This window comes from Flexibacter flexilis DSM 6793 (assembly GCF_900112255.1).
In the GTDB taxonomy this organism is placed as follows: Bacteria; Bacteroidota; Bacteroidia; order Cytophagales; family Flexibacteraceae; genus Flexibacter; species Flexibacter flexilis.
Genome location: NZ_FOLE01000007.1, coordinates 115343 through 230685 on the forward strand (window position 1 = coordinate 115343; position 115343 = coordinate 230685).

A 115343-nucleotide genomic window follows, 5' to 3' on the forward strand; every position below is an offset into this window, starting at 1 on the left:
ATGACTCGCTGGCCGTAGGCAACGCGATTCGGGTGGCTTCTCTGAAGCTACAAGGACTTCTAGTGTAATAGTTTTCAGTGTTTTATAATTCATTTGGTTTGTTATTGTTGGACTAAGTTTTCGTATAGTCTGATGGGTCTTATGCAGCTTTCACATTTTTTGTGGGAGTTGCATTTTTTTTATATAAACTTAAAATATTAAAAAATTGATTATCAGTGTTTTAGAGAATAAGGTTTTGGGTTAAGCAATATTTTCAAAAAGAAAATCATTTATTGAGGCTTGTAAAAAATTTGATTAGTTTTGCGGCTTCAATCAAAATCTTCTCCGTAATGCAATCCCAAAAAATTAGCTCAGCACTTATTTCTGTTTATCATAAAGATAACTTAGAAGAAATTGTCAAACTTTTAGCCCAACAAGGAGTACGCATTTACTCCACAGGAGGCACACAAGAATTCATAGAGCAATTGGGGATTGAGGTCGTAGCCGTCGAGGATTTGACGGGGTATCCGTCCATTTTGGGCGGTCGCGTAAAGACACTTCACCCGAAAGTTTTTGGCGGCATTTTGCAACGCCGCGATTTGAGCCAAGACCAAGCCCAAGTAGCCGAATACGAAATTCCTGCCATAGATTTGGTTATCGTGGATTTGTATCCGTTTGAGGCGACAGTGGCCGCAGGTGGTACCGAACAGGAGATTATAGAAAAAATTGACATTGGCGGGATTTCGCTTATCAGAGCGGCAGCCAAAAATTTCAATGACGTGTTGGTGGTGGCCTCCCGCGACCAATACTCCGCACTCATTGATTTGCTCCAACAAAAACAAGGCTTTACCGACAAAGAAGACCGCCGCCGATTCGCGACGCAGGCTTTCGACGTAACCTCACATTACGACTCGGCTATTTTCCGTTATTTTTCGGGAAAAGAAACGGCCAGTTTCAAACAAAGTATTCCAGTAGCCCAAACATTGCGTTATGGCGAAAACCCGCATCAAAAAGGCGTGTTTTACGGCGACCTTTCGCAAATGCTGGAGCAACTCAACGGCAAAGAACTTTCTTACAACAACTTGGTGGACATTGACGCTACGCTGGATTTGCTCGACGAGTTTAAGCAAGCCGAAGGTGCTACTTTTGTGATTGTAAAACATACCAACGCTTGCGGCGTGGCTACTGCCCCGACGGCCAAACAAGCTTATGTAAACGCGTTTTCGTGCGATACGCTTTCGGCTTTTGGCGGCGTGATTGCCACCAATGTAACCGTAGATGTAGCAACGGCACAAGAACTTAACCAACTTTTCTTTGAAGTGCTAATTGCGCCAGCTTATGAGCCAGAGGCTTTGGCTTTGTTGGAATCAAAGAAAAATAGAATTTTGTTGCTGCGCAAAGAAACTCAAACCTCTACTAAGCAGTTTAAAACATTGCTTAACGGTGTGGTGGAGCAAGACAAAGACCTTACGACCGAAACAGCCGAACACTTAACCGCTGTAACCAATCGTAAGCCAAGCCAGCAAGAAATCGCCTCGTTGTTGTTTGCCAGCAAAATTGCCAAACATACCAAATCCAATACAATCGTGTTGGCCAAAGATGGGCAATTGTTGGCCAGTGGCGTGGGGCAAACTTCGCGCGTGGACGCGCTCAAACAAGCCATTGACAAGGCCAGAACTTTTGGATTTGATTTGCATGGCGCGGTAATGGCTTCGGATGCGTTTTTCCCGTTCCCTGATTGCGTGGAAATTGCGCACGCGGCAGGCGTAACCGCCGTGATTCAGCCAGGTGGTTCTATCAAAGACAAAGACTCTATTGAGTTTTGCAACGCACACAATATGGCGATGGTGATGACGGGAATTAGGCATTTTAAACACTAATTTCGAAGAAAATTCATACCTTCGGTTTTTGAAAAACATTAAATACAAAATAAGAATAAATGGGACTTTTCGATTTTTTAACCAGCGATATTGCCATGGACTTAGGCACGGCCAATACGCTGATTATTCATAAAGATAAAATCGTGGTGGACGAACCCTCTATCATTGCACTGGACCGTTATACGGGACGCGTGATGGCTGTAGGCACGGAGGCAATGCAAATGCACGAGAAAACGCACGAAAAAATCAAGACGATACGACCACTCAAAGACGGTGTGATTGCGGACTTTACCGCCGCCGAACAAATGATTCGTGGACTTATCAAGATGATTGGGGCTGGTAATAAATTTTTCTCGCCTTCGCACCGCATGGTAATTTGTATTCCGTCGGGCATTACGGAGGTAGAAAAACGTGCCGTAAAAGATTCGGCAGAACACGCAGGCGCGAAAGAAGTGTATATGATTCCTGAGCCTTTGGCAGCGGCCATCGGTATCGGCATTGATATAGAACAGCCTGTCGGCTCAATGATTGTAGATATTGGGGGCGGCACGACGGAAATCGCGGTAATTGCGCTTTCGGGTATTGTTTGCGACCAATCTATCCGTATTGCGGGCGACGTGTTCACAAAAGATATTTTGGATTATATGCGCCGCCAACACAACCTTTTGATTGGTGAACGTTCGGCAGAAAAAGTAAAAATAGAGGTTGGTTCGGCACTTTCTGAGCTGGAAAATCCGCCAGTCGATTACGAAGTTCGTGGCCGCGATTTGATGACGGGTATCCCGAAAACCATCAAAGTAACATATTCGGAAATTGCTTTTGCCTTGGACAAATCTGTTTCGCGCATCGAAGAAGCCGTTTTGAAAGCGTTGGAGATTTCTCCGCCCGAACTTTCGGCAGATATTTACGAAAAAGGTATTCACTTGACGGGTGGCGGTGCCTTGCTTCGTGGTTTGGACATTCGTCTGCACCAAAAAACAAAGCTACCGATTCATATTGCCGAAGACCCATTACGCGCCGTAGTGCGTGGTACAGGCATGACACTCAAGAATATAGAAAAATACAAAGCCGTTTTGATGTCTTAATTTTTTAGACAAATAAAACCTATTTTTTACCAAACCTTGAAGACAATCCGACCGCAAAAAGATTGTTTTCAAGGTTTGATGTTTGTACAAACCGATGGGAAGTTTATTTAAATTTTTATACAAATACCGCGCTTTTCAGCTTTTTTTGATTTTGGAACTGATATGTACGTGGCTTATTGTCCAGAACAATAGCTACCAAGGCGTAGCGTATTTAAACTCTTCTAATCGGGTAGTGGCGTATTTTATGGCCATTTCCAACAGCATCAACGACTATTTTTATTTGCAGGACATTAACCGCGATTTGGCCGAAGAAAACGCACGTCTTAACTTTTTGTTGAGCCGCAACCGCCTAAGCGAACGTTACGCCAAAATGGATACGATGCGCAATGCGGCACTTTTCCAATACGATTATAAAGTAGCAAAAGTAATTAACAACTCTGTTTCTTTTGCCGACAACTACCTGACAATCAATAAGGGTTTGGCCGATGGCATTAAACCTGGCATGGGAGTCGTGTCGCCGACGGGCGTGGTGGGTCGCGTGAAAATTTGTTCGGAGCATTTCAGTACGATTACCTCGCTGTTGCATACTAAAATGTTGATTTCGGCAGAAATTACGCGCAGCCATGCGTTTGGTACTGTAAAATGGGACGGAAAAGACCCCTTTGAGGCCAAACTCATGTACATTGCTCGCCACATCAAACCGATAGTAGGCGACACTATCGTTACGTCCGAATTTAGTACGATCTTTCCTTCGGGGCAGCCTGTGGGGATTATTCGCAAAATTAATATTCGCGACGATGATACTTTTTATAATATTGATTTAGAATTATTTACGGATTTTAGTACGCTTTCGTATGTGTATGTCATACAAAATCGCCTGAAAGCCGAGCAAGATTCTATCCAGAACCTCACCGCCCCAAACATGAATCAGCAGTAGGGTGGGGGTGTTAGGATAAAGAGCTTATTTTTTGGATATTTAGCGCGTTTTAATAATTGCTAAATATTTGATTAGGCCAATGAAATTAACGAAAACAATCAACCGTAAAATAATTTCACCTTTAGTTTATGGTTTGGGGATAGAACAAATGCTGGCACGTCGTGCCGCGAAACATCGGATTATACTCAATTATCATGGCGTAACTGATAAATTTGATTTGGGTATCAATCATAGACACATGGACGTGCAGCAATTTGAAAGAGATATTCTTTATTTCAAAAAGCACTTCAAAATTGTTTCGCTATCAGAAATTTATAATTCCTATTTGCAAGGCGAAACTCCCCAAGAAAACTTATTGGCTCTCACTTTTGATGATGGTTATATCAATAATTTAGAAATCGCTTTGCCAATACTGGAAAAATATAATGCTCCTGCCACTTTTTATATTATTACGGCAGGCTTGGAAAATCCTGACTTTATCACTTGGTACGATACTTTGGATATGATGCGTTTGGCGGATCACAATGCTCACAATTACGGAGAACTTGCCAATCAAATCAAAAAAATGGGTAATGGGCGAGATGTTTATATTCAGGGTCTTACGGCTCAACTCCCGCGTTATGAAGAAATGAAAAAACGCAATCCACATTATTGGCAACTGATGAATAATGCGCAAGTATTGACTTGTGCCAAGTCCAAACTCATAGAGATTGGTTCGCATACGCATTTGCACTATAATGTCGGCAATATTGATTTTGCTTTGGCCAGCGAAGAGATGAGATTATCTAAAAAAATATTGGAAAATCTTCTGCAAAAAGAAATTGTAAGCATTGCTTATCCTGATGGCAACTACACTGACAAGATAAAAGATGAAGCCCAGCAAATTGGCTACAAACAACAATATGCAGTAAATTATCAGCTTGGAAGTGATGCGAATGATACGCGCATTCTTAACCGTTGGAGTATGAGCAACAGTACCACTCACGAAGCCAATATGATACTTTTATCCACATCACTTAACTCAAAAGGTTTTTAAATTTTATGGAAGAATACCGCTTTGAAAGGCTAACAGCCAATACGTTACATCATTTACAGTATTTGTATTTGCATTGCTTCAAAACGCATGTGAGCATAGAATATTTAACCCAAAAGTATGCAACCCAAAATTTTGGGAAAGACTATGTGGGCTATCTTGCGTTTCACAATGCAACCAATGAAGCGGCGGCTTATTACGGTGTCTTTCCTTTGGTATGCGAATACAATGGTGAAAAATTATTGGCGGCCCAGTCTGGCGACACCATGACGCATCCTTCCCATCAAGGCAAAAGATTGTTTATTACGCTGGCAAAAAAGACCTACGAATTAGCCAAAGAAGAAGGGCTTCATTTTGTATTTGGAATGCCTAATAAAAACTCATATCATGGCTTTGTTACAAAATTATCGTGGATACATTATGAAACAATGATAAACTATAAAATTAGGGTTATGACACTTCCTCTTTCTGAGTTAGCTAAAAGAGTTAAAATATTTAAACTTTTTTATGGTATATACCAAAAAATGATTTTATTTTTGTATGTTTCAAATAAAATAGTACCTAATTCTTTGATAGAGCCGAATATTGGAGGAGTTGTGCATGATGCAGATTTTTATCAGTACAAAAAATATACAGATAATATGTGTATCACGGTGGCAGGCGTTACGCTTTGGGTGAAAAATGAAGGCTTTTTTTGTGTCGGAGATATGGAAAAGTTTGATTTGAAACAGGCTGATGAGTTTTGGAAAAAACTCAGGCGATTGGCTTTCTGGTTGGGCTGTACAAAAATATTTTTTTCTACAACGAAAGGCTCTTTTGTGGAAAAAGTATGTAGTCGCTACCCTTCTTCAGAAGGCTTGCCAATTGGTGTAATTAATTTGTCTGGAAAATATCCCGTAGAACAATTTAAATACTCTTTGGCTGACTTAGATACTTTTTAAACTTTTAAATAAATGAAAAAACAATACCGCCTACTTCTCTTTTTACTTTTAACCTATTCATCCACCGCTTTGAGCCAGAATATTGGCAAAGTCTGGTATTTTGGTCAGTATGCTGGCATGAACTTCAGCACAACACCACCAACCCCGCTGGTGGGTGCGATGGTAGCTAATAAAGGTTGTGCTACGCTTACTAATTCTGTCGATAATACAATTATTGCTTATACGGATGGAAAAACGCTGTATAACAAAAATCATCAGATTGCCCTAAATGGTAGTAGTCTGAATGGAGACGGACAAGCGAGTAACTCGTCTTATTTTTTACCTTATCCCAACAAGCCCAATACTGCAATTTTGTTCACGGTGGATGCTTGGGGTGTCTATCAAAACGTGAATCCTAATAGTAAAGGACTTTGTTATTCTATTGTAAAAGTAGATAGTAGTACAGGGCTTGCATATGTTGTTTCTGGCCAAAAAAATATTCTACTCAAAAAGCCAACTTCAGAAAAGTTGGCCGTAACCAAACATGCCAATGGTATTGATTATTGGGTTGTTACACATGGTGCTGCTAGTACAAATAATGAAAATCGTAAATATTTTGCTTATTTAGTTACAAATGCGGGAGTTAGCCCGACACCTGTTGTTAGTACGGTTGGGGGAATTCATAATAATCCTATCGGAGAATTGAATATTTCTCCCAACGGACAAAAAGTATGTGCAACAACATTCTATAGCAACTGGGCTGAATTATTAAACTTTAATAATAGTACAGGCGTTGTCTCAAATCCTGTACACTTTACCATTCCAAGGTGTTTAGGGGTAGAGTTTTCGCCTAATAGTCAATATGTTTACATAACAGAAACTGGCCCTAATGACCCTAATTCCATTCGACAAATAAATATAGCTACCAATAATATGGTGAGCATTGCTAATATAACAGGTGCTTATACTTATTCTCAGATGGCTACTGCCCCAGATGGAAATATATATGTAGCAAACTCTGGTAGCACTTTTTTAGGGAAAATAACTAATCCGAATAATGCTAATGCTACATATATAAAAAATGGATTGGCATTAGCTCCAACAGGTGTAACTTCTCGATTAAGCGTTCCTTATGCTACCGAAATGCCCATTACGATGTGTATTGCAACACAAACAACTGACACCATTTGTCATGGCGCAAGCGTTACGTTGGCCGATTCGATTAATGGACAATCTGTTACTTGGACATTTAATCCGCCGTTGCAATCGCCAGATAATTTCGTGAATAATGTTCTGACACTTTATAATGCAACAAGTAGCATAAAAAATACAGTATGTTCTGCCAGCAATATTCCGTGTGCAAATACTCGCCAAATATCTGTGTATCCAGAGATAGCTAAAAAACCAACCAAAAATATAGCGGTTTGTAGCAATCAATCTATAAATATTGGAACCAATGCCAATGCGAATTATTCTTATCAGTGGTCGCCAGTCAATAATTTGAATAATCCAAATATCAGTAATCCAACGGTAAGTATTTCAAATACAGGCAATAGTGTATTGGTTCAAAAATATTATCTGACCAGAACATTGGTCTCTACGGGCTGTTCGGTGGTAGATACGGTTGCCGTATCTGTTGCGCCTAATGTCGTATTTCAAGATACAAATATTTGTCATGGCGCAAGCGTTACGTTAGCCGATTCGATTAATGGACAATCTGTTGTTTGGACATTTAATCCGCCGTTGCAATCGCCAGATAATTTCGTGAATAATGTTCTGACACTTTATAATGCAACAAGTAGCATAAAAAATACAGTATGTTCTGCCAGCAATATTCCGTGTTCGGATAGTTTGCAGGTTGGCGTATATCCAAAATTGCAGCCCAACGCGACAGCTTTGTTTCAAACGTGTAGCAATCAATCTATAAATATTGGAACCAATGCCAATGCAAATTATTCTTATCAGTGGTCGCCAGTCAATAATTTGAATAATCCAAATATCAGTAATCCAACGGTAAGTATTTCAAATACAGGCAATAGTGTATTGGTTCAAAAATATTATCTGACCAGAACATTGGTCTCTACGGGCTGTTCGGTGGTAGATACGGTTGCCGTATCTGTTGCGCCTAATGTCGTATTTCAAGATACAAATATTTGTCATGGCGCAAGCGTTACGTTAGCCGATTCGATTAATGGAGAATCTGTTACTTGGGCATTCAGTCCGCCTTTGCAAGCTCCCGACAATTTTACCAATAACGTACTGACGCTTTATAATGCGACAGGTAGCATAAAAAATACAGTATGTTCTGCCAGCAATATTCCGTGTTCGGATAGTTTGCAGGTTGGCGTATATCCAAAATTGCAGTCCAACGCGACAGCTTTGTTTCAAACGTGTAGCAATCAATCTATAAATATTGGAACCAATGCAAATGCAAATTATTCTTATCAGTGGTTGCCAGCCAATAATTTGACTAATCCGAATATCAGTAACCCAACGGTAAAAATCTCTAATACAGGTAATAGTGTATTGGTTCAAAAATATTATCTGACCAGAACCGTATTAGCCACAGGTTGTAAAGTCGTGGATACGGTTGTTGTGTCAATTCCGCCATCCGTTGCACTAAAAGACACTAATATTTGCACTGGAGCGAGTGTTACGTTGGCCGATTCGCTTAATGGACAATCTGTTGTTTGGACGTTTAATCCGCCTTTGCAAGCTCCCGACAATTTTACAAATAACGTACTGACATTATACAACGAATCGTATGTAACCAAAAAAATTAATTATTCCGCTTCCAATATTTCGTGTGCCGCTACGGCAACTGTCAGTGTAGATAAAATCGCGATTGATGCCAACGGACATTTGATTTGCTCAGAGTTATTTATTCCGAATATTATTACTAAAAATGGAGACGGGAAAAATGATTTTTTAAAAATAGAAGGTTTAAATCTTTTCAAAACGAATAAGTTACAGATTTATAATCGCTGGGGAAAGAAAATGTACGAGCAAACCGATTATAACAGTGATTGGAACGGAGAATCATTTATGTCTGGAACGTATTTTTATCTGTTGGAATTGACCACTTATACAGGCCAAACTCTTTCCTATAAAGGTTGGATAGATGTAATGGAATAAACTATAACCCCAATCTGTACGCCACGCATTGCACCACAAAAAAGTAAAGCAATACGCCATAAACTGGCCAAGCCAACGGATTTTTTTTGGTAAAAGGTAGGCTTTCGGTAAGCATCTGCAACCCGAAAGCCACCACCCACCAACCGACATAATTTTGAGTGGCAACCACGCCGTTTGGCCACTGCCAAAAATCGTTGCGCATGGCCACTGGTTCTATAAAAGTATCCAACCCGACCATTAGTGTAGCTGCTAACGCCGCTCTTACGGCTTTGTTGGAGTGCAAAGTTTGGCAAATATTATTTGTAGAAAGTATCAAAATCAGCCAGTTGGCGGCCAAAATCAAAGGCACATCTCCCCATTTCCAGCCCAGCGCAGAGGCATAACGGTACTCGCCAAACGGCCAACCCGTATGCACGCCCAGCACCTCCGACCCAAAACCCAATGCGGCCACTGCTACCGACACAATCCAAAAAATTTGGTTTTTGTTTTCTTGGTAAAATAGTAGCAAACAAAGTGTTAGCAGCAAGTTGAGCGGCGTAAGCAACAAAAAATAAGGCTTAGAAACTGGCCACAAAAGCCCAATAATCCCGACGCTATACACCAGCATCAGGGCAGCGGTCGCCTGTTTTACGGAGATTTTTTTCATACAAATCCAAAACCCAATCACAGACAAATTGTTTTGTTTATCGGTGGCCGAAAATGGCACTCCCGACCCGCACAAGCGTACTTCCTTCCTGCGCGGCCATCAAATAATCGCCGCTCATGCCCATCGAAAGTTCTTGCATTTGCACGCGCGGGTGCTGTATGGTTTGTGCCAAGCGGTCAAAAAATTGTTTGAGGCCTTTGAACTCTTGGCGAATTTGTGCGTTGTTGTCGGTGTTGGAGGCCATGCCCATTAGCCCAACAATACGGATATTTTCCAGCGTGTCAAACTCCGCAGATTGCAGTAAATCAATGGCTTCTGTTTCCGAAAGTCCAAACTTTGTTTCTTCTTGGGCAATAAAAATTTGCAACAGACACGGAATTTGGCGGCCAGCTTTGGCGGCTTGTTTATTGATTTCGGCCAATAGTTTGAGGCTGTCCACCGAATGAATCAGGCTCACGAATGGCGCAATATATTTTACTTTGTTGCTTTGCAAATGCCCAATCAAATGCCACTCGATGTCTTTGGGCAGTTCCTCGTATTTGTCGGCCATTTCCTGCACTTTATTTTCCCCAAAACGCCTAAAGCCAGCCTCGTAGGCTTCGGCAATGGCACTGGCGGGTTTGGTTTTGCTCACGGCAATCAGGCGACAACTGGTGCCTTCTAATGTTTTTTCAATGTCTGCGATATTTTGGGCAATGCTCATAATTCGTGCTAAAAAAGTAATGGCGCAAAAGTACGGTTGTTTGTGGCGTTTTAGGAAAGAAGTGCATTATTTTTAATTTAATTAAACATAGATAAAAAAATACAAATCTTATGTAATGCTGTATTTTAGGCACTTAATTGCAAATAATAGCGTGTTGATGATGTTTTTCAGTCAAGTTTTATACTAAATTTGTCGCTTGTGTTGAGCGCAAAGCATTTGCTAACACACATCGGACGTATCGAAATTTTAATATTATTATCGAAACAGACCTACTGCTAATATGCTTTTAGATTTTGAAAAACCCATTTTTGAGTTAGAATCCAAATTAGCTGACATGAAACAACTTGCTCAGGAAAGCAATGTAGATGTGTCAGAAGCCGTAAAAGCATTGGAAGAGAAAATTATTAAACTCAAAGAAGATACTTATCGCAACCTGACGCGCTGGCAGCGTGTACAACTTTCGCGCCACCCAGACCGTCCTTATACGTTGGATTATATCCAAACGATTGCCGATAAGTTCATTGAGCTACACGGCGACCGCCAAGTAGCCGACGACAAAGCCATCGTAGGTGGTTTTGGGGAAATAGACGGCCAGTCGTTTATGCTCATCGGTCACCAAAAAGGCCGCAATACCAAACAACGCCAGTACCGCAATTTCGGGATGGCCAATCCTGAAGGCTATCGCAAGGCGTTGCGCCTGATGCGTTTGGCCGAAAAATTCGGGAAACCTATCATTACGCTTATCGACACGCCAGGCGCATTTCCGGGGCTTGAGGCCGAAGAACGCGGACAAGGAGAGGCAATCGCGCACAACCTCCGCGAAATGTTCATGCTCAAAGTGCCTGTGATTTGTATCATCATCGGCGAAGGTGCTTCGGGTGGCGCGTTGGGAATCGGTATCGGCGACCGCGTGCTAATGCTCGAAAACTCTTGGTACTCAGTTATTTCGCCCGAAAACTGTTCGACTATTCTTTGGAGAACTTGGAATTTTAAGGAGCAAGCCGCCGAAGCCCTCAAACTTACGGCTACGGATATGCTCGAAAATAAATTGGTGGATGGCATCGTGCCTGAGCCGCTTGGAGGGGCACACGCCGACCCAATCGCGATGGCGCAAATCCTCAAAAAAGCGATTTTGGAACATACGGCTGAGCTTAATAAACTTTCGCCGCAAGAACGCATCAACGAACGCATTGACAAATTCTCGTCGATGGGCGTTGTGTTGGAATAAGGCTTCAAGATTTTGAAATAAAACGAATAATAAGCTGCGCATTAAAATTCTTTTCCACAAAGATTTGATGCGCAGTTTTTTTTGTGGATAACTATGTTAAGATATTGGTTTTTAGTAGTCTTGTGTGTATGGATAAGTCTGTATAAAACTTCAGCGCAGACCCTTGACCAAACCTTAGTGTTGGCAGATTCGGCATGGAGCAAAGGCCAATTCTCGCAAGCAAGTAGCCATTATTTACGCGTCATTTTTTTTGATTCTGCCAAAAAAAATACGGCTTATTGTTACGCCAAAGTGGCCGATTGTTTCGCCCAAACACAACAACCCGACCGCGCCAAGCAATATTACGATTTGGCCTATGCTGCCGCCACAACCGACAGCCTACGCGCCGAAATTATTTTGGCAAAATCCTTAACATTGCTTACCAATTATCAATACGACCACGCCGCCCAAGAGCTTTACAATATGCCGCGCCAAATTCCGCCACAGCTTCGCCGTCGTCGCGAACTGTATTTGGGCTTGACGTATTTTGCTTTAGAAAATTTTGAACAATCGCAACTGCATTTGCTCAATACCGCCGCCGATTGCCCCGCGCAGCAGCAGGCCATCAAAACCATTTTTGAGCAGCAAAAAACAGCTCGCAGAAAGAATGTTACTTTGGCTAAAATCTTGAGTATCATTTTGCCTGGGGCGGGGCAACTGTATGCCCACGACACCCGAAATGCGATTAATTCATTGGCTATCAATGGCGTATTTGTGTATTTGTTTGTGGCTACGGGTTTGAATTACAATTTTTTGAGTGCGGCCATTACCGTATTGCCTTGGCTGGAACGTTACTACGTGGGCGGCATCAATAAAGCGGCACAAGGAGCTTATTTGTACAATTATTCGCAGCAACTCCAACGCTACGAACAACTGATTGATTTGGCGCAGGGCTGCGACTCGCTACGGATTTTGCCCAAAGATTTGCGAAAAGAATAAGATTTTTTGAAGGAAGTTTGTATTTTTGGCAAACGTTTTCTTTGCGGATTTTTACAAGAACTTTAACTTATTTGAGAAATGATAAATAAAGTAATTAGTGGTGCAGACGAAGCTGTCGCCGACATCAAAGACGGTGCTGTGCTCATGTTGGGCGGTTTTGGTTTGTGCGGGATTCCCGAAAATAGCATTGCGGCACTCTTGCGCAGCGGCGTGAAAGGCCTTACTTGCATTTCTAACAATGCGGGTGTTGATGATTTTGGCATTGGCCTGATGCTCAAAACACGCCAAGTTCGCAAAATGATTTCCTCGTATGTGGGCGAAAACGCCGAGTTTGAACGCCAGCTTTTGTCGGGAGAATTGGAAGTGGAATTGTTGCCACAAGGTACGTTAGCCGAGCGCATTCGTGCGGGTGGCGCGGGTATTCCTGCCTTTTTTACGCCTGCGGGTGTGGGCACGGAAGTAGCCGAAGGCAAAGAAACACGCGTTTTTGATGGCAAAACCTATCTGATGGAACAGTGGCTGAAAGCTGATTTTGCAATTGTGAAGGCTTGGAAAGGCGATACCGCAGGTAATTTGGTATTCAAAGGCACTGCCCGCAACTTTAATCCGATGATGGCTGCCGCAGGCAAAATCACGATTGCGGAAGTGGAAGAATTAGTGCCAGCTGGTGAGCTTGACCCGAATCTGGTACACGTGCCAGGCATTTATGTGCAACGTATTTTTCAGGGGAAAGACTACGAAAAACGCATCGAGCAACGCACGATTACAAAATAACGATTTGATTTCCTTGTCAATAAAAAAAGCCGCTTGCAGAATGTTGCGAGCGGCTTTTACTTTTATATTTATTCTGAATTAATCTTTTTGGACGGTGAGGTCGTGGAAGATTTTTTCCAAAGAATTTTCTTCTTGTTTCAGGCCGAGCAGCGTCCAGTTTTGGGCGGTTGCCAGTTTAAAAACAGAACCGCGAACGTCTGCACCCGCTTGTTCTGTAATCTGATAAACACCTGTTTTCAAGTGTTTTACACTTACTACACCAGCAATGCTTTGCAAAAGTTTGGTGTCCACATCGGCATCAAATTCGGCGGTAATAATGGCCTTGCCTTGTGAGTTGTTTTGTAGGCTACTCACGGGGCTATCGGCCACGATTTTACCACGATTAATAATAACCACGCGGTCGCAAAGTGCCTGCACTTCCTGCATGATGTGCGTGGAGAAAATCACCGTTTTTTCTTTGCCAATATTTTTAATCAATTGTCGAATCTCAACGATTTGGTTGGGGTCAAGGCCTGTGGTCGGTTCGTCCAAAATCAACACTTCAGGGTTATGAATCAGCACTTGCGCCAGCCCTACACGTTGGCGGTAGCCTTTGGACAAAGCCCCAATTTTTTTGTTTTGTTCGATGCTAAGTCCCGTTTGTTCAACTACTTCCCCGATGCGTTGGTTCAGTGTTTTGCCCGAAATCCCGTAAATAGAACCCGAAAATTCCAGATACTCACGCACGAACATATCCAAATACAGTGGGTTGTGTTCGGGTAAATACCCCACTTTGCGGCGAACTTCTAAGGCGTTTTCTTGTACATCCAAACCGCAAATCTGCACGCTGCCCGACGTTGGTGGCAAATAGCAAGTGGCAATTTTCATGGTCGTGGATTTGCCCGCACCATTTGGCCCCAAAAAGCCCAGCACTTCTCCTTTTTTTACCTCGAAAGAAATATCATCAACGGCGTTTTGAGTGCCGTAGGTCTTAATCAAATTTTGAACAGCAATAGACATGAAAGGCTATTTTACAAAAATTTAAAACAATGTTTTGAACTCAAAACTACACTAAAATTTTAGAAACGGCTTACCGTTGCGTGCGCTTGCGCATCTTCGAGCGTAATTTCTTTGCCCGAAAGAATGACCAGACGTTCTACTACGTTGCGAAGCTCCCGAATATTGCCCGTCCAAGGAAGGGTTTGCAGGTATTCGAGGGCTTTGGGCGCAATTTTCTTGGGTGCGTTGCCATAGTCGTCGGCGATATCTTGTAAGAATTTTTCTACCAAAAGCGGAATGTCTTCGGCACGTTGCGCCAGCGATGGCACTTGCACCACAATCACGCTAAGGCGATGGTACAAATCTTCACGGAAACGGCCTTCTTCTATTTCTTTGCGCAAATCTTTGTTGGTAGCTGCAAACACGCGCACATCTACTTTGATTTCTTTTTCGCCACCCACGCGCGTAATCTTGTGTTCTTGCAAAGCGCGTAGCACTTTGGCTTGCGCCGAAAGGCTCATGTCTCCGATTTCGTCCAAGAAAAGCGTGCCGCCGCTGGCCTGTTCAAACTTGCCGATGCGCTGCTTAATGGCCGACGTGAATGCGCCTTTTTCGTGTCCGAAAAGTTCGCTTTCGATAAGCTCGGACGGAATGGCCGCACAGTTTACTTCTACGAGTGGTTGCGCAGCGCGACTGCTTTTGCCATGCAACTCTCTTGCTACCAGCTCTTTTCCTGCACCATTTGGCCCCAGAATTAGTACACGTGCTTCCGTTGGGGCTACTTTGTCAATGGCATCTTTCACGCGCATCATGGCAGGCGACTGGCCTATCATTTGGCTTGTTTTGCCTATTTTTTTCTTCAAAACTTTCGTTTCGGTTACCAATTTGGATTTGTCCAGCGCATTGCGCACCGTCAGTAACAAGCGGTTCAAATCGGGTGGCTTTTGAATAAAATCATAAGCTCCTTTTTTGGTGGCTTCCACCGCCGTTTCGATAGAGCCGTGCGCCGAAACCATAATAAATTGGGCATCTTTTCCCATTTCTTTGGCTTTGGCCAGCACTTCCATACCGTCCATTTTGGGCATTTTTATATCGCAAAGCACTACATCATACTCGTTTTTTTCGAGCAAAGCGATGGCTTCTTCACCGTCTTTGGCTTCGTCTATGGTGTAGTTTTCGTATTCTAATATTTCGCGGAGCGTGCTGCGAATGCTACGCTCATCGTCCACGAGAAGTATATGAGGCATATTATTGTATATCAATTGGTTGAGTAGATAAAATTTAGCGTGTATGCCTATTGTTTATTTAAAATTCACATCAATTGGCAAAATGTTTTCTGCCGTCCAGAACCACCATAAAATAAGCACTATCACCAACAAATTGAGCGCAGCTCCGACCTTATAATATTTGGACATTGCCCCAATGAACGCCCCCAGCGTAGCGATAGGCAAGGCCATTCCACTGAGCCAAATAAGCGAAGGCACGTAAATGGAAACAATGAGCAAGAGCGCGGCAACTACTCCGATAAAAAACGAAATAATATTCATGGTGATAGGTATTTGAGGTTTATAGTAGTTAAATCTTAGTGTGTAAACACCTCGTCGGCTTCTGTGGCTTCCACGTGGCCATTTTCATTGATTTTCGTAAGCGTAAGCGTTTTTAACTCGTTCACTAACAGCGGGTCATACTTGGCCGTTACGCGTACATAATTTTCCGTAAAGCCAAACATTTGCCCTTCTTCAATGTCTTGTTCGAACAGCACGGTAGCCGATTTGCCTAATTGTTGTTCGTAAAAATATCTTCTTTTTTTGTCGGAAAGAATATGCAACATTTTGGAACGTTCGTTGCGCTTGTGCATCGGCACGACGGGCTTAATGTCTAAGGCCTGCGTGTTGGCACGTTCCGAGTAAGTAAACACGTGCAAATACGAAATATCCAATTCGTTAAGGAACTGATAAGTATCCAAGAAATCTTCGTCGGTTTCGCCAGGGAAGCCCACAATCACATCTACGCCAATACAGCAATGCGGCATTACTTCCTTGATTTTGGCTACACGTTGCGCGTAAAGTTCGCGTTTGTAGCGGCGACGCATGGCGGCCAATGTTTTGTTGTTGCCCGACTGCAACGGAATATGAAAATGTGGTACAAATCTGTTGGAAGAAGCCACAAATTCAATGATTTCGTCGGTAAGCAAGTTTGGTTCGATAGACGAAATACGGAAACGCTCAATGCCTTCCACCTCGTCCAGCGCACGCGCCAAATCCACGAAACGTTCCACACGAATTTCGTTTTGCAAACCAAAATCGCCAATATTTACGCCCGTCAGCACGATTTCTTTTACGTCGGCATTTTGGGCAATGTCCTGCGCAGCTTTCACGATATTAACTACACTATCCGAACGGCTGCCGCCTCTGGCCATTGGAATAGTACAAAACGAGCACGAATAGTCGCAACCGTCTTGCACTTTCAGGAAAGTACGGGTGCGGTCGTTGAGTGAGTACGCGGTGTTATATTGATTGGCTGCCGAAATATCTTGCGCGAAAATATCGGCACGGCCTTGTTTTTTCTCAAAAGTATCAATCAAATCCATGAGTCGGAATTTTTCGGCAGCACCCAGCACCGCGTCCACGCCTTCAATGTTGGCGATTTCTTCGGGTTTGAGCTGCGCATAACAACCCACAATAGCAATATAGGCGTTTGGAGAATGTTTTAAGGCTTCTTTTACAACTTTGCGGCATTTCTTGTCGGCGTTTTCTGTTACCGAACAAGTGTTAATAATATAAACGTCGGCGGCATCCGTGAACTCCACGCGCTGGTGGCCGCGCTGCTCAAACGAACGCGCAATCGTAGATGTTTCCGAGTAATTGAGCTTGCAGCCCAAAGTATAAAAAGCTACTTTTTTCATAAACCAATATTTCCACTAAAATAACAAAAGTTGAGCATAGTAGTTCGCTCAAAAGGACGGCAAATTTACTAAAAACAATTCAGACCACAAGCCGAACGCGCCAAAGCAAGCCACCAAAGCACGTAATAAAGCCCTTATTTTGAGTAAATTATAAAAATCGTTTCTATCGCTTGCGTACTACGGTCAGGCCGTCGCGAATCGGTAACATTACACTTTCTACGCGCGTATCTTCGATTACTTTTTTATTAAAATCCAAAATACGTTGGGTATCTTTGTCAATTTTGCGATCTGGCTCGCCTGCTACTTTCCCGTTCCAAAGTACATTGTCGATGATGATAAAGCCGCCTTGTTTCACTTTATCAAAAACGAGGTCGTAATACAGGCCATTATTTACTTTGTCGGCATCAATGAACACCAAGTCAAACGCATCGGTAAGCGTCGGGATAATTCCAGCCGCCGCGCCAATGTGCTGAATGATTTTATCCTGAAAACCAGCTTTTTGTATATAATCGCGTACCATGTCTTCCAACTCCTCGTTGATGTCGATGGTGTGCAGCAAGCCGCCTTCGGGCAAACCTTCGGCAAGGCAAAGCGTAGAATAACCCGTAAACGTTCCGATTTCCAGCACACGCGCAGGGCGCATCATGTGCGTAATCATGGACAGCACACGGCCTTGCAAATGCCCCGAAATCATGCGCGGCATGAGCACTTTGGCGTAAGTTTCGCGTGTAAGTTGTTGAAGTAGTGGTGTTTCGGGCGTAGTGTGCACCTCTATATATTCGTCCAGAAGATTATCTGTTTTCATTCTTTTATAAATTTATTGTAACGACAAAAGTACAGTAGGTTAAACAACTTTAAAATAAAATTTATAGACACGTTTTGAGATATTTTAAAAAAAATATGGTATTGTTGTAATAAATTATACATAATACCGTATTTACTAAAAAAATATTATTCTAAACCATATAGCGATTTATAAAACATGAAAGCTCAAAAGTCTTATCTGATTATTCTATTTCTTTCTTTGGTATTTACAATATCAAAAGCCTTTCGTTTGCCTAATGATTTTGCTGAAGCACATTGGCTCATTGGTTATCAATTTGGGTTTATAAAACGTGCTTTGCCCGGTGCTTTTTTAAATGTTTTATTTCCAAGTGGTGAGAATATGGAAAGTAAAATAATTTTCATATCAATTATTTTGTTTTTGATTTTCTGTGCTGCATTATTTTTTTTGGCTTATAAAATTATAAAATTGTCAGATTTTTACTTTGATGATTATGTTATTTTATTAAGTTTCTTTTCTTCCAGTTATATTGTTTTTTCTGCTCATTTTATGGGTTACTATGACAATATACTTATTTTAATTGTAATACTTTCGTTTCTTCTAATAAGCAGAAATTATTTAATATTTGCTTCTATGGTACTGGCTTTGGGTATTCTTACACATGAATCATCTCTGATTATGTGCTTACCTTTGGCTACGTTTTATGTAATGATAAAGTTTCGAGATGATGATATAAAAAAGAAAATTCAATCGTTTTTTGAACTACTTATTATTCCGATTGTCGTTTTTTTACTGATATATATATCAAATAAAAATAGCAGTATTTCGATGGAAGTTCTTCAAAATCATTTACAAAAATTTGATTTTATTAAAGAAAATAGAGATTTTATTGTAGCAGATGGATTTACTCATTCTTTTTTAGATTATATTAATGAACAAAGAATCTATTTTTGGGCAAGAATATTTGAGCCAACTCTTATTTTTAAAGTAGGATTGCCTTTGTTTGTAATAATATGGTTGTCTTGGGAAAAAATAGAAAAAAATAAAACTAACATAATACTGTATTCTATTTATGTATTGATTTGTATTTTACCTCTTGGTTTGCATGCAATAGCTTGGGATACAGGTAGAATTTGGGGTTATACGCAAATAATTGCTTTTTTAGGTTATTTTTTAATGAGGTCTCAAAATTTATTAAAATTACAATATCAAAAAGCAGAAATTATAATCATTTTACTGCTTATTGGAATAGAAAACCTCATCATGTACACCCCTCTAATGGACAATTTAACTGAAAAGTTTGATATGGAAACCCGTATTATATTTTTTATAACTGTTATTGCATTTGTGATTATAAATAGGTTTAATATTACTCAAAAAGAAGAAGTTTGTAACTAAAAAATGAGCACAAATTTCTTCTTTTATCAAAAAATTAGTTCCAAGATTTGCGGCGCAGAATCAGCGCAGGCACTGTAAAAAACACAGGATAAAGCACTTGTAAAAAGTCTAAAAGTGGCATCATGTACCAGCCCAATGTTTCGTTGAGCTTACGTGCGTTGCGTGCCATCGTCCAAGTATGCAAGCCGCTGCGCAGCACCAACCCCGCCAAGCCAATCGCCCAAAACGGTTCGGGCATCGCGCAAAGCCACAGGCCAGCCACCCACACGCCCACGTGCGAGAGCGAAAGCAGCCCCAACCACCATTGGTCTTTTAGGCGATAATATTTGCCTACGCTCAAATGGCGTTGCTTTTGTCTATACCAAGTCTTAAATGTGTGCTTCGGTTCTGACCAAGTAAGGCTTTCGGGCGAAATACAAATAGCTGTATTAGAAGTAGTTGCTACTCTATTGATAAACAAATCATCGTCGCCACCCGTAATGGCGATGTGTTCAAAAAAGCCTTTATTTTCCAAGAAAATATCTTTGGTATAGGCCAAATTGCGGCCAATGCCCATGTATGGGTTTCGGGCGATGGCCATCGACAAATATTGCGTGCAAGTGAAAAGCGTTTCGTAACGAATCAGGGCATTGAGCAAGCCTTTGTAAGGTCTGTAAAGCGAATAACCCAACACAATTTTGGTTTCGGGCGTGAAGCAAGCCGCCATTTGCGCAATCCAGTGTTCGGAGGCTGGCAGGCAATCGGCATCGGTCAGCAGCACGTGCGGAAATTGTGCGGCTTTGATGCCCATCGTGAGCGCAAATTTTTTGAAATTCATGCCGTCGGGTGTGTGGTCTATGCGCACGAGCTTTACTTTTTTCTCTTGCCTTTCCAACGCCAGCATATAATCATACATTTCGTCGCCAGAGCGGTCGTCCACGATAATAATTTCAAAGTTGGGATATTGCTGTGCCAGCAGCGCAGGAATGAGTTTTTGTAAGTTTTCGGTTTCGTTGTGTGCGCAACAAACCACCGAAATCCCCATGCGCGAAGGCGTAGCCGTGCCAGTAGGAGAGGAGACATAAGAACCCAAACGCGTAAAATATCCTGTGATGAAAATAATCTGAATCAGGAAGCAAACCGCAAAAACAGCCACAAGGCCAATGATAAAAGACGACAACTTGATATTGAGTTTAAAACCAAACCAAATAAAACATAAAAAACGGCGAAAGTTACACTTTCCCCCGATAGGTTGTATCGTTGCGGCGCAAATCTGGCCATTTCAGCAAGTAAAGACCAAATAAAATATTGGTGATTTGGGGTATAAATGCGTACTTTGCGGCCTGTATCACAACATTGCACAAAACCATGAAATTTAGTTTTAAAGCTCAAACGCCTTTCGACGTGCTTTTGCACTTGCTCATCATTGTAGCCATGTTGGTTATTATGGTGCTTTCGTTTTTCTATATTTATTTGCCCATCACCACCAACCACAACGAGACGGTAACCGTGCCAAAAGTCGTGGGTATGAGGCTGGCAGATTTGGAAAATGTATTGGGCGAAAGAGATTTGGAATATGTAGTAGATGATTCTATTTACAAGCCTGGTGCAGAGCCGTTTACGGTGCACAAGCAATTCCCATTTCCAGACGAAAAAGTAAAAGCGGGTCGCAAGATTTATGTAGAAATTTATTCGAAGCAACCGCCTTTAGTAAAAATGCCAAACTTGCTCAACCGCACACTCATCAACGCGCAAGACGAGCTTTTGAGTTATGATTTGCTTTTGGGAAAAACGGAATACGTGCCTGATTTGCAGCTCAATTCGGTTATCAAACAAAGATGGAACGGCCAAGAAGTAGCCGAAGGAACACCGATTCCGAAGGGTTCGCGCATTGATTTGATTGTCGGCAACGGACAAGGAAATACAGAATTTGAACTCGCCAATTATGTGGGAATGCCGCGCGACGAAGCCGAATTGGCCATCACGGGCGTTGGTTTGCAAATAGATGTAGTTACTTATGACAATACAAGCACTTTGCCGCCTGGCACTATTATTAAACAAAAACCAAGCGCAGGCACAAAAACGCGTGCTGGCGAAGTGGTGGACATTTGGGTAGCGGGCGAAGACCCTGCCAAGAGCGCAGGCAGCGAAGGCGATGGCACAGAAGCCGCCGAAGAAGAGGGCAACTAATCCGAAACAGAACTTTTGTTTTCTGTTTACAGTATAAAAAATTATTTTCCGAATATGTCTTTAGATACAAACCAAACGCAACAACCTACCCCCGAAACCCCAAAGTCTGGTACAAATTATTGGCTTTTGGCCGTGTTGGTGGGTTTGTTGGTTATTATTGGTCTTTTCTTTTTTAGAATATCGCAAAGCAAAAAAGAACCTTCTTCGATTTTGACCGAAATTCAGGCCAGTCATCCTGTGCCTGCCGTCGTGTTACCGTCGGATTCTGCCAACCAAGAGCAAACGCAAGCCACCGATAAGCCAACCAAAAAACAAGAAGAGAAGCCTAAAAAAGAACCTTCAAAAAATACGGGTTCGGCTTCGGGCAGTCAAACTTACGGCTACAAAGTAAAATCGGGGGATACGCTTTTCAAGATTGCCACACGCTTTAATCAGTCGGCTGCCGACATCAAAGCCGAAAATGGCATGAGTTCGGACGAGGTGCAACTCGACCAAGAACTAAAAATTAAGATTCGCGCCATTCATACCGTAGAGTCGGGCGACGGACTGTTGGCCATTGCCCAAAAATATGGAGTGAAGGCAGATTTAATTAAGAAAACCAACAACTTGAAAGGTGACCAAATCGGTTTAGGCCAAGAACTTATTATTCCGTTGCCGTAATCGCAACGCACTGATAATAAGTGTTTTTATATTGAACCAAAAGAACTTTTATAAACAGATATGAGCGAAACTATCATTTTCTCGATGGCTGGTGTGAGTAAAGTTATTCCACCACAACGCCGCATTTTGAAAGACATTTATTTGTCGTTTTTTTATGGTGCAAAAATTGGGGTTTTGGGTCTAAACGGCTCTGGTAAGTCCACGTTGTTGCGCTTGATTGCTGGTGTGGACAAAGAATATCAGGGCGAAATCGTGTGGTCGGCGGGCTACTCGGTGGGGCTACTGGAACAAGAACCCAAACTTGACCCCAACAAAACCGTTAAAGAAATCGTAGAAGAAGGCGTGCAGCCCATCGTGGATTTGCTTAAAGAGTTTGAAGATATAAACGAAAAATTTGCTGACCCTGATGCTGATTTTGACAAGCTCATGGCCAGACAAGCCGAAGTACAAGAAAAACTGGATGCGGTAAACGCTTGGGAACTGGACAACCGCCTGGAACGTGCGATGGATGCGTTGCGCTGTCCGCCGCAAGAAGCCAACGTTGCGAACTTGTCGGGTGGTGAAAAACGCCGCGTAGCTTTGTGCCGTTTGCTTTTACAAGAGCCTGATGTACTGCTACTTGACGAACCAACCAACCACTTGGACGCAGAGTCGGTGTTGTGGCTCGAACAACATTTGAAGCAATATAAAGGTACGGTAATCGCTGTAACCCACGACCGTTATTTCTTGGACAACGTGGCAGGCTGGATTTTGGAACTTGACAGAGGCGAGGGTATTCCGTGGAAAGGAAATTATTCGTCGTGGTTGGAGCAAAAGCAACAACGTTTGGCACAAGAAGAAAAAACGGAATCTAAACGCCAAAAAACATTGCAACGCGAGTTGGAATGGGTACGTCTTGCACCGAAAGCACGTCATGCGAAATCTAAAGCGCGTTTGGCGGCTTACGACAAAATGTTGGGCGAAGAAGCCAAAGAAAAAGAAGAAAAATTGGAGCTTTTCATTCCTGCGGGGCCTCGTTTGGGCGGCAAAGTGATTGAAGCACAAAATATATCGAAAGCCTACGGCGACAAACTTTTGTTTGAAAACTTGAGTTTTGCTTTGCCGCAAGGTGGTATTGTGGGCGTAATCGGGCCAAACGGCGCGGGTAAATCTACGCTTTTCCGTTTGATTACAGGCCAGACACAACCCGATACGGGCACGTTTGAAGTTGGGCCTACGGTGCAACTCGGCTACGTGGATCAAGAGCACAACGACCTTGACCCGAACAAGTCCGTTTTTGAAAACATTACGGGCGGAACGGAATACGTTATGTTGGGTGGCCGTCAAGTAAACTCGCGTGCGTATGTGAGCAAATTCAACTTCAGCGGCTCAGATCAAGAGAAAAAAGTAGGCATTTTGTCGGGTGGAGAACGTAACCGCGTACACTTGGCCATTACGCTGAAACAAGGCTCTAACGTGTTGTTGCTCGACGAACCAACCAACGATTTGGACGTAAATACGTTGCGTGCGTTGGAGGAAGCGTTGGAAAACTTTGCGGGTTGTGCGGTAGTCATCAGCCACGACCGTTGGTTCTTAGACCGCATCGCGACGCACATTTTGGCGTTTGAAGGCGATTCGCAAGTTTATTTCTTTGAAGGCAATTTCTCGGACTACGAAGAGAACCGCAAGAAGCGTTTGGGCGACGTTGCACCAAAGCGTATTCGCTACAAAAAATTGTCATAATTTTATCAAAAAACAGTATCGATTTTGACCGAAAACATGGCTTACACAATAGGCCATGTTTTTTTATATTCGCATATTTTGCAAACGATTGAAAAATGCAATTTTGTCCAAATGGCGTGGCTTTATGGTTTTGTAATCACATTGTTAGTTTTGTATAAAATTATAAGTATTTTTTGATTTTAAAGTTCTGATTTACAGTTTGTTGAAAAAATATTATTAGGCAAAAAACAAAAAAAATAATTTTTTTGTTGACTAAAAGCGGATTGGCAAGTACGTTTGCTGGCGTATTTATTTCTTTTCCAAACAAAAGTCATTGTTTTCGGGAAAAAAAAATACATAAATTTCGCTCAATTCAATAACAGATACTTTAAATCATTTCATATGTCTGAAAACGCTAAATTAATCCTTGACGGCGTAACTTATGAGTTACCAGTGCTTGAGGGTTCGGAAAAAGAAAAGGCGATTGATATTGCGCCTTTGCGCGACAAATCGGGTTACATTACCTTAGATTACGGTTTCAAAAACACAGGTTCAACCAAAAGTGCTATTACATTCCTTGACGGAGAAGAAGGTATCCTTCGCTATCGCGGGTATCCGATTGAGCAGTTAGCCGAAAAATCTTCTTTCTTGGAAGTGGCTTACTTGCTTATTTACGGAGAGCTTCCTTCGCAAGCAGAATTAGACCAATTCACTAACACTATAAAGAGCCACACATTAGTACACGAAGATATTCGCAAAATCCTTGACGGATTCCCTGCTAATGCACACCCGATGGGCGTACTTTCGTCTCTAGTTTGTTCCCTTACAGCTTTCTACCCAGAATCTATCACAGACCGTTCGAAAGAACAAGTAGATTTGAATATTGTACGTTTGCTTGCCAAAATGCCAACATTTGCGGCTTGGGCATTCAAAAATTCAATGGGACACCCTGTGAATTATCCTAAAAATAAGTTGGATTACTGCTCAAACTTCTTGCACATGATGTTCTCACTTCCTGTGGAAGGTTATGAAGTAGATCCAGTGGTTTCTGATGCACTGAACAAATTACTTATCCTCCACGCCGACCACGAGCAAAACTGCTCTACAAGCACAGTTCGCGTGGTAGGTTCTTCAAAAGCAAGTTTGTACTCGTCGGTTTCGGCAGGTATCAACGCGCTTTGGGGACCGTTGCATGGTGGTGCAAACCAAGAAGTTATCGAACAACTTGACGCTATCAAAGCCGACGGCGGTAACACTCAAAAATGGGTTGAAAAAGCAAAAGATAAAAATAGCGGCTTCCGCTTGATGGGCTTCGGACACCGTGTGTACAAAAACTTTGACCCACGCGCGAAAATCATCAAAGGTGCTTGCGACCAAATCTTGAACAAATTGGGTGTAAATGATCCAGTGTTGAACATTGCGAAAGAATTGGAAGAAGCGGCTCTTAACGATCCGTATTTCATCGAACGCAAATTGTATCCAAACGTGGATTTCTATTCGGGCATTATTTACCGTGCGTTGGGTATCCCTACGGATATGTTTACGGTAATGTTTGCTTTGGGTCGTCTTCCAGGTTGGATTGCTCAATGGAAAGAAATGAACGAGCAAAAAGAACCAATTAGCCGTCCACGTCAGATATATGTAGGTGCTACATTGCGCGACTACGTTGATGTTACAAAACGCTAATTATTAGCTCTTTAGATACAACAAAAAGGCTGCTTCTCAACAAGGGAAGCAGCCTTTTTTGTTTTTGATTCAATTGATAAAAAAATTAATAATCTTCGTCTTCGTCGTCTTTTTTGTCCAAAGAAATGCCTGAAGTTCTGCCAATTGAGTCGATTTGGGCAGCAAGGTTTACCGATTCGACACTTTCGCGCAAACTACCGTACAGTACCGCAACCCCGACTATTATGCCTGCACCTAACAAGGCACTAGCGGCAATTTGCAAACCATAAGCAATGGCATTGAGCATTTTCATTAAATCGGAAGCATCTCGTATCATGGTTACTATGGAAAAAATAGCGGTTGGGACGCTTAGGATAGAAGAAATCATCCCAAAAATAATACTCACAACAAAGAAATAACCAAAACTTGACCACCAATTATTTTGAATTAGTTTGCGGCTACGACTAAAGGCTTCGCCTACACTCCTGCCATCTTCGAGTATGGCAATGGGATAAGCCAACGACAAAGCAACTGCCAAGTAAATACCAGGTGCGATACAAAAAACAATTCCGATACCAACGATTAAAGAAAAAAGAATGGTAATGCCGAACATCGTTCCCCAGCTTTGACGGCTGTCGCTTACTACGGCCTCAATGTCTATATCTTTGGGGTTGCGGATATAGGCTTTGATGTAATGGAGCGTAATAGAATATACCGCCATGCTAGACACCACCGACGAAACGATAAACATCACAACAGCAATTAGAAAAACACCATTACTTAGAAAATATCCATCGGATAAACCGTAAGGCTTTCCGCCAGCTTGTATCACAACATTTTGGTAATAACTACCAGCCAGTGCAGAAATGAGCAAGAAAATACCCGCCCCACGCAACAAGGCCATAAACAATGGCTTAAATTGCGTTTTTAAAAATTCAAATAGCGCGTTGATGTTTTGGCCAAAGTCGCGTACTTCATAAAAATTTACCATGTGTAGAAAAGTTAAGTGAAAGATTTGTCAAATAAATGAGCCGCATTGAATGCTTATAGACCCAAACTACTACTTTATTCATGAAATAATCAAATACTGGCGTAATATTTTGCCCGAAATCAGGCCAAAATACAGCATTTAGAGGGCTATAAAATTAGTGTTTTGTATTTTATTCGGTGCAAGGTGCTGCCGTATTTTCAAATATCACAATTACTTAATAGTTTTGTCGTTGGTTATTGGTATTTTTTCAGTATAAAATAACGATAGCCATTAGGTAATATTCTTGATTAAAACACTTACGGAATTTAAGTACAATACACTTTTTCATTATTTTATTCAATAAAAATGTCTGGATACAAAGGAATTAACAACATTGTCGGTTGGTTGGTATTTGCGATAGCGACTGCCGTTTATGCCCTGACGGTAGAGCCAACGGCCAGTTTTTGGGACTGTGGCGAATTTATTGCCGTATCATACAAACTCATGGTGCCACACCCTCCAGGTGCGCCGCTTTTCTTATTGGTGGGGCGTTTGTTTTCGCTCTTAGCCTCAGACCCTACGCGCGTGGCCTTTTGGGTAAACATGGTATCGGTGCTTTCGAGTAGCTTTACAGTGTTGTTCTTATTCTGGAGTATAACGATGTTGGCCAAAAAATTGGCTGGCGTAGAAAACGGCCAAAGCCCAAGTTTGGGACAAACTATTGCCATTATGGGCAGCGGTGTGGTAGGTGCGTTGGCTTATACGTTCTCGGATTCGGCGTGGTTTTCGGCAGAAGAGGCAGAAGTTTACGCCATGTCAAGTTTCTTTACGGCTTTGGTGGTGTGGGCGATGCTCAAATGGGAAGCTGTGGCCGACGAGCCAGACGCAGACCGTTGGTTGGTGTTTATTGCCTACATGACGGGTTTGTCTATTGGTGTCCACTTGCTCAACTTGGTTACTGTACCCGCTTTGGCCTACATTTATTATTTCCGCAAATACAAACCAACTACTAAAGGCATGATTATCACGATGGTAATCGGTATGGCTATCGTAGGAATTGTATTGGTTGGTGTAATCCCTGGTTTGCCTTCGCTTGCGGGTTCTTTTGAAATTTTCTTTGTTAATACCTTGGGTATGCCGTTCAATTCGGGTATTATCTTCTTTGTGTTGGCATTTGTGGGCGCACTTACCTACGCTATTATTTATTCTATCCGCAAACAAAACCGTATGCTCAACACTTCGTTGGTGGCATTTGTATTTGTGTTGATTGGATATGCTTCTTACGGAATTATCGTGATTCGTGCCAATTTTCACACACCAATCAACGAAAATAACCCAGACAACGTAATTAGCTTTGTTTCGTACCTGAAACGTGAGCAATACGGCGACCGTCCGTTGCTTTACGGCCCACTTTACAACGCGCAACCAGTGAAGCAAGAAAAAGGCGCACCTGTTTATGCACGCAAAGGCAACCGTTACGAAATCATTGAATACAAGACGATTAACGTGTACGCTTCTAAAGACAAAACTTTATTGCCACGTATTTATAGCCCACAAGGCAACCACGTACAAGCCTATCGCAATTGGGTAAAAGATTTGCCGCCTTCAGACGTGAAGCCTTCATTTGCTCAAAACATGGAATTTATGTTCAAATACCAAATCGGTTGGATGTATGTGCGTTATTTCATGTGGAATTTTGCAGGCCGAGAAAGCGACATTCAAGACGCTGATTGGCTAAGTCCGTTTGCCAGCAAAGCAGGTTTGCCAGACTCGTTGGCCAACAACAGAGGCCGCAACAATTTCTATATGTTGCCTTTGATTTTGGGCTTAATTGGTTTGTATTATCAACTCAAACGCAATGGTCGTAGTGCTTTTGTGGTGGGTTTATTGTTTATTTTTACGGGTATCGCCATTGTTGTTTACCTGAACCAACCGCCAGTAGAGCCACGCGAGCGTGATTATACGTTTGCAGGTTCGTTCTATACGTTTAGCATTTGGATTGGTTTGGGTGTGTTGGCGTTGTGGGATTATACGCGCCGTATGCTCAAAAACGATACTGTTTCGGCGGTGGCCATGTCGGCGATTTCGTTTGTTGCGCCAGCTCTTATGTTACAACAAGGTTGGGACGACCACAACCGCGCCGACCGTTTCCACTCTGTGGACTCGGCTCGCAACTTGCTTAACTCATGTGCGCCAAATGCCATTTTGTTCACGGGTGGCGACAACGATACATTCCCGTTGTGGTACGTGCAAGAAGTAGAAGGTTTCCGTACAGACGTGCGCGTTTGTAACCTTAGCTTGTTGGGTACGGACTGGTACATTTCGCAAATGAAACAAAAAGCGTATGAGTCGCAGCCATTGCCGATTTCTTTGGAAGAAGAAAACTTTACGCAAGGCAAAAACGATTATATTCCGTATGTGGAAAATCCGAATGTAAAAGGCGCGATTAACCTCAAACAATACATGAGTTTGGTGAAACAAAATCACCCAGCTATCATGGTGCAAGCGCAAAGCGGTAGTTCTATTGCTTCGCTTATTTCCAAATCGTTCTTCTTGCCAGTGGACAGCGCGAAAGTGGCTGCGATGGGCATTGTTCCGAAAGGAAAAGAAAACCAAATTGTGTCTAACATTGCTTGGGATTTGAATAAAACTGCTTTGTTCAAAAATGATTTGTTGGTGTTGGACATGATTGCGACAAACAACTGGGAACGCCCGATTTATTTCTCTACTACGCTTTCGCCATCGAGCTACCTCAACTTGAAGCCATATTTCCAATTAGAAGGTTTGGCGTATCGCCTTGTGCCTGCTAAATTGGCCGAAAATGATTTGATGTTGGAGCGTTTGCGCTACGAACAAGGCCAAACAAAAGAAATGCCGTTTACGGTTTCTAACCCATCGGAAGGCTACGTGAACACCGACATTATGTACAACAACATGATGACCAACCGTTTCCAATGGCGCGGCCTCGACAACCCAAGCGTTTATTACGACGAAAACTATAAGCGTTTCCCGCTTAACTCTCGTAACAGCTTCTACCGTTTGGCGGCACAGCTTTACAACGAAGGCAAACAGGACAAGGCTAAACAAGTGATTGATTATTGTTTCAAAGTAATTCCTGACAACACCATCCCTTACGATGTGTATATTCCGCAATTCTTGCCGCTAATGTTGCGTTTGGGTGAAGAAAAACGCGCGATTGACATTGCCGAAACATTGCACAATCGTACCATTCAGGAGCTTGATTACTATACAAAATCTCGCCCGAATGCTCAACAAGAAATTCAGACTAATATCTACATGTTGCAACAGCTTTTCATGGCCTTTAAGAATGCAGGCAAAAATGAACAAGCGGACAAATACGAAAAAACATTTATGAAATATTACCAATTCGCACAGCCACAAGGCGGTTACGAAGAGGAATAAAAACAGCAAGTGTTTAGAAAAAAGTTGCGGGGCGGCTTCCTTTCGGAAGCCGCCCCGCATTGCTTTAGTCCAGCGACAAATAAGGTTTTAACTTCTCCAAATCTGTACTTTTCAGGATTTTGATTTGCTGTAAGTCTTCGATTTTGGTAAATGCGCCATGTTGCTCCCGATAGTTTACGATGAGTTTGGGCAACTTGTAAGGCATATACGGATGCTTAAGTTCCTGTTCTGTAGCTGTGTTGAGCTTGATTTTGTGCGCAGGGGTTTGAATATGGGCATATTCGAGCATTTGCGCCAACGCCAACGAATCAAGTCCATAAATTTCGCGGTATTGATCTTTGCTCACAAAACCGCCCAACTTTTCGCGGTAGCGCAAAATTCGCTGTGCGGTACGCTCGCCAATGCCTTTGAGCCGAATAAATGCCGTGCTGTCGGCTGTGTTTACATCAAAAGCCACCACCGCAAATTTATTTTTATCAAAATTTCGCTTAAATCGGCTGCTATCTCGCCCAAAACGTGCGTATTGTTTGCGTTCAAAACTATCTGGCAAGGCAATGTAGCCGTAGAGTTGCGTGTAAAGTTCTTCGGGAAAACCATACATTTTTTTGAGGTCTTTCTTTACCCGAAACTTGCCGCCTTTGTGTCTGTAATTGTCAATGCGCTTGGCCATGTACTTAGAAATGCCCAGCATTTGCAAGCTATCCACCGAAACGGTATTGGGGTTAAAATGAAACCGTTGGGAGGCTGTGGCAATGTTTTTGTCCGAATCGTTGTGTTTTGGCCATTGTTTGCGTTCTTTTTCGGTAGTTTTGAGCTGCGCTAATACTTCGTCTAAAGCGGGTTCTTGCGAATAAAAAGGCTTTTGTTCTTTCCATAAATCTCTGATTAGTAGCGGAATAAAAGCCATTAGAAGCATGATAATGAGCAGAACTACTGTTCCGTTTGCTTCTTTTTGCGAAAAACCAAAATAATCGCGAATCCATTTTCTCATAAAAGTAGTGGTTTGAGATTTAGAGCATTTTTATATTTTTCATCTAAAAAACAAAAATACATTGAATTGTCAAAGCAAAATTATATTTATCCAACAAAAAAGGACAAACCTTTGTAGGCTTGTCCTTTTTTGTGATCCAATAAATAAAATCTACTGCGGATTGGTTGCCCAAACGGTCGCGTCGGTAATGAAACCCACGTCGTTCATTTCGAGCATGGACGCGATGGTGTGCGCTATCTCACTCGCCTTGAGTTTAGAATCGACGTTTTGTGGTTGGCGGCCCAACTTCGGCGCAAATTCCGTAATTACTTCGCTCGGATTCACTTGCATTACGCGCACGTTGTGTTTGCGCAACTCCGCACGCCAACATTCCGTCAGAGCCGACAGTGCAAATTTGCTCGCACAATACGCCGAACCCGTTGCAAAACCGCGTTGGCCAGCCGTAGAAGCAATGTTTATGATGTTGCCTGTATTGGTTTCCGTGAAATGGCGTGCCGCAGCCCTGCCCACCAAAAACGCGCCTTTTACGTTCACTTCCCAAATGCGCGTAAAATCTTCGGTCGTGGTTTGTGTCAGCGGAGCCATGTAACCCACGCCCGCGTTGTTGATGACTACGTTCAGACCACCCAAATATGCAAATGCTTGCTCAAACAAACGCGTTACGTCGGCCTCTTCCGACACGTCGGCTTGCACGCCCAACGCCCCAATCTCGGCGGCGGCTTTTTCGATGGCTTCTTTGTTGCGGGCACAAATCACTACTTTCGCGCCTTTGCTGGCCAGTAGTTTGGCGGTTTCGTAACCGATGCCTGTGCTTGCTCCCGTAATGATTACTTTGGCGGTAGATAAATCCATAAAATGTGTTTTAAAATAAGATTGCGTAAAAAAAGAAAAGGCAGGAAAATATATTCCTACCTTCATTTTATCAAACAACAAATTTTTTAATCTTGTTCCTGCGCCAACTGCACCGAAAATTTGCGGTAATCGTTATTTTCTATCTCGCGTTGCCAATCGGCTATTACGCTTTCTTGGTCGCTGATGTCCGTGTACAATTTCTTTTGCACTACCGTATTGAAAATATGTTCTTGCGCCGAACCCGCTTCAGGTTTGTTCACCAACAAACAAAATTTTCCTTTTTTCAAATTCAATTCTTTGCCGTATTGCGTGAGTGCTTCGATGAGGTTGTCCAAACGATTAATTTTGCGCAAAACTGCTTCCGTTTCCGCCTGAAAATCAACCATATCAGCCATAAAAATACGGCCATTTTGAGCAATTAATAATACGGAGGTGTTGGCGTACAGTCCCGTAAGTTGTTGGTAGGGAACAGTAAAATCCACATCTACTTTATCGGCCAAATCAGGACTTTCAAAAGTTTGTTTGATTCGCTTTTTATTTTTTCTAAAATCTGAATCGGTGGCTTGGCGTGGAAGCGTCGGTATCTCCCCAAACAAACTTGGGTAGAAAAATCTATCCACCCATTCGCTCGTAACTTGTTCGATAGTAATGGACTTCATTTCGCCAAAAGCCATGATATTTTGGCAATATCTTCTCAAATAATCAAAAAAATCGGCATCAAAAATCTTCTTTTTGAAAAGGGCTGTGTTAGGCTCATTTTCTTTTTTGATGGCCAATTCGATGTCTTTGAGCGTACTTTTATACAGTTTGTGCGCCAAATTGCCCATTATTTTTTTCTGCAATTCCAGCCGATGCGCCGAATACCGAAACCATAGTTTCTTGTCCGCCGACACGATAAAGCCTATTAATAATTTTTCCTCACTCAACGTCCCGATTCTCGCATAAATAGGCACAAAAAAGGCTTTCATTTATTCTTGTTTTATGATAAAGTTTGTAACATTAATGTTTTGATGGATTCGTTGCGCTCTTGGCAAAGCAGCAAATCCAAGATATTTTTGGGAAGGTCGGCAGCAATCTGCCACGATTCAGGCAACGCCTCAAAAATCGCATTCACTTCATTTTCAATTAGTTTCGTATCAAAACTAAAAAAATGCTCGATTACGTTGCAGGCCTCCGCCTTTCGCAACTGTCGTTTGTATTGGGTAAAATAGGCCGACGAAATCAGCTTGTTGGTAGGCGATACGGGCGTTTCTAAATCCAAGAACCCATTTGTCCCGCCAAAACAACTTTCGTGATTAATCGCAACCCAATCTTTCCCAAACTCGGTTTCTTCTACCAGCAAATTATAATTGCTTTGCGTGCGATTGGTGTTATTTACCCACAAATCAAACAGCGCGATTTTGAGCAAACTATGCGGCCTACGAAAATTTCCGTTCAGATTTTTGATATAAGAAATATGTTGGCTCACCGTTTCGGCTGGCGCAATTTCCTGAAAACCAATACTTATTTCAGTTTTATTTTTCAAGAAATGTTTTTTCTCAAAACTTCCCGTTTGGATTTGGACAAAGGCACTGGGCGGCACGCGCAACTCCAAGGCCTCGAGCAACGCCGCGCAAACCAACTCATAAAACAAGGCTTCTGGCCGATGCCTTCCCAATGGCTTACAAAAATAGAACCGCCCATCATCGCACCAAAAGCGCAGAGGCTTGTGGCCGTCGGTGGGCAGTTCTGTATCTAACAATACTGTTTTTACAAGAGGTATTGCGGGCATATATCGTTTTGATGGTAAAAATACTTTAGCCCACAAAATTACAAATTTCTTTCCCCTACGCCAATTCCTTGTACTGCATTTCGTGGAGTTGGGCATAAAGGCCGCCAGCCGCCAACAGTGTTTCATGCGTGCCGCGTTCTTTGATTTCGCCTTTGTCCAGTACCAAAATTTGCTGTGCGTTCTGAATCGTGCTTAGGCGGTGCGCAATCACAATCGAAGTGCGGCCTTTCATTACCTTTTCGATGGCCGCTTGTATCAAAGCCTCCGTTTCGGAGTCCACCGACGAAGTGGCCTCGTCCAGAATGATAATTTTTGGGTCGTACACCATCGCCCGCACAAACGAAATAAGTTGTCGCTGGCCAACCGAAAGCGTTGCGCCGCGTTCCATTACGTTGTAATCCAAGCCATTAGGTAAACGTTCGATAAACGGCAACGCACCCACCAACTCGGCGGCTTCCAGCACTTTTTCGCGGCTAATGTTGGGGTTACCCAGCGTAATGTTGTACTCGATTGTTCCCGAAAACAAAAACACATCTTGCAACACCACCCCAATTTGCGCCCGCAAATAATCCAATGAATACTCGCGCACGTTGTGGCCGTCTATGCTAATGTCGCCGCTTTGGATTTCATAAAAACGATTGAGCAAATTAATAATCGAAGATTTGCCCGCACCCGTCGCACCAACCAACGCCGTCGTGCTGCCCGCAGGCACATGAAACGAAATATTTTTCAAAATCAAATGCTCGGGATTATACCCAAAACACACGTTATCAAAGCGCACTTCACCCGCAAATTTTTCGGGTAAATAGCGGCCTTCGTCGGGGATAATTTCATCATTATCCAACAGTTTCATGATGCGGTCGGTACTCACAATGCCCAATTGCAGCGTATTGAAACGGTCGGCAATCGTGCGAATTGGCCTAAAAAACATACCGATATACATAATAAACGCAATCAGCGTACCCAACGTAACGGTTTCGTGCAGTACCTCGCGGCCTCCGTACCAAACCAAAAGCCCCGTACCAATCGCGCCAATTACCTCAGCCACAGGAAAATAAATAGAATAGTACATCACCGACCTAATATTTTCTTTGCGATGCACGGCATTTATTTCCTTAAATTTTTCGTATTCGCGCTGTTCGGCACTGAAAATCTGCACGATGCTCATGCCCGTAATGTGTTCTTGCACAAAAGAATTGAGGTTGGCCACCGCCGAGCGCACATCATTGAACGAGCTTTTTACTTTTTCTTTGAAAACATAAGTGCTAATCAACAGCAACGGCAACATCGAAAGGCTTACCAACGTGAGTTTCCAGTTGGTGTAAAACATCAGGATCAGGATAAAAACCAGTTGCAGCACATCGCCTGCCATTGCCGCCAAACCTTCCGTAAAAACATCTGAAAGCGTTTCTACGTCCGAAATATTGCGCGTAATGAGGCGACCAATTTGCGTTTCATCAAAGAATTTGAGGCGCAAACCCAACACGTGCCTGTACAACTTAATGCGAATGTCGCGGATAATGCTTTGCCCCAACCAACCCGACAAATACGTGTGTTGGTATTGCAAAACCGATTGTACCACCAACAGCACCACCATAATAACGGTCATTTTCAACAAACCGTCGTAGTTGCCTGCGGCAATGTATTCGTCCACTGTGATTTGGATTTGGTACGGGCGCAACGGAGCTAAAAAGCCCAGCACAATCGTCATGCCCACCAACAAATAAAATTTGGCGCGGTACGGTTTCATAAAAACCATGAGCCTACGCAACACTTGAGCGTCAAAGATTTTGCCGCTACTCTCCGAATTAGGATTACTCATACGATAGAGTTAGAAATAGTATTTTTGCTTAACAGATAAAACTTCAATTTTATATCTCCTCCCTTTGGGAGGATTAAGGAGGGTGTTTTACACTTCGTCCAAATTCAATTGCTTGTCGTAGAGTTCTTTATAAAAACCGTTGGCTTCCATCAAACATTGATGCGTGCCTTGCTCCACGATGCGGCCTTCGTCCAGAATCACGATTTTATCGGCCAGTTTGGCCGTCGAAACCCGATGCGAAATAATCACAGAGGTTTTATCTTTCATGATTCGTTGCAAATTGTTGAGGATAATGTTTTCAGTTTTGGTGTCCACCGCCGACAAACAATCGTCCAGCACCAATACTTTCGGATTCAGGACAATGGCACGCGCAATCGAAACGCGTTGTTTCTGTCCGCCCGAAAGCGTAATGCCACGTTCGCCGATTTTTGTATCCAAACCTTCTGGAAAACGGCTCAAATTTTCGCGCAAGTCCGCATCGTCAATGGCTTGTTGAATGACTTCTTCCGAAATTTTGTCTGCTCCAAACGCGATGTTGTTGCGCACCGTATCCGAAAACAAAAACACATCTTGCGGCACATACGCCATTTGCGAACGCAAATATTGTACGTTCAAATCCTTAATGTTGTGTTCGTCTATCGTGATGCCGCCCTGCGCGGGGTCGTACATTCGGCCAATGAGTGCGGCAATCGTGCTTTTGCCCGAACCAGTCGTTCCCAAAATGGCCAACGATTCGCCTGCTTTTACCTCAAAACTAATGCCTTTGAGTGCTTCAATTCCCGAATCTGGGTAAACGAAATGCACATTATCAAAACGAATGTCGCCGCGCAAAGCTGGTTTTTCGTTTTTCTTCGAAATAATATCCGTTTGAATATCCAAAAACTCATTGATACGCTGTTGCGAAGCTGCCGCGCGTTGCGCCAAACTCGTTACCCAACCCAACGAGGTAACAGGCCACGTAAGCATATTCACGTAAATCACAAATTCGGCAATGTTGCCCGTCGTGATGTTGCCTTTCATTACCTGCAAACCGCCCACATACACCGTAATAATCGTACTCAAACCTACTAAGGCCATGATTAACGGAAAAAACAGCGCATTGACATTGGACAAGTCCAGCGATTTACGCCAGTAATTGTTACTTTCTTGGGTAAATTTTTCGGTCGAATCGTTCTCGCGCACAAAAGCCTTGAGCACCCGAATCCCCGAAAAAGCCTCTTGCACCATTACCGATAAGTTCGACAAACTACGTTGTATTTCTTCCGAACGCTTATTAATAATATTGTTCACATAATAAATACTCACCGAAAGCAGCGGCAACGGCAACAATACATACACGGTCAGTTCCACGTTCACGGCAAGCATATAACCAATCACCATCACGAAGAGCGTAACCAAGTTGATAAAATACATGACGGCTGGGCCGACGTACATACGCACTTTGCTCACATCTTCGGCGATACGCGCCATCAAATCGCCTGTATTGTTCTTGCGGTAAAAGCTCAAAGGCAAACTTTGATAGTGTTGGAATATCTCATTTTTCTGGTCGTACTCCACGTGCCGCGACATAACAATGATCGTTTGGCGCATCAAAAAAAGAAACAAACCTCGTAACAAAGCCATCACGACAATCAGAATTCCGTAGAAGAGAATACAGCTCGCAAAAATTTCGTAAATAAATGATTGTGAAGACAATCCGTTGAAGCTCCAATACAGCCCGATAGCCTCTTTAACCAAATTGAACGAATGTCTTATGATTTGTGCGGGTATAATAGCGAAAATGTTAGATAAAATTATGAAAAAAGTGCCAGTTACAAGATAAAATTTGTAACGGCGGAAATATTTATTTAATCTTTTTAGCGATTTCACAAGATATAATTTTGAATTTGACGATTTTTTTTGACTGAAACCTTATTTTTTATTGTTAATATCGAATCTAATTCGTTAATTTTGCAACGCTGCTTCAGTGAAGAAACACAGCGGCAAAGATACGTAATTCACTTCCTTTCAAAATCTTCTTAAAACTATGATTACGATAGAAGAACAACCAAAACTCAAAGAAGTTTCCTTATTCAATGAACTTTCTACAATGGAACACGAGCAAGTTGTGTTCTGCCACGACAAGGCTACTGGCCTTAAAGCTATCATAGGAATCCACAACACAGTGCTTGGCCCTGCGTTGGGAGGCACTCGTATCTGGAATTATGCAACCGAAGCCGAAGCGATTAACGACGTATTGCGTCTGTCGCGTGGCATGACTTTTAAAAACGCCATTTCTGGCCTTAACTTAGGTGGTGGCAAAGCCGTAATTATTGGCGATGCACGCACCGTAAAATCAGAAGCACTTTTGCGCCGTTTTGGTCGCTTTGTAAATAGCCTTAGTGGTAAATATATCACCGCCGAAGATGTTGGCGTAGGCACGCGCGACATGGAATATGTAGCGATGGAAACCAAACACGTTTCTGGTTTGCCAGAAAACATGGGCGGTGGCGGAGACCCTTCTCCTTTCACAGCTTACGGCGTGTATTTGGGCATGAAGGCCGCCGCTAAAAAAGCGTATGGTTCTGACAGCCTCGAAGGTAAAACAATCGCTGTACAAGGTGTTGGCCACGTAGGTACATACCTTATTGAGCGTTTGGTAAAAGAAAAAGCAAACGTAGTGGTTACAGATTTCTACGAAGAACGCGCTTTGGAAGTTGCCGCACGTTTTGGCGTGAAAGTAGTTGGTCTTGACGAAATTTATGACGTTCCGATGGACATCTACGCGCCATGTGCGTTGGGGGCTACCATCAACGACGCGACTTTGTCACGTTTGAAATGCCAAGTAATCGCAGGTTGTGCCAATAACCAATTGAAAGACGAACAAATTCACGGTGAAGCACTTGTACAAAAAGGTATTGTTTATGCTCCTGACTTTTTGATTAATGCAGGCGGCGTAATCAATGTGTACCAAGAAGTGGTGGGCAACTACAACCGCGAACGCGCTTTCTCTAACGTTGAAAAAATCTATGATTTCACTTTAGATATTCTTAACAAATCGCAAGCTGAAGGCATTAGCTCTCACGAAGCTGCTGTACGCATCGCCAAACAACGCATAGAAGCGATTGGCCGCGTAAAATTAGGTTTGTAATTGTTTTTTGTAATTGTTTATATTTCTTGCTACAAAAAATGCCGCTCCTGTGTTGGAAAGCGGCATTTTTTTTCTGGCCTTAGTCATTACTTATATCCAATACTTGAATATCAAATCGTAAAGGAGTGTTGGGAGGAATGGTTTTCCCTGATCCAGTGGTGCCATAAGCCATTTGCGATGGAATAAGCAATATACCTTTTTGACCCTTTTTGAAACGACGAATCCCAAAATCCCAGCCTTTTATTACTTGATAAGAACCTACTCTAAATTTGAGACTATTACTTGTATCAAATTTTGTAACACCGTCGAGTAAGTATCCTTTGTACTTAGTGATTACATAGTTGCCTGGTATTGGCATATTGTTATCTATGCTGTTGGTATCTGTAATTCGCCAATAAATATTATTAGTATCTTTTTTGAATAGCTCTGTCCAGCCGCTATCCGCCAAATACTTGGTAATGAGCTTTTCATTGAGCTTTTTAATACTATCGGCACTAATACTTGGGGTGGTATCGTCATCTTTCTTGCACCCAACACCACTAAAAAGTACGGCAACAAATGCCAAATAAACACATGATTTAAGAAGGTTTATCTTATTCATAAATAAAAATTAGATAGCAAATTCTTTGTTGCGTACTTCTTCATAAACGCCCGTAATACCTTCACGCAAACCGATTTTGAACTTCCAACCCACAGAAGCTAACTTGCTTACATCCATGAGTTTGCGCGGAGTTCCATCAGGTTTGGACGTGTTCCAAGTAAGTTCGCCTTCGTAGCCTACGATATCTTTGATGAGTAAGGCCAAATCCTTGATCGTTATTTCTTCACCCGAACCAACATTGACCAATTCTTTGCCGTCGTAGTTTTGCATGAGGTAGAAACAACCTTCGGCCAAATCGTCCACGTGCAAAAATTCGCGGAACGGAGAACCCGAACCCCAAATCTCAACGCTTGGTTTACCGTTTTCTTTGGCTTCATGGAACTTGCGAAGCAACGCAGGCAACACGTGCGAGTTGTTCAAATCGTAGTTATCATTGGGGCCATACAAATTCGTGGGCATCGCCGAAATAAAATTACAGCCGTATTGGTCGCGGTACGATTCGCACAACTTAATACCAGCAATTTTGGCAATAGCATACGGCTCATTGGTCGGCTCAAGCGTGCCCGTAAGCAAATATTCTTCTTTGAGTGGCTGCGGAGCCATTTTCGGATAAATACACGACGAACCCAAGAACAACAATTTCTTTACGTTATGCTTATAGGCCTGATGAATGACGTTGGCTTCAATCATGAGATTTTGGTAAATAAAATCTGCACGATAAATATTGTTGGCATTGATTCCGCCTACTTTGGCGGCGGCCAAAAACACGTAATCGGGCTTTTCTGCTTCAAAAAATGCTTCTACGGCCGCTTGGTTGGCAAGGTCTAGTTCTTTGGAGGTGCGAACCAATATATTAGTAAAACCTTCTTTTTGGAGTTTGCGCACGATAGCCGAGCCTACCATTCCACGATGACCCGCCACGTATATTTTATCTGAAGTTTTCAATGGAATAAAAATATTTTTAGTTGAAGAATATAAGTTCAAATATGCGATTTCAAATGTAGTAATTTTAACTCAAATCCTGAACACGTAGGTTGTTTCGTATTTGTTTTGACTAAAATCGGCCACAAAAAACGGCATTTGCTTTCTTGTTACAAATGCCGTTGAGAGGTTTTTAGTTCTTTATTATTTTCTGACTAAGGCTTTGGTTGCCAATTTGCAAATGCAAGAGGTACATTCCCGCGCTTAGCTGCTGCATCGGCAAGTCGATTTGTTGTTGGCCTGCGGCGTTGGGCTGAACTTGTTGCCAGATTTCCCGACCCAACAAATCCGTAAGTTGCAGTCTGATATTTTCTTGTTTACCCAAAACATAACTCAATTGGCTATTGTGATTGGTCGGGTTGGGCGCAATACTAATTTCATATTGTTTGATTAGCTCTGCTGTTCCCACCGACGGAACTGTTACGATTTCTACATCATCAATGTATAAGTTCCCGCCGCCCGCACTTTTCATTTCAAACTTAAAACGCACATTTTCGTATTGAACATAGTTGTTGATATTGACCGTTTCCGTGCGCCATTGGCTAGCCGTCGGAACAAAAGAAGTGCCTTCGTAATAATTGGTATTGCCTACCGTACTCAGTGGTGTTCCTGTTGCGGAGGCCAACTTACTATAAATAACACCTTGCCATGTTTTGCCGCAGTCTTTGGATACATAAACCTTGAGTTGGTCTTTATTATTGGAGGCTGTTTTGGCAAATGCCATTTTGAAGCGAAGCCCTACGGGAGATCCTACCGACGAGATATGAAACGTAGGTGTAATAATGCTGTTCAGCGCATTGTCTGGCAATAACGCATTAGCAATCACTATACTAGCACTCCCCGTTGTACTTGCGGCTACATTCCGTTGCCATGTTGGAGAGGTTACAGATGGGCCATTCACAATACTCCATGTTTTGTCTAGGTTATTGGCAAACAAAGGGAAACTGCTTTCCTCAAAACTTTCGCTTATTCCCAATGCAGCCGAATAAGCAGCAGTACCCGAATTGACAGTTACAAAATTTTCTTTCGTAATCGAATCTGCGCCACCACTCGTATAGGCCATAAGTTTTACGCTGAAAATACCTGCGCTGTTATAAGTAATAACGGGGTTGGCTTCGGTCGAAGTGTTGGGCATACCTCCTTCAAATGTCCACAAGTAATGGACTGAATCTAGGCTTGCAACATTGCCAATAAGAGGGGTAAACTCAGACGTTTTACCCGAACAAATCACACGTGTAGCCGCGTCAAAATCAGCAACAGGCGCACAAATACTCGCTACATAGCCATTGTTTGTGCCTGTGGCAAGGCGATTTTCTAAAGTCCAAAGCGTGTTGCGACTACCAATCGAGGAGTGTAACGCCGTTCTCATGCGTGTAACTTGCCCATTGGTAAACATACGCGCACAACTCGAATAATCCATGTAGTTTTCTACATTGCTTTTCACGCCGCAACTCATCATATTTTTATTACACCCCTGATCGGCAACGCCAACCGTGTTGGGGGTATCTTCTACATCATCATCCCAAAGACAATTGTCTTGCGCACCAGGTTCGTTGGTGTCGCCCCACGTATGAGCCAAGTTGAAATAATGGCCTATTTCGTGCGTCATCGTGCGAGCCGAAAAGTTATTCGGACTGCTCGCCCCCATACTTCCAAACTGAGAGGCCAAACACACAACCCCTTCATATTGAGGATCTACCGTACCAGGATAATAGGCATAAGCTCCCGCATTAAATGAAATGGTACGCACGACCCAAATATTAAAATATTGGCTAGTGTTCCAACTCACAATATCTTTTACGTTATCGTCTGCCGAAGCCGTAAGCGCAGAAACGTGGCGTGTAATCCCGCGCGTACAATTGCCGTCTGGGTCTATTTGAGCCAAACGAAATGCTACTTTTGTTTTGCCAACAATAGGCTGAAATACGGGATCAACTGCATTCGTATCACTATTGATTTTGGCAAAATCTTCGTTGATAATGCGCATCATATCAAAGATTTGCGCATCCGAAACATTTTCTGGCCCATAGTTATGAATCACGTGCACCACCACAGGAATGATGAGTACACTGTCATAAATACTGGCCGTATCATTGACCGCAAAAGGTGCGTTACGCTGTGCCAACCAAGCCGCTTTGCGTTCGGGATATTGCTCAAAAAGTTTGTTCATTACATGGCTTGTGCCGCAAGGTTTCGGCGCAGCCTCTTGCTGAGCAAAAGCCGTAACACTCAATAGTGTTAGGGTAATTGTTTTGATTAATAGTAAACTGAATCGCATATAAATTAGGGTTTGAATTAAGAAACTGATACAAAGTTCTATATAAAAATACGGAACAAAAAATATTTGCATAAACGAGTCTGGTATTACATAGCTTTGGGCTATCTCAAATTTTGTATGTGTAAATAATTCGATACGAATACTTTTTTGCGTAGATTTGCAACACTTATCCAGAAAGACGGAGGGAATAGGCCCTAAGATGTCTTAGCAACCGCCAATGCTTATAATGGCAGAAAGGTTGGTGCTAATTCCTACACTACATCGGCACTGAGCCAATGCAGCGAAAGATAAGCCAGACAAACTTTTACAATAAAGTTTGGTTAGCCCACACTTCCCTGCATCTTTTTGTACTGTAGCCTTTTGCCGAAGTTTTCGGATAAATCTGTTTAGGCTTTTTTTATAAAAAATACATGGGAACGATTACCGCAGATACCAGCAATCACACACAATTACCCCAATTGCTCACCCAAAAAATATTGGTGTTGGATGGCGCAATGGGCACAATGATTCAACGCTACAACCTCACCGAAGCCGACTACAAAGGCGAGCGTTTCAAAGATTTTCTGCGCGAACTGAAAGGCAACAACGATTTGCTTTCGCTCACGCAGCCACACATTATCAAGGAAATACATTTGCAATATTTGCAAGCAGGCGCGGACATCATCGAAACCAATACGTTTAGCGGAACGTCTATCGCGATGGCCGACTACGAAATGGAACATTGGGTGTACGAACTCAATTTTGAGTCGGCGCGTTTGGCCAAAGAAGCCGTAAACGAATACATGGCCGCGCATCCGCAGGCTTCGCCACGTTTTGTGGCTGGCGCAATAGGGCCAACCAACCGCACGGCTTCCATTTCCCCCGACGTGAACAACCCAAGTTATCGCGCCGTAACCTTCGACCAACTCGTAGAGGCTTACGCCGAACAGGTACGCGGTTTGGTGGACGGTGGCGCAGATATTTTGTTGGTCGAAACCATTTTCGACACGCTCAATGCCAAAGCGGCTCTTTTTGCCATTGAAGAATATTTTGATAAAAATCCACAACAACCACGCTTGCCTGTGATGGTTTCGGGTACGATTACCGACGCAAGCGGTCGCACGCTTTCTGGCCAAACGGTAGAGGCGTTTTTGTACTCGGTTTCGCACGTGCCTTTGTTGTCGGTGGGTTTCAACTGCGCGTTGGGTGCGGATTTGTTGCGCCCTTACGTGGAAGAACTTTCCGATAAAGCTCCGTTTTTTACGTCGGCTTACCCGAATGCTGGCTTGCCCAACGAGTTCGGGCAATACGACGAGCAACCCGACACGATGGCGGCCACGATAGAGGATTTTCTACAAAACAATTTTGTAAATATTATTGGTGGTTGTTGCGGCACTACGCCCGACCACATTCAGGCCATTGCACGCGTGGCGGCCAAATACAAACCGCGCCAAGTGCCTGCGCATGAGCATTTACCCAAATTCAGTGGTTTAGAACCGCTCAAAATTTTTGAAGGAAGTAATTTTGTAAACATCGGCGAACGCACCAACGTAACAGGCTCTAAAGCGTTTGCGCGTATGATTAAAGAAAACCGCTACGAAGATGCGCTGGCCGTAGCGCGTCAGCAAGTAGAAGGCGGGGCGCAACTCATAGACGTAAACATGGACGAAGGAATGTTGGATTCGGAAGCGGCCATGACTACGTTTTTGAATCTAATTGCCTCTGAGCCAGATATTGCCAAGCTCCCGATTATGATAGATTCGTCCAAATGGAGCGTAATTGAGGCGGGTTTGAAATGCGTACAAGGCAAAGCCGTTGTTAATTCTATTTCCCTGAAAGAAGGAGAAGAAAAATTCAAGGAACACGCCCGCAAAATTCAGAAATATGGCGCGGCTACGGTGGTGATGGCTTTCGATGAACAAGGCCAAGCCGATAGCTATGAACGCCGTATTGCCATTTGCCAAAGAGCCTATAATATTTTGGTGAATGAAGTTGGTTTTCCGCCCGAAGACATCATTTTTGACCCGAACATTTTGACTGTATCCACTGGTATTGAGGAACATAACAATTATGCGGTGGATTTCGTGAACGCGACGGAATGGATAAAGAAAAATTTGCCTTATGCCAAAGTGAGCGGTGGCGTAAGCAATATTTCGTTTAGTTTTAGGGGAAATGACGTAGTGCGCGAAGCTATGCACTCGGCGTTTTTGTATCGCGCCATCAAAGCGGGCATGGACATGGGCATCGTAAACGCGGGCATGATTGCCGTGTACGAAGACATTCCAGCGGATTTGCTCGCACTCGTAGAAGATGTGTTATGGAATCGCAGAGTCGATGCAACCGAACGACTGGTTAGTTTTGCTGAAAATATTAAAGCCAAAGGCAAAGAACAAGTAAAAGACGAAACTTGGAGAAAAGCCACTGTACAAGAGCGACTTACGCACTCACTCGTAAAAGGTGTGGTGGATTACATAGACCAAGACGTAGAGGAAGCCCGCCAACTTTTCGACAGACCTTTGCAGGTAATCGAAGGGCCACTCATGGACGGCATGAACGTAGTGGGCGACTTGTTCAGCGAAGGAAAAATGTTTTTGCCGCAAGTGGTAAAATCGGCGCGTGTAATGAAAAAAGCCGTTGCCTATTTGTTGCCTTACATTGAAGAAGAAAAGCAACGCAACGGCGGCGAGGGTTTGGGCAGCCAGACGGCAGGCAAAATCCTGATGGCCACCGTGAAAGGCGACGTACACGACATCGGCAAAAACATAGTTAGTGTGGTGTTGGGTTGTAACAATTACGAAATTATCGACTTGGGCGTAATGGTTTCGGCAGAAAAGATTTTGGCCGCCGCCAAAGAACAAAAAGTAGATATTATTGGGCTTAGTGGCCTGATTACGCCTTCGCTCGACGAGATGGTACACGTAGCAAAAGAGCTTGAACGCCAGAAGTTTAATGTGCCTTTGATGATTGGCGGCGCAACGACTTCGCGCGTGCATACAGCCGTGAAAATTGCGCCACATTATTCGGGGGCTGTCGTGCACGTACTCGACGCGAGCCGCAGCGTACCCGTAGCGGGTAAGTTGGCCAGCAAAGAAATGTATTCGGATTTTAAACAAGAAATTAGCAAAGAATACGACCAACTACGCACTGACCACGCCAACCGCCAACAAGCCAAAAATTTGATTGGGTTGGAGCAAGCTCGCCAAAACAAAGTGGCCATTGATTGGGCAAAAGCCGACATCACGAAGCCGCGTTTTTTGGGAAATCGGGTATTTGAAAATTATGATTTGGCCGAAATCGCCACGTACATCGACTGGACACCGTTTTTCCAAACGTGGGAGCTTTATGGCAAATTCCCCAAAATTTTAGAAGATGCCGTAGTAGGCGAGCAGGCGCGTAAAGTTTATGCCGATGCACAAGCATTGCTCAAACAAATTATTGACAATAAACTACTGAAAGCCAATGCGGTCATTGGTTTTTATCCAGCCAATAGCACCGACCACGACGACGTTACTCTTTACGATATTGATACCAAAACCGTAACCACACCTTGCGACGCGCACGGCAGCCATACGCACACGATTTTTGTACCGAAAGCCAACGAGCAAAATCCGTTGGTGTTGGACGTGAAAACCAAACTGCACTTCTTGCGCCAACAAAATGCTAAATCCGCGAATCTACCGAATTTCTGTTTGGCGGACTTTGTTGCACCGACGCAAGCCGAACGCGTGGATTATATCGGGGGTTTTGCCGTTACGACGGGCATCGGGCTGGACGATTTGGTACAGCGTTTTGAGGCCGACCACGACGACTACAACAGCATCATGGCCAAAGCCTTAGCCGACCGCCTCGCCGAAGCCTTCGCCGAGCTAATGCACCAACGCGTGCGCCGCGAGTTTTGGGGCTATGCTCGCAACGAAAACTTTAGTAATGAGCAACTTATCCAAGAAGAATATGTCGGTATTCGTCCTGCGCCAGGTTATCCTGCTTGCCCAGACCATACCGAAAAACGCACGCTTTTCGATTTGTTGGAGGTAGAAAAAAATACAAGCATTACACTGACCGAAAGCTACGCCATGTGGCCAACGGCGGCGGTAAGCGGCTGGTATTTTGCCAGTGCCGAAAGCAAATATTTTGGGTTAGGCAAAATCACCAAAGAGCAAGTAGCTGACTACGCCCAACGCAAAGGCATGAGCCTTGAGCAAGCCGAACGCTGGCTGGCTCCGAATTTGGCGTATTAAATTTATAAAAATTTCAAAATAACACTATCTATGATTTTAAGACAGCAAAATCTTAAAATCATAGATAGTCTCGAAATTATTTAATTGTAATTTTTCAGATTAAATAGCGCATAAAAAACCTTATAGATTTATAGTCTATAAGGTTTTTAAAGTTTTGTATATGAGCTAATTACACATCAATTTTGGCGTAACGCGCATTGCGTTCGATAAACTCACGGCGCGGCGCAACCTCATCGCCCATCAGCATCGAGAACAAATGGTCTGCTTCGGCTGCCGAGTCGATGGTTACGACTTTTAGCGTGCGTTTTTCAGGGTTCATGGTTGTTTCCCAAAGTTGTTCGGGGTTCATTTCACCCAAACCTTTGTAACGCTGAATACCTACCGAATCTTCGCGGCCTTCTTTGGCCAACTCGCGCACGGCTTGTTCGCGTTGCTCTTCTGTCCAGCAATAACGCTCTTCTTTGCCTTTTTTCACCAAATACAATGGCGGTTGAGCAATGTACAGATAACCGTTTTCGATGATTTCGCGCATATAGCGGTAGAAAAACGTCAGGATAAGCGTGCGAATATGGCTACCGTCCACGTCAGCATCGGTCATGATGATGATTTTGTGGTAACGTAGTTTTTCGAGGTTCAAAGCTCTCTCGCCGTCGGCAGTTCCGAACGAAACGCCCATCGCGGTAATAATGTTACGGATTTCTTCGCTATCGTAAATGCGGTGTTCTTGGGCTTTTTCTACGTTCAGGATTTTACCTCTAAGCGGCAAAATCGCCTGAAATGCACGGTTACGGCCTTGTTTGGCAGAGCCACCAGCCGAATCCCCTTCCACCATGTATATTTCGCAAACCGCAGGGTCAGACTCCGAGCAGTCGGCCAGTTTGCCAGGCAAACCCGAACCCGACAACACGTTTTTGCGTTGCACCATTTCACGCGCTTTGCGGGCAGCGTGGCGTGCTTTGGCGGCCAAAATCACTTTACTAACAATGAGTTTGGCTTCGCGCGGATGCTCTTCCAAATACGTATCGAGCATTTCGGCGACGCTGGCATCTACCGCACCCATCACGTCGGAGTTACCGAGTTTGGTTTTGGTTTGGCCTTCAAATTGTGGCTCGGCCACTTTCACCGAAATTACAGCCGTTAGGCCTTCGCGGAAGTCGTCGCCCGTAATCTCAATTTTTTCTTTCTCCAAAATACCCGAACGGTCAGCGTAGTTTTTGAGTGTACGCGTAAGGGCGCGACGGAAACCTGCCACGTGTGTACCGCCTTCGATGGTATTGATGTTGTTTACATACGAAAATACGTTTTCGGTGTAAGAAGTGTTATAAAGTAAAGCAACTTCTACAGGCGTTCCGTTTTTCTCGCTTTCCATGTGAATTGGTTCAGGAATCAGGTTTTCGCGTGTCGAGTCCAGATATTCCACAAACTCACGCAAGCCACCTTCCGAGTAAAACGCTTCGCCCAAAGGCTGGCCGTTGTCGTCGGTTTGGCGCAAATCCGTCAAGGAAATGTGTATGCCTTTGTTCAGGTACGAAAGTTCGCGCAAACGCGAAGCAACCGTATCGTATTTGTATTCGGTGATGGTAAAAATGCTGGCATCAGGCGTAAAGTCGATAATTGTACCTGTACGGTCTGTTTCGCCAACTACTTTTACGGGATAAAGCGGCGCACCGCAGCTATATTCTTGTTGGAAAATTTTGCCTTCGCGGTGTACGGTCGCACGCAAATGCGTAGAAAGTGCGTTCACACAGGAAACACCCACGCCGTGCAAACCGCCCGAAACTTTGTATGTATCTTTGTCAAATTTACCGCCTGCGTGTAGCACAGTGAGTACAACTTCCAACGCCGAACGGCCTTCTTTGCTGTGTATGCCCGTAGGGATACCACGTCCGTTGTCGGTTACGGTAATGGAGTTATCGGGGTTAATAAATACCTCAATGTTAGTACAATAGCCTGCTAATGCTTCGTCTATGGAGTTGTCCACTACTTCCCATATCAGGTGGTGTAAGCCTTTGATGCCAATATCACCGATATACATAGCTGGGCGTTTGCGCACAGCTTCCAACCCTTCGAGGACTTGTATATTATCTGCCGAATAATTGTCTTTTTGTTCTGCCACTTGTCTTTACAGTTTATTATACGAACAGCAAAAATACAACAATCTGCGCAAAAAAAGTAGCAGCTTATGCAACAAATTTTGCTGCATAAGCTGCTATCTGCAAAGAAGTTATTACCCCTTAAACAAAATGCTTGCCAAATCCCTTTTACTTATTCATTAGGCATTTGCGGAATGTCTTCTGCCACAATATTGATAGGAATGCGCACCAATTGGCGAAAATCTTCCCCTGCTTCTTTCATGTCGTCGTCGTCGGGGTCATGAAACCAAAAAATACTGGCATCGTAGCCGCTGGCAAACAACGCGTCTATTTTTTTGATTATTTTCAGGAAATGCGAAGTAGAACTAGTATTAAAATATTCTAACTTAAAGCTAAGAGAAACAGGAAAATCACCTTTGTAGGATTTGTTAAATTCGTCGAGCCACTCTAAAATTGGTCTATAAAATTCAAAGGAGTTTTCTGGCAAGGATTTGCCTCCAAATTCAAAACGTCCTGCGGGGTCTAAGATGATTTGTGGTGTGGTGGGCGTAGCCTCTAATATTATTTTTTCCATGTGTTCAAGGGATTCTGGCCAATGAGTTAAAAGATATTTGACTAAAAAGAATTACGCAGACTCGCAAAGTGAGCCAATCTTTATTTGCAAACCTAAAAAAGCGTGTTCGTTATCTATATTTTCGATAGCATATTCAAGTTTTTGGCCTGACTCCCGAATGATTCGGAGGATTCCCAGACCAGCTCCACCTTTGGCAGAAATCTGACCGCTATCTAACGTTGCCAAATAGAGTTGATGTATTTCTTCTTGGGATAATGGATTGATTTTTTCTAATTTTGCTTGTAATACCTTGGCGCGGTCTTGGCGCAAATAATTACCCGTGTAAATAACATACTCGTCATCTTGCTTACTGAGCATTAGAATACATTCTTTCAGGGCAGGAAGTTCCATTTCGGAATGATAAAAGATATTTTGTAAGCATTCTATCAGAATATTGATGATATTCTTTTTTTTCCGTACATTGACTTGTTGCTCCTTCAGCTTTGCATCAGAAAGCTGAAGCAGAGAGGCAATAAGCTCCCCGTTGAGCGTACCGCTATACGAAACAATCAAATGATTTTGCTTCATCATTTGATATTGATGATAGATGTTTACCATTGACCACAAACTTTTAAAGTGTGGTAAATTTGTAAAAAAAATATTTAAAGTGAAATAATTCATAAAACTTTAATTAATTATTCATAAAAAAATCTTTGTATAAAAAAACAATTTTATACTTTTCTACTGATAGTCAGCAAATTATGACTATTTTCTTTTCATTTCTTTTGTTTTTGCAATGACATTCGCAGATTTTGAACTCAATAAACAATTACTGACGGCTATCGAAGAATTGGGCTACGAAGCCCCTACGCCAATCCAAGAAAAGGCCATTCCTGCCATCAGTGCAGGCCACGACATCTTGGGTATAGCCCAAACAGGAACAGGCAAAACCGCTGCGTTTTTGTTGCCACTCCTCATGAAAATTAAGTATGCACAAGGCCTACACCCTCGCGCCATTATTTTTGCTCCCACGCGCGAGTTGGCCATGCAGATTGATGATAACATTAAACTTTTGGCCGCCCATACCGACATACGGCATACGGTTATTTATGGCGGAATTGGCCCCAAAACCCAAATTATGACCATCGCCAAAGGCATTGATATTTTGGTGGCAACGCCTGGCCGTTTCTTGGATTTGTATTTGAGAGGTGATATTATTCTCAAAGAAATAAAAACCATGATACTCGATGAGGCCGACAAAATGATGGACATGGGTTTTATGCCCCAAATCCGCAAAATACTCGAAGTCGTGCCACGCAAACGCCAAAATCTGTTGTTTTCGGCCACCATGCCCGACAAGGTTGTAACGCTTTCTGAAGAGTTTTTGGAATATCCGACACGCATAGAAGTTGCTCCGCAATCGTCCACGATTGAGACCATCGACCAAGTGCTTTTTGAAGTGCCCAACATCGAAACCAAACGCAATTTGCTTTTGCATCTGATTAAAGATGAAGAAGCCGCGCCGCGTGTTTTTGTGTTCGTGAAAACAAAACACACTGCCGAAGATTTGTATAAATTCCTACAAAAACACTTTTGGAAAGGTGTGGGTGTGGTGCACGCCAACAAAGGCCAAAACTCGCGTATCAATACAATGGATGCGTTTCGTAACGGACAAGTGCGCGTGATGGTAGCCACCGACGTAGCGGCCAGAGGTTTGGACATTAGCATGGTTTCGCACGTAATCAATTTTGATGTACCGATTATTTACGAAGATTATGTACACCGAATTGGCCGCACGGGTCGCGCCAATAACGAAGGGCAAGCCTTTACGTTCCTGACCAAAGATGAGGAATACCACATCGCCAAAATTGAGTCGATTATTCGCATGAGTATTCCGCGCCAACCCTTGCCGCCCAATGTGGAAGTGGCCAGCACGCCGTTTGAAGAAAACCAAAATATGTTGCGTAACATAGACAACCAACGCAAAAAAGAAGACCCAACATTTCAAGGGGCTTTTCATGAGAAAAAAGCCAAAAATTTGCCACCGCCCAATAAAAAACCAAGAAGTACGAGCGGCGGCACGCGCAAACCTGCGGCTAGCAAAGGCAAAGGAGGTAGCGGTGCAGGCAATTCGCGCGGCGGAAATGGCGGGCGTAGCAGTGGTGGCGGACGCGGCGGCAGACGTTAATCATTTTTAGTCAAACCTTCTAAGTCTTTGGGACTTAAAGGTTTGACACCATAATCAATTGCTTGTTTATCCAAACTTATTTCATGCGACAATTCGGCCTTATCGGATACCCAATTTCTCATTCGTTTTCTAAAAAATATTTTACTGAAAAATTCATTCGCGAAGGAATCAAAGACGCGTATTATGAGCTTTTCCCGTTGCCAGACATTGAGCTTTTTCCTGTGTTGGTTTCGCGCAAATCGCATTTGAGCGGCCTAAACGTAACCATTCCACACAAAGAAACCGTTATTCCGTTTCTGGACGAGTTGCACGAAGCCGCTCAACGCATTGGTGCGGTGAATGTGATTAAAGTAGAAACCGATGGGCGATTAATTGGCTATAATTCAGATTATTATGGCTTTAAATTGTCGTTAGAGAAAAATATTCAAATCCATAACAACACGCACACCAAAGCCTTTATCTTGGGAACTGGTGGCGCGAGCAAGGCCGTAAAAGCGGCTTTGCAGGATTTGGGCATTGATTTTCGGGAAGTTTCGCGACAAGCCAAAGACGGCGGCGTTTGGGCATATGAAGACATCACGGCGGAAGCCTTGCAAACGCACACGCTCATCATTAACACTACCCCGCTGGGAATGTATCCGAACACCGAAACTTGTCCGCCTTTGCCTTACGAGCAACTTACACCACGCCATTTGCTGTTTGATTTGGTGTACAACCCAACTGAAACACTGTTCATGCAAAAAGGCCAAGCCGCAGGCGCACACGTGGCCAACGGTTTAGAAATGTTGCATTTGCAGGCCGAAAAAGCATGGGAAATTTGGAATAGTGCGCTGTAATTTGTCTATTAGCAAAACTTTGCAAACAAAAATTCTGCTATTAATTCATGTTCAATTCGAGAGTAGTTTCGGCGATTTTGGCTTTGGTGGTGTCGGGTGTTACGACGGCTTTTGTTTCGCTAATAGATAACACACCGACCAACGCCCTGATTTTGGCGGCTGTCATGTCGTTTGTGTCGGCGTTTATGCTTAGTTATTTTTCGATGGAATATCTCGTGTTCAGGGAGTTGCAGAATTTGCACGCCGCCATCGAAAAGCTCCGTCGGAAAGACTTTAAGCTCACCAAAAGCCGCTTCGGTTCTATTGAGCCAATTCGCAAAATCAATGACGAGATGATGCGTTATGCCAGCAAAAAAGAACAAGAAATTGACGAGCTAAAACGCATAGAAAACTATCGCCGTGAATTTTTGGCCGACATCTCGCACGAACTGAAAACCCCGATTTTTGCCGCGCAAGGTTTTGTACATACGCTGCTGGACGGCGCAGCCGACGACCCAGAAGTTCGTGACCAATTTCTGAAAAAAGCCGCTAAAAGTTTGGACGGTTTGGAAGCCCTGGTGCAAGACCTCATTACGCTTTCGCAAATGGAAACGGGTTATATTACTATGAAAATCAAACCGTTAGAAATAAGCGAATTGATTAATGATATTTTTGAGCAATTGGAAAAGAAAGCACAAAAACGTAACACTACTTTAAAGCTGGACAGCAAACCCGACAAAAAATATTGGGTGTTGGGCGACGTGAACCGCATCGGGCAGGTGCTTATTAACCTTATCGAAAACGCCATTAAATACGGAAATGATAATGGGAAAGTAATCGTGGGCTTGGAGTCGAGTAAAGATTTTGTAAGCATCACGGTGCGCGACAACGGGCCGGGCATTGCCGAAGAACACCAAAAACGCATTTTTGAACGCTTTTATCGCATAGACAAAAGTCGTTCGAAAGACAAAGGCGGTACGGGTTTGGGGCTGGCCATCGTCAAACAAATCATTGATGCGCACGGCTCAAAAATCACCGTTAGTAGCAAAATTGGGCGAGGCACAACCTTTGAATTTCGGTTGGAAAAAACGGTTGCACCACTACCCACAACAAATAGCTAGTCATTTGATTATCTAAAATCTATACGGCGGCATTGTCCAGCGTTTGCCCGACAATTTGCGCAATGTACGTGGCAAAAAACTCAATGCTTCGTAGGCGCGTTTGGGCTTTTCCATGTCTTGCGGCAACAAAAGTGTGTGCAATGCTATGAGTTTTTGCAAAGATTCTCCTTCATATTTGGTAAAGAAATCGGCCAATACGCCTCGAAACTCCTTAAAATTCCAGTAATGGAAAATAAAATCATTCACTACCATCAGTTTAGGGGCTTTGGTTTGGGCATAATACGAAAACGCGAATTGCTCTACGATGTGTCGTTCAAAAATCTTGTACATATCGTCGGTGAGCCTAAGCACGTCTTCAAGCAACATACCCGAATTCATTCCCAATACACCCGCGTTATACATTTGGAGCGTAGTGGGGTCTGCTGCTGCCCAAAAATGCGCCAATTCTTTCGGATTTGTTTTGAAAAATTTGTACAACCTACTGATAGTCAGGTTTGATTTTGGCGAAATAGCCCCTTCCGACACATGCATTAAAAATGTCCCTTGTTCGATGGCCTCAAAAAGTGCGGGCACTGATTTTAGGAATGTTACATCAGTGTCGGTGTATAACAAATTGCCGTGTGTGTGCGTAGCCCAAAAATCTTGTAACATCTTGATTTTGACCCGATGTACAAAATTAATTTCGCCGCTCCACTCCTTAATCAATTGTTTATCTATCGCTTTGAAAGTAACATAGTGCTCAAACAATTTGAAAAATGCGGGTTGGTCGGTATAAATAATAATCTGCGGCAATTTGTCGGCGGGCGTACCAGCCAAAAACGAAAGCAGCGCATATTTGGCCTCGTTGAGAATACCAACATGGCCATAGGCTTGCATAATCCAATAATTTGGTTGGGTTGTAGGCATGGTTTCTTTTTTTGCAGGCTTTTATTTTTTGGATTTTGCTATTAAATCAAGAACAGTTTGCATGCGCTGCGTGTAGGTATGGTCGCGCACAACACGTTGATAAGCAGCTTCTGCAATGGCTTCGCGCTCTTGGTCGTGCTGCAAGTAATACTCAATAAGTGCTGGCAACTCGGCTGGACTTTTATACAAAACCACTTCTTTTTGCGGTTCGAACAACATCGAAATTTCTTTTTTGTCGTCGCAAAGCTGAAACGAGCCACTGCCACTGGCTTCAAACAAACGGGGATTTACGCCATAATCGCACAAATCCAACCATGTATGAACATTCAATACAATTTTGGATTGTTGGAAAACCTGCACCATTTCTTCGGGCGTAAAAAACGAACGTTTGATAAAATAAGGAGCCAAAATATCATCGTATTTCATTTTGCGAGCTTTCCAAGGCCCCATAATGGCTACTTTAATTCCTTTTTTCACCAAATCGGCCAATATTTCTTCACGATTGGGCTTGTGGTCTCCCGCAAACAGCACGTCATATTTGTACTGACGCTGCGTCATGGGTTTATGCAACTCGGGCATAATGCCCACGGGCAAGAAATAAATATTTTGAACGCCTTTTTTGCGGTAATCGTCGTGCGTGTAAAGGCTATTGGTAAAATAAAAATCGTATTCAGCGGCGGGTGCTGCCTCAAAACCCAACTGAAATGGGTCGTTGAGCCACCAAGAAGCCGTCAAAATCTTTTTACTTTTGATTTTTCGGATTATTTCAGCCGTTTGCGTGCGGCCATAAATACTAAAAAATACGTCTGGTTTTTCGCGGTCGATGAGCTGAAGTAGCTGCTCGTTTTTGTAATCCAAGAATGCAGGTTTAGATATTTTCTCGCGAATTTTTTCTACCCAATTGTCTCGTTCGTGATTAAAGACAATCACCTCATGCCCCAAACTGCGCAAAGCCTGTGGAACATAATGGTTCATGGGAATAGTGTGCGCCAAACCAGGTATAGATACAATGAATTTCATTTTTATCTCTTTATCAATAGTTAAGACAAATAAGCATTGATGCCTTTTTCGCAATAAGTCGCTTTGTGGGCAATGGCATCGGCCAAAATACGGTCGTTTTCGGGCAATGTGGCGCGGCTATTTTCGGGATGATACAAGTGGTAAGCCACTGCCGCAAATTTGATATTGTGCCGATACACGCCGCTATTAATCAGCCGTACCGCAAATTCGCTATCCTCTCTGCCCCACCCGATTATCGCTTCATTAAACCCATTGATTCGGATGCAGTCTTCGCGCCAAAAGGCCATACTACAACCCCGAATCGCGCGAATATCGTCACGTTTTTTGGCCATTCGGCGCATCATAAACGGAATGTGCATCGCATTAAATCGGTTCTTAATACCAGAGTCCCACCACCGAATATTTATATTTTTTTGCGCTAATACTTCTTTGGTTTTTTCATCCGAAAGCAGCACGCGCGAACCTTGTACAAAAAATCCTTTTTGCGCCAAGGCACGTTGGTCGGCGACAAAATGGCGGTTCAAGACCATGTCGCCATCTATGCTTACCAAATAGTCGCCTTGCGCCATGGCCATCGCTTTGTTACGAATTTGAGAAAGTTTGAAACCCTCATCAGCGTGCCAACAGTGGCGAAGTGGCACAGAAAATTTTGATTGAAATGACGCTATAAGTTCTTGTGTATCAGCACGAGATCCGTCATCTGCTACAATTACTTCAAAAGGCATTTGGGTTTGTTGTAGCACCGAAAGCAATACCAATTCCAAAGCATCTTTGCGGTTGTAAGTAGAAATAATCAGCGATATTTTGAACGATTCTTGCAAAGCAAAAAGTTTTAGATATTTCAGAAAAACACCATGTGCAAACATGGCCGACACGCCCAAACCTTGTTTGCCGTCCAGCAAACCACCTCTAAAAAAATAGCCTTTCAGGAAATTAGAAACTGGACTCAGCAGTAATTTTCCCCAAGTCGCACGCTTGCCCGAAGCAAACATATCCGCTGCCGCAAGGCTTGTATATTTGTTGCCTTGTGCGGCTTGCGCCTCCACCGATTCATACGAATAATGATATAAATCGCCTGCTAATTTTGCAGTTTTTGTCCCTGCCGTAAGCTGCAAAGTTTCGTGTACGCTGCCACCGCCCCAACTACCTTTTTGTTTATTCCAAAGGCGCACTTTACAATCGGGGTAGCTGTTGCCATGCCTAATCCATTGGTTAAAATAAAAAATAGCGCGATTGAATTTATACGCGTCGGCTTGTGGATTGGCTTTTGCTTGCAAAATGCTTTCTTTCAGTATTGGACTCAACTCTTCGTCGGCATCAAGCGACAGAATCCAGTCATTTTGAGCCAAATCATTGCCATAATTTTTTTGGGAAGCGTAGCCATCAAAAGCGCGTTGTTGCACTTTTGCACCCAACGAGGTGGCTATTTCTACGGTTTTATCTACTGAAAATGAATCAATTATAATTACTTCATCTGCCACGCCCTGCAAAGAACGCAAACAACGAGCAATGTTTTTTTCTTCGTTAAAAGCAATAATAACAGCCGAAATTTGTATTTTCATTGGGTTAAATACTCGTGTAGTGGCATGAACACAATTCTAATGCCCATGTGTTAAAATAATTGAAGTAAAGGTCTTCAAAGGTAATAACTTAATTTATAATTCGTCCGTAAAAACAGCCTTTAGCCTTTATTTTATACCTTTAGTAAAGAATAAACACGGGTTTTCGATTTATATCATCTAATATTGTAACGATAAAAATTTAAAGTTTACCATTATTATCATACTAACCCCCTCAAAATTATGCAATTTCTGAAATATGTATTGGCCACAGTGGTAGGGATTTTCCTTACATGGGTCATTGGTTTTCTGCTTTTCGTGGGCATTGCCGCGTCTGCTTCCAAAGGTGATGCGCCAATTCTAGAAGAAAATTCTGTGCTAAAAATTTCGTTTGATGCCCCTATCGTAGAGCGCGAAAGCGGCGATAATCCGTTCAAAGATTTGAATCTTCCTGTCGGAAACGATGAAGGCGGAATCGGTATCGTAGAATTTAAAAAGACGTTGGCCAGAGCCAAAACAGACGACAATATCAAAGGCATTTATTTAGACATGTCGTCGGTGCGTGCGGGTTTTGCTTCGTTAGAAGAAATTCGTAACGCCTTGATCGACTTCAAAAAATCAGGCAAATTCATTCTTGCCTATGGCGAAATGTACAGCGAAGGCGCGTATTATGTAGCTTCCGTTGCCGACAAAATTTACCTTAATCCTGCGGGTTTGATGGAAATTAACGGCCTCAGTTCCAACATTACTTTCTTCAAAGGAACGTTGGCAAAATTGGAAGTAGAGCCTGAAATTTTTAAAGTAGGTGATTTTAAAAGTGCCGTTGAGCCTTTCTTCCTCGACAAAATGAGCGAACCAAGCCGCCTACAAACTACGTCATTCCTCAACTCCATTTATAATCACTACTTGGACAAAGTAGCCGAATCACGCAAAATTGACCGCAAACAATTAGAAGTAATTTCTGACTCAATGTTGGTGCGCGATGCCGCCGACGCACTCAAATACAAAATCGTAACCAACTTAGGCTATTACGACGAAGTGCAAGACGAGTTGCGCAAATTGCTCAAAATCGAAGCTGACGACAAAATCGAATTTATCGGCCTTAGCAGCTACCAAAAAGCTGACGACGAAAAATCAGAACTTAACGAAGGCAAAGGCAGTGGCGACCGCGTAGCTGTAATTTTTGCTTCGGGCGAAATCACGTCGGGCAAAGGCAGCGATGAGGTAATCGGCTCTGACCGCATCGCTGAAGCTATCCGCAAAGCGCGTTTGGACAAAAAAGTAAAAGCAGTGGTGTTGCGCATTAACTCTCCAGGTGGTAGCGCAATGGCTTCCGACGTAATGTGGCGCGAGGTGATGCTTACCAAAAAAGTAAAACCAATTATCGCTTCTATGTCCGATGTGGCAGCTTCTGGCGGTTATTACATGGCGATGGGTTGCAACAAAATCGTAGCACAACCAACTACTATTACGGGTTCTATCGGTGTGTTTGGCATGATGTTCAACACCCAAAAATTATTGAACAACAAATTGGGCGTTACGATGGACGGCGTGAAAACAGGTGAGTTTTCGGATTTGGGCAATATGACTCGTCCGCTGACAGCTTACGAACGCAAAGTAATTCAACAAAGCGTAGAGAAAATCTACGGCGAGTTTACGAGCAAAGCCGCCGAAGGCCGCCACATGAAAGTAGAAGATTTGCGTGCTGTAGCTTCTGGCCGCGTATGGTCGGGTGTAGAAGCCAAAGAAAAAGGTTTGGTTGATGTGTTGGGTGGCTTAGACGATGCCATTAAGTTGGCGGCTTCGGAAGCCAAATTGAAAGAAGGCGAATACCGCATCAAGCAATTGCCTGCTACGCAAAGTTTCTTTGAAAAAATCATGAGCGATTTGAACAACGAAGCAGACGCACGTATTTTCAATGCGCAATACGGTGAGCTTGCTCCTTATGTGCGCCAAATCAAGCATTTGCAAGAAATCAGAGGCGTACAAGCGCGTTTGCCTTTTGATATTAGCTTTGAATAACCAGCTAAATTTTTAATAAAATAAAAAGCGTAACTCTGATGATTCGGAGTTACGCTTTTTTGTTTGGAATGAATAAAATCCCGATTATTTAACGCGTTCGATATAGTCGCCAGTGCGTGTATCTACTTTTACGCGGTCGCCAGTGTTCACGAACAAAGGCACGTTGATAGTAGCACCTGTTTCTACGGTTGCTTGCTTAAGCGTACGCGTAGCAGTATCGCCTCTTACGCCTGGTTCTGTATAAGTAATTTCAAGCTCTACGGTAAGCGGAAGTTCGGCAGCAATGGCCAAATCGCCATCGAAAGCAATCTTCACGTTCATCTCTTCTTTTATGAATTGCAAACCGTCGCCGAACAAAACTTGGTCAATGTAAAGTTGTTCGTAAGTTTCGTTGTCCATACAAACAAGTGCATTACCTTCTTTATAAACATACTGAAGTTCGCGGAAATCCACACGTACCAAGTCAATATCTTCACCAGCACGGAAGCGGTTTTCTACCAACTTACCAGTTTTTACGTTTCTCATTTTTACTTGGTAAAAAGCACGCAAGTTACCAGGTGTACGGTGTTCGTATTCAAGCACTTGAACCAACTCGTTGTTATAACGGATAAAGCAACCTCTTGAAAGGTCTGATGTATTAGCCATAAAAAAATATATTTTGTATTAAATTTTTGGGGCAAAATTAGCTTTTTAGAATCAAAAATAAAAAGGGCATCGCACAAAGTTGCACGACACCCACAATTAGCTGGTTTTTAGGTCTTAAGAAGCCTTTTTCAAATATTTTTCGGGTTCGTAGTCCACTCCCGAAAACGAATAAATGTAAATAATTCGCGCCGTCCGAAAAATAAGCGGCAAGGTCATAATAAAAAGCCCGACTACAGTCGTGATATACACCCACGCTTCAGGGTTCCCTGCCAAGTGGTAAAGCAAAAAGCCCGTTACGAGCATCATGCCAACAGTAATGGCATAACTCACATACATTGCACCAATAAAAAAGCCTGGTTCTATCTCGTAGCGCATACCACAGTTAGAACAGTTGGTGTGCATTTTGTCAAAATTTTTGAGACTTAACGCACTATGTGAGAATAATTTGTCTTCGCCGCAGCGCGGACATCGACCCTCAACGAGAGCCTGCAATTTTGGTCTTGTTTGCATTTTCTTTCTGTGTATGTTTATACCAAAGATAGCCCAGCACCGCAAACGTGATGTAAGGCACAGACATCAAGTACAAAATACCTGTGTTGAGTCCCGCACCAATTTTTGTGTTGCCAGACGTAACGTTATGTTCGACTACTGCACGGCACATCGCACATTGCGCAACGCTATCTATTTGCCACAAAAGCATCATGGCAACGACCAAAAACGTGATTTTCAATACATTTTTCATAAAATAGTATTTAAAGTTTTCGTTCTTATCAGGCTCAATGGCCGTAATAAGGACTAATCATCAAATAAACAATCACACCCGAAATGGCTACAAAAAGCCAAAGTGGAAACGTATAAGCCGAAACTTTCTTATGACGTGCAATCTGTTTTGTAAGGCCAAAATAAATAGAAAGTAACACAAACGGAACGATTACCGCCGCCAATATAATATGCGCCAACAATAGTACAAAATATATGTACCTAACGTAACCTGCCGCTAAAAGTTCCGATTCCGACAAAATTCCATTGTGGTCGAGGTCACCGAAGCGCGTAGAAGGTGCTTGAAAGTGATACAACACATACGAAACCAAGAAAATAGACGACAAAGCAAATGCCGACAGCATCAACATGCGGTGTTCGGCAGGTTTGTCCGTTTTGATTTTATAATATCCCATCGCTAAGGCGATAGCCGTCGCAGAATTAAGTACGGCATTCAGGTGTGGCAAAAAAGAAACGTCAAGATCGCCCAAATTGCCTGTTTGAGGCATGAAAAGCAGCACAGCTACCACAATCGGAATTACCACCGATAGCACACCGATAATCCACAGAATTTTTTTGTCGTTTGCGGGAGCAAGATTATTTGTCATACAATTTTTTAGAAATAATGTTTTTGAGCGTAAAACGACCTTCCTGATAGCTGAACAAAACTATACAGAATACAAAAAAGACTTGTGTTTGCTGTTTTACGGTGCAAATATATCGATAAGAGTAGTAGTGTCATGTATAATTTTCGAAATTTTCGAAATGAAGCTCTTTTGGCTTTTGGGCGATGAGTATTATATCTAAAAGTAAAGAGCAAGGCGTTTTTACTTTTCCTTAAATAAAAGTCAAGCACCGTGATCATCTCACAAGATATTATTTATACAAAGGTTTATCAAAGCGCAACCCGCCTCAGAAGTCAGTTACTTTTGAGGCGGGTTGCGCTTTATGGGTAAAAAAAGCGATTACGCTTTAATTTCGACAACTTTTGTTTTTTCGGCGTTGGCATTGCGTAAAGCTACTTGTTGCGCTACTTGTTGCGCCAAACCTGCAAAAGCTGCACTCATTTGGCTGCTTTCGTCCAAAGCCACAGGGCGGCCTTCGTCGCCACTTTCGCGGATACGTTGCACCAACGGAATTTCGCCCAAATACGGAATATTGTAATGCTCAGCGAAAGCATGGCCGCCACCTTGACCAAAAATATAATAACGATTGTTTGGCAATTCGGCAGGCGTGAAATACGCCATATTTTCTACCACACCCAAAATCGGTACGTTAATGTTTGGTTGGCGGAACATATTCAATCCTTTTTGCGCATCGGCCAAAGCCACTTTTTGCGGTGTAGTAACCACAATCGCACCTGTAACGGGCACGGTTTGCACCAAAGTAAGGTGAATGTCGCTTGTACCTGGAGGCAAGTCGATGAGCAAGTAATCCAACTCACCCCAATAACAATCGCCGATAAACTGACGCAAAGCCGAACTCATCATTGGGCCGCGCCAAGGTACTGCTTGTTCGGCGGGAGTCAAGAAGCCAATAGACAGCAACTTAACACCATATTTTTCTATCGGAACTAAATAATTTTTACCATCAATTTGCATCACTTCTGGCTGCGCATTTTCAGCACCAAACATCACGGGAATAGAAGGCCCCGAAATATCGGCATCAATCAAACCTACTTTTGCGCCAGTTTGTGCCAAAGCCAAAGCCAAGTTGGAAGTAACCGTAGATTTACCTACGCCACCTTTGCCCGAAGAAATGGCCACAATATTTTTTACATTCGGTAACAATGCTTCTCCGCTGCGTGCAGACGTTACGTTGGCGGTCATTTCTACCTGTACGTCCAGCGTTGGGCTTACGTGTTTGTGAATGGCATCTACACAGCGTTGGCGAATCAGGTCTTTGAGCGGACAAGCTGGCGTAGTAAGCACCACCGTAAATTTCACAGAACCCACACCCAACACGATGTCTTTAATCATTCCCAAACTCACAAGGTCTTTTTTGAGGTCTGGTTCTTCGACCGTAGCCAGCGCACGGAGAATATCATCATTGTTAATAAAATCTTTCATTGAATATTTTGAATTATGATGCGAAAAAACAATTAACACGTAATCTCTTGCCTGAGATTACACACCTTACGTTCTTGTCAAAGGAATTTGTTGCAAGTAAGTTCCTTTGGGCGAAAATTTTACCCAAAGAAAAACGCTGCAAAATTGCGAAAGATTCTTGAAACTTAGCCAAAAAGCCTCCACAAAATGCACTCGTTTGCGCGACGCATAGGTTATTTTACTCTTTATATTTCTTAAAGAATTGGGGAAGTTTACGCGCGGGTTTGAGCCACATGGTATAAAAACGCAAAGGCAAGCCGTTTTTCTGCCAAGCGAGTTTGTCTTCATTGTTGGCGTGAATGCGGTTTTTAATGTTCTGGTTGCTTTTGCCACCAACGCGCATAAGCGTAGTAACACGCGGCAAATAGGTAGCCGAAATATGTTCTTTGTACAAAAAACGCAACATTAGTTCGTAGTCGGCGGCACTGGTAAACTGCGTATCAAACATTCCGCAACGTTCGTACACCGATTTTTTGACAAAAAAAGTAGGGTGGGGCGGCATCCAACCAAACACAAATTGGCGGCGACTTTTCAAAACCCCTGATTTCCAATAACGTACTACTTTGGTGGGTTCGTCTTTATTCACATACAGCAAATCGGCATAAACGCTGTCGGCGGGATGATGATGCAAATGCGCGACTACGTCTGTAACTACTTGATTATCTGCATAAAAATCATCTGCATTCAAAATTCCGATAAGCTCGCCAGTAGCCAAAGCGATTCCTTTGTTCATGGCAAAATAAAGGCCTCCGTCTGGCTCAGAGACAAACTTACTGATTTTATCGCCGTAGCTTTTCACCAACTCAACAGTGCCATCCGTAGAAGCTCCGTCAATAATTATGTACTCGATGTCGTCGTATTTTTGCCCCAACACAGAATCTATACAATTCTTTAACGTCTCAATTCCATTAAATACAACGGTAATAATCGAAATTTTCATATTTATTAATAATTCAAAATCAGGCCTTTAACCTTCTTAGTAGTTATTTTCAGGGTACAAATCTTGCCGATACGCACCAAATCGGAATGGAATGTGTTTAGATTTTAGGTTAAAGTTATTTCCAAATCTGTTATGTTACAAAATATTATAGTGTTTTTGCTTTTCAGCGCGGCAGTTAGCTACCTCTACAACTTGGTATCTAAGCGTTTCAAATCGGCCACTAAAAGTGCAAGCGGCTGCCCTTCGGGTTGCAGTTGTGCCAGCACCAGCAAACAAAGTTGCGCCAATCCGTCGGCGCGGTAATTTAGGGCACAAGCTCAAACCAATAGCTATAGGATTGAGGCTTTCCATTTATTTGTACTTTATCTATCTTCACTTCGTAGCGTTGTGAGGGCACGAGGCCTTTAACTTTCCACATCAACGTAGGGCCACCGCCATAAAGCACCTCATCAATTTCTTTATCCAAAATTTCCATGCGTTGATTATTGCCCGTTACCGTAATTTTGGCTTTATCTAAATTCACGCCTTCCATAATAGGCACGGTAAAAGACAGTAACCAATTCTCTTTGAACAAATAACTTGGGTATTTCTCAAAAGGGCAGGCCACAAACATTTTGGGCGTAATATTTAACTCTTGCGCCGAATATGTCTCAGCAGTTTTCATTACTTTGATTATTGCACCAGTGCCAAGGCTATCCGATACAAAACCCACGCCCACCGATTTGAGTGAAGGCGTAAGCAACCAACGGCGATGACCTAAATTAGAAACACTCTCATCTATCATCCAATCTTCTACGGCTCTTGCCATTCCCCAAAAACCAGCCCCCGCAAACAAGTTACTCGTCGCACAGCCATTTGCCCCCTCTTTGCTGTAACATTTCCATGAGGTTGGTGGGTGGTGATCCACTTTTTTATTAGCGGCCAACATCAAAGCAGCCTTTTGTGATTCTTCGCTGGCGTTTTCGTCTAGTACCACAGGCAACAAACCATGCAAGGCCCGAATTTGGTTAATGTAATTGACAGTGCTTTGCAACAAAATAGGAGACAATTTACCTTCCTTACAGGCTTTTACATTCGGTTTTTGAACGTAATAAACCTTATTCATTTCATTTAATGAAGAAACATCTTTCCAACGCTGTGCCCACGATGCCATAGGCAACAGGAGCACTAATCCGAGCAATCCAAAAGAGCGATAATTCATTGATATTTAAACGATTTTATAGTTTTTATATTCTCCAATCCTATATCCCGTAACCTTTTCTATAAAAAACTTTATTTTATCTTTTGTCTTATAATTATTGTACGAAAGATCGTGATCAAACTTCCAATTTTTCTGAGCAATTCGCTCGTGCATTACTTGCGGATGCGTCCCGTCAAACTTTTTGAGTGCATCTACTTGCGAATAGTCAAAAGCATCAGATTTGGCTATGTTTTTGTCCACCCAAGCATCATCGTGCCAATATTTATTAAAGTTTTCTTGCTTGCGTTGCATGGCGGCAGGCTCTTTTACCCAACCATAATGATACACATACGCATCAATGAGTTTTACGCGTAATTTTTCATTATCGTTTTTACGAAAACCTTGCGCATCGCGGTACGAGTAAATTTTCTTGTTGTTGCGCACCACCCGAATTTCGCGACGATACCACCGCGAAGCAGCCCCCACATAATCGTAAGAACCATAAAAATGTAAATAGTTCAAAAGCAAACCGTCTATTTCTGAGTTATTCAGATTTGCTTGCATGGCCTTTCGGATTTCGGGCAAATATTTTTCGTGAATCACCTCATCGCCCTGAATATAAATAGCCCAATCTGTTTCGGCGGCAATCGCCTGAAATGCTTTATTGGTTTCAATGGCTAATACTTGTCCTCCTTCGCGTAGCGAATCATCCCAAACCGTTTCTACAATTCTAATTTTTTCGGGCGCAATGCTACGAATCAGGTCTAATGTATTGTCATCAGACTTTCCAACCGCCACGACAAAATCATCGCACAGCGGCAATATAGACGTAATCGCCTCTACAATCGGATAATCATAAATTTGTGCATTTCGAATAAAAGAAAAGCCTGTAACTTTCATTTTTTGAAGGGATTTTTGTAGTTTATCTGCTGTATTTTTTCAAGAAGCCGCATTTGTCTGCACGCGCACGCGCCGAATGGCTCTTTTACTTACGCCAATGATAGTAAAAACAAAGGATTGAAATGCTATCTTTTCGCCAACTTTTGGTAAAGTTTTGTTCAATTCGAGCAAAAGCCCCGCCAAAGATTCGCTTTCGCCGCGCACCGCATCAAAGTAATTGGGTTGTAAATGAAAGACTTTGCTAAAATCGTGCAGCGAAATTTGTCCTTCAAACAAAAAAGTATTGGCGTTGAGCTGGCGATATTGTTTTTCGGCATCATCAAACTCGTCATTTATTTCTCCCACCACTTCTTCTATGATGTCTTGCATCGTCACCACGCCGCACGTACCGCCATATTCATCCACCACAATGGCAATGTGTACTTGTTTTTGTTGAAAATCGCGGAGCAAATCATCTATTTTTCGGTTTTGGGGAACAAAAAGCGCAGGCCTCAAAAACTGCTGCCATGCAAAATATTCGTCGGCGTTTAGGTGCGGAATAAGGTCTTTCACATACAAAATGCCTTCGATGCTATCAATGGTTTCGTTAAAAATCGGCACACGCGAATAACCCGTTTTATTGATTCTGTCCAAAAGCTCATGAAACGTAAGTGTTTTGTCGAAAGCCGTAATGCGCACACGCGCCCGCATGATATTTTTTACTTGCACCGAATCAAAAGCCACAATCGCCTGAAGCATATCTTTATAACGGCTTTGCTCGTCGGAAACATTGGTTTGCAACAAAACCGTATTTTCGGGTTCGGTAACTTTGTGCGCGTCGGCAAACCGCTTGGCAATCCACGTCCTGACAACCCATTCGTTAAACAACACAATCGGCATGAGCCAACCTACATTTTTGATGGGTTGCACGCGCCCCGATAGCATCAAGGACATTTCCCAAGCCAAAAATACAGGCACAAGCCACAGCAACCAAAAAGGGGAGAAGCCCAAATAAAACATTGCACTTACGCCAAAAGCCAACAACATAAACCAAACAGCTTTTGAGATAATACTCAGGTTACGAAGCAATTGCATGGGATTTTCCCAACTCAGGGCGATTTGCTGCAAGCGCGGTTCGGGTTGGTTTTTGAGTTGCTCAATGGTTTGGGGTTGGGTAAATAAAAAAGCTGATGCCGCCTTCCAAATCAAAGCCAGCATCAGCCACGCAGCAAGCAATAACACAACCGACAAAGCCAATAATTCGGCAGCATCGAACCACATTGCTAAAAACAAGTAAGGATTGTTATTACTACTGTCCAAGAACGTAAAGTATTTTATTAAACCATCAGATAACCGATTAGAAAGGCAAATCGTCGTCGGCAGCAGAAGAGGCCATCGGCGCAGGCGGCGGAGCTACGGGAGCGGCAGCCATTGGCGCAGCGGCGGCAGAAGATGCACCGTAAGATGATGGCGCAGCAGCAGAACCACCTTCCGAATTTTCACGGCCACCGATAAGTGTAAGTTCTGAGCCTTGCACTTCCAACGAATAGCGGTCTTTTCCGTCTTTGTCCACATACGAGCGCACACTCAAGCGGCCTTCCACATACACGGGGCTGCCTTTGCGCAAATAATTCATCACTACATCGGCCTTCTGATTCCAGAAAGAAACGCGAAACCATTCGGTTTTTTCTTGCATTTGGCCATTAACTCTTGAGCGTTCGGTTACGGCAATCGAAAATTCAGCCACACGCATTTCCGCATTTACGTTGCGTAACTCTGGGTCGCGGCCAAGATTGCCAATCAGGGTGATTTTATTAAAGCTTGCCATAAAACAAATTGATTATTAGTTGATTATAGAAAACAGGCCAAATATAGCCATTCCCTAAAAATAAGACATTTAGAAGAAAATTACAAGAAATTTCTATTCTTTTTCATAAAAAGAAAGAAACCGCTCGCGGCACAATTGGAAGATGTACCATAACAAAGCAACCGACGCGACACCCGACACCAACGACAACCAAACGGGCACGTCTTGCGCTTCTTCAAAGTTGAGTTGGGTCATGTTTTGGTTGTAAAGCCAAACCATCACGACCGTAAAAGCATTGTTGGTAAAGTGCGCCAACATCGGCACGTAGATATTGCCCGACCACCAATACAAATAACCAAAGGCCGCACCCAACAGCATACGCGGCAAAAAACCATAAAACTGAAAGTGAATCGCGCTAAAAACAATCGCCGTTACCCAAATAGCCACGTGTTGATTGCGGAATAAACGCACAAAAATTGGTTGGAGTGTACCTCTAAACAGCAATTCTTCGCCGATACCAGGCACTACCGCAATGACAATCAAGCCCAAAAGAGCTTGTGGATAACTTTCAAAATTGATAAGAAATTGCGTAAGTTTATTCAATTCGTCTTCTTTCGCACGCATGGCTTCTTCTATTGCTTTGAGACTTTCGGGTAATTGCATCGCCTCGTTGAGCCTGATAAATAAAGCATTAAAAGGCATGAAAGCAATGGTAAAAAGAATCGCCACCAGCAATACAAGTAGCTGTTTTTCAGGAAAATAAGAATTATAGCTACTAATTTTTTGCCAATGAATAAAACGCGTAAATGCCAAAGGCACGGCAATAAAGCCAATCAAGGCCGTCATTAACTGCACCACGAGCAAAGCCGTACGCGAATGTGGATAACTTTGTGGATTACTCATCAAAGCCATAATGTCCTCAATGCCTTGCGCCTTCAAATACAACATTCCCAGCACGTTGCCCACAAAAAGCCCCACCAACACCATACCCGACAAAAACAACAGGCCAGACAAAGGCGGAAATAAAATAGGTTGATTATCTGCTTTCATACATTTTTATCCAAAAATAAGCTATTCGCCATCTCTTTTACCCAAAGGCGAATACACTAAATACTGTACCAATACAACAACCACAAACGTGAACATCGTACTAAAAAATGCCTTGCCGACCGCCGTAAAAAATTTGGCAAACGTGGCATATTCTATGAGAAACAAAGCCAAATGATGCACAAACAGCAGCGGCAACATAAAAAGTAAGTACCAACGCAAGCCCATCGAAGGAATAGAAACTTCCATGTACGATTCGTAGCCACCCGCAGGCGTGAGCATTTTCAGGACAGTTGGGCGCAAAAACGCCACCAACACGCAGGCCGCTGCATTGATTCCCAATTGGTTATAAAACAAATCGGTAACAAAACCCGTCGCAAAAGCAATGAGCATCACCACAAGGCTATCGGTTGCCATCGGCAAAAGCAAAATTGCGCCCACATACGAGAAGCAAAAAGCCCAACCAAACAATGCAAAATTGCGCATCACCATTAGTTGCAACCCAATGAGTACCACAAAATACAATACCTGCGAAATAAGAGTTTTGCTATTCATTTGCTTAGTGAATTATTGAATAAGGCCGCGTTTTTTGCGGTGATGATACTCGTTATATTCCAAAATTAAGGACTTGTAAAGCATTTCGGCCACAATTTGCGCACCGCGTGGGCTAAAGTGCGTGTAATCTTTGGCCGCCAAAGAAGGGTGTGCATTTACCCAACTTGGCATAGAGTTTTCGCCTCCCATCGCCTCGTACAAATCCCAAAAGGCACAACCCGCCTTAAAAGCCGCGTTGCGTTGCGCATCACGAATTTTGGTAATGTTACCGTAAGACACATACTCGCCGTTCACACGCTTAGACATATCCGACAAACCAATGACCAAGATAGTCATGCTCGGGCTGGCCGCACGCAAAATTTGGAGTTGTTTGTAAAAAGCATCTTCGTAAAACTGGTAGCTTTTCACTTCGTTTGGCACAACATTTACCCCAAATTGAAGGATTAAAAATCTGGTATTAAGGGCGTTAAGCTGTTGTTTGAGAAAAGCCGCATTAGTTTTGCTAAACTCCAACCCCGAACTTCCGCGCAAAGGTATATTATCAAACGCAATTCCTTCTTTACAATCAAAACAAGCGCCATACACATCGGGGCTGTACGAGCCTTTGAAGGTAAATTTGAAAGTGCGAGGCGTTTTATCCACATTATGTTGATAAACACTCAAACCTGTTTGCGGTTCAAAATGTTCGGACGCCAACGTGTCTTTATCGGCCTTTACGACCAACTCAAACGGGTTGGCTTCATTTCTATAAAAAAGTTTGATTTGCTCTACTTTACCGTTGAGCGGGTAGTAACGCGAAGAAATCGTATATTTTACGTCGGCTGTCGTCCACTGGCCTTGCGCTTTCACAGACGGAACGGAACGCGTAGTAAAAGTCGGTGTGCTGTCGCCTGCCGCAGTGTCCGAACGCGTAACGGTACGCAAGGGATAAAACCTGAAATAACTGGCCATTGGGCTAAAATAATTGTGAATAGGTCGGCGACCTGCCGCACCATAAGCCGCATATTTAATCCAATGGGCATCGGCACGCGGTTCAATGGTTTGCCGCGCGTCGGTCATTTCAAAAATAGGCACTAAACCCACGCCGCAGCCGCCAAACTGTTTTTGGAAGCGATGACGCAGAAACGAGGTAATGCGGTCGCCTTCTATCTGCGAGTCGCCGATATGCAAAGCACGAATTAGTTGGTGTTTGGTAGGAATACTATCCAACGCCGCAAAAAAATTATACAAAACAGCAGGATTGCTATCAGGATATTGAATGCGCAAATTCGGGTCAAGTTCCAACTCCTTAGTCAACGTAGAGTCGGCGGCTTGGTGCTTGGTGCTGTCCAAACTGGCAGCTACGGCACTATCACTTTCCACCAAAACGGCAGCCGTATCCACTTCACCAATGGCCACAATAGCCGAAATGTCTTTGGCTGGTGTGTGCGTATTTTCGGGAAATAAATCTTTGGAGCGAAAAACTTTTAGGTCATAACCATTGAGCGACAAAACACCCTCTGGCGCAAAATACGATAATGCAAATAGTATAATCGTAACGTATATCAATAAAACTAAGGAGTGATAGGGCTTCATTCTTTTTCTTGCAATACTACTTTTATCTCCAGAATGAGTTTGTCCACATCCTCTGGTCTTGTTCCGTCATAATAGCCTCTAATGCGGCCTTTTCTGTCTATCAATGTAAATTTGGGGGTGTGTACAAATTGCTCTTCTCCCTCTTCGGCAGCAGCCACCATGTAGGCGTGGTTTGCTAAATCATAAATGTCCGCTTTCGGGCCAGTGAGCATATACCATTTGCCATACACGGCCTTATGATGTTGGGCGTAAGCCTTAAAAATAGAATCGCTATCGTATTCTGGGTCAACGGTATAAGAAACAAGCACTACTTCTGGATTATCGGCGAAGGCTTCTTGTACGCGTGTGAGTTGTGTTGTCATGGTTGGGCAAATGCCTGTGCAGCGCGTAAAAACAAAATCGGCGACATACACTTTGCCTTTCAATATCTTAGAGTCGAATTTTTTACCTTCTTGGTCGGTGAGTGTATTATAATCTGGTACGATGCGAACTTGGCCATTTTCATCTTCCAAGTAGGCTTTTTCACCAGGAAAATTACGAACAAGGTATTGACTGTCAGAACCTTTTTGGAAAAAAATAACAAAGCCTAAAGGCAGCACAAGCAGCACAAACAAGACTGCTATTTTGGTAAATTTATTCATGGTATTAGAGTACAAAAGCCTACGACTATAAAGCCGTAGGCTAATTTGAATCAAAATATAAGTTTAATTACATTCTGGCTTCGCCAATCGCAGTACCTTCTACCAACAAAGCTACAATAAGCCAGCAGATGAAGATAAGAGGCAAAAGGATAGACCAAATCAATACTTTAACCTCGTGGCGCAAGTGCATAAACTCGCCAATAATGTAAAATGCTTTTACGATAGTAAGAGCCAAGAAAATGCTTACGCGTGCCGCTTTATTGTCAAGCGAGAAAGCCACAATAAATTCTACCGCTGTAGCAGCAAGCAAAATCCAGAATGTTTTCCAGATATGCGCTGTGTTTGGTTTTGCGATTTCGCCAGCCGCAGCATGTGCATGGTCGTGTGAATGAGATGCCATATTGTTCCTGATAGTTTTTTAGTGATTAAATGAGATAGAAGAAGGTAAATACGAATACCCAAACTAAATCTACAAAGTGCCAGTAAAGACCAACTTTTTCAACCATTTCGTAGTGTCCGCGACGGTCATATACGCCCATTACCGTGTTGAAGAAAATCAAAACGTTAAGAACAACACCACTGAATACGTGGAAACCATGGAAACCAGTAATAAAGAAGAAGAAGTCAGCGAACAATGGCGGACCGTATTGGTTCATCACTAAGTTAGCACCAGCAAACAACTGACCGTCCACCAAAGTAGCCGAACCATATTTAGAATGCTCGTTGCCGATGATAAAGTGCGTCCATTCCCAAGCTTGGCAGCTCAAGAAAGCGATACCACCCAAGATAGTCCACAACATCCATTTTTCTACATCGTGTTGGTCTCTGCGGTGACCAGCTTCTACGGCCAACACCATCGTAACACTACTCATGATGAGGATAAAAGTCATGATACCCACGAACACCAACGGCAATTCTACTCCGTGAAAGAATGGTAAACCATTGAATACCATGTCAGGCACAGGCCAGTATAGAGCCGAATATTTAAAATCTGCTAAGCTACCTGTAAAGCCAGGGAAGTCGAAGCGAGCCACTCCATAGGAAATAAGGAAGGCCGAAAATGTAAACGCATCGGAAAGAAGGAAAAACCACATCATCAGCTTGCCGTAGCTTGCTTTGAGCGGCTCTACTCCACCATTCCATAGATTTTTAGAATCTTTTTCGCTAATAGTTGCTGTTGTAGCCATAATGAAGTGTATGAAATGATTTAATAATGTACAACAAAATACCTGTATGCAATTTTATCGGTTTATCAGCAAAAAGACAAACAGATAAATCCACAAAACATCAAGAAAGTGCCAATAAGTATTGCATAAGTCAATCGCCAACAAAGATTTAGCGTGAACATTATACCTAAAAGCCTTTACCGTAACGACCAACAAGAAAAGCAGTCCGCCCATCAGGTGCAACGCATGCAAGCCCGAAATCACGTACACAAACGACCCACCAGGGTTGCTGCCTTGTCCGCCGAAGAATACTTTCATATCTACCAGAGCCACCCAGCCTAACCATTGTGTATAAAGAAACGTAAAGCCCAACACGGTGGTAATCAGCATTGCCCATTTTACAGTAGCAATGTTATCGCGCTTTGCGGCGTTGAAAGCCCATTGCATCGTAACACTACTCAACAAAAGCACTACTGTACTAATGGTAAAAATAGGCGGAAAATCTACTACCAACCAATTGCCTTCTGCCCTACGAACCAAATATGCACTTGTTTGTGAAGCAAATATCATAATGATACTTACGATAAACAACCACAAAATAAATTTTTTGGGGTTCATGGAAAGGACTGCCTGAGGCTCCTCTGCGATATAATTTTTGTCTGACATTCTATTTGTTTATTATATTTTGCTCTGTTATAACTTATCCAAAACGAAGGCAATTTGCACGATAGGCAAATACAAAAACGAACCAAACATAATACGCAATGCCGCTTGGCGAGAACATTCTTTCATGAGATAAAATGTTTGTGCCAAAAACAATGAGCCGCACACCGTTGCAATTACAGCAGAAGTAAAACCTGTCATACCAAATTGCGCAGGCAACAAGCCCAAAGGCAAAAGGAAAAGCGTATAAATCATTATTTGGAAAGCCGTATTTACATCACGACCGCCACCCGAAGGCAACAATCTAAATCCAGCTTTTTTATAGTCTTCGTCTGCTACCCAAGCAATCGCCCAAAAATGCGGGAATTGCCAAATAAATTGTATGCCAAAAAGCACAAGCGGCTCAATAGTAATTTCTCCAGAATAGGCCACCCAACCAATAAGTGGAGGCAAAGCCCCTGGAATCGCCCCTACGGCCACCGCAAATGGCGTTTTACGCTTTAGCGGAGTATAAACGAAAGCATAAAGGATAGAAGATATAATCGTCAGCGCGGCAGTAAGCGTATTGACCCAAACCACCAAAACCAAAACACCCACCACACCAATAATACTGGCAAAAGTAGCTGCTTCTTCTTTACTCAGACGACCCGTAGGTAACGGACGATTCTGAGTGCGCGTCATGAGTTTATCTAAATCCTTTTCAATAATCTGATTAATAATGTTAGAAGTACCTGTTACCAAGAAACCACCCAGCATCAAAGCCGAGAGTTTCATAATATCAAGCGTTCCTTTGTTGGCCAAGAGAAACATCATTGCCGCCGAAAAGACTACTAAGCCCGAAAGGCGTGCTTTGAGTAACTCGAAATAGGCTTTCGCTTTGGCCATTATTGTCAACGAAGCCGTTTGTTCTGCAATCATCATAAATTTATCGGTCAAAAAAACATTAAGCTGCTAACCTAACTTTAGTGTGTTGAGTGTTAAGCAGTTGTTTGCATAGTTTGTGCAACTTCTTTTTGCTGATAAAAACGTAACAGAACAGCCATTAGTAATTGCAAACCAATCATTATTGTGCTAAGCGTAAGATGCAATGGTTGAGCAAAGGCCGGAATATTAAAATACGCCATCACCACACCCGTCACCACCGCCGCAAGGATTATCAACATCAAGCTATTCTGCAATTTGAGCAAAAGGCTATTTTGCATTGAAGCCTGACGTAAGCTATACCACAAATAAACATTCACCAACAAAACCAAAATGGAGAACGAACGATGAATATAAAATACAAGTCCTATTCTGTCCACGATGAGCGTCTGCGGGATTTGCTCTACTGCTGCACGAATCATATCCACCCCTTCACGTACCTGCGTACCTAACACAATTTGGCTCATAGAAAGTGCCATTACTGTATAGATAAGTCGCTGAATTAGTGTAACATTTTTCGGAATATCCGCCACAATAGTTTCTTTTTGAGAGCGAGCAATTACATAAATCAGTAAAGCTACCATCATAATTGCCAAAACCATGTGTAAGGTAATCATAAAAGGCAACAGGTTTGTAGAAACTACAATCGAACCGAGCCACGCCTGAAACACCGTAAGCAACACCGCCGCAGCAGAAAGCCACGTAATTGTTGGGTCGGTTTGGCGGAAACGGAACGAATAAACCAGCGTTGCCACGATTAAGATTCCGATAGAAGCCCCTAACAAACGATTTACATATTCAATCCATGTCTTGACAGGATTAAAAGTAGGTTCGTTGTAAATGGCAGGGTCGTGAGCCACCGCATAACTGAGTTCGGGCAAGCCCAAAACATCCAGATAACGAGCTAATTTGAGGTTTTTATCCTTACGCTTGCCAGCATAAATCTCTTTATAGTTTTCGGGCAGTTGGGACTCCTGTGTAGGAGGTACCCACTGTCCGAAGCATTTAGGCCAGTCGGGACAGCCCATTCCAGAGCCTGTACTACGAACTATCCCGCCTACCATAATTAACAAATAGATAGCAGCAATGGTAAAAATACCAAATCGGCGAAAGCCAATATTACTGTTTTGATTAGCCATTGATTACTAAATCAGCCTCTTGTTCTTTTATCAACTCATTTTCATGAGGAAGATTTGATTCTCTTGTTTGAGAGAAAGGAACAGTTTGAGGAATAAAGTCTTCCGCAGCACCTGGCTTGCTGTAATCATAAGGCCAACGATAAACGGCAGGAATTTCACCTTCCCAGTTACCATGTCCTGGCTCGATTGGAGTAGTCCACTCAAGCGTGTTAGAGTTCCAAGGGTTTTGAGGTGCACGACGGCCTTTGAACATACTATAGAAGAAGTTGAAAGCAAAAATTAATTGTGCGCCAAACGTAATGAAAGCTGCAATACTGATAAATGCGTTCAAATCTGCAAATGTTTTGAAAGCATCAAAGCTTGTGAACGTATAGTAACGACGTGGGAAACCTGCGATACCAATATAGTGCATTGGGAAGAATACCATATATACACCGATGAAAGTAAACCAGAAGTGAACATATCCTAATTTATCATTCATCATACGGCCAAACATTTTTGGATACCAGTGGTAAATACCAGCCAACATACCGAAGAATGAAGCAGAACCCATTACCAAGTGGAAGTGAGCTACTACGAAATAAGTATCATGCAATTGAATATCAATCGCTGAGTTACCCAACGCGATACCTGTCAAACCACCAGACACGAACAACGACACCAAACCAATTGAGAACAACATAGCAGGTGTGAAGATGATGTTACCTCTCCAAAGTGTCGTTAGGTAGTTGAAGGCTTTTACCGCCGAAGGAACCGCAATAATCAATGTCAAGAACATGAAGATTGAGCCTAAGAATGGGTTCATACCTGATACGAACATGTGGTGCGCCCATACGATGAACGAAAGCACTGTGATACCAAGCATAGAGCCAATCATCGCACGGTAACCGAAGATAGGTTTGCGAGCGTTAGTAGATACAACTTCTGAAGTAATACCCAAAGCAGGCAACAACACGATATATACTTCTGGGTGTCCTAAGAACCAGAACAAATGTTGGAATAAAACTGGGCTACCGCCTACGTTTGGAAGAGCTTGACCATTGATATAAATTTCTGACAAGAAGAAACTTGTACCGAAGCTACGGTCAAAAATCAACAACAAAGCAGCGGAGAAAAGTACAGGGAATGACAAAATACCAATTACAGCAGTAAGGAAAAACGCCCAAATTGTAAGTGGAAGGCGTGAGAACGTCATACCCTTTGTACGCATGTTGATTACAGTCGAAACGTAGTTGATACTACCCAAAAGTGACGAAGCAATAAAAATAGCCATTGCAGAAAGCCACATGGTCATACCAAGACCCGAACCTGACATCGCTTGAGGCAAAGCACTCAATGGAGGATAAATTACCCAGCTACCAGAAGCAGGACCAGTTTCGATAAACAAAGAGATAAGCATAATTACGCTTGAAGCAAAGAATAGCCAGTAAGAAAGCATATTCATAAAGCCCGAAGCCATATCACGCGCACCAATTTGCAAAGGAATAAGGAAGTTACTGAACGTACCGCTCAAACCAGCAGTAAGTACGAAGAATACCATGATAGTACCGTGCATTGTTACCAAAGCAAGGTAGAAACCAGGGTTTAGTTTGCCATCTTCAATCCAGCCGCCAAGCAAAGGCTCAAGGAAGCTCATATCCAAGTTCGGGAAACCCAATTGGATACGGAAGAGCATGGACAAAAAGCCACCGATAAATGCCCAAATCAAACCTGTAACAAGGAATTGTTTGGCAATCATTTTATGGTCGGTGCTGAAAATATATTTCTCTACGAAATTTTGCTCATGATGGTCGTGTTCGTCATGCCCATGAGCGTGCGAATCGTGATGCACTGAGGTATGTATTTCTGTAACAGACATAATGAATATAGTTTAAAATGGTTAATTTCCTAAAACTGAAGCAGCAGCTTTTACAGTTGAGTCTGCCGCAGGAGCAGCAGCCGTAGCCGAATCAGCAGCAGGAGCTGCTGGGGCTGGCGGAGCAACAGGGTACATTGCTTGTGCTTTTTCTTTCAATTTAGTTGGCATCAAAGCCATCAAGTCAGGATTTTTCTTCACAAAAGATTCTTGCGAAGCAAACCATTTCTCGTATTCTTCTGGTTCGTCCACTACAATTTTGAAACGCATACCGAAGTGGCCGTTTCCGCAAATTTCAGTACAAGCCAATTCGTAGTTAAATTCTGGGTTACCAGTTTCTGCACGCATATCGCTTGTCGATTTGTCAGGCGTAAACATGAAGTACGTTGGCATACCTGGGACAGCATCCATTTTCACACGAAAGTGTGGCATAAATACGCTGTGTAATACGTCGCGTGCGCGAATTTTCAAAAGCACTGATTTACCTTTTGGAAGGTGAATTTCTTGTGGAAGGAAGTCATCAAGAACAGCCTCGTTAGAAGCGTCTGTGAAATCCATACCCATTTGGTTGGTAGCATCAATAGTACGGAAATTGTGTTTACCCAATTTGCCGTCTTTACCTGGGTAGCGAACTAACCAGTTAAATTGTTTGCCCATAATCTCCAAATTTACATCTGCTTTGGCAGGGTCGTAAGTAGTGATTTCAGACCAAACTTTCCAGCCCGAAAATACCAACATTGCCAAAACGATAGCAGGGATTACAGTCCAAGCCAACTCCAATTTGTGGTTGTCTGGATAAAAACGTGCTCTTGCTCCTTCTTTGTATTGATATTTGAAAGAGAAGAAAAATAATAGTACGTGAACTCCCACAAAAGCCACAAGGGTAACACCCATTGTAAGCCAAAATAAGAAGTCCGTTTTACGACCATGAATAGAGGCCGCTTCAGGCAAAAAATACTCACGTGCGCTCACATAAGACCATGCAAAAAGAGCAAAGCCCACAAATAAGAAAACAAAAAGAGCCGCAGCATTTAATTGATTGCTGAGGCCTGCACGTTTCTTATTACTTCCGCGTAGCACATCTACCAAAGATTGTACCCGCATAAGCAAAAAAGTTATTGCTAACACAAGGATACCTCCAAGGACGAAGATAGTAGTGTTCATAGAAGAATTACGTTTAAATGATTAAATTTTGTGATTTTTGACTTTAATATAATTAAAATCAAACCTTCAAGGCAATCGTTTGGAGAAACTCCGACCAATTGCTTGAAGGTTTGACAATATTACAAAAACTCTATTATGTATCCAAGTGAATACTTTCTTCGAGCATTGGGTGATTTTTGGCCACCAACGGTGCTTTAGAAATAGTCGTAGAGATTACATAAATGAAAAGACTTGCAAAGAACAATATTCCACCGAATTCTACGAAACCAAAACCGCTATGCTCTTTCAACATACCTGGCATCATCATCATGTAGAAATCTAACCAGTGACCGATAAGGATTGCAATCGCAACGATTTTCAAGAAAATAGTTTTGCGTTTTGCATCGCGCGTCATCAAAGTCAAGAATGGGAACAAGAAGTTGATTACGATATTGAAGAAGAACAAACCAGTATAGTGTCCGTTGAAACCATCACGACGCTCAATGAAGTAGATTGCTTCTTCAGGAATGTTCGCGTAGTAGATAAGTAGGAATTGAGCGAACCACAAGTAAGTCCAGAATACACTGAACGCAAACATGAATTTACCCAAATCGTGCAAATGGTTTTCGTTGATATGACGCAAATAACCACGTTCTTTCAACAAAATAGTAGCCAAAGTAATGGTAGCCAAACCAGATACGAACCAGCTTGCGAACATATACCAAGCAAACAACGTGCTGTACCAGTGAGGGTCTATAGACATTACCCAGTCCCAAGCCGAAATTGAAGAACTAACCGCGAAGATTACCAAGAATACCGCCGAAAGTGTAATCAATTTATTATAGTGTGAGAAATCACCTTTAGCAGCATTGTCTTCTTTCAAAGATTCTTTACGAATCAAAGTGAACATCAAATACCAAAGACCGAAGAAAGCAACCATACGGATAAGGTAGAAAGGCGTATTCAAGAAACCTTTTTTACCGTCCAAAATAGCGTCATATTCTGGGTTAGGCGTTTTACCATCTGCCAAGAATTTTTCGTAAAGGTCGTGGTGTGTCCAGTGGAACAAGTCGTGGCCACCAACTAAGAAAGTAACCAAAAGAACCACAAAAGTAACAGGCAAGAAAGACGCAAATGCCTCAGGCACACGCTTTAATCCAGCAGACCAGCCAGCCCACGCAGCGTATTGGAACGCTACGAAGAACAAACCAATCACAGAAATACCCGTGAAAAACACGCCGTTGAGCCAAAGGTTAGCCCAAACACGTGACATCCAGTTGAAGGCATGGTGGCCACCTTCAGCAGCCGCATGATGACCTTCGGCAGGAGCTGCATGATGCTCTCCTACACCCATAGCCAACATTACAATACCCAAAATGAACATTAATAAGCCAACGCCAACTCCGAGAAGGACTCTTTTCTTGCCCTCACTCGAAAATTCATAGCGTTCATCTAAATTGATGTCGTGGTGGTGATGTGAACCCATATTATTACAAATAAGTTAAATCGTTAAATGAGAAACAGTAACTATTGCTTTTGTAGTTGTTGTACGTAAAGCACGATTTTCCAACGGTCATCTGGAGCGATTTGCGAACCGTGAGGCCACATACGTCCTTTGCCGTGTGTAATAGTGTGGAAAATATGTCCTTCCGAAAGGGTTGCATAACGACCAGCGTTGTAGCCAGCAGGCACACCTTTGTACATCGGAGCAACTTTTCCGTCGCCTTTACCTTCCGCACCATGACATGGAGAACAGAAGTTTGTGAACAACACTTTACCTGCTTCCAAGTTAGCGTCTGTTTTCTCAAGTGGGTTTTTCAACACACGAGCAGCGTAATCAATGCTATCAGCAGGAATGTTATAAACCATGATGTCTTTTGCCAATTCTGTACGAGGCGTTCCAGCGAAGAAACGACGAGGTACAGTGCCTTTTACAGGCTTACGCATGTTCATGTGCGAATTCATTGGCGCAACATTATAACGGTCAGAGTTATAATCTTCGGTTGAAGAGTCCACGATTTGTGTCATTGGCTCATAAGCAATCGAGTTATACATCTGTGGCGCAAATTCCAAACCTGGGTCGTTAGGGTCATTTTTGCATGAAGCAAGCAAACCCACAGACAAGGTGGTTGTTACTAACAAGTATTTTTTAATCAAATTCATCGGTCAGAAAATTTAATGCCCTTATTCAGAAACTTCTTTTAAATGTACTTCTGAAGCACCAGCCGCTTTCAACAAGTCTGCAACTTGGTCGAAGCTGAAGTTTTTGTTTTTGTCCAAATCAACGGCCAAAACAAATTTGTCATCAGAAGCACGTGCGTCCAATACCATTTTCTTAGAACCAGGTCCTAATTTGCTGGCAACAAAGAATGTACCCACCATACCCAAAGCAGCAAAAAGTACTGTTGCTTCAAACGAAATAGGTACGAAATCTGGAGGCGCAACGTGTGGCTTACCACCGATGTTCATCGGCCAGTCATAGCCCAAAGTCAAAGTTTGCAACAACACGGCACAAGTAGTACCAGTTGCACCAAACATAAAGGCAGCGATAGGCAAACGTGAACGTTTGTAACCCAAAGCGTCATCTATACCGTGAATAGGGAAAGGAGAATATACTTCATGCACTTTTACTCCTTCGGCACGTACTTTTCTAACTGCGGCAATTGTTACCTCATCGTCATCGTACACGCCTATTACAAATTTTTTTGTAGCTGACATATCTGTAAATATTCTTTGTCTAAGGTTTGTAATTATTAATGATGAGCGTGTTCGCCTGGCTTACGCTCCGACGAGGACTTCACAATCGATTTAACTTCAGCCATGTTGATTACTGGCAAGAACTTCGCAAATAAGAAGAACAAAGTGAAGAACAAACCGAATGAGAATACATAATCACCAATATCGAAAAGAGTTGGTGAGAACATTGCCCAGCTCGATGGCAAGTAATCGCGGTGCAACGAGGTTACGATAATTACGAAACGCTCGAACCACATACCAATATTTACCACGATAGACAAAATAAATGTCAAAGGAATATTTGTACGAACTTTCTTGAACCAGAACAATTGAGGAGAAATTACGTTACAAGTCATCATTGACCAGTAAGCCCACCAGTAAGGACCGAACGCACGGTTAATGAACGCATATCTTTCGTACTGAACGCCTGAATACCAAGCGATAAAGAACTCTGTGATATACGCCACACCTACGATGGAACCTGTAAGCATGATAATTTTGTTCATTGATTCGATGTGCGCCATCGTGATGTAGTCTTCCAATTTGAAAGTTACACGCGTAACCAACATAAGGGTAAGTACCATCGCGAAGCCTGAGAAAATCGCACCAGCAACGAAGTAAGGAGGGAAGATAGTCGTGTGCCAACCAGGGATAACTGATGTAGCAAAGTCCATACTAACGATTGTGTGTACAGAAAGTACAAGAGGTGTAGAAAGGCCAGCCAAAATTAAGCTAACTGCCTCATAACGAGACCAATCTTTAGCACCACCATTCCAGCCGAAGCTCAAAAGGCCATAAACAACGCGAGAAACACCAGTCGCACGGTCGCGGATTGTAGCAAGGTCAGGAATAAGACCAATGAACCAGAATACAACCGAAACAGTAAGATATGTACTAATCGCGAACACGTCCCATACAAGAGGTGAGTTAAAGTTTACCCACAAAGAACCATAGGTGTTGCCCAGTGGTAAAGCCCAATAAGCCAACCAAGGACGACCCATGTGCAAAAGAATGAAGCTGGCCGCGCACAATACCGCGAAAATTGTCATCGCTTCAGCAGCACGGTTGATAGAAGTTCTCCACTTCTGACGGAAAAGCAACAATACCGCAGAAATAAGTGTACCCGCGTGACCGATACCTACCCACCATACGAAGTTGGTAATATCCCATGCCCAACCTACTGTTTTATTCAGACCCCAAACACCCAAACCTATCCACCAAGTAGATAGTACGGCGTAAGTGCCAATACCCAATACAATCAACGATAGCGTCAAGGCCAGCATCCACAACTTAGTTGGCTTGCCTTCCACCTGTCTGCAAATATCGTCGGTTACGTCTTTTATCGTCTTACCCCCGGTTACTAAGGGTTCTCTTACGGGTGAAGTAACTTGCATATTTTTATTTTTTTAAAAAAGTTGATATAAAAGAAGATTCTACCTAAGGCATTTGGGGTAGGAGAGTGGCAGATTTGCGCCAACCACTCTCATTTCCCAAACTTATGTTATGCGTTATTTCTTACTTTAGCCAAATAACTAACAGAAGGCTTCACGTTGATTTCAGAGAGCATTTGGTATGCACGCTCTTTTTCTTCGGCTGCCAACGCTAAAGAGATTTTGCTCTTCTCGTCGTTCATATCACCGAAGATAATCGCTTGTGAAGGACATGACTGAGCACAAGCCACTTGAATCTCTCCATCTACAGGACGGCGACCTTCTTTTTTCGCATTAAGTTTGCCTTCTTGGATTCTTTGAATACACATAGAGCATTTCTCCATCACACCGCGTGAACGAACTGTTACGTCTGGGTTCAATACCATACGTCCCAAATCGCTGTTCGCTGGGTTAGTTGGGAATTTATCTGCGTTTTGTGGATAGCTGAACCAGTTGAAACGACGAACTTTGAATGGACAGTTATTTGCGCAATAACGAGTACCGAAACAACGGTTATATGCCATTTGGTTAAGACCTTCAGTGCTGTGCATTGTAGCCGCTACAGGACATACTGTTTCACATGGAGCATTGTTACAGTGCTGACACATAACAGGTTGGAACACCACTTGAGGGTTTTCGGCTGCTACTTCCAAGCCTGCGAAGTCTCCAGCAGGAGCATCACTGCTATAGTAACGGTCGATACGAATCCAGTGCATTTCGCGACGGTTCAACACCTCTTGTTTACCAACTACTGGTACGTTGTTTTCTGCTTGGCAACCAATTACGCAAGAGCCACAACCCGTACAAGTATTTAGGTCAATTACAAGACCCCAAGCGTGGTTCGGACGCTCATGTTTGTTCCACAACGAAAGTTCAGTAGCTGGTACTTTACCTTCCGCAGTAGTAATCATTTGCATATAGCGTGAAGCTGCTGGATCTTTTTTGTATTCGCCTAATGTAGTTTCTTGAATAACTGTTTCGCGGGCCATTACAGTGTGGTGTGTTTGCACGTGTGCCACATAAGCCACTTCTGTACTTGGTTCAAATGTTGCGCCACCCAAAACAGCATATTGCAACGAACCATTTTTAAGGCTAACTACAGGGTAAACATCGAAGCCTACACCAGCAGCTGCTTTACCGCTCACTTTACGGCCATAACCCAAAGCAACAGCAACAGTATTTGCTTCCAAACCTGGTTGTACCATTACGGCACCCTCAATAGTTTTTCCACCTGCAACTACTTTACCTTTTACGGTTTTGCCTTCAACTACTTTAATGCCATGTTTAGAGGCAAGTGATTGAGAAATAACAATGTAGTTATCCCAACAAGCACGCGTAACTGGGTCAGGGAACTCTTGCAACCAAGGGTTATTTGCTTGCGAACCAGAACCCATGCCGATTTTTTCGTACACCACTACGTCCATACCCGAAGCATTAGACTTGTATGTTTGGTTTACAGCCGTAGCAGCAGAACCCAAGTCAGCAGAGAATGTAACAGCAACTGGCGTAGAAGGTGTTACAGTTCCTTTACGGATACTGCGACCCACTTCAAACACGCCATCGTGTAAGCTATAATTCCAGAATTCTTGGAAAGTAAGATATTCACTTTGTTGAGTGAATACATTTTTCTTCCAGAAATCTTTCAAATAAGAATAAGCGTCTTTTTTCACGCCAGCCCAAGCCAAAAGGCTTTCTTGTACCTGACGAGTTTTGAAAATTGGAGAAATTGTTGGCTGAATAAGGCTATAGAATCCTTTTTTAGGTTCAGCATCGCTCCAAGACTCAAGGAAATGGCTATCTGGACAAACGAAATCAACCAAAGAAACATTTTTGCTGCTATCGCTTTCGTCGAAAGTGCTAAATGTTGTTTCGTCTGGACGGTCTGCAAACGATACTTTCAATCTTACTTTAGGCAAAGCCGCTTTCAATTCGCCACCTTGTGGATAATCGTAAACAGGATTTGCACCATAGAAGAATACAGCAGACACAGAGCCAGCTTTTACTTCTTCTACGAAAGCAGCCATCGACTCATCATTACCTTGTTTTTGGTAAGAAGGTGTTGACAAATCAATAGTAGTACCGTAGTTACCCAACAAATAGTTGATACCATTTACAAGCAACTGAACGTTTGCGTCATTAGAACCAGACACAACCAAAGATTGACCTTTAGCCGCTACAAGTGCTTTAGCAGCAGCATCCAAGTTCTTTTGGTTCTTAATGCCTGTTAGCTCAAATGTAGGCTGTCCAACAGCAGAAGCCACACTATTATAAAGTGCTGCAACCACCAAACCTTCTTCGCTTGGGCGAATAGGAGTGCGGAAATCCGCGTTAGCACCTGTAAGTGACATATTCGACTCAAATACATAAAGAGCCGACATATCTTTTTTATCTTTTGCCAAACGACGGTTTGTCGCAAATTGTGCGCTGTATTCTACTGGAGAAATCCAAGTACCTAAGAAGTCTGCACCAACACTTACGATTACCGAAGCTTTACCAAAAGCATAAGAAGGAACAGCCTCTACACCAAAAGCAGTTTTATTGGCTTTCGTAATACCGTAAGCAGAAACAGCGTCATATACAACGTGCTTAGTGCTTGGATATTTAGCTGTAAATTCAGCAATTACTTGCTTAGTAGAAGGACTAATTACTGAGTGCGAAACCAAACGGATAGCACCACCTGCAGCAGCGATTTCCGAAAGTTCAGCAGCAATTTTAGCATCTACGTCTTCCCAAGTAGTTGGTTTGCCTTTTGCCAATGGGCCTTTGAAACGAGTTGTATCGTAAAGGCTTAGGACAGAGGCCTGAACACGGGCAGAAGTACCGCCTTGTGTTACAGAAGAAAGTTTATTGCCTTCAATTTTGATAGGACGGCCTTCGCGTGTTTTAACCAACACACTGCAATAGTCACCACCATCAACAAAAGACGACGCATACCAGTTGGCTACGGTTGGGTCTATGTCTTCAGGCTTATTTAGATAAGGGATAGCTTTGCGCACAGGAGCTTCGCAAGCAGCAAGCGAAACAGCAGCAAGGCTAAAACCCATTAGTTTCAAAAAGTCGCGGCGATGAGTACCCTGATTTTCGAGGTCGTTGCCTGAGTTTTCGCTGATTGGTAAAAATTCAGGAAACTCTTGCGCGGCATTCTTGACAAACTCTGGCTCGTTAGTCAGTTCTTCTATGCCTCTCCAATATGTTTTAGTATTTTCAGCCATATTAATTTTATTGTTAGAATCTCATTTACAAAATGCAAGAATATGCGCGACTCGCATCGCGCACTTATATTATTAGTAGTGGCACTTAGAACATTCCAAACCACCAATGTTTTCAACTTTCATTGGTTCTTTGCTCTTCTTAGCGTGCATTGCCACTAATTTATCGTAGTAAGCATTACCTTCCGCTTTCACTACTGTTTCGCGGTGGCAATTGATACACCAACCCATTGTCAATGAAGAGTGTTGTTGTACAACTTCCATGTCTTGAATGTTACCATGACAAGTTTGGCATTCTACACCACCAACTTTCGTGTGTTGTGAGTGATTGAAGTAAGCCAAATCAGGAAGATTGTGAACACGTACCCATTCAATAGGTCTGTTTTTCTCTACGGCAGAATACAACTTCTTGATTTCAGGAGATTCTGTTTTAATTGAGTTGTGACAGTTCAAACAAATGTTTACAGAAGGAATACTTGCAGATTTTGCTTTATAAACACCTGTGTGACAGTAGTTACAGTTGATTTCGTACATACCAGCGTGCAACTTGTGCGAGAACGCGATTGGCTGACGTGGTGCATAACCTTGGTGAATACCAACGCTATATACTTTATCATAACCTGCTTTAGCAATCATTATGAAGAAAACGAAACCAACAGCCGCTTTGAACGCTACGCTACCAAAGAATTTGTCAAAGCCTAATGTTTGGCTAATCACTTCTTTGTCGTCTTCGTCCAAACCTTCAGTGTTGCTGTTCAAGTATTTGGTAAGAACGCTTACAAGTAAGCCCAACACTACCAATACTAAGAACAATACGAGCACCAATGCCGCTAATACATAAGTAATAACGCCGTTGTCAGCAGGAGCAGCTTCTTTAGCAGCACCTTCTGCACCCGCAGCATCTGTTTTTTTCTCCTCTACTTTCGCAGGAGGATTTTTGATGTAGGCGATTACAGCCTTAATTTCATCATCTTTCAAGAAGTCATGGTTTGGCATGAATTGCTTGTACTTGTCGTACAAACCTTTCGCATACGCATTTCCTCCTTCAATTGTTTTTTGAGGATACTTAATGAAATTAAGTATCGCTGCTTCAGACGGCCAACGCTTAGTCGCGTCGCGGAGAGCTGGCCCCACTACCACCTCATCGATGGCGTGGCATTGCTTACAGTTGGCATCAAACACTGCAGTCCCCTTTTCTATCTGGGCTGCATCTGGTGCTTGGGCATAGGCCTGCGTCGAGAGCGCAAGACTTGACACACCAAATACCAAGGCAAGCAAATAGGTTTTGAATCGGTTGTAATGGCTACACATTGCTGTCATGGTTTTATTCATAATATAAAATTTGCTTTTAACAGTGGCCACAAATGTAAGCTGCGATTGCTATTATTCAAATATCAAAAATCAGGCATTTTCACTTTTTTTAGCAAAAGGAAAAGTTTATTATTTTTATAAATATCTGATAAGCAAACGCTTGCATATTTGGCAAAATAGACTCCTCTTATTTAGAATTGTTTTAAATTATACTTTCGGTTGATTTTTGAAATAAAAAATGAACTTTACTAAGTCTATGACACTAATTCTTGCAACAATTGAGCCATTCCGTTGGTGGCTTTAGCGGCAATTGTGTGCAGTTTTGGCCTGCTTCGAAGCGTCGGAATATGCGGGTCTATCACATAAATTTCGGCCGCCGAACTTACCTCATCTACCAAGCCTGCGGCTGGATAAACCTGCAAAGACGTGCCCACCACCACCAATATATCAGCTTGTCGGACATAGGCGGCCGCCTCTTCCAATTTCGGAACGGCCTCTCCAAACCACACAATATGCGGACGCAATTGGCTTCCTTTTTCGCACTTGTCGCCCAGCGAAAGTTCCCAACCGCTGATGTCATAAACTAACTTAGGGTCATAGGTGCTGCGCGACTTGAACAGCTCGCCGTGCAAATGCACAACGTGCTTTGAGCCTGCCTTCTCGTGCAAGTTGTCCACATTCTGCGTTACAATGGTTACGTCATAATTTTTCTCCAACTCCACACACGCGAAATGAGCGGCGTTAGGCTCTGCCACCAAAGCAGCCTTACGGCGTTGGTTGTAAAAATCAAGCACCAAAGCAGGGTCTTTGCGCCAAGCCTGCGGCGTTGCTACATCTTCGATGCGATAGCCTTCCCACAGCCCACCAGCATCCCGAAACGTAGCCAAACCACTTTCGGCACTAATGCCCGCACCCGTCAGAATCACTATTTTCTTTTTCATTTTTCAGATAGTTAAACTGATTCTGTAAGCGTCAAAAAGCCCCGAAAATCCTTAAAATAAAGTGATTTCGGGGCTTTTTGATTTATTTATCCAAGAATTAAACTAATTCTTTTTTCAACACTTTAAGCATGGTTTCGCCGATGTGTGCAGGAGAATCTACTACGAAAATACCACACTCACGCATGATACGCATTTTAGCAGCAGCCGTGTCATCAGCACCACCGATGATAGCACCCGCGTGACCCATACGACGGCCAGGAGGCGCTGTTTGGCCAGCTATAAAGCCTACTACAGGTTTTGTACCGTTTTCTTTAATCCAACGAGCCGCTTCCGCTTCCATGCCACCGCCGATTTCGCCAATCATTACGATGCCTTCAGTTTCTGGGTCGTTCATCAAAAGTTCAACAGCTTCTTTAGTAGTTGTACCAATGATTGGGTCGCCACCGATACCGATAGCCGTAGATTGTCCCAAACCTACTTTAGAAAGTTGATCAACCGCTTCGTAAGTAAGTGTACCAGATTTTGATACGATACCAATTTTACCTTTTTTGAAGATAAAACCAGGCATGATACCTACTTTACATTCTTCAGCAGTCATTACACCTGGGCAGTTAGGGCCAATCAAACGCACGTTTTTGCCTTTCAAATATTCTTTGGCATAAATCATGTCTTTAGTTGGGATACCTTCTGTAATACAAACGATTACGCCAATACCCGCGTCAGCAGCTTCCATGATAGCATCAGCAGCAAATGCTGGTGGTACGAAAATGATAGAAACGTCTGCGCCAGTAGCAACAACCGCTTCTTTTACAGTATTGAAAACAGGAAGTTCTAAATGCGTAGAACCACCTTTGCCAGGCGTTACACCACCTACTACGTTTGTACCATAATCAACCATTTGGCCTGCATGGAACGAACCTTCAGAGCCTGTGAAGCCTTGCACAATTACTTTAGAATTTTTATTTACTAAAACGCTCATAATAAATAGTTTATATTTTAAGAAGACATGAGAATGCTACAAAACAGTTGTGAAATAAACATAGTAATATTATTTCGGCAACGGTTGCACAAAAATAACAGAATTAAAATCTGTTCCAAATGACGAAACGGCCATTTTGTAAAAAAACAACAATTTGCGTAGGATAAAAAGAAGGTAATATACGTATGCACAATCAAGGAATACGACATAAAAAAAGCCCTCTAAATGTAGGGGGCTTTTCTAGGAATATATAAACAGGTGTATGAATAAATTTGTGTATTCTAATAGTAGATACGCTCTACAAAAATTAAGTAACCACCCAACTGAAAAAAAAATATAATTTTTTTTGGTTGAGCTACTCACACCTATTTAAAATGCTGTATTATAGAAAGTAAGGCAAAGAAAAAATCCCTGCCTTACATTTTTTTAATGATTATTCAGCAATAACAATGCGGCGAGTGCTTACAGCCTTGCCATCAACACTTGTCATTTTCACTACATACAAGCCAGCAGACAAATGCGCTACATTCAATGTGGTAGCACCTTCAATATTTGTTTGCATTACTACTTGGCCTGCTGCATTGATAAGAGAAACCACTTGTTTAGTAGTTGTTTCTGGCGCAATGTGCAACACCGAAGTAGCTGGACTTGGGTAAACTTGCAAGTTTTCTTTGATGCTTGGTTTGGTAGCTACAAGCAATTCAATATCAGCATCGCGACGTGGATACACTTGGTAACCAGCTGTATATGGGTTTGAGTTATCAAACTGATAAGAAATACCTGTCAATTTGAATGCACCTACAGGGCGAGCCAACGTAACACCAGCATCTGCATCTACACGAATATCCACTGAATCTGTGGTCGATGCACCTACATAAGCACGAGCCGTAAAGCTGCTTGTTGCTGGGCTTGTCCATGGAGATGCTGCCGTTAGTGTCAAACTTTCAAAATGCACTAATTTTGCTTCTGTGGCTTCACTTAACATTGTTACTACTTGTGGCGCGTACAACGGACGAGCTGTTGCCAACACAGATACCGTATCTACTACGATTTCTGTCAAACCATTGTATTGAGTTACTACGCCATGCGCACGAACAGAATCGCCTTCTGTTACTGTATATGGAGCAGAAGCAAGAGCAGATGATTTAAACACAATAACACTACCAGTATAATCAGAAATTGCAAACTCAAGACCCGCTGGGCGGAAGTTTGGAGAATGTACAACACCTGTTACTACTACCGTTTTGTTCAAAGAATCAGCTACACCGCTTGCATTTACACCACGCAAAGAGCCGATTGTGCGGTAAAGTGAAGGAGCAGCAGTTGAGCCAGACGTACCGTTTGCTGTAATAGTTGCAGTTGCTGAGGTTGCACCTGTACTTGCGGCTGTCAAGGTTGCTGTAATAGCCCCCGCCACTGTCGGCGCAAATTTTACAAACACTTTACCAGATACGCTACCAGAAGCAGGCGTAAACGGTACATTTGCCACAGCCGAGAAATTAGCACTATCTGCCGAAAGTTCTACTCCAGCACTAACACTCACATTTACAACATCTGTAAGGTTAGAACCTGTTACTTTCACGCCTTTGATAACAGTAGAACCAACTGTTACGTTGCCAAATGCAACGGTAGTTGGTGCTACCACCACAGTTGGCGAAGAAGCAAGCAACTGAATATCAGCATCGCGACGTGGATACACTTGGTAACCAGCTGTATATGGGTTTGAGTTATCAAACTGATAAGAAATACCTGTCAATTTGAATGCACCTACAGGGCGAGCCAACGTAACACCAGCATCTGCATCTACACGAATATCCACTGAATCTGTGGTCGATGCACCTACATAAGCACGAGCCGTAAAGCTGCTTGTTGCTGGGCTTGTCCATGGAGATGCTGCCGTTAGTGTCAAACTTTCAAAATGCACTAATTTTGCTTCTGTGGCTTCACTTAACATCGTTACTACTTGTGGCGCGTACAACGGACGAGCTGTTGCCAACACAGATACCGTATCTACTACAATTTCTATCAAACCATTGTATTGAGTTACTACGCCATGCGCACGAACAGAATCGCCTTCTGTTACTGTATATGGAGCAGAAGCAAGAGCAGATGATTTAAACACAATAACACTACCAGTATAATCAGCAATTGCAAACTCAAGACCCGCTGGGCGGAAGTTTGGAGAATGTACAATACCTGTTACTACTACCGTTTTGTTCAAAGAATCAGCTACACCGCTTGCATTTACACCACGCAAAGAGCCGATAGTCCGGTACAATGGATTAGCAGAAGGAGTAACAGCATCAACACCATTAGCTGTAATTGTTGCCATAACATCAGCAGCACCTGTACTTGTAGCCATAAGCATTGAAGTAACAGAACCTACTGCCGTTGGCGCAAATTTTACGAACACTTTACCAGATACGCTACCAGAAGCAGGCGTAAACGGTACATTTGCCACAGCCGAGAAATTAACACTATCTGCCGAAAGCTCTACACCAGCACTAACACTCACGTTCACTACGTCTGTAAGGTTAGAGCCTGTTACTTTCACGCCTTTGATAACAGTAGAACCAACTGTTACGTTGCCAAATGCAACGGTTGCAGGTACAACCATTACCACAGGAACAGGTGTACCTGCTTGTACAAATGCACCAAATACACGTACACTATCCACACGCCAAGTACCTGCAGTAGCTTCTGCCGCGTAACCAAACAAGCGAACACCAACGCTATCAGAGATATTAGCAAATGTAGAACCTGTAAATTCTGTTTTTTGGTTTATGCGTGTATTCGTATTATCCTCAACTGTAAATTCTTTTACAGCCGTAGCATAGCTATCAAGGCTTGTATAAACAGCCCATTTGGTGATACCAGTGCCAGAACGTCTTTCATTTAGTACAAGGCTATCCAAACGAAATACATAACCAGCCGCAGGTTTTACCGAAAATTGATAATAATCACCATCGTTTTTAGATACATCGGTTGTCCAATCAGAAGAAGTGAATGTACCTACTGAGCCAGGAGAAGCTGGTTTATTAATGCCAGGTCCACGATAAAAAGCACTAAATGAACCATTGGCAGGTTGCGCATCGGCAGGCCATGAGTCTGTAGAGTTATTATTACCCGCAAAGCCATATCCTCCCAATGGTTGAGCAATCGCATCTACTTGCATCAGGCTCACCAATGTAAGAGCCAATGCAACTAATGAAGTTTTTTGAAGAAATTGAAACATAAAATAATATTTACCGTTTGTAAATAATTGATATAGAATTGGCACAAATTTAATAAGAAGGCCAATACGTTACGGCGAGTGCAGATTATTATTTTGTTATTTCTACCAACTAAAAAACACAACCGTTTCTAGTTGTGTTTTTTACAATATTTAACACTGTAATTATACTAACGTTTTGCTTTTTTAATTTCTTCCAAAACCGCTGCACCACCTGCTGCCAGTACAGTTTGCGCCACAGCCACACCCAATTCTGCGGCTTGCAATGGCGTTGTAACCGTATTAAGTTGCTGGTGTTGTATCAATTCTTTGCCATCCAAAGAAATTACTCCACCGTGCAACGCAATATTTTCAGCATTTTCCCAACGCGCCAAACCAAAAACAGGCACACTGCAACCGCCTTGCATTCTATTCAAAAAGGCACGTTCGGCCAACAAGCAAAGTTCCGTAGCAGCATGATTACAGAGGCGGCGAACCGCTTCTTTTTTCTCTGGGGCTAAATTTTTGGCCGATTCAATCGCTACGCTTCCTTGCCCAACGGCTGGTGTAAATTCTGCCAACGGCAAAAGACGCACGATGCGTTCATCGTATTTCATGCGATGCACGCCCGCAAACGCCAACAAAAGCGCGTTGCAATGTCCGTCAGCTAATTTTTTGAAACGCGTTTGCAGATTACCGCGAGCTTCAACTAATTGTATATGAGGAAAATAACGGCGCATCATGGCCACACGGCGCGTAGAAGATGTCCCCACAACCAACGGTTTAGAAGTGTCTTCCAACGTAAAATCTTTGTCGAAACTCACAACCACATCGTTTACCGTTTCGCGTTCGGTGAAGGCCAACACTTCAAAATCTTCGTGCAAATCAGATTGCAAATCTTTGGCACTGTGTACGGCAATGTCTATGCTTCCGTCGCGCAACTGGTCTTCCAATTCTTCCGTAAAAACGCCTTTGCTGCCAATTTTGGCAAGGCTAACGTCCAGAATCTTATCGCCTTTGGTTTCAATAATCACAATCTCGGTTTCAAGACCGCCCTCGCGCAAAACTTGCTCAATATAATAGGCTTGCCACAAAGCCAATTGGCTTCCGCGCGTGCCGATGCGTATTTTCATTTTTATCAAATATTTATAAAGAAAAAAGAGCCTTCAAGCTCTTATAACATTGATTTACAATAAGTTTAAAGAACTTCTGCCGAAATTCCACGCTGACAAATAGCATTGCGCATAGCGGCCAACTCATTAAACTCGCCGTGCTTTACCGTGCATTTACCTTTGTAATGAATCAGAATTGTGCATTGTTCGGCTTGTTCGGGCGTATGCCGACACACTTTTATAAGCGTTTCGATGACGTGGTCAAAGGTATTGACATCATCATTAAAAACCACCAAATCATAATTTTCCTCTTCCAGCTCGCCTGTCAGTAGGTCGTGTTCTTCTTTCCAAATCGGATTCATAGGCACAAAATATGTGAAGATTTACAACACACAAATATACTATCCTTATCAGGCATTTACAAAAACAAAAAGCCACCTAACAAAAGTTAGATGGCTTTTCAGACAAAAGAGCAGAAGCTATAATTTATTATTTTTTAACTTTCAAAACCATGCGTTCAAACAGCATATAGCTATCCAAGCCGTTAAGTTCTTTTAGTTCTTGTGGTTTCATTCCGAAACGTGTTGCGATTGAGTACATTGTATCGCCTTCGCGCACCACATAAGTAGAACCATCAGTAGAGGCCTCTGCATCGCCGTGACGTTTTACTTTCAATTTTTGGCCAACATTGATTTGGTTTGAGTTCAAACCATTCAAATCCATCAACTCATCTACGGTCATACCGTACATACGCGAGATAGAGAACAATGTATTTTGTGGCTCAACTGTGTAAAGTTCTTCTCCGTCAGACAATGGGCCAGCCGAACTTGCAGAAGCACCACCGCTTGTTTTAGAAGATGCACCTTTAAATTTCTTGCTTGATTCTACCATCGAAACAGGAGCAACTACGCCTTCTTCACCAATACGACGCACGCGCAATGGTTTGTACGCTTGCAACTCATCAGAATCTAGGTTGTTCAAAGCCTTCAACTCATCTGCCGTCATACCAAATTGTTTAGCTACTTGGTTTATAGAGGCTTTGTTTGGCTGCACCACATAAGCCATCGTTGTTGCTTTGTAGCCTGGGCCACCTACGATATAAAATTCTACGCGGCGATTCAATTGGCGACCTACAATATTATTGTTAGAAACCATTGGCTTGCTCGAACCCAAAGCGTTTACCACAAGGCGTGTGTTGTCAAGGCCTTTTTGCGTCAAATAGTTTTTGGCGGCCTCTCCACGTTGTTGCGAAATTTGTTGGTTCACATCGCTGCTACCTACGTTATCGGTGTTCGCATTGATTTCGATTTGTACCTCTGGGTATTGGTTAGCATATTCAAACAAATCATCCAATACTTTGGTAGCCTCTGGGCGCAAATCAGCTTTAGCAAAATCAAAGTAAATATTTTCGAACAATGTAGTAGAAGACTTTTGTTTAGAGCCTTTTACTTTTACATTTTTAACATTGTATTTACCCTTTTTAGTAACTTTTGCGTTTTTCTCGTCAGCCACAGCCACCGTCAAATCTTGGTCGGCAGCTAAGTTATCCATACGGAATTTACCATCGTTATTGGTTTCTGTCGTTTTAACCGTTTTACCAGAGCTATCTTGTAAAGCTACAGTTACGTCTGAGGCAGGTTGCTGTGTATTGGCATCCACCAACGTCCCTTCCACCGAAACGCTTTGATAACCAGCAATTCCCAAAGAATCTTTAGCGATAGCAGCAATAACAGAGTTTCCTTTCGTTGTAATTTTATACAAATAAATATCGTCTTGGCCTATGCCGCCTTCGCGGTTAGAAGACAAGTAGCCATACTTTTCGCCTAACACAAAGTAAAAGTCATCACGATTGGAGTTGAATGGCAAACCAGCATTTTGAACTTTAGAGAAAGCCTCACCCGAAGCCATAAACACGTCCAATCCACCAAAACCTTCGTGGCCGTTAGAGGCGAAGAAAAGTGTGTGTTCTGGTGCGTAGTAGCATGGCGACATATCAATATAAGGCGTGTTTACGGCAGCCAAGTTTACGGCAGTGCCCCAATTTTCGCCAGTTTTGGCATCTCCGCCGCTTTGCAACACAGAGTACCAAATATCATTCATGCCTTTGCCCCCTGGACGCACCGAAACAAAGAAAAGCGTATCGCCTAACGCATTAAGCGCAGGTTGTTTGCTCGAATAGCTTGGTGCGTTTACGTTAGCGTTCAAAGCCACAGGTTTTTGCCATTTGCCATCTTTTTTTACCGAAAGAAAAATTTGGCAAACTTCTCCAGCACAAGAAGTATAATAATATTTTGTTTTATCTTTAGAGAAAACACCAGCACCATCATTTTCGATAGTGTTCAGGTCGTCAAAGTTATCAGAGGCTTTATTTGGACTCCAAACACCATTGTTCAACACAAAGCGGAAGTTATCGCTAAACACGCCACCCATACGCGGGTCTTTTTCACCGCCTTTAGCACCAGGGCGAGCAGATGTAAGCACGATAGAGGAGTCATTCTCATAAATAGCAGGTGCGTAATCCGAATAATCCGAGTTTACAGGACGGCTCAACACTTTAAATTCGTAGTCACGTTGTGGTTTTTTCATTTCGATCAAAGCCACATCACAACCTTTTTGCTCCAACTTTGCGTGTTCTAACATTACTTTATCCTCGTCGTTGGCAGGCTGGAACGTAGAAGTAAAACCCTCAAAAACAGGCTTAGCTTCTTCGTATTTGCCATTAGTTTTGAGCATGCTCGCATACCAGAATGAAGACAAAGGAAATTCTTTCGCAGCAGACGAAGTAGCTACTTTGCCGTAGGCCTTTTCTGCTTTATTGTAATCAAAGTACGCACGATATGCATCACCTAAGCGATATGCCGCATAAAAATCGTTAGGATCATCTTTGAGGGCTTTATTATAATATTCTGCGGCTAAATAATACTCCTCGTTATCATAATATCGGTCGCCAATTTTTGCGCCAGATGATATTTTTCTTTTGGTTTTAGACGCTGCTGTTTTTTTACTCTTACTACCTTTTTTCTGTGCCAATGCAGGTTGGGCACCTAACATCCCCACTACGCCTAGCACCAAAAATGCGTACAAAAATCGCTTCATAACTCCTTGTTTACTTTTGATAGAACAAAATAAATAGACTCCTTTTTTTTGGAGAGCCAAAATTATTCATTTTTCAGATGCAATGTATATTAAAGCATAAATAAATACACATTTTTTTGCAAAATCTTACACCAAGCATAAAATATGAAGCTTACACGTATAAAAGAACATTACTATAACCAACTAATTATCAAGAAACAAACCCAAATATCCCATAAAAAAGCACGTTTCCTTTTATAACAAAGACTATTCAAGCCTTAATCTGATTCTAACCATGCAGATACTGCAATTGTATGGCATAAAGCATTATATTGCAGCCTTTAGCCAGAATCCGTAGGTTCTAAATAAAATAGTTTTGAAACGCACACTTATTGTTATTTGTACCTTATTATTGTTTTATTGTCTGACAGAACGACACACTTTTGCCCAAACACTTACATTCAAGCATTATAACCGAGCCTCTGGGCTTTCCAGCGACTATATCTTTAATATTTATCAAGACAGCAAAGGTTATATTTGGTTTGCAACTGACAACGGCGTATCTCGTTATAATGGACAATATTTTGACCGATACAGCACCAACGAAGGCTTATCGGCCAACTTAGTATATCATGTTTTGGAAGACAACGCAGGGCAAATTTGGTTTGGAACATATGAGGGCGGAGCAAGCATTTTGAAAGACGGGAAGATTGCTCAATACACGCGTAAAAATAGCCCACAATGCAACATAACGATTATGAATATTGCTCAAGACAATCTAGGCAATATTTACCTAAATGGGGACTCTGGAGTGGCCATCTTGCAAACAAATCACCAATGGCTTCGTATCAAAAATGGTAGCACCACACATAATTCAACCTTACTTAATACTAGCCAACAACAACCCGTACTTGCATCATTGGGCAACGACCTATACGCAATTTATCTTCTTGACAACCAAAAATATCATATCAAACAGATTTCTAAGCCATCCCACGGAAGCTTTAGCAGTGCCCAATTTTATGCCATATCCCCAAATGAATACTGGGTTCGTTGCCACAGTGGCCTGAAAAAAATTAAACTTGTGGGCGATTCATTACAAGTAAAATCAATCTCCAATGAGTGGCTTACAGGGATTGCCATTTTGCCAGACAAATCCATTATCACTAGCCCAAATTTGAGCGGAACGCTTCATCATTACAGCCCCGACGGAAAACTGCTGCGCGATTGGAACACAAACTACACACTATCGGCCATCTGTAGCGACTACGAGGGCAATATCTGGCTTGGGACTTTTGGTAAAGGTGTACTCAAAGTATCTGCGCAACATTTTTTGAATCAACCCGCCGACCAACTCCCGATACAAACCATTTGGCAAGATGCCCAGAAGCGTGTTTGGGTTGGTTCGCAAACCAATTTCTGGTTGATGAAAGACACAGCAGTGGCTTGGTATAGCCGCAACTCTGACTACTTTCATATTCGCGGCTTCGCACAAAACGCAGATAATCAATACTTTTATGGGACACTAAGCCAAATGTATGGCGGCATTCCTTTTGAGCGAATGCACGACGACAACTTGGCCATTCCACACCAACGCATAAGCTCTGGCATGTCGGATATATTGCGCCACCCAAACGGCGATATTTGGGTAAGTACTTACGGGTCAGGTATTTCTATTTTTGATAAAAACGGAAATAAAAAACAAGTAATTGAACGAAGTAACGGTTTGGTTAGCAATATGATAGAAGGCATGGAGGTTTGCAGAAACGGAACGGTTTGGGCTTATTCGCGCACCGATGGTTTAAGCAAAATTCAGGGAAACAAGATTGAAAATTTTACTTCCAAAAACGGACTACCTGCCAACGATGTGGGTTGCGTGTATGGCGATTCTACTACGCACAATTGGGTTTGGATAGGAACGAGCAAAGGAATTATCAAACTTAGCCCCGAAGGAAAAGTACAAAAAATAAAGCCCAACAATTTTGAACCAGAAGGCCGCATCATCAACATTTTTACAGACAAATACGGGCAACTCTTTTTCCTTTCCGAACACAGACTTTACAAGTGGGAGCAAGGTCAAATCCGCAAAGCAGGTTCGTTTTTACTTTTACCAAAATCAAATATTAGTATCAATACCGCCCACTACGACCCACAGCACAACTGGCTATACATTGGCTCAACGGAAGGGCTATATATTTTGTCTTTGGATAATTTTAAATTCAATAACATTCCTCCAAAAGTCTGTATTGAGTCTTTGCAGGCCAACGAACTGGTTTTTAAAAATCCTAAAAGCACCATCGAACTCAAACATTATCAGCACAATATCAAAATCAATTACGCGGCATTGAGCTTCATAGACGAGGCGCAAATCCGTTATCGCTACATTTTAAGTTCCGAAGAGCAACCCGACAACGACACAGTTTACACCCAAAACCACAGCATCGAGTTAAGGTCTTTGGCTTGGGGAAAATACACTTTTTGGGTAGAAGCCATAAACCCCGACGGCGTGGCCTCCGCGCCTAAAGCATTGGTTAAGTTTCGGATACAACCGCCCATTTGGGCTACATGGTGGTTTCGGTTAATTATCAGCCTGATTTTGGTGGGCATTGTTGGCGGCGTGGTACGCTATTTTTCTAACCGAAAATTAAAGAAAAAATTGGCGGCTTTAGAGCTGCAACATCGCCTACAAATCGAACGCGAACGCATTTCGCGCGACCTGCACGACAACGTAGGTTCGCAGCTCACCTACATTATTTCAAGTTTGGATTTGAGCAACCGCAGACCCGACGCAGACATTACGCCCAAAGAAAAACAACGCCTTTCGTCGCTGGCGCAATCGGCTCGCCAAACCATGAGCAATTTGCGGGAAGCCATCTGGATTTTACAAAAAGATGCCACCAGTATCGAAGAGTTTACCAACAAGCTCCAACGCTATGTGCAACAACAAATTAGCACACAACCACAACTTTCGGCACGCTTTGAATTTGAAATACAAAATTGTCCTGATTTGAGTCCCGTGCAAGCCTTACATTTGTTCCGAATAGGGCAGGAGGCCGTAAACAATGCCGTGAAATATGCGGAAGCAACCTTGCTAACCATTCGTTTGGAGCGGGAAGGAAATATACTTTGGTTTAGCATTACCGACAACGGAAAAGGCTTGCCCGAAGATACTAACCCCGAAGGTTATGGGCTACGCAATATGCGCCAACGCGCCCAAGAAATGAACGGACGTTGCGTGATTCGCAACAACGAAAACGACGGTACGCTCGTACAAGTAAGTGTACCCCTATAAAAACTTTGAGCGGTGTGTACACTGTACACTACCGCTCAAAGATCTTTCAACCAGCTATGGAAAAGAAACGCGACTAAATATTAGTGTTTGTTTCTGTTACAAAAGTATAGCATAACGCCACGCTGGCAAAGTACTATTCGACCAACCTATTTGATTCTTCGACAAACAAGACTATTTCTTGTACAAACAGGAATATAAAGCCTCCCTTTTATGCAAGAAAAGGCTTTTTTGTCCTATAAATTAGCCCCGATTACTCGCAGATTCTTTTTTCATTACCATTTCTGTAAGGCGCAAAGCCTGCGGAATAATCAGAAATGCCGCCACATACGCAATTGGCAACATGGTAGTCCAAACGCCAAAAAATTTGCTTACCCAACCGTCCACAAAACCATAATTGCGGCCAATACCCACCAAAGCCATAATAAACGTCATTGGTACAACCACGAAAAATGTACTCACATATCTGAAGTATTTGCGATTCATAGCGATTTTATATTATTGATTTTAAGACAATTAACTTATTTACACTGGCCTTTCCATCCAAAGCCTGTATTATATGTTTCGATAAAAAATTAATTTCTACATTAATTCAATATCTACATTTTACCAACAAGAATTGTTCAATTTTAATCATACAAATATCACAGGTTTTCACTTTTTATTGTCGTGCAATCCACAAGATTTACTTTTTCTTGGATTTATTGGCGCGCGCCCACCAAATCATGAAACCCGTAAGCGGCAAAGATGCACATATCGCACTGGCTACGAAAGCCAAGATTTTGCCCCAAATCCCCAGAATCGCCCCAACGTGAATATCATAATTGGCCGTTACGAGCTTTTCCCCAAAGTTTTTGTCTTCGTGGCGGCGTTCTTTGAGCAATTTGCCTGTGTAACGGTCGTATTCCAACGAATGACTGTGATAATAAAGTCCGTCTTTTTGCTGCACATAAACCCCAATGACAGAAGCGGTGTCTTCGGGAGCTGCTGGCCGAATCTGGAAACCATTGGCCGTGGCGTGGCGTGTACGCGTTGTTTGAGCAGCAATATCTAAAGCATTGACGGCAGTCGTGGCAGGGTTAAATACGGATTTGGCTGGTGTAAAATCTGGCGGCGTAACCGACAGCGATGCCACCACATACACCAGCATTTGCACCCACTGAAACGCCCAAACCAAGCCCGTTACGGCCAAAATCGTAGCGATAGAACCCGCATAAAAACCTAACACGTTGTGCAAATCGTAGTTTTTGCGTCGCCATTGGGTCGTATTTTTCCACTGAAAACCCAAACGTTGTTTGCGTGCCGCTTTATTTTTTGGCCACCAAAGCACCAAACCCGACAGCAGCAACACCACAAACGCAAGTGTTGCGTAGCCTACAATGGGTTGCCCATAGCGCGTTTCGAGCAACAAACTCCAATGCAACATTTTAACCACATGAAAAAAGTCTGTTTCCTCGTCATAAATCCGCAAAATCTGGCCTGTATAGGGATTTACATAAATGGCTTTGTAATAAATAATATGGCTGAAATATGTAACGGCCTCTTCGTCTTCTTTGAAGGTATAAAACACCCAACTTTTGTCGGGGGCGTTGTAAATATTAACCCAAGAAAGTTGCTCTTCTTTGCCAATTTTTTGTTGTGTATTTTCCCACAAAATACTGGTAGGCAACATTTTGCCTTCGGGCTGAACGTACATCACGTCTTTGCGCTGCGCGTTGGTTATCTCTTCGCTAAAAGCAAAAATACAACCCGTGATAGCCACCACAAACACAATAAGGCCAGAGGCCAGCCCCAACCACAAATGAACCTTTCCTACGATTTTTTTAAACGTGCTTTTATTTTTCATAAACAATTGAAAAACAGAAAATTGTCCCTTGTGCTACTGTTGCCAGCAAGCCAAAGGGACAATTTATGGTAAAAGATGATTTTAACTAAAATTAAAACTTATAAGCAAGGCTCAAAGAGAAGCTACGCAAGCGTTGCGGCGTAATGGTTGACCAACCCGAATAATATTTTTTGTTAGCCAAATTGTCGGCTTTGAGCGTAAGGCCGAAGCGGTCGGCGTTGTAGCTCACCGATGCGTTGAGTACCGTGTAGCTTGGCAAATTAAATGTTCCAATGTTAGAACGGTTGAGGGTTGCATACTTGCTGCCATAATTCCCGCCAAAGCCCAAACCAAAACCTTTCAGGCTGCCTGCGGGAACGGTATAACTTGCCCAAAAATTTGCCAAGTTTTCAGGGCCAGCACTTTCAGGGCGCATCCCAACGTAGCCGCCAGTTTCATTATCTTTGGTTGTTTCGGCTTCGTTGTGCGAGAAACCAGCCACCAAACTCAAGCCGTCAGCAGGGTTGGCCACAATGCTTGCTTCAATGCCTTTGCTTTCTTGTTCAGCTCCTTGCGTTGCATTGTTCAGGTTGGCGGGATCGGTCATTACTTTGTTTTTTACCAAAATATTGTAATAACTCACCGTTGCCCAAACACGTTGTTGGTAAAGATTCGCTTTTACACCCGCTTCCCATTGATTGGCGTGCTCTGGGTCAAATTTTTTGAGACGTGGATTTGAGCCATCAATATCCGAAACTGTTTGTGGCGACACGTTTGAAAAACCGTTCATGTAGTTCGCAAAAACAGACAATTGGTCTTTAATTGGCTGATAAACAATACCAAATTTTGGGGAAATGGCCGCTTGGTCGTCGTCGGAATTGTGTTTTTCTCCTTCAAAATAATCAAAACGAGCACTTACCATCGCCGAAAGCGCAGGCGTAATGTTCACCACATCAGCTGCATAAGCACTGTAAGTTTCTTGGTTTATTTCCGAGTTGGCATAGCCTGCCGCTTTCAATACTTCATCTGCTCCCGACTCAGTCAGGTTGCCTGTACTTGTGCCGCTATTGATATTCACGCTGCCCAACGGTCTCCAGCCTGTGCTATTGTCTTTCACTTGCAGGTGCATATAATCCAAACCCACTACTACACGGTTACGCACATTGCCAAGCTGAAAATCGCCTAAGAAATTTTGCTGAATATTTGTCGCATTGGTTTGGCCATTTGCTTTAGAAATAGCACGTGTAAAATTATTGCCATCGCCCAAATCTCCTAGATACGAATAATATCCATTGGTTTGGGTATTGCTGCGAGAAAGAATACTTTGCGATGTCCATTGCTCCGACAATTTATAATGTGCTTGCGCCTGAATGCTGTATGTCGGATTTTTGATAGATAAGTTGTTTGTAGTGAATGAGTTTTTGTAATTTTTCTCAAAAACATCCATGCTGTTGTATTTGAGTGGCATGTTACGATTCAAAAACACCATTGGCGCATTGGCCGACTCTTTACTCAAAAGCTCCGTATTGATGTGAAATGTTAGTTTGTCCGAAGCCTTGTACGCGAATGAAGGTGCTACAAAAAACGATTTGGTAAAACCTGCATCTTGAAAACTGTTGGTGTAATGATACGCCGAATTGATGCGTAACAATGCTTTTTTAGCCGTGTCCAAAGGCGTATTGATGTCTGCCGTAAGGCGATTGAGGCCATAAGAACCTGTGATATAATTGATTTCGCCTCTGAAATTGTCGGTTGGTTTTTTCGTAACCACATTAATCAAACCGCCATACGAAATAAGGCTACTTCCGTAAAGTGCTCCCGACGGGCCTTTTACCACTTCGATAGTTTCCACGTTGGCGGGATCAAGGCCGCCGTTGTTGATTGCTGCCACGCCATTGGTTAGGGTTGGCTGTACCGAAAAGCCGCGCATAGCATAATATTCTGCACCGTCCGTACCGCGACCCGTTGACTCCCACAAACGCATCACGCCTGTTGCATTTTTAAGCGCGTCATTAAGATTAGTAATCACTTGGTCTTTCAGCAATTCATGTGAAATGCTGTTATACACTTGCGGGTTCTCAATGTTTTTGAGCGGCAACTTGGCAACTGTATTGCTGCTTTCGCGTGTAAACTTGTTGATTTTCTGTCCTTTAATCAAAATTTCGGAAAGTTGCTGCGCATTTTCGCTCAACACAATGGTAGGTAGCTCGACGGTTTGGCCAGCTTCTACGCTCACAGAAGTTTCTTTCGTATCTAGGCCAACAAATGAGGCTATGAGCGTATGCACACCCGCAGGTATATTCTTAATTTCAAACTGGCCTTTGCTGCCCACAATGGCACCATGTGCTGTGCCTTTGATGGCTACGTTCACGAATTGGGCGGCTTTGCCGTCGGTAGTTTGTACCGTTCCTTTGATGTTGCCTGTTTGTGCAATGGCGACGGAAGCGCACAACAACACAGACAAAATACTGAGTATGAGTTTGTTCATAATAGAAATATTGATAGTTGGTAAAAGTAATTTCTCAAATCGGCTGCAATATTATTATTTAGACTAAATCTAAACAAGCAATTTGAAAAGTATTTTAGAATTAGTCTAAATAAATACAAAGACTTAGGAAAATAATTTCAATATAAAAAATCAGGATTTTATATATAGCCGAAATGTTTGTTGTAACATACAACTCGTGTTTGTAAACAAAGCCTTGTTTGTAAACCATCGGTCATTATGAATAAAAGAAGACTTGATTTTGCGGCTTGATTGGTAAAAATCAGGCTTAAAGGGGCATGACGAGGCTACGAGAGAATTTCCCCAAAACACAAAATACCCAAAAAAAGCCACGATTAAATTAAGCCCAAACTTGCGTTCCTTCTGTGCAGTTTTTGCACATTTCAATTTCCGAACGTGAGCGCAAAAGCGTAGTTCTAAAACGTTGATAACCTTCTCCTTGCCAAATTTCTTTGAAAGATTGCTCCTGCACGCTACCCAAACGATGTTCGGCATCTTTGTCGAAACAGCAAGGCACAACCAACCCGTCCCAAGTGATGACGCACGAATGCCACATTTTCCAACAATGATTGAGCAATTGGTTTTTGATGGAAAATGTCCCGTCCGTGTTGGCGCGGTAACGGCTGTATCGGTCTATGCTCGGAATCAGCGGCGAACCGTTTTCGTAGTCATAAATCTGCGCGGTTTTGAACCCAACGCTATCCACGCCCAATTCTTTGGCCAACTGCTTTACTTCGTCGATTTGGTGCTCGTTGGGTTTTACTACCAAAAATTGAAAAACAATATAAGGTTTGGCGGATTTGAGTTCTTTTTTCCAACGAATAATATTGCGCGTTCCTTCCAACACTTTTTCCAGCTTCCCACCCACGCGGTACGATTGGTAAGTTTCTTGCGTAGTGCCATCGATGGAAATAATGAGGCGATCCAAACCCGATTCCACGGTGCGGCGTGCGGCGGCATCAGTCAAAAAATGGCCGTTGGTGGAAGTGGCTGTATAAATTTTTTGGGCGGAAGCATAGCGCACCATTTCCAAAAAATCGGGGTGCAGATACGGTTCGCCCTGAAAATAAAAAGTCAGGTACAACAACTTATCTTTCAGTTGGTCAATGGTTTGCGTAAACAAATCTTTCGGCAACATTCCCGTTGGGCGCGAAAAAGACCGCAAGCCGCTGGGGCATTCGGGACAACGCAAATTGCAGGAAGTTGTTGGCTCAAAAGCAATGCTCACAGGCATTCCCCAGTGTACGGGCTTTTTGCGCCATTTGGCCACAAAATAACTTGCCAACACGCCCAACGCATTGGCGGCGCGTTTCCACGTAATCTTGGAAGCAACATTGAGGCCGTCTGCCCACGCTGGATTGATATTCATTGTTATTGCTGTTTCTGACTTTGATTGCTTTTTCCAAACCACCGAACCAACCCGTTCAGTTCCTGCCCCGAAGATACGGCCAAATATTTTTACAGAAAGTTTTTAACAAAAAACATCCGTCTTACGTTATTACAAAGCAGATACACATTATTCCCAAAAAATTGGGTAAGTATCTGAACAGCAAATAATTCTTTACGAAAAAGATTGCAGATTATGAAAGACCAATCTCGCATACCCACCAACAAAGTAGAACGCGCCACCAAGTTTGTGGCCACAGGCGTAAAAATCGGTGGAAATTATATAAAACATTATGCAAAAAAAGCGATGAACCCCGACCTCAGTCGCGAGGAGTTGCACAAAGACAATGCCGCAGACATTTATGAGTCGCTCAGCGAGCTGAAAGGCAGTGCGCTGAAAGTCGCGCAAATGATGAGCATGGACAAAAACCTGTTGCCGAGAGCTTATTCCGACAAATTCCAAATGTCGCAATACAGCGCACCGCCTTTGTCGGGGCCCTTGGTTGTCAAGACTTTTCAGGAATATTTTGGCAAATCTCCCGCCGAACTTTACGACACTTTCAACCTGAAAGCCAGCAACGCCGCCTCTATCGGCCAAGTGCACGAAGCCACGCTCAAAGGCAAAAAACTGGCCGTCAAAATCCAGTACCCTGGGGTGGCCAACAGCATTAGCGCGGATTTGAAAATGGTAAAACCCGTAGCCGTGCGGCTCGTCGGTCTCAACGAAGCAGACATTAACCGCTACATGGAAGAGGTGGAAACCAAGCTATTGGAAGAAACAGATTACGAACTGGAAGTGCGACGCGGCACGGAAATTTCGGAGGCTTGCAGCCAAGCCATTGAAGGGCTGATTTTTCCCAAATACTACCCCGAACTTTCGAGCAAACGCATTATTACGATGGATTGGCTCGACGGAATGCACCTCAAAGAGTTTTTGGCCACCAACCCAACGCAAGAAATTCGCAACCGTGTGGGGCAAACGCTTTGGGATTTTTATGAATATCAAATCCATACGTTGCGCCAACTGCACGCCGACCCGCACCCTGGCAATTTTCTGATACGCCCCGACGGAACAGTCGGAATCATTGATTTTGGTTGTGTGAAAGAAATTCCTGAATGGTTTTATCACAAACATTTTGCCTTGCTCAATCCGCGCAACTTAGAGGACAAAGACAAAATTTTGCAACTGTTCTATGACTTGCAATTTTTGTATCCGAACGATGAACCGCGCGAAAAGGCGTTGTTTTTTGATATTTTTGTAGAAATGTGCAACCTATTAGGCCGACCATTTCACACCGATACGTTTGATTTTGCCGACGACGAGTATTTCAATAGCATTTACGAATACGGCGAAAACCTCTCGCGCATGAAAGAAATAAAAGAACAAAAAGTGGCACGCGGTTCTAAAGATGCCTTGTACATAAATCGTACATATTTTGGACTTTATTCGATGCTCAACGAGTTACGCGCAAACATTACAACTCACTCGGTTTTTAAAACCATGACCATTTAATAAAAAAACAATATTATCCCCTAAAAGCGATGTGTTTTCAGAAAACGCATCGCTTTTTTAATATTTCCTTAATGCGCCATTCGTAATTAGAAAACAACCCTTTAAAACTTATATAGTAAGATTTCGTGTATTTTTTGTAGCAAAAAAAGCATAGAACTTGTTACATTTGAAAAACGTACAGTATATATGTAAAAAACATTTTTTTCTTACCAAAAGAATAAACATTTTATATCATGGCAGCTTCATCTGTAACATTACCACCCAAAAACCGCCAAGAGTGGCAACAAATGATTTCGGGAGAAATCAACTATCGTTATTCCAACTTTGTACTTCAGATGCAACTCACGCAGGTGCAAAAAGACATCAAGAACAAAAAAATAACGATGGATGATGCCGTAGATCGCATTTATGAACTTTGTTCTAAATACGTTTTGGCCGTACAAACTGATTTCAAACAAATTTTTAAAACTTGGTAGGTAATGACAGACAACAAGCTACACACATTAGAATCTACAAAAAAGCTAATCGAAGAAGGACGTTTGCTTGTAATCGCGGGCGCAGACGTACTTTTGGCTCAACTACCGAAAGGCCAATGGATTGGCGGCTCAAATCCTTATTTGCTTGATGCCGACGGCGGCAAACAAACCAACGAACTTTTGTACGTGAAAGATTTCACGCCATTGGCTGTCAGCAGCAAATTTGCCATTTACGACGAAAACAGCATTAGCCAAGTAACCAAAGACGGTTTTGACAATGGCATTATTCTTACAATTATGCCAGCTTTTACGCCCGTACATCTAACTTTCGGGTTGCATGCCCCAGAATTTGAAAACCAGTACATCAATCCGCTCATGGGTTGGGTGAGTGGTACGGACTTCGACAAAGTAGGGGTAGTGCCTGCCACGACTTACGCAGGCGGCGAACGCTTCACCGACAAAGCCGTAACATTGCATTTACAACTTCCAGACAATAAAATCGGGCGCATCGAAATCATTAATATCTACGAAGCAGACGAGAGCAGCGACGAGATCGTTTTTGAAGAAGACGGATTTGCGCACGCCGACTGCCTCGTAAATGGCCAAAAGCAAAATTTGTTTGAGTACATGGAAAGCGGCAACCGTTGGCTTAGTCCTCTCATTACCGACTATAGTGGTGCTTCCATTAACATCGGCCTGATTCGCAACGACGCGGCCAAACAAGCCATGTTTGCCGCACCTGTTTTTAAAGATACTGTTTATAAGCTCGCACAAAAGTCTGCCGAAAATTACCAAAAAGCCTTTTTTGAACAGTTGTCCAAAGATGCCGACAAAGAAATCGTGTATTCTTATAGCTGCTTGTACAATTACCTCAACTTTGGTTTGGAAGGCAAACCCATCAAAGGATTTACGGGCGTTTTTACCTACGGAGAAGTTGGTTATCAATTGCTTAATATCACTTTTGTTTATTTGCTTATTGAGGACAGAGTTTAATTTTTTCAATTAAAATAAAAATTTTATCCTTAATTTTTTGGCTTAAATAAAAAAAACAATATTTTTGCAGCCTCAAATCGTGGTACAAGCGATTTCGGGCCTATAGCTCAGACGGTTAGAGCACCTGACTCATAATCAGGGGGTCCTTGGTTCGATCCCAAGTGGGCCCACCCAACAGAAAAGACAATCAACAAACGCCTATTAAGTCAAAAAAACTTGGTAGGCGTTTGTTTTTTATGATTCAAAGGCTTCGGTTATACGCTTCGGCCTATCCGACACGTTTTATACATACAAAACCTGCCTATCACAATAAAATTTCATGTAATAAAAATAATTAGTTTGGTTACATTCACTGTTTACCAATAATTGTTGCGTATATTTGCAGCCCTATTTTCATTGCGACTCTATTGTATATTCTGAGTAAGTTTTGGTGTTCACTTGCAGCCTTTTTGCTAAAGGTTTTGCGTATTCTATATTGGTCATGTTAAAGAAATGGATCATTGCCAGTGCCATTATCGTAGGATTATCGGCCACACTTCCCGCCCACACGACATCTTCGGGACTGTCGCAACACGAGTGGGTGGACAGTGTCTATAATAGTTTGACCCCGCGCCAACGCTTGGGGCAATTGTTTATGGTGGCGGCCTATTCCAACAAAGATGCAGCGCACAAACAAGAATTAAGCAAACTTGTTACCGAATACAACATAGGCGGCCTCATCTTTTTTCAGGGTGGCCCTATGCGACAAGCTCGCATGACCAACGACTTGCAAGCACAAGCCAAAGTGCCAATGCTTATCGGCATGGACGCGGAATGGGGTTTGGCGATGCGCTTGGACAGTACCATTAGCTTCCCGAGACAAATGACGCTCGGTGCTATCGCCGACAACGCCTATATTTTCAAAATGGGTGCCGAAATTGCTCGCCAATGCAAACGCATGGGCGTACATGTCAATTTTGCGCCAGTGGTGGACGTGAACAGCAACCCGAATAACCCAGTTATCGGCATGCGTTCTTTTGGCGAAAGTAAAGAATTGGTGGCCGCCAAAGGTTCGGCTTATATGCGTGGGTTGCAAAACTATGGTGTAATGGCCAACGCCAAACACTTCCCTGGGCATGGAGACACCGACGCAGACTCGCATATTTCTTTGCCTGTTATCAAACATTCTAAAGAACGCCTCGACGAGGTAGAACTTTTCCCATTCAAAAGACTAATCGCTGATAGTGTAAAAAGCATTATGGTTGGGCATTTGCACGTACCCGCTTACGACAAAGCGAACAACCGCGCCGCTACGCTTTCCAAAAATATCGTTACCAATATTCTCAAAAAACAACTGGGCTTTAAAGGTTTGATTTTTACCGATGCCCTCAACATGAAAGGTGTAAGTAGCTATTACAAACCCGGTGAAGTAGATGTAAAAGCATTGTTGGCTGGCAATGACGTGTTATTATTCGCGGAAGATGTGCCAGAGGCCATTAACCAAATAGAAAAAGCCGTGAAAGGCCGCGACATTCAGGGGAAAGAAATTGAAAAACGCGTAAAGAAAATTTTGGCGGCCAAATATTGGGCTGGCCTGAACAAATACCAACCTATTGAGCAAAGCAATCTTTACAAAGATTTGCACATGGCGCAGTCTGAGGCTCTCGTACAAGAACTTTACGGCAAAGCGGTTACCATTACCAAAAACGATTACAAATGGTTGCCATTTAAGACTTTAGATACCACACGCTTTACTTCGTTGGCGATTGGTGCAGACAAAACCAACACGTTCCAAAAGATGTTGAGCAACTATGCGCCTTTTGAACATTTTCATACTACTGGCCGCAGCAAAGATTTTGATACGTTGGCCAGTCGTTTTAAAGGCAAACGCCGCACGATTATCGTGAGTTTCCATAAAATCAATGGCTCATCGTCCAGAAACTACGGCATCAGCGACACGGCAGTGGCTTTCTTGAAAAAGCTACAAGAAAAACACAATGTAGTAGTAGTGGTATTTGGTAACCCATACAGCTTACGCAACTTCAAGGATTTTCCTGCGGTGGTTTGTGCTTATGAAGACAACAAATACACACATGCCGTAACGCCTCAAGTGCTGTTCGGAGCTATCGAATCGGAAGCTACTTTGCCCGTAACCGTTGCGCCTAACATGAAATTAGGAACAGGTTTGCCAACTTTAGCCCTGAACCGTTTGCGCTACGGCTACCCCGAAGAAGTACAGATGAATGGCGATATTTTGGCGCGTATTGATAGCCTCGCCAACCTGATTATTAAGCAAAAAGCTACACCCGGTTGTCAGGTATTAGTGGCCAAAGATGGCGTAGTGGTGTATGATAAATCATTTGGTTATTTGACTTACGACACGACACAAGCCGCCGTAAGCGACAGCACGATTTATGACATTGCCTCTATTACGAAAGTAGCTTCCACGTTGCAGGCGGTCATGTATTTGTACGAACGTGGCAAGCTGGACATTATGGCCAAAGCCTCTGATTATTTGCCTGAGCTGGTAGGCACGAACAAAGAAAGCCTTGTGATTAGTGATATTCTGACGCATCAGGCGGGTTTGCAGCCCTATATTCCGTATTGGAAAAAAACCATAAAGTCGGTGTCGGTGAGCGAAGTGTATTACTGCAACAGCAAAGACAATTGGTTTACCAACGAAGTTGCCCCCGGTATTTTTTCGATGAAAACCATGGAAGATTCACTTTGGATATGGACTATCAAATCGGATTTGCTGGAAAAAAACAAACGCGGTGTTTATGATTACAAATACAGCGATTTGGGCTTTTACATTATGAAGCGTGTGGCTGAAAAGCTGCTGGATATGCCCATAGACAAGTTTAATGCCCAAACATTTTACGACCCGTTGGGGTTGGCAACTATGACGTTTAAACCATTGGAAAAATTTCCTGCTACGATGATTGCCCCCACAGAAAAAGATGTGCTGTTCAGAGGTAAACTCATACAAGGTACGGTACACGACCAAGGCGCGGCAATGTTTGGGGGTGTGGCTGGTCATGCGGGACTTTTTAGTAACGCGCATGATTTGGCGGTATTGATGCAAATGAATATGCAAGCGGGCTATTATGGAGGTATTCAGTATTTTGCGCCGTCGGTGATGCCTGTTTTTACCAAAAAATTCTTTGACCGCAATAGACGCGGGCTGGGTTGGGACAAACCTTTGCCGCGCGGTGGTGGGCCTGTGTCGAAAATGGCTTCGGCTTCTACGTTCGGACATACAGGTTTTACGGGTACGGCGGCGTGGGCAGACCCCGACCATGGTTTGGTGTTCATCTTCTTGTCTAATAGGGTATATCCAGATGCCGAAAATGTGAAACTGATTAGCGGCAATATTCGCCCGAAAATTCAAGATATTATCTATGAGTCCATTTCGGCCAATTACCCGAACGTAATAGGCAAACACGGAACGAATTAACCCATACAAAGGCTTCTCTTGCTAAAAGGGAAGCCTTTTTTTATTAAAGTAACGATTGGATACTGACTGCTGTCCGTATTTAATATTCAAACCCCTCCTAAATCCTCCCCAAGGGGAGGACTTTCTACAGAGCAGAAGTTGAACAAAAAAACAACCCCTATGGTCTTTCTCGACACTATAGGGGTTGTTTTTATTTTATTAGCAAACAGAACTACGGCAATACATCAACCCAACCTCTATAAGATTTGTTGGTGTATTTGATGGCATAAAAATACGTGCCTGCGGGAACGGGTTTGGCATTCCAAGCAAAATCGCGTTTGGTATCTCGGAAAACTCTTTTGCCCCAACGATTATAAATTTCAACACTGACGAACTGATTTATACAGTTGTCGGGTGGCAAGTCGGGCAAACGGAATACATCGTTTTTGGTGTCGCCGTTGGGGGTGGTAACGTTATAGTGCGTAAAATCGCGGTCGGCAGAGTCTTTCACCGTTACAAAAACCGACGAATCCATAACAGACAAATTTGGGCAGCCATTGTCCACTAACTCAAACCTGATTTGATAGGGATTGTCGCGTACCAAAGCACAAGTAATTGGCCATTCGAGGGTAGCGGTAAGCTGCCCGCTTTGGCTGCCATTTTGGGTAAGTGTCGCACCGAGCGCGTCAAAAGAAGTACTATCATCGATCCAACCGCGTATGGTAAGATTATCTCTTTCTCGATCAATGCCCGACAAGCCAATCGTTACTTTTTGGGTAGGAATGGCCGATACGGAATTGGAAATGCTAATTGCATCATTTACCCTAACATAATCAATCTGTACAGAAGGGGCAGTATTCGGAGTGTACAACACATGGAAGGTAATCCAAGTGGTATCCGCTTTGGGGGTTGGGCAACCGTCGTCGGTAACAACAAAAGGAATCGTAAAGAGTGTATCGCCTTTGTAGTTACAGGCAGGTGCCCAAATAATATTAGCCGAAACGGGTTGTGTGGCCGAAATAGGAGTAAAGGCAATATTATTTTTCAGGATTAAATCTGCCGCCTCCAAATAACTCAGTGTGAGTATATTTGTCCCGTTCGGGTCAGTGCCTGTCAAACTAATGGTTTGGGTTTGGCCAGCAATAACAGTAACCGAAACATTCTTGTTCGTCATATTATTGACCAAGAGGGTCGGTTGATCATTTGGTTTTTCCTTGACGATCACCACCAGTGTAAGTGTGTCATTGTGTATGGCCACACAACTACTATCGGATAAGATAAAATCAAAAATAAAAGGGCTATCAGCCGAAGCCGCGCAATTGGTTTGTAATGAGAAAGTGGAAGCCACGGAGTCTTTTCGCAAATTTCGGGTAGGTAAAGAAAGCGTACCGTTGGTACTGTTCCATTTTACAATGTTAGAACGCAACACTAAATAATCATTTTCGGTATCTGTGCCCCGAATATTAGCCGAAAAAGCTTGTCCAGCCGTTACATGAACCGTATCGCGGCGATTGGTTCTTACGGCGTTGCCGCTGGTTTGGAGTTTGAGGGTTGGAGCGGTATTGGGAGTGGGTTCTATTTTAAATACCAAACGTAGGGTAGTAGATTTGGGGATACTGCAACCGTCGTCGGTGGCCGTAATATCTATTTTGAATAAAGAGTCGGTCTGGGTGGTAAAGCTACAAGGTCCAAAACAAATGGAAGTCGTAATACTATCTTTCGTTTGCGTAGTAGTACCCGAAGTAGCGGTAAGGCTAAAAGGATATTGACTTGCCACAAAGTTTACGGGAGTCGCTTTTATTTTCATGGACTGGCTCACGTCCGACCCCAAAGGCATATCTTTAACCGAGAAACTAAAACAATGACTGTCAGTTGCTTTTATCTCTATAGTATCGCCATTGGTATAAAAACCACCCGTCGCAGGATTCTTGATTTGTACGGAAGGAGAATTATTAGGCAAACAATCCTTTACAAGCAATTGATAATCACGGCGTACCTGACCAATATAGACACCGTTACGATATTCTTGGCACAAAATCGAAAAGACAAAAAGCCCCAACGATGTAGGACGCACAGTAAGCAATCCTGTTACGGGATGAATACTTAATGGATTGGGCTGGCTATTCAGGGCATTAGTTGCACTGTATCCGCCAGCCCAACTTACATTTGAATAAGGGGCGGGATCGGGCGTATTAGGAGCGGGATCTAAAGCAGAACTATACCCATTAAGTGGCGTAATCATGCTATACACCAAAGAATCGCCGTCGGGGTCAGACCCTGCAAAACTAAAAGAGAAGTCTTCATTGACACAAGCATAATCGCTAAGAGGCGGAAACAAAGTAGGAGAGGAATTAATAAAAGCAAGGCCATTTTTGGTTACAGGCGGAAATTCCATATAAAAAACTTGGCCAGCCGCTCCAGAACTCTGAATATTAGTAATGGTATTGTTTCGGCAACAACGCTGCCAAATGACGTAGTAACCATCAGCACTGTTATAAGTAGTCGCAGGCAAAGAAATCGTTTTTCGATACTTTAATATTTGTGTACTCAAAGAAGTGGCATTCGAGGCACATTCGGGGTTTGTATAGGCCACAAAAGGTTCTGCGGCAAGTTTATTAAGCATATGACTTTCCATAAACACATTATCCGACTTGCGAAAGATAAATACGGTTGCATTGGGGTCTTTTGCTCCCGCACTACCATTAATCGCATCAAAATAGAGATTCATGGTGAGTTGATAACTGCTACCTGTCAGGTGCACGAGTTCAAACTCTCCACCCACAATATGTGTAGCCCTCGCATTACTCAGCCACCCAAGCAAGAAGAGCAGAATTAGTCCAAGTTTCTTCATAAACAAATAGATTTAGTATATAGCTTACCTCTAAACGTAGAGGTGGTTTGAAAGAATATAGCCCAATATACTATTTGACTGTTTTTTTTGAAAATATTTGGGTAAATAAAAAAAAGGCGATGCCCGCACCAACGCCATCGGCCAAGGCATCCCAAATATCAGCACTGCGCCCAAACGAGGGCTGAATTATTTCTATCAAAATCCCGAACACCACTGACAGACCTACACTCCAAAAACCGTATTTCTGCGCGTTCATTTTCAAAAAAGCCCAAGCCAACCACCATGTTTGTCCGCCAAACAAAAAGATATGTACGAACTTATCCACATTCGGAATAGCCACTAACCAACCAAAACGGGACAAGCCACTGGGCGCGGCCAGCGTCATTCGTAAAACAAAAATAGCCCACCCAAAGGCAGGCCACCCATAACGCAATACTTTCATTTTCAGTAATCAATTATAAAGTTTCAAAACGCCAACCCGCACGCCCAAAGTATTTGAGATAGCGCGGCAACACGTAACGCAAATTTCGTTCGGCTTTCAGGCTATCATGAAAAACGACAATTGAGCCGCATTGCGTATAACGAATGGCGTTGCGCAAGCATTTTTCTTCGGACAAGGTTTGGTCAAAATCCGCCGTGAGCACGTCCCACATAATCAGGCGATAATAGGGTTTGAGTGCTTGCGCCTGCAAGTTGGTAAGGCGACCATAAGGTGGTCTAAAAAGTTTTTTACCTTGACTAAAATATTGTGGTTCAGAAGCTTGTGCTTCCATTTGTTTTTGACAAGCCTCTATATTTTCCAGATAAGTTTCTTCTTCCGTTTTCCAGCCGTTGAGGTGGTTAAACGTATGATTGCCAACCTTGTGGCCTTGCGCCAACACACGCCCAAACACGTCTGGGTGTTTTTCGATGTTGTGCCCGACACAAAAAAACGTAGCTTTTGCCTTGTGTTTGGCCAGTTCTTCCAACACAAAATCCGTTACTTCAGGAATGGGGCCATCGTCAAAAGTTAAGTAAATAGTTTTGGGTGGAGCAGCGGGTACGTCCCAAGCAAATTCTGGCCAAAAGCGTTTGATCAAAATATTGGTTTTGTGCCAATACATAAAATAAAAACTAAGCGTGTCTAATTTTTCTGAAATAAAAACCCACAGTTTATGCACAACAGCCAACAATGTGGATAACTTTGTGGAT

93 protein-coding genes, 1 tRNA gene and 1 riboswitch (2 of these 95 running past the window's edge) are annotated in these 115343 nt (G+C 42.9%); of the genes, 29 read left to right on the forward strand and 65 right to left on the reverse strand.

Annotation, left to right across the window (positions count from 1 at the left end; genetic code table 11):
* From BM090_RS12085 to BM090_RS12115, 7 genes are all read left to right on the forward strand, one after another.
* Nucleotides 1-68, forward strand: partial view of a PfkB family carbohydrate kinase gene (locus tag BM090_RS12085; protein WP_091513172.1) — the 3' end only. Its footprint begins 829 nt before the window's first position; 68 of the gene's 897 nt are visible here — the last part of the coding sequence; the start codon falls outside the window, past its left edge; it ends in the stop codon at nt 66-68.
* 261 nt (nt 69-329) lie between these two features.
* Entirely contained in the window at nt 330-1859 is a 1530-nt protein-coding gene (gene purH / locus BM090_RS12090) for a bifunctional phosphoribosylaminoimidazolecarboxamide formyltransferase/IMP cyclohydrolase (protein ID WP_091513591.1), read from the forward strand.
* A gap of 59 nt (nt 1860-1918) precedes the next feature.
* Nucleotides 1919-2944, forward strand: a complete 1026-nt coding sequence (locus tag BM090_RS12095; protein WP_091513176.1) for a rod shape-determining protein — start codon at nt 1919-1921, stop codon at nt 2942-2944.
* Nucleotides 2945-3038: 94 nt separating this feature from the next.
* Entirely contained in the window at nt 3039-3881 is an 843-nt protein-coding gene (mreC, locus tag BM090_RS12100) for a rod shape-determining protein MreC (protein ID WP_091513179.1), read from the forward strand.
* Between the two features lie 79 nt (nt 3882-3960).
* The gene (locus BM090_RS12105; protein ID WP_143083961.1) at nt 3961-4917 is read left to right on the forward strand and encodes a polysaccharide deacetylase family protein; all 957 of its coding nucleotides are present in this window, start codon (nt 3961-3963) and stop codon (nt 4915-4917) included.
* An 89-nt stretch (nt 4918-5006) separates the two neighbouring features.
* Nucleotides 5007-5855, forward strand: a complete 849-nt coding sequence (locus tag BM090_RS12110) for a GNAT family N-acetyltransferase (protein WP_177199921.1) — start codon at nt 5007-5009, stop codon at nt 5853-5855.
* Between the two features lie 69 nt (nt 5856-5924).
* Nucleotides 5925-8969 (forward strand): T9SS type B sorting domain-containing protein, encoded by a 3045-nt coding sequence (locus BM090_RS12115; RefSeq protein ID WP_221405396.1) that lies wholly within the window; start codon nt 5925-5927, stop codon nt 8967-8969.
* A gap of 1 nt (nt 8970) precedes the next feature.
* Here the strand turns inward: BM090_RS12115 and BM090_RS12120 are convergent, their stop codons facing one another.
* Nucleotides 8971-9615, reverse strand: coding sequence for a carotenoid biosynthesis protein (locus BM090_RS12120; protein ID WP_143083962.1), 645 nt, complete (start codon nt 9613-9615; stop codon nt 8971-8973).
* A 37-nt stretch (nt 9616-9652) separates the two neighbouring features.
* Nucleotides 9653-10318, reverse strand: a complete 666-nt coding sequence (locus BM090_RS12125) for a YggS family pyridoxal phosphate-dependent enzyme (RefSeq protein ID WP_091513192.1) — start codon at nt 10316-10318, stop codon at nt 9653-9655.
* 280 nt (nt 10319-10598) lie between these two features.
* Between BM090_RS12125 and BM090_RS12130 the strand changes: the two genes are divergently transcribed.
* The 3 genes from BM090_RS12130 to BM090_RS12140 all read left to right on the forward strand — a co-directional run bounded on the left by BM090_RS12130 (nt 10599) and on the right by BM090_RS12140 (nt 13298).
* On the forward strand, nt 10599-11546 hold the full coding sequence (locus tag BM090_RS12130) for an acetyl-CoA carboxylase carboxyltransferase subunit alpha (protein ID WP_091513195.1): 948 nt from the start codon (nt 10599-10601) through the stop codon (nt 11544-11546).
* Between the two features lie 93 nt (nt 11547-11639).
* Nucleotides 11640-12524, forward strand: a complete 885-nt coding sequence (locus tag BM090_RS12135) for a hypothetical protein (RefSeq protein ID WP_091513199.1) — start codon at nt 11640-11642, stop codon at nt 12522-12524.
* 78 nt (nt 12525-12602) lie between these two features.
* On the forward strand, nt 12603-13298 hold the full coding sequence (locus tag BM090_RS12140; RefSeq protein WP_091513203.1) for a CoA transferase subunit A: 696 nt from the start codon (nt 12603-12605) through the stop codon (nt 13296-13298).
* A 78-nt stretch (nt 13299-13376) separates the two neighbouring features.
* Here BM090_RS12140 and gldA read toward each other — a convergent pair whose 3' ends face one another.
* From gldA to BM090_RS12165, 5 genes are all read right to left on the reverse strand, one after another.
* On the reverse strand, nt 13377-14297 hold the full coding sequence (gene gldA / locus BM090_RS12145) for a gliding motility-associated ABC transporter ATP-binding subunit GldA (protein WP_091513206.1): 921 nt from the start codon (nt 14295-14297) through the stop codon (nt 13377-13379).
* 59 nt (nt 14298-14356) lie between these two features.
* Nucleotides 14357-15523, reverse strand: a complete 1167-nt coding sequence (locus tag BM090_RS12150; RefSeq protein ID WP_091513209.1) for a sigma-54-dependent transcriptional regulator — start codon at nt 15521-15523, stop codon at nt 14357-14359.
* Between the two features lie 54 nt (nt 15524-15577).
* Nucleotides 15578-15823: a hypothetical protein gene (locus BM090_RS12155; RefSeq protein ID WP_091513213.1), complete on the reverse strand. Its 246-nt coding sequence runs from the start codon at nt 15821-15823 to the stop codon at nt 15578-15580.
* Between the two features lie 35 nt (nt 15824-15858).
* The gene (mtaB, locus tag BM090_RS12160; protein WP_091513216.1) at nt 15859-17181 is read right to left on the reverse strand and encodes a tRNA (N(6)-L-threonylcarbamoyladenosine(37)-C(2))-methylthiotransferase MtaB; all 1323 of its coding nucleotides are present in this window, start codon (nt 17179-17181) and stop codon (nt 15859-15861) included.
* Nucleotides 17182-17344: 163 nt separating this feature from the next.
* Nucleotides 17345-17986, reverse strand: a complete 642-nt coding sequence (locus BM090_RS12165; protein WP_091513220.1) for an O-methyltransferase — start codon at nt 17984-17986, stop codon at nt 17345-17347.
* Nucleotides 17987-18163: 177 nt separating this feature from the next.
* On the opposite strand from BM090_RS12165, the gene BM090_RS12170 reads away from it, so the two are divergent.
* Nucleotides 18164-19363, forward strand: coding sequence for a hypothetical protein (locus BM090_RS12170; RefSeq protein WP_091513222.1), 1200 nt, complete (start codon nt 18164-18166; stop codon nt 19361-19363).
* Nucleotides 19364-19397: 34 nt separating this feature from the next.
* Here the strand turns inward: BM090_RS12170 and BM090_RS12175 are convergent, their stop codons facing one another.
* On the reverse strand, nt 19398-20522 hold the full coding sequence (locus BM090_RS12175) for a glycosyltransferase (RefSeq protein ID WP_091513225.1): 1125 nt from the start codon (nt 20520-20522) through the stop codon (nt 19398-19400).
* Between the two features lie 188 nt (nt 20523-20710).
* Between BM090_RS12175 and BM090_RS12180 the strand changes: the two genes are divergently transcribed.
* The 4 genes from BM090_RS12180 (at nt 20711) to BM090_RS12195 (ending at nt 25579) form a co-directional block, all read left to right on the forward strand.
* Nucleotides 20711-21532, forward strand: a complete 822-nt coding sequence (locus BM090_RS12180; protein WP_091513229.1) for a PASTA domain-containing protein — start codon at nt 20711-20713, stop codon at nt 21530-21532.
* A 54-nt stretch (nt 21533-21586) separates the two neighbouring features.
* Nucleotides 21587-22192: a LysM peptidoglycan-binding domain-containing protein gene (locus BM090_RS12185; protein ID WP_091513237.1), complete on the forward strand. Its 606-nt coding sequence runs from the start codon at nt 21587-21589 to the stop codon at nt 22190-22192.
* Nucleotides 22193-22252: 60 nt separating this feature from the next.
* Nucleotides 22253-23914, forward strand: coding sequence for an energy-dependent translational throttle protein EttA (gene ettA, locus BM090_RS12190; protein ID WP_091513241.1), 1662 nt, complete (start codon nt 22253-22255; stop codon nt 23912-23914).
* Nucleotides 23915-24295: 381 nt separating this feature from the next.
* Nucleotides 24296-25579, forward strand: a complete 1284-nt coding sequence (locus BM090_RS12195) for a citrate synthase (RefSeq protein ID WP_091513245.1) — start codon at nt 24296-24298, stop codon at nt 25577-25579.
* A gap of 85 nt (nt 25580-25664) precedes the next feature.
* On the opposite strand, the gene BM090_RS12200 is transcribed toward BM090_RS12195, so the two are convergent.
* Nucleotides 25665-26549 carry a DUF7847 domain-containing protein gene (locus BM090_RS12200; protein ID WP_091513249.1) on the reverse strand — a complete coding sequence of 295 codons (885 nt, stop codon included), beginning with the start codon at nt 26547-26549 and terminating at the stop codon, nt 25665-25667.
* A gap of 345 nt (nt 26550-26894) precedes the next feature.
* Between BM090_RS12200 and BM090_RS12205 the strand changes: the two genes are divergently transcribed.
* On the forward strand, nt 26895-29951 hold the full coding sequence (locus BM090_RS12205; protein WP_091513252.1) for a glycosyltransferase family 117 protein: 3057 nt from the start codon (nt 26895-26897) through the stop codon (nt 29949-29951).
* 64 nt (nt 29952-30015) lie between these two features.
* Here BM090_RS12205 and BM090_RS12210 read toward each other — a convergent pair whose 3' ends face one another.
* The 6 genes from BM090_RS12210 to BM090_RS12235 form a co-directional block, all read right to left on the reverse strand.
* Nucleotides 30016-30942: a ComEA family DNA-binding protein gene (locus tag BM090_RS12210; protein WP_091513256.1), complete on the reverse strand. Its 927-nt coding sequence runs from the start codon at nt 30940-30942 to the stop codon at nt 30016-30018.
* Nucleotides 30943-31092: 150 nt separating this feature from the next.
* On the reverse strand, nt 31093-31794 hold the full coding sequence (locus BM090_RS12215) for an SDR family oxidoreductase (protein WP_091513597.1): 702 nt from the start codon (nt 31792-31794) through the stop codon (nt 31093-31095).
* Between the two features lie 86 nt (nt 31795-31880).
* The gene (locus BM090_RS12220) at nt 31881-32762 is read right to left on the reverse strand and encodes a hypothetical protein (RefSeq protein ID WP_091513258.1); all 882 of its coding nucleotides are present in this window, start codon (nt 32760-32762) and stop codon (nt 31881-31883) included.
* A gap of 11 nt (nt 32763-32773) precedes the next feature.
* Complete coding sequence (locus BM090_RS12225) at nt 32774-33565, reverse strand: HipA family kinase (RefSeq protein WP_091513266.1); 792 nt, start codon at nt 33563-33565, stop codon at nt 32774-32776.
* Nucleotides 33566-33620: 55 nt separating this feature from the next.
* Nucleotides 33621-35387, reverse strand: coding sequence for an ABC transporter ATP-binding protein (locus BM090_RS12230; protein WP_091513270.1), 1767 nt, complete (start codon nt 35385-35387; stop codon nt 33621-33623).
* A gap of 87 nt (nt 35388-35474) precedes the next feature.
* Nucleotides 35475-37256: an ABC transporter ATP-binding protein gene (locus BM090_RS12235; protein WP_091513274.1), complete on the reverse strand. Its 1782-nt coding sequence runs from the start codon at nt 37254-37256 to the stop codon at nt 35475-35477.
* A gap of 157 nt (nt 37257-37413) precedes the next feature.
* Here BM090_RS12235 and BM090_RS12240 point away from each other — a divergent pair, with 157 nt between their 5' ends.
* On the forward strand, nt 37414-38517 hold the full coding sequence (locus BM090_RS12240; protein WP_091513277.1) for a Glu/Leu/Phe/Val dehydrogenase dimerization domain-containing protein: 1104 nt from the start codon (nt 37414-37416) through the stop codon (nt 38515-38517).
* A 79-nt stretch (nt 38518-38596) separates the two neighbouring features.
* Here the strand turns inward: BM090_RS12240 and BM090_RS12245 are convergent, their stop codons facing one another.
* The 3 genes from BM090_RS12245 to BM090_RS12255 all read right to left on the reverse strand — a co-directional run bounded on the left by BM090_RS12245 (nt 38597) and on the right by BM090_RS12255 (nt 42377).
* On the reverse strand, nt 38597-39118 hold the full coding sequence (locus tag BM090_RS12245) for an FKBP-type peptidyl-prolyl cis-trans isomerase (RefSeq protein WP_091513281.1): 522 nt from the start codon (nt 39116-39118) through the stop codon (nt 38597-38599).
* Between the two features lie 9 nt (nt 39119-39127).
* The gene (gene fcl / locus BM090_RS12250; protein WP_091513284.1) at nt 39128-40063 is read right to left on the reverse strand and encodes a GDP-L-fucose synthase; all 936 of its coding nucleotides are present in this window, start codon (nt 40061-40063) and stop codon (nt 39128-39130) included.
* 169 nt (nt 40064-40232) lie between these two features.
* A complete protein-coding gene (locus BM090_RS12255; RefSeq protein WP_177199922.1) occupies nt 40233-42377 on the reverse strand; it encodes a M43 family zinc metalloprotease in 2145 nt (714 codons plus the stop codon).
* 163 nt (nt 42378-42540) lie between these two features.
* Nucleotides 42541-42671: riboswitch (SAM riboswitch) on the forward strand.
* A gap of 116 nt (nt 42672-42787) precedes the next feature.
* On the opposite strand from BM090_RS12255, the gene metH reads away from it, so the two are divergent.
* Nucleotides 42788-46594 (forward strand): methionine synthase, encoded by a 3807-nt coding sequence (gene metH / locus BM090_RS12260; protein WP_091513292.1) that lies wholly within the window; start codon nt 42788-42790, stop codon nt 46592-46594.
* Nucleotides 46595-46763: 169 nt separating this feature from the next.
* Here the strand turns inward: metH and gyrB are convergent, their stop codons facing one another.
* The 3 genes from gyrB to BM090_RS12275 all read right to left on the reverse strand — a co-directional run bounded on the left by gyrB (nt 46764) and on the right by BM090_RS12275 (nt 49921).
* Complete coding sequence (gene gyrB / locus BM090_RS12265) at nt 46764-48710, reverse strand: DNA topoisomerase (ATP-hydrolyzing) subunit B (RefSeq protein WP_091513296.1); 1947 nt, start codon at nt 48708-48710, stop codon at nt 46764-46766.
* A 149-nt stretch (nt 48711-48859) separates the two neighbouring features.
* Complete coding sequence (locus BM090_RS12270) at nt 48860-49261, reverse strand: DUF1987 domain-containing protein (protein WP_091513300.1); 402 nt, start codon at nt 49259-49261, stop codon at nt 48860-48862.
* Nucleotides 49262-49312: 51 nt separating this feature from the next.
* A complete protein-coding gene (locus BM090_RS12275) occupies nt 49313-49921 on the reverse strand; it encodes a SiaB family protein kinase (RefSeq protein WP_317040743.1) in 609 nt (202 codons plus the stop codon).
* 115 nt (nt 49922-50036) lie between these two features.
* Between BM090_RS12275 and BM090_RS12280 the strand changes: the two genes are divergently transcribed.
* The 3 genes from BM090_RS12280 (at nt 50037) to BM090_RS12290 (ending at nt 53364) form a co-directional block, all read left to right on the forward strand.
* Nucleotides 50037-51428 (forward strand): DEAD/DEAH box helicase, encoded by a 1392-nt coding sequence (locus BM090_RS12280; RefSeq protein WP_091513306.1) that lies wholly within the window; start codon nt 50037-50039, stop codon nt 51426-51428.
* Between the two features lie 83 nt (nt 51429-51511).
* On the forward strand, nt 51512-52264 hold the full coding sequence (locus BM090_RS12285; RefSeq protein ID WP_091513310.1) for a shikimate dehydrogenase family protein: 753 nt from the start codon (nt 51512-51514) through the stop codon (nt 52262-52264).
* 47 nt (nt 52265-52311) lie between these two features.
* Nucleotides 52312-53364, forward strand: coding sequence for a sensor histidine kinase (locus BM090_RS12290; protein ID WP_091513314.1), 1053 nt, complete (start codon nt 52312-52314; stop codon nt 53362-53364).
* 12 nt (nt 53365-53376) lie between these two features.
* Here the strand turns inward: BM090_RS12290 and BM090_RS12295 are convergent, their stop codons facing one another.
* The 3 genes from BM090_RS12295 to BM090_RS12305 are packed head-to-tail and all read right to left on the reverse strand — an operon-like array spanning nt 53377 to nt 56852.
* Nucleotides 53377-54270, reverse strand: a complete 894-nt coding sequence (locus BM090_RS12295) for a hypothetical protein (protein ID WP_143083963.1) — start codon at nt 54268-54270, stop codon at nt 53377-53379.
* A gap of 21 nt (nt 54271-54291) precedes the next feature.
* On the reverse strand, nt 54292-55290 hold the full coding sequence (locus BM090_RS12300) for a CgeB family protein (RefSeq protein WP_091513321.1): 999 nt from the start codon (nt 55288-55290) through the stop codon (nt 54292-54294).
* Nucleotides 55291-55310: 20 nt separating this feature from the next.
* Nucleotides 55311-56852 (reverse strand): glycosyltransferase family 2 protein, encoded by a 1542-nt coding sequence (locus BM090_RS12305; RefSeq protein ID WP_091513326.1) that lies wholly within the window; start codon nt 56850-56852, stop codon nt 55311-55313.
* 240 nt (nt 56853-57092) lie between these two features.
* Here BM090_RS12305 and sppA point away from each other — a divergent pair, with 240 nt between their 5' ends.
* Nucleotides 57093-58871 carry a signal peptide peptidase SppA gene (gene sppA / locus BM090_RS12310; protein WP_317040744.1) on the forward strand — a complete coding sequence of 593 codons (1779 nt, stop codon included), beginning with the start codon at nt 57093-57095 and terminating at the stop codon, nt 58869-58871.
* A gap of 84 nt (nt 58872-58955) precedes the next feature.
* On the opposite strand, the gene efp is transcribed toward sppA, so the two are convergent.
* The 6 genes from efp to BM090_RS12340 all read right to left on the reverse strand — a co-directional run bounded on the left by efp (nt 58956) and on the right by BM090_RS12340 (nt 63323).
* Nucleotides 58956-59516 carry an elongation factor P gene (gene efp / locus BM090_RS12315; RefSeq protein WP_091513333.1) on the reverse strand — a complete coding sequence of 187 codons (561 nt, stop codon included), beginning with the start codon at nt 59514-59516 and terminating at the stop codon, nt 58956-58958.
* Nucleotides 59517-59630: 114 nt separating this feature from the next.
* Nucleotides 59631-60026, reverse strand: a complete 396-nt coding sequence (locus tag BM090_RS12320) for a DUF983 domain-containing protein (protein WP_245756723.1) — start codon at nt 60024-60026, stop codon at nt 59631-59633.
* Nucleotides 59992-60258 (reverse strand): hypothetical protein, encoded by a 267-nt coding sequence (locus tag BM090_RS12325; protein ID WP_177199924.1) that lies wholly within the window; start codon nt 60256-60258, stop codon nt 59992-59994. Before BM090_RS12325 ends, BM090_RS12320 begins: the two co-directional genes overlap by 35 nt.
* Nucleotides 60259-60292: 34 nt before the next feature.
* Entirely contained in the window at nt 60293-60883 is a 591-nt protein-coding gene (locus BM090_RS12330; protein WP_091513339.1) for a DUF420 domain-containing protein, read from the reverse strand.
* 357 nt (nt 60884-61240) lie between these two features.
* Complete coding sequence (locus tag BM090_RS12335; RefSeq protein ID WP_091513343.1) at nt 61241-62344, reverse strand: Mrp/NBP35 family ATP-binding protein; 1104 nt, start codon at nt 62342-62344, stop codon at nt 61241-61243.
* Nucleotides 62345-62561: 217 nt separating this feature from the next.
* The gene (locus BM090_RS12340) at nt 62562-63323 is read right to left on the reverse strand and encodes a glycosyltransferase family 2 protein (RefSeq protein WP_091513346.1); all 762 of its coding nucleotides are present in this window, start codon (nt 63321-63323) and stop codon (nt 62562-62564) included.
* Between the two features lie 132 nt (nt 63324-63455).
* Between BM090_RS12340 and BM090_RS18175 the strand changes: the two genes are divergently transcribed.
* On the forward strand, nt 63456-63626 hold the full coding sequence (locus tag BM090_RS18175) for a FeoB-associated Cys-rich membrane protein (RefSeq protein WP_143083964.1): 171 nt from the start codon (nt 63456-63458) through the stop codon (nt 63624-63626).
* Between the two features lies 1 nt (nt 63627).
* On the opposite strand, the gene BM090_RS12345 is transcribed toward BM090_RS18175, so the two are convergent.
* The 27 genes from BM090_RS12345 to BM090_RS12475 form a co-directional block, all read right to left on the reverse strand.
* Nucleotides 63628-64524, reverse strand: a complete 897-nt coding sequence (locus BM090_RS12345; protein WP_091513349.1) for a CAP domain-containing protein — start codon at nt 64522-64524, stop codon at nt 63628-63630.
* Nucleotides 64525-64530: 6 nt separating this feature from the next.
* A complete protein-coding gene (locus tag BM090_RS12350) occupies nt 64531-65403 on the reverse strand; it encodes a glycosyltransferase family protein (RefSeq protein ID WP_091513353.1) in 873 nt (290 codons plus the stop codon).
* A gap of 39 nt (nt 65404-65442) precedes the next feature.
* Nucleotides 65443-66702 carry a transporter associated domain-containing protein gene (locus tag BM090_RS12355; protein ID WP_143083965.1) on the reverse strand — a complete coding sequence of 420 codons (1260 nt, stop codon included), beginning with the start codon at nt 66700-66702 and terminating at the stop codon, nt 65443-65445.
* A gap of 37 nt (nt 66703-66739) precedes the next feature.
* Nucleotides 66740-67210, reverse strand: a complete 471-nt coding sequence (locus BM090_RS12360; RefSeq protein ID WP_091513359.1) for a single-stranded DNA-binding protein — start codon at nt 67208-67210, stop codon at nt 66740-66742.
* A 93-nt stretch (nt 67211-67303) separates the two neighbouring features.
* Complete coding sequence (locus BM090_RS12365; protein WP_091513361.1) at nt 67304-68239, reverse strand: CPBP family intramembrane glutamic endopeptidase; 936 nt, start codon at nt 68237-68239, stop codon at nt 67304-67306.
* Between the two features lie 21 nt (nt 68240-68260).
* Nucleotides 68261-68791, reverse strand: coding sequence for a hypothetical protein (locus tag BM090_RS12370; RefSeq protein ID WP_091513364.1), 531 nt, complete (start codon nt 68789-68791; stop codon nt 68261-68263).
* A gap of 12 nt (nt 68792-68803) precedes the next feature.
* Entirely contained in the window at nt 68804-70366 is a 1563-nt protein-coding gene (locus tag BM090_RS12375; RefSeq protein WP_091513368.1) for an SGNH/GDSL hydrolase family protein, read from the reverse strand.
* A complete protein-coding gene (locus BM090_RS12380) occupies nt 70363-71007 on the reverse strand; it encodes an SCO family protein (protein WP_091513371.1) in 645 nt (214 codons plus the stop codon). The genes BM090_RS12375 and BM090_RS12380 overlap by 4 nt, the downstream gene beginning before the upstream one ends.
* A gap of 67 nt (nt 71008-71074) precedes the next feature.
* Complete coding sequence (locus tag BM090_RS12385; protein ID WP_091513374.1) at nt 71075-71407, reverse strand: cytochrome C oxidase subunit IV family protein; 333 nt, start codon at nt 71405-71407, stop codon at nt 71075-71077.
* Between the two features lie 25 nt (nt 71408-71432).
* Nucleotides 71433-72194: a cytochrome c oxidase subunit 3 gene (locus BM090_RS12390; protein WP_091513378.1), complete on the reverse strand. Its 762-nt coding sequence runs from the start codon at nt 72192-72194 to the stop codon at nt 71433-71435.
* Between the two features lie 54 nt (nt 72195-72248).
* Nucleotides 72249-72839: a cytochrome c oxidase subunit 3 gene (locus BM090_RS12395; protein ID WP_091513382.1), complete on the reverse strand. Its 591-nt coding sequence runs from the start codon at nt 72837-72839 to the stop codon at nt 72249-72251.
* Nucleotides 72840-72866: 27 nt separating this feature from the next.
* Nucleotides 72867-73754 carry a heme o synthase gene (cyoE, locus tag BM090_RS12400; RefSeq protein ID WP_394333476.1) on the reverse strand — a complete coding sequence of 296 codons (888 nt, stop codon included), beginning with the start codon at nt 73752-73754 and terminating at the stop codon, nt 72867-72869.
* Nucleotides 73755-73813: 59 nt separating this feature from the next.
* Nucleotides 73814-74896, reverse strand: a complete 1083-nt coding sequence (locus BM090_RS12405; RefSeq protein ID WP_091513389.1) for a COX15/CtaA family protein — start codon at nt 74894-74896, stop codon at nt 73814-73816.
* On the reverse strand, nt 74889-76754 hold the full coding sequence (locus BM090_RS12410; protein ID WP_091513392.1) for a cytochrome c oxidase subunit I: 1866 nt from the start codon (nt 76752-76754) through the stop codon (nt 74889-74891). Before BM090_RS12410 ends, BM090_RS12405 begins: the two co-directional genes overlap by 8 nt.
* Nucleotides 76755-76775: 21 nt before the next feature.
* Complete coding sequence (locus BM090_RS12415; RefSeq protein WP_245756724.1) at nt 76776-77855, reverse strand: cytochrome c oxidase subunit II; 1080 nt, start codon at nt 77853-77855, stop codon at nt 76776-76778.
* Between the two features lie 193 nt (nt 77856-78048).
* The gene (locus BM090_RS12420; RefSeq protein WP_091513400.1) at nt 78049-79380 is read right to left on the reverse strand and encodes a quinol:cytochrome C oxidoreductase; all 1332 of its coding nucleotides are present in this window, start codon (nt 79378-79380) and stop codon (nt 78049-78051) included.
* Between the two features lie 41 nt (nt 79381-79421).
* A complete protein-coding gene (locus BM090_RS12425; RefSeq protein ID WP_091513404.1) occupies nt 79422-80057 on the reverse strand; it encodes a c-type cytochrome in 636 nt (211 codons plus the stop codon).
* A gap of 21 nt (nt 80058-80078) precedes the next feature.
* Nucleotides 80079-80612 carry a DUF3341 domain-containing protein gene (locus BM090_RS12430; RefSeq protein WP_091513408.1) on the reverse strand — a complete coding sequence of 178 codons (534 nt, stop codon included), beginning with the start codon at nt 80610-80612 and terminating at the stop codon, nt 80079-80081.
* 35 nt (nt 80613-80647) lie between these two features.
* Complete coding sequence (gene nrfD / locus BM090_RS12435; protein ID WP_091513411.1) at nt 80648-82024, reverse strand: NrfD/PsrC family molybdoenzyme membrane anchor subunit; 1377 nt, start codon at nt 82022-82024, stop codon at nt 80648-80650.
* Between the two features lie 107 nt (nt 82025-82131).
* Nucleotides 82132-85272 (reverse strand): TAT-variant-translocated molybdopterin oxidoreductase, encoded by a 3141-nt coding sequence (locus BM090_RS12440; protein ID WP_091513413.1) that lies wholly within the window; start codon nt 85270-85272, stop codon nt 82132-82134.
* Between the two features lie 72 nt (nt 85273-85344).
* Nucleotides 85345-86589, reverse strand: a complete 1245-nt coding sequence (locus BM090_RS12445) for a cytochrome c3 family protein (protein ID WP_091513603.1) — start codon at nt 86587-86589, stop codon at nt 85345-85347.
* 245 nt (nt 86590-86834) lie between these two features.
* Entirely contained in the window at nt 86835-87521 is a 687-nt protein-coding gene (locus BM090_RS12450; RefSeq protein WP_091513416.1) for an SIR2 family NAD-dependent protein deacylase, read from the reverse strand.
* 97 nt (nt 87522-87618) lie between these two features.
* Nucleotides 87619-88500: a succinate--CoA ligase subunit alpha gene (sucD, locus tag BM090_RS12455; RefSeq protein WP_091513418.1), complete on the reverse strand. Its 882-nt coding sequence runs from the start codon at nt 88498-88500 to the stop codon at nt 87619-87621.
* A gap of 433 nt (nt 88501-88933) precedes the next feature.
* Nucleotides 88934-91735: a T9SS type A sorting domain-containing protein gene (locus BM090_RS12460; RefSeq protein WP_091513420.1), complete on the reverse strand. Its 2802-nt coding sequence runs from the start codon at nt 91733-91735 to the stop codon at nt 88934-88936.
* Between the two features lie 167 nt (nt 91736-91902).
* Complete coding sequence (hemC, locus tag BM090_RS12465; protein WP_091513421.1) at nt 91903-92844, reverse strand: hydroxymethylbilane synthase; 942 nt, start codon at nt 92842-92844, stop codon at nt 91903-91905.
* A 65-nt stretch (nt 92845-92909) separates the two neighbouring features.
* A complete protein-coding gene (locus tag BM090_RS12470; protein ID WP_091513425.1) occupies nt 92910-93185 on the reverse strand; it encodes an ATP-dependent Clp protease adaptor ClpS in 276 nt (91 codons plus the stop codon).
* A 127-nt stretch (nt 93186-93312) separates the two neighbouring features.
* On the reverse strand, nt 93313-95919 hold the full coding sequence (locus BM090_RS12475) for a LysM peptidoglycan-binding domain-containing protein (protein WP_091513427.1): 2607 nt from the start codon (nt 95917-95919) through the stop codon (nt 93313-93315).
* Nucleotides 95920-96274: 355 nt separating this feature from the next.
* Between BM090_RS12475 and BM090_RS12480 the strand changes: the two genes are divergently transcribed.
* Nucleotides 96275-99190 carry a sensor histidine kinase gene (locus tag BM090_RS12480; protein WP_091513430.1) on the forward strand — a complete coding sequence of 972 codons (2916 nt, stop codon included), beginning with the start codon at nt 96275-96277 and terminating at the stop codon, nt 99188-99190.
* A gap of 240 nt (nt 99191-99430) precedes the next feature.
* Here the strand turns inward: BM090_RS12480 and BM090_RS12485 are convergent, their stop codons facing one another.
* The 4 genes from BM090_RS12485 to BM090_RS12500 form a co-directional block, all read right to left on the reverse strand.
* Nucleotides 99431-99673 (reverse strand): DUF2798 domain-containing protein, encoded by a 243-nt coding sequence (locus BM090_RS12485; protein ID WP_091513432.1) that lies wholly within the window; start codon nt 99671-99673, stop codon nt 99431-99433.
* Nucleotides 99674-99872: 199 nt separating this feature from the next.
* Complete coding sequence (locus tag BM090_RS12490; protein WP_091513435.1) at nt 99873-101033, reverse strand: PepSY-associated TM helix domain-containing protein; 1161 nt, start codon at nt 101031-101033, stop codon at nt 99873-99875.
* Between the two features lie 91 nt (nt 101034-101124).
* Nucleotides 101125-103500 carry a TonB-dependent receptor gene (locus BM090_RS12495; RefSeq protein ID WP_091513438.1) on the reverse strand — a complete coding sequence of 792 codons (2376 nt, stop codon included), beginning with the start codon at nt 103498-103500 and terminating at the stop codon, nt 101125-101127.
* Nucleotides 103501-103858: 358 nt separating this feature from the next.
* The gene (locus BM090_RS12500; protein WP_091513441.1) at nt 103859-104887 is read right to left on the reverse strand and encodes an SPASM domain-containing protein; all 1029 of its coding nucleotides are present in this window, start codon (nt 104885-104887) and stop codon (nt 103859-103861) included.
* Nucleotides 104888-105100: 213 nt separating this feature from the next.
* On the opposite strand from BM090_RS12500, the gene BM090_RS12505 reads away from it, so the two are divergent.
* The 5 genes from BM090_RS12505 to BM090_RS12525 all read left to right on the forward strand — a co-directional run bounded on the left by BM090_RS12505 (nt 105101) and on the right by BM090_RS12525 (nt 111322).
* Nucleotides 105101-106417, forward strand: coding sequence for an ABC1 kinase family protein (locus tag BM090_RS12505; RefSeq protein WP_091513443.1), 1317 nt, complete (start codon nt 105101-105103; stop codon nt 106415-106417).
* 233 nt (nt 106418-106650) lie between these two features.
* Complete coding sequence (locus BM090_RS12510; RefSeq protein WP_091513445.1) at nt 106651-106893, forward strand: hypothetical protein; 243 nt, start codon at nt 106651-106653, stop codon at nt 106891-106893.
* A gap of 3 nt (nt 106894-106896) precedes the next feature.
* Complete coding sequence (locus tag BM090_RS12515) at nt 106897-107886, forward strand: DUF6976 family protein (protein ID WP_091513448.1); 990 nt, start codon at nt 106897-106899, stop codon at nt 107884-107886.
* Between the two features lie 96 nt (nt 107887-107982).
* Nucleotides 107983-108056 (forward strand) — tRNA-Ile (locus tag BM090_RS12520).
* 311 nt (nt 108057-108367) lie between these two features.
* Nucleotides 108368-111322, forward strand: coding sequence for a serine hydrolase domain-containing protein (locus BM090_RS12525; protein ID WP_091513450.1), 2955 nt, complete (start codon nt 108368-108370; stop codon nt 111320-111322).
* Between the two features lie 211 nt (nt 111323-111533).
* Here BM090_RS12525 and BM090_RS12530 read toward each other — a convergent pair whose 3' ends face one another.
* The 4 genes from BM090_RS12530 to lptC all read right to left on the reverse strand — a co-directional run.
* Complete coding sequence (locus tag BM090_RS12530; protein ID WP_091513454.1) at nt 111534-114152, reverse strand: T9SS type B sorting domain-containing protein; 2619 nt, start codon at nt 114150-114152, stop codon at nt 111534-111536.
* Between the two features lie 70 nt (nt 114153-114222).
* Nucleotides 114223-114594: a VanZ family protein gene (locus BM090_RS12535; protein ID WP_091513458.1), complete on the reverse strand. Its 372-nt coding sequence runs from the start codon at nt 114592-114594 to the stop codon at nt 114223-114225.
* Between the two features lie 13 nt (nt 114595-114607).
* Nucleotides 114608-115255, reverse strand: a complete 648-nt coding sequence (locus BM090_RS12540; protein ID WP_091513606.1) for a polysaccharide deacetylase family protein — start codon at nt 115253-115255, stop codon at nt 114608-114610.
* A gap of 87 nt (nt 115256-115342) precedes the next feature.
* Nucleotide 115343, reverse strand: partial view of an LPS export ABC transporter periplasmic protein LptC gene (lptC, locus tag BM090_RS12545; protein ID WP_091513461.1) — a 1-nt sliver only. 533 nt of this gene lie beyond the right edge of the window; only 1 of the gene's 534 nt is visible here; its start codon lies off the right edge, out of view — the gene reads right to left on this strand; only part of the stop codon is in view: it crosses the right edge, with 1 base visible at nt 115343.

Excerpts from the sequence above, each read along its gene's own strand:
- purH (WP_091513591.1), top strand. The coding sequence starts at position 330 with ATGCAATCCCAAAAAATTAGCTCAGCACTTATTTCTGTTTATCATAAA.
- BM090_RS12095 (WP_091513176.1), top strand. The coding sequence starts at position 1,919 with ATGGGACTTTTCGATTTTTTAACCAGCGATATTGCCATGGACTTAGGC.
- mreC (WP_091513179.1), top strand. The coding sequence starts at position 3,039 with ATGGGAAGTTTATTTAAATTTTTATACAAATACCGCGCTTTTCAGCTT.
- BM090_RS12105 (WP_143083961.1), top strand. The coding sequence starts at position 3,961 with ATGAAATTAACGAAAACAATCAACCGTAAAATAATTTCACCTTTAGTT.
- BM090_RS12120 (WP_143083962.1), bottom strand. The coding sequence starts at position 9,615 with ATGAAAAAAATCTCCGTAAAACAGGCGACCGCTGCCCTGATGCTGGTG.
- BM090_RS12125 (WP_091513192.1), bottom strand. The coding sequence starts at position 10,318 with ATGAGCATTGCCCAAAATATCGCAGACATTGAAAAAACATTAGAAGGC.
- BM090_RS12130 (WP_091513195.1), top strand. The coding sequence starts at position 10,599 with ATGCTTTTAGATTTTGAAAAACCCATTTTTGAGTTAGAATCCAAATTA.
- BM090_RS12135 (WP_091513199.1), top strand. The coding sequence starts at position 11,640 with ATGTTAAGATATTGGTTTTTAGTAGTCTTGTGTGTATGGATAAGTCTG.
- BM090_RS12140 (WP_091513203.1), top strand. The coding sequence starts at position 12,603 with ATGATAAATAAAGTAATTAGTGGTGCAGACGAAGCTGTCGCCGACATC.
- gldA (WP_091513206.1), bottom strand. The coding sequence starts at position 14,297 with ATGTCTATTGCTGTTCAAAATTTGATTAAGACCTACGGCACTCAAAAC.
- BM090_RS12150 (WP_091513209.1), bottom strand. The coding sequence starts at position 15,523 with ATGCCTCATATACTTCTCGTGGACGATGAGCGTAGCATTCGCAGCACG.
- BM090_RS12155 (WP_091513213.1), bottom strand. The coding sequence starts at position 15,823 with ATGAATATTATTTCGTTTTTTATCGGAGTAGTTGCCGCGCTCTTGCTC.
- mtaB (WP_091513216.1), bottom strand. The coding sequence starts at position 17,181 with ATGAAAAAAGTAGCTTTTTATACTTTGGGCTGCAAGCTCAATTACTCG.
- BM090_RS12165 (WP_091513220.1), bottom strand. The coding sequence starts at position 17,986 with ATGAAAACAGATAATCTTCTGGACGAATATATAGAGGTGCACACTACG.
- BM090_RS12170 (WP_091513222.1), top strand. The coding sequence starts at position 18,164 with ATGAAAGCTCAAAAGTCTTATCTGATTATTCTATTTCTTTCTTTGGTA.
- BM090_RS12180 (WP_091513229.1), top strand. The coding sequence starts at position 20,711 with ATGAAATTTAGTTTTAAAGCTCAAACGCCTTTCGACGTGCTTTTGCAC.
- BM090_RS12185 (WP_091513237.1), top strand. The coding sequence starts at position 21,587 with ATGTCTTTAGATACAAACCAAACGCAACAACCTACCCCCGAAACCCCA.
- ettA (WP_091513241.1), top strand. The coding sequence starts at position 22,253 with ATGAGCGAAACTATCATTTTCTCGATGGCTGGTGTGAGTAAAGTTATT.
- BM090_RS12195 (WP_091513245.1), top strand. The coding sequence starts at position 24,296 with ATGTCTGAAAACGCTAAATTAATCCTTGACGGCGTAACTTATGAGTTA.
- BM090_RS12200 (WP_091513249.1), bottom strand. The coding sequence starts at position 26,549 with ATGGTAAATTTTTATGAAGTACGCGACTTTGGCCAAAACATCAACGCG.
- BM090_RS12205 (WP_091513252.1), top strand. The coding sequence starts at position 26,895 with ATGTCTGGATACAAAGGAATTAACAACATTGTCGGTTGGTTGGTATTT.
- BM090_RS12210 (WP_091513256.1), bottom strand. The coding sequence starts at position 30,942 with ATGAGAAAATGGATTCGCGATTATTTTGGTTTTTCGCAAAAAGAAGCA.
- BM090_RS12215 (WP_091513597.1), bottom strand. The coding sequence starts at position 31,794 with ATGGATTTATCTACCGCCAAAGTAATCATTACGGGAGCAAGCACAGGC.
- BM090_RS12220 (WP_091513258.1), bottom strand. The coding sequence starts at position 32,762 with ATGAAAGCCTTTTTTGTGCCTATTTATGCGAGAATCGGGACGTTGAGT.
- BM090_RS12225 (WP_091513266.1), bottom strand. The coding sequence starts at position 33,565 with ATGCCCGCAATACCTCTTGTAAAAACAGTATTGTTAGATACAGAACTG.
- BM090_RS12230 (WP_091513270.1), bottom strand. The coding sequence starts at position 35,387 with ATGAGTAATCCTAATTCGGAGAGTAGCGGCAAAATCTTTGACGCTCAA.
- BM090_RS12240 (WP_091513277.1), top strand. The coding sequence starts at position 37,414 with ATGATTACGATAGAAGAACAACCAAAACTCAAAGAAGTTTCCTTATTC.
- BM090_RS12245 (WP_091513281.1), bottom strand. The coding sequence starts at position 39,118 with ATGAATAAGATAAACCTTCTTAAATCATGTGTTTATTTGGCATTTGTT.
- BM090_RS12255 (WP_177199922.1), bottom strand. The coding sequence starts at position 42,377 with ATGCGATTCAGTTTACTATTAATCAAAACAATTACCCTAACACTATTG.
- metH (WP_091513292.1), top strand. The coding sequence starts at position 42,788 with ATGGGAACGATTACCGCAGATACCAGCAATCACACACAATTACCCCAA.
- BM090_RS12270 (WP_091513300.1), bottom strand. The coding sequence starts at position 49,261 with ATGGAAAAAATAATATTAGAGGCTACGCCCACCACACCACAAATCATC.
- BM090_RS12275 (WP_317040743.1), bottom strand. The coding sequence starts at position 49,921 with ATGAATTATTTCACTTTAAATATTTTTTTTACAAATTTACCACACTTT.
- BM090_RS12280 (WP_091513306.1), top strand. The coding sequence starts at position 50,037 with ATGACATTCGCAGATTTTGAACTCAATAAACAATTACTGACGGCTATC.
- BM090_RS12285 (WP_091513310.1), top strand. The coding sequence starts at position 51,512 with ATGCGACAATTCGGCCTTATCGGATACCCAATTTCTCATTCGTTTTCT.
- BM090_RS12290 (WP_091513314.1), top strand. The coding sequence starts at position 52,312 with ATGTTCAATTCGAGAGTAGTTTCGGCGATTTTGGCTTTGGTGGTGTCG.
- BM090_RS12295 (WP_143083963.1), bottom strand. The coding sequence starts at position 54,270 with ATGCCTACAACCCAACCAAATTATTGGATTATGCAAGCCTATGGCCAT.
- BM090_RS12300 (WP_091513321.1), bottom strand. The coding sequence starts at position 55,290 with ATGAAATTCATTGTATCTATACCTGGTTTGGCGCACACTATTCCCATG.
- BM090_RS12305 (WP_091513326.1), bottom strand. The coding sequence starts at position 56,852 with ATGAAAATACAAATTTCGGCTGTTATTATTGCTTTTAACGAAGAAAAA.
- sppA (WP_317040744.1), top strand. The coding sequence starts at position 57,093 with ATGCAATTTCTGAAATATGTATTGGCCACAGTGGTAGGGATTTTCCTT.
- efp (WP_091513333.1), bottom strand. The coding sequence starts at position 59,516 with ATGGCTAATACATCAGACCTTTCAAGAGGTTGCTTTATCCGTTATAAC.
- BM090_RS12320 (WP_245756723.1), bottom strand. The coding sequence starts at position 60,026 with ATGCAAACAAGACCAAAATTGCAGGCTCTCGTTGAGGGTCGATGTCCG.
- BM090_RS12325 (WP_177199924.1), bottom strand. The coding sequence starts at position 60,258 with ATGAAAAATGTATTGAAAATCACGTTTTTGGTCGTTGCCATGATGCTT.
- BM090_RS12330 (WP_091513339.1), bottom strand. The coding sequence starts at position 60,883 with ATGACAAATAATCTTGCTCCCGCAAACGACAAAAAAATTCTGTGGATT.
- BM090_RS12335 (WP_091513343.1), bottom strand. The coding sequence starts at position 62,344 with ATGAAAGATTTTATTAACAATGATGATATTCTCCGTGCGCTGGCTACG.
- BM090_RS12340 (WP_091513346.1), bottom strand. The coding sequence starts at position 63,323 with ATGAAAATTTCGATTATTACCGTTGTATTTAATGGAATTGAGACGTTA.
- BM090_RS18175 (WP_143083964.1), top strand. The coding sequence starts at position 63,456 with ATGTTACAAAATATTATAGTGTTTTTGCTTTTCAGCGCGGCAGTTAGC.
- BM090_RS12345 (WP_091513349.1), bottom strand. The coding sequence starts at position 64,524 with ATGAATTATCGCTCTTTTGGATTGCTCGGATTAGTGCTCCTGTTGCCT.
- BM090_RS12350 (WP_091513353.1), bottom strand. The coding sequence starts at position 65,403 with ATGAAAGTTACAGGCTTTTCTTTTATTCGAAATGCACAAATTTATGAT.
- BM090_RS12360 (WP_091513359.1), bottom strand. The coding sequence starts at position 67,210 with ATGGCAAGCTTTAATAAAATCACCCTGATTGGCAATCTTGGCCGCGAC.
- BM090_RS12365 (WP_091513361.1), bottom strand. The coding sequence starts at position 68,239 with ATGAAAGCAGATAATCAACCTATTTTATTTCCGCCTTTGTCTGGCCTG.
- BM090_RS12370 (WP_091513364.1), bottom strand. The coding sequence starts at position 68,791 with ATGAATAGCAAAACTCTTATTTCGCAGGTATTGTATTTTGTGGTACTC.
- BM090_RS12375 (WP_091513368.1), bottom strand. The coding sequence starts at position 70,366 with ATGAAGCCCTATCACTCCTTAGTTTTATTGATATACGTTACGATTATA.
- BM090_RS12380 (WP_091513371.1), bottom strand. The coding sequence starts at position 71,007 with ATGAATAAATTTACCAAAATAGCAGTCTTGTTTGTGCTGCTTGTGCTG.
- BM090_RS12385 (WP_091513374.1), bottom strand. The coding sequence starts at position 71,407 with ATGGCATCTCATTCACACGACCATGCACATGCTGCGGCTGGCGAAATC.
- BM090_RS12390 (WP_091513378.1), bottom strand. The coding sequence starts at position 72,194 with ATGGCTACAACAGCAACTATTAGCGAAAAAGATTCTAAAAATCTATGG.
- BM090_RS12395 (WP_091513382.1), bottom strand. The coding sequence starts at position 72,839 with ATGTCAGACAAAAATTATATCGCAGAGGAGCCTCAGGCAGTCCTTTCC.
- cyoE (WP_394333476.1), bottom strand. The coding sequence starts at position 73,754 with ATGATTGCAGAACAAACGGCTTCGTTGACAATAATGGCCAAAGCGAAA.
- BM090_RS12405 (WP_091513389.1), bottom strand. The coding sequence starts at position 74,896 with ATGGCTAATCAAAACAGTAATATTGGCTTTCGCCGATTTGGTATTTTT.
- BM090_RS12410 (WP_091513392.1), bottom strand. The coding sequence starts at position 76,754 with ATGTCTGTTACAGAAATACATACCTCAGTGCATCACGATTCGCACGCT.
- BM090_RS12415 (WP_245756724.1), bottom strand. The coding sequence starts at position 77,855 with ATGCGGGTACAATCTTTGGTAGATGTGCTACGCGGAAGTAATAAGAAA.
- BM090_RS12420 (WP_091513400.1), bottom strand. The coding sequence starts at position 79,380 with ATGGGTTCACATCACCACCACGACATCAATTTAGATGAACGCTATGAA.
- BM090_RS12425 (WP_091513404.1), bottom strand. The coding sequence starts at position 80,057 with ATGAATTTGATTAAAAAATACTTGTTAGTAACAACCACCTTGTCTGTG.
- BM090_RS12430 (WP_091513408.1), bottom strand. The coding sequence starts at position 80,612 with ATGTCAGCTACAAAAAAATTTGTAATAGGCGTGTACGATGACGATGAG.
- nrfD (WP_091513411.1), bottom strand. The coding sequence starts at position 82,024 with ATGCAAGTTACTTCACCCGTAAGAGAACCCTTAGTAACCGGGGGTAAG.
- BM090_RS12440 (WP_091513413.1), bottom strand. The coding sequence starts at position 85,272 with ATGGCTGAAAATACTAAAACATATTGGAGAGGCATAGAAGAACTGACT.
- BM090_RS12445 (WP_091513603.1), bottom strand. The coding sequence starts at position 86,589 with ATGACAGCAATGTGTAGCCATTACAACCGATTCAAAACCTATTTGCTT.
- BM090_RS12450 (WP_091513416.1), bottom strand. The coding sequence starts at position 87,521 with ATGAAAAAGAAAATAGTGATTCTGACGGGTGCGGGCATTAGTGCCGAA.
- sucD (WP_091513418.1), bottom strand. The coding sequence starts at position 88,500 with ATGAGCGTTTTAGTAAATAAAAATTCTAAAGTAATTGTGCAAGGCTTC.
- BM090_RS12460 (WP_091513420.1), bottom strand. The coding sequence starts at position 91,735 with ATGTTTCAATTTCTTCAAAAAACTTCATTAGTTGCATTGGCTCTTACA.
- hemC (WP_091513421.1), bottom strand. The coding sequence starts at position 92,844 with ATGAAAATACGCATCGGCACGCGCGGAAGCCAATTGGCTTTGTGGCAA.
- BM090_RS12470 (WP_091513425.1), bottom strand. The coding sequence starts at position 93,185 with ATGAATCCGATTTGGAAAGAAGAACACGACCTACTGACAGGCGAGCTG.
- BM090_RS12475 (WP_091513427.1), bottom strand. The coding sequence starts at position 95,919 with ATGAAGCGATTTTTGTACGCATTTTTGGTGCTAGGCGTAGTGGGGATG.
- BM090_RS12485 (WP_091513432.1), bottom strand. The coding sequence starts at position 99,673 with ATGAATCGCAAATACTTCAGATATGTGAGTACATTTTTCGTGGTTGTA.
- BM090_RS12490 (WP_091513435.1), bottom strand. The coding sequence starts at position 101,033 with ATGAAAAATAAAAGCACGTTTAAAAAAATCGTAGGAAAGGTTCATTTG.
- BM090_RS12495 (WP_091513438.1), bottom strand. The coding sequence starts at position 103,500 with ATGAACAAACTCATACTCAGTATTTTGTCTGTGTTGTTGTGCGCTTCC.
- BM090_RS12500 (WP_091513441.1), bottom strand. The coding sequence starts at position 104,887 with ATGAATATCAATCCAGCGTGGGCAGACGGCCTCAATGTTGCTTCCAAG.
- BM090_RS12505 (WP_091513443.1), top strand. The coding sequence starts at position 105,101 with ATGAAAGACCAATCTCGCATACCCACCAACAAAGTAGAACGCGCCACC.
- BM090_RS12510 (WP_091513445.1), top strand. The coding sequence starts at position 106,651 with ATGGCAGCTTCATCTGTAACATTACCACCCAAAAACCGCCAAGAGTGG.
- BM090_RS12515 (WP_091513448.1), top strand. The coding sequence starts at position 106,897 with ATGACAGACAACAAGCTACACACATTAGAATCTACAAAAAAGCTAATC.
- BM090_RS12525 (WP_091513450.1), top strand. The coding sequence starts at position 108,368 with ATGTTAAAGAAATGGATCATTGCCAGTGCCATTATCGTAGGATTATCG.
- BM090_RS12530 (WP_091513454.1), bottom strand. The coding sequence starts at position 114,152 with ATGAAGAAACTTGGACTAATTCTGCTCTTCTTGCTTGGGTGGCTGAGT.
- BM090_RS12535 (WP_091513458.1), bottom strand. The coding sequence starts at position 114,594 with ATGAAAGTATTGCGTTATGGGTGGCCTGCCTTTGGGTGGGCTATTTTT.
- BM090_RS12540 (WP_091513606.1), bottom strand. The coding sequence starts at position 115,255 with ATGTATTGGCACAAAACCAATATTTTGATCAAACGCTTTTGGCCAGAA.